Below are 108,031 nucleotides of genomic sequence, written 5' to 3' on the forward strand. Positions count from 1 at the left end.
TCGCCTACAACCTGTTCCGCCTCGCCGGCATCATGCAGGGGATCAAGAAACGCGTGATCGACGGCACTGCCTCCTCCGCCCATGCCAAGCAGATGTCGGAGCGCGTGAAGCCGCTGGTCGAACGGGCTTACGAGTTCGCGCAAGCGGCCGGACTAGATTAGCTTTCTTGCCGCCCCGGCCTCGCCGGGCTAGCAGCCGGGCGCCTTTATCAATCGACCGGAGCGCCGCATGTCAGCCGAACTCGAAACCGCCATCGAAGCCGCATGGGAGAACCGCGCCGACGTCGGTCCGCATTCGACCGAAATCCGCGAGCAGGTCGAAGCGGCGATCGAGCTGATCGACAGTGGCAAGGCGCGTGTCGCCGAGCCGGATGGCCAGGGGGGCTGGCAAGTCAACCAATGGCTCAAGAAGGCCGTGCTCCTCTCGTTCCGCCTGCGCGACAATGCCGTGATCGAGGGCGCGGTCGGCGCCCCCGCCTACGACAAGGTGCCGAGCAAGTTCGCCGGATGGGACGACGCGCGCTTTGCCGCCGCCGGTTTCCGCGTCGTGCCCGGCGCGATCGTGCGGCGCGGCAGCCACATCGGCAAGGGCGTGGTGCTGATGCCGAGCTTCGTCAACATCGGCGCCTACGTCGGCGACGGCACGATGATCGACACTTGGGCCTCTGTCGGTAGCTGCGCGCAAGTCGGCAAGAACTGCCATATCTCCGCCGGTGCCGGCATCGGCGGCGTACTCGAGCCGCTGCAGGCCAACCCGACCATCATCGGCGACAACTGCTTCATCGGCGCCCGCTCCGAGATCGTGGAGGGCGTGATCGTCGGCGAAGGCAGTGTGGTCGCGATGGGCGTGTTCGTCACACAGTCGACCAAGATCGTCGACCGTGCGACCGGCACGATCACGCGCGGCGAGATCCCGCCCTACTCCGTCGTAGTGCCCGGCACGCTGCCCGATCCCAACGGCGGCCCCTCGCTCGCCTGCGCGGTGATCGTGAAGACGGTCGACGCGCAGACCCGCGAGAAGACCGGAATCAACGAGCTTCTGCGCGACTGAGCGCTCCCGCCTGACAGGAACATTGGCGCTCGCCAGACGTAGTTTCTCCCGAATACCACGGGTCGGGCACACTGCGGGAGCGAGAGCAATGGAACGTCGGGGCGAAGAAGTTCACATGAACGAGACCGAAGCGAGCGGCGGCTCGAAGGAAGGCGTCGTGCGCTGGGTGCTGATCGTCGGCACGTTCCTGGCGATCGCCTTCCTCACCATCATCTGGGTCACCGGCGCGCTGACGCAGGACGAGGTGGAAAGCCAGGCCACCGTCGAAGGCCGGATCGAGGCCACCCAGCCCGATACCGGGACCGACAGTATCGTCGACGACCGGGTGGACGAGATCGACGCACCCGAAGGCGGGGATAGCCCGGCCGACGAGCCGGGCCGGGTCGGAACCTGAGCGGGGGCTGCAGACAGGAAAGGAGTCGCACGATGCCTGCCAAGTCCAAAGCACAGCAAAAAGCCGCCGGCGCAGCGCTCTCCGCGAAACGCGGAGACACCAAGGTCTCCGAGCTCAAGGGCGCATCGAAAGGCATGTACGATTCGATGAGCGAGAGCGAGCTCGAGGAACTGGCGGATACCGACCGCAAGGACTTGCCCGACAAGAAGTCCGACGACTGAGCGAAGCCTCTCCGTCAGGATGTGGAGATTACTGTCCACGCTCCACTAATCCGCGCCCGTCAGGTCACCGGCGTTTCGATAGGCGGCTGATCCGCCTGCGCCACAGCCGCCGCTTCGGCCGCGCGCATCACGCGCAGCACGTTGCGCATCGAGATTTTCTCCAGATCCGCCTGGCTGTAGCCGCGCCGGGCGAGCTCGACGAACAGCGCCGGATAGCCCGAGACGTCCTCCATCCCCACAGGCCCCGTATCCATGCCGTCGTAATCGCCGCCGATCCCGATGTGATCGATCCCCGCCACCTTGCGGATATGGTCGATATGATCGGCCATGTCGGCAACGGTCGCTTTCGGCTCGGGGTTGGCCCGTTCCCATTCGGCGAGCGCGGCTTCGGCCTTGTCGGGCTGGCCCTGCCACAGCGTCGAGAGACGCGCCTCCTCCGCCTGCTGGCGGGCGTACCACTGGCGCGCGTCTTCGCTGACATAGCCGGGCAGCGCCACGACCATGACCACGCCGCCGTTCTCGGGCAGCCGCCGAAGCACGCTGTCGGGCACGTTGCGCGCATGGCCGTTAATCGCCCGCGCGCCCGAATGGCTGAAGATGACCGGCGCGACCGCCACGTCGAGCGCATCCTGCATGGTCTGCTCGCTGACATGGCTGAGATCGACCAGCATGCCGAGACGGTTCATCTCGCGCACCACGTTGCGGCCGAAATCAGTGAGGCCGCCATGTTCCGGCGCATCGGTGGCGGAATCGGCCCAGGAGAGATTCTGTGAATGCGTCAGCGTCAGGTAGCGGGCGCCGAGCGTGTACATCTGGCGCAGCACAGCGAGGCTCGACCCGATCGAGTGTCCGCCCTCCATGCCGAGGAGCGAGGCGATCTTGCCCTCGGCGACCGCCGCCTCGACATCGTCGGCGGTCAGCGCGAGCGCGAGATCGCCGGGATAGCGGCCGACCAGCCGCTTGGTCACATCGATCTGCTCGATCGTCGCCTGGACCGCCTCGGGTTCCTCAAGCGCCGCGGAGACGTAGACCGACCAGAACTGTGCGCCGACCTTGCCCTGGCGCAGGCGGTTGAGGTCGGTGTGCATCGTGCGCTGCTCGGCGTGTTCGGGGCCGGTGTCGGTGGTGTCGACGAAGTCGAAGTCGCCGATCACGTTCCCCCAGCGCCCGCGGAGCTGGATCGGCACGTCGTTGTGCCCGTCGAACACCGGCGCGGCTTCGAGCGCGGCGTCCGCCACCGCCTCGGGAGACTGTGCGGCAAGGCTCGAGGCCGCCAGCAGCGCGGCGGCAGACAACAGATATCCGATCTTCATTTACGACCCCCTGAGCTTCCCGGCGAGTGCCATCGCGGCCGCCGGGGCGCGTTCCTTCGCGCCGTTGATCATGAAAGCGAAGACGTCCCCGCCGCCATCGCGGCTCTCGGAACGCTGGCCGACGTGCGGCAAGCCCTGCGGCGCATGCCCTTCGGCCCACGAACGGCAGATGCGCGCGATGCGGTCGAGCCCATCCTCGTCATAGCCGGTCGGGCATTCGGAACGCATCTTCTGGCACCGCAAGTAGGCGAAGTCGGCGGTGCGGTCGGCGATCTCGGCGCGGCCTTCGTCCTCCGACCAGACGATCGCGACCGAAGCCTCTCGCGCGAGATCGACGAAGTCTGCGCAGGCGAAGCTCTCATGCCCTACCTCGATCGCATGCCGCAGCGGCACGCCCTCTTGCTCGGTGGGCAGAAGGGCGAGGAAGGCGCGTATCTCGTCGGGGTCGAAGCGCTTGGTCTTGGCCAGTTGCCAGAGCAGCGGGCCGAGCTTGTCGCCCAGCTCGACGATCCCCTGCCCGACGAACTTGGCGACGGATTCGCCCGCTTCCGACAAGTCCCGGCGATTGGTGACGAAGCGCGAGCCCTTCAGGGTGAAGACGAAGCCTTCGGGCGTCTCGTCGCGCCACTTGGCGAAGCTCTCCGGCTTCTGCAGGCGGTAGAACGTGCCGTTGATCTCGATCGCGCCGACCTGCTGCGAGGCATAGGCGAGTTCATCGGCCTGGCGCAGCCCTTCGGGATAGAAAGTTCCCCCGCGCCAATCGGGATAGGTCCAGCCGCCGATTCCAGTCCGGATCGTCATTCCATTCCTCATGCCATGACGAACGGGTTCGGCCAATCCGCCGGTGGAAAGCTGTGTGCCGGCGGCACGGCGGACGAGCCGCTGCACCGCCGGCGAAGCAGATCAGCTGAGGTGCTTGGAAACCGCAGCCGTCATCTTGAACATCGAGATCTGATCCTTCCCGATCACCGCGCCGAGCTTGGCATCGGGATTGATCATCCGCTTGTCCTTGGAATCCTGAAGACCGTTGGCCTTGATGTAGTCCCACACCTTCGAGGTGACCTGAGCGCGGGTCATCGGCCCCTTGCCCACGACATTCTCGAGATCCGATGAGAGGTTCACCGGCTTCTGCAGTGCATTGTTCTTGCCAGCCATCTTAGGTCCTTTCCTGTTCTTGGCTTGTTGCAGGTTACACGAAATCGTCGTCCCAGGGCTCGCCCCCGGCATCCTCAGCCTGGCGCTTGTATTTGCCCGTCAGCACGGCTGACGCAACCACGTGACCCTTCATCGCCGCGACCAGTTCGTCCCGCCCGGCGCCCGGCATGAGCGTGAGCGGCAGGTCCAGCGCGAAGAGCTGAAAGACATAACGGTGCGCGCCGTCCTCGCGCGGCGGCTCCGGCAGGAGCCATTCGGAATTGCGGTGCGCGTTCTTGCCGACGCGCGGCGGCACCTCGCCCTCCAGCAGCTTGCCGCGCTGGCCGGCGATGCCCCAGACCAGCCAGTGACACGGCGCGTCGTCCCCCGGGGCATCCGCATCCTCGACCACCAGCGCGAGTTCCATCGCGCCGGGCGGCGGCGCGGTCCACTCGAGCGGCGGGGCGACGGCATCTTCCTCGTCGGCGGTGAAGGACGGATCGAGTTCGCCGCCGTCCATGAAAGCCGGGCTCGACAATGCGAACCCGCCGCGCCCGAGGCTCCGCTCGTCGGCGAGGCGCGCGATCGTCAGCCTTCCATCGCCCGCACCCGATCCTTCGATCGCTCCGGCTAGCCAGGAAGGGGCGGCATTCGACATCTGGGCTCCTGTAGTCATCGGCGGCGCAATCTAGGGCGAATGTGGCCCACCCGCGAGGGCGTCACAGGGCAAAAGGAGGGTTTTCCACCGATGAGACGCGCTTTTCACCGCATTTCGGCCTGAAAATCATGCATTTTCGCATCCCTTACCGTGTCGTTCTTGCCTGTGGCGGTACGGCGGGGCATCCTCCGTGCCTGGTCGAGACCCGAATTCGGGCAGGCGCAGGGCAGAATCGGGAGGGGATATCGTGGACAGAGGTCGCACCGCGCTCAGCATCGTTCTGGCGGCGTCACTGGCAGCCTGCGGCGGCGGAGGAAGCAATTCAGGGGGCAGCGGAGGCGGCCCGATCGGCGGGACGCCGACGCCCACCCCGACCTCCTCCGCGTGCTCGCTGTCCGCCCGGCAGGACTTCGTGCGCGCCGTGCTCAACGAATGGTACCTGTTCCCGGAGCTGCTGAACACCAGCGCGAACAAGAGTTCGTACACCGACCTGCAATCGTACATCGACGCCCTGGTCGCACCCGCACGCGCGCAGGCGAAGGATCGCTATTTCACCTACATAACTTCGATCGCGGAGGAGGAGGCGTTCTACGAATCCGGATCGAGCGCCGGTTTCGGCATCCGGCTCGGCTACGACACGTCGAGCAACCGCGTGTTCGTGATCGAGGGGTTCGAAGGCGGCCCCGGCCTGCCCCAGGGCCTCGACCGCGGCGTCGAACTGCTGGCGGTCGGCACCAGCGCTTCCACGCTCCAGAGCGTCTCGACGCTGATGGCGTCCGGCGGGCCGCAAGCCGTGATCAATGCGCTCGGCCCCGCCAGCCCCGGACTGCAACGCGTCTTCCGCATTCGCGAGACCACCGGCACCGAGCGGCAGATCACTGTCACCAAGGCCGAGTTTCCGCTCGACCCGGTGTCCAATCGCTATGGCGCGAAGATCATCGACGATGGCGGCAAGAAGGTCGGCTATCTCAATCTGCGGACCTTCATCGATCCCGCCGATCCCGATCTGCGCGCCGCGTTCGAGGACTTCGGCGCGCAGGGCGTGACCGAGGTCATCGTCGACTTCCGCTACAATGGCGGCGGACTGGTCGCGATCGCCGAGCTGATGGGCGACCTGATGGGCCGCGCCCATGTCGGCGAGGTCTTCAGCCACACGACCCTGCGCCCGTCCAAGTCGGACAGGAACGAGACCGACCTGTTCGGCAGCCAGGCCCAGGCGATCGCCCCGACCAAGATCGCCTTCATCGGCACCGGCGGCACGGCGTCGGCCAGCGAGCTGGTGACCAACGCCTTCGTGCCCTACCTCGGCACGAACATGGCGCTGGTCGGGACCAACACCTACGGCAAGCCGGTGGGGCAATACGGGTTCGACAAGGAAGAGTGCGACGATCGCCTGCGCGTCGTCACCTTCAAGACCGAGAACGCCGACCACCAGGGCGAATACTTCACCGGCCTCGCGGACGTGGTGCCGGTCACCTGCCGCGCCAGCGACGACATCTTCACCCAGCTCGGCGACCCGAACGAAGCCTCGGTGGCGCAGGCGCTCGCGTTCCTGCGCGGCGGAGCGCCGGTGTGCAGCCCGATCAGCGGGACCGACGCGACGGCGATGCGGCAGGACCCGACCGCGCGGCCGATCACCTCGCGCCGCGAAGTGCTCCAGCCGCAGGCGCCGACGCCGGCGCAGCGCGAAGTGCCCGGCCTGTTCTGATCAGGGCGGCGGTCGCTGCCGCGTTGCCTGACGATCGGACGCGTGGCATGATTGCCGGCATGGCGCGCGCCTACACCACGTTCGCGGCGTTCTGGCCGTTCTACCTTCGCGAGCATTCGAAGCCGAGCACGCGGGCACTGCATTACGTGGGCACGACGCTGGTCGTGCTGATCGCGGCGTTCGCGGTCTTCACCGGGCGCTGGTGGTTGCTGCTCGCGCTGCCGGTGGCGGGATACTTCTTCGCCTGGATCGCGCACTTCGGGGTCGAGAAGAACCGCCCGGCGACGTTCACCTATCCGCTGTGGAGCCTCGCGGCGGACTTCCGGATGTGGTGGCTCTGGCTGACCGGCCGGCTTGGTCCGGAGCTCGAGAAGGCCGGCGTCAGGGCGTAACTTACGGGTGCTCGGGCCCGGTAAAGGGCGTCTTCTCGGTCCAGGCGCAGCCGCTGCGCTGCTCCTCCCCGATCTTCAGCGTCACCGTGAACGGATAGGTGCGATCGCTCATCCCGTCGGAGCATTCGCCAGGCGTTATCGCCATGTCGAACGGCTGTCCCTCGAACGTGCCGGAGTAGCCGAGGCCGTTGTTGCCCGCGAACCGTTCGACCGTGATCGTCGCGCCCTCGACGTTCTCGGGCGTCGAGTAGGTCAGCGCGCTGCCGGCTACCTTGCCGCCCCAGAACGGCTCGGTGCCGGTGAACTGCACGGTCTCCTCCGGCCCGATGGCGGAGAAGGCCTCACCGGCGCTGTCGCGGGTGGTGCCGTTTGGTCCCTCCGGCCCCGCGTGGCAGGCGGCCAGCGGGAGAGCGAGAGCGGCGGCGAGAAGAAGCGGACGGGTCATCCGCCCTGCCTATACCCGAAGCCGCGCATTGGCCAGCATCCGCGGCTCACTCGCCGCCGGAACCGGCGCGGGCGCGGCGGATTGATCGGGTGGATTGCCATTACCCAGAGGGACATCACCATGAAGCTTGTCACATATGCCGCGCTCCCGTTCGCCCTTGCAGCGCTGGCGGCATGCGATTCGCAGGCCGAACGCGAGGCCGATCGAGTCGAGGACCAGGTCGAGCAGCAAGCGGAAACCAGCGCGGCCGCCGCCGGCAACGCGGTGGCGGCGCTCGGCCTTACCGAGGCGCAACTGCTCGAAGCCGATCTCGTTGCCGAAGACGGCACCGATCTGGGCGACGTCGAGCAGGTTCGCCGCGATTCGGCCGGTACGGTCGAGGGTCTGCTGGTCGAAATCGAGGACAGCAATCCCGAGCGCTACGTCGTGGTACCGATCGACGGCCTGACGCCGAAGACCGTGGGCGACGATGTCGACCTCTCGACGACGATGACCGCCGCCGAGCTCGCGGACCTGCCCGATGCAGACATGGGGCAGCCCGGTGCCGCCGCAACCGGCACGGCGACCACGCCCGCGCAGTAGGCTCTGCAATATCCGGGGCGCGGCACTCCTGCTCGCCCCGGACCGGCGCAGGAGGACGGCGATGACCGAGAAATGGTCGCAGGACGTCACCGAGCATTCGGACGCGCTCGACCTGGAGGAAGGCGTCTTCACCAAAGACGATCCGAAGGACGTCGCGGAATCGCTCAAGCGCTCGGCGGAGCGCAGCAAGCGGCGCAAGGCCGATCCCTACGCTTCGGCGATGTCGATGCTGACGTTCTACATCAACCGCGCCGGCAAGGGCCTCGACAAGAAGCAGAAGAAGGTGCTCGAGGACGCGAAGGACGAACTGCGCAAGCTGTTCGGACGAGAGCCCGAGGACGATTGACCCGGGAGAGGCGCGCATGGCGCGGGAAACCTGGCTCGGCTGGAAGCTCGACCGCGCGGACCGCGAGACGCTGCTCGCGCGCTTCCCACCGCGCTACGCCGAGACCGTCGCCGATCACATCACCTTCGGCCGGGCGGACGATGCCCCGCCCCTGCCCGGCACCGACCGGGCACGGATCGTCGGGCGCGCGGACGACGGGGCGGGCGTCGAGGCAATGGTCGTGGAACTGGCCGGAACGACCGACCGTCCGACAGGCGGAACCTACCACATCACCTGGTCGCTCTCCGACGGGCGCGAGGCGCACGAGAGCAATGACGTGATCGCCGCGCGAGGGTGGGAACGGGTGGAAGGTACGCCCGAACTGCGCATCGAGGCGGCGCACTGGCCCTCGTAGCCATGAAGCAGCGAGGGTGAATACGGATCGAGGGGGAAGCGGCTAGAACTCGGGCGCGACGTCGAGCGCTTCCTGCGCGCGGCGGGCGGCTTTCTGCTGTTCGACCTTGGCGCGCTCTTCGGCCACCGCGCGGGCCTGATCGGCCAGCGCACGCCAGGTCGCTTCGGAGCGGCGGGCGCGTTCGCGCACGTTCTCGAGCACCGCGGCTTTGGCCTCTGCGGCGGATTCCTTCGCACGTGCGTCGTAGAATTCGAACGTCTGGCTCATCAGCGGTCCACCGAGATTGAAAGAAACGAGGCGATGCCGCCGGGCGCGCCGCATGGAGGGCGCGCCCGGCGAACGGGATCAATCGGCGGCGGAAAGGTTGACGGCGCTTTCCTTGCCGTTGCGACCGCGCTCGAGTTCGTAGTTGAGGCGCTGGTCCTTATCGAGCGTCTGCATACCCGCCGCCTGGACGGCGGAGATGTGCACGAAGCTGTCGCCCGAACCGTCGTCGGGCTGGATGAAACCGTAGCCCTTGTCGGTGTTGAAGAACTTTACGGTGCCAGTCTTGGCCATGGGTGTTCCTTTCAAAGAACGATGTTGCCCGCGGGCGAAATTGCCGTCGGGTCGTGCGTCGGGTCGTCAAATGAAAGGAAGTCGTCGTCTGGTTTGCGCCGGGGCCCGAGGCAAGCGGCGGTCGTCAAAAGCCGAAGTCCGTCGCAATTTTCGACGTCAGCGGCACGCTTGTAGCATGGGCCGGCCCAAACACCTAATCGCGTGCGCTCCGGCTGCCTTCCTCCCCGTCGCGGAGCTTGCGGATCATGCGCACCGGGCAGGTCCGGGTACCGAACGCGGGATCGGGAATGACGAGATCGACGTCGATCCCGCGGCAGATCTGGCCGATGCCGCGATCGCGCAGGCCGATGCGCCAGGAGAAGTCGAGCTCCGGGCACCCGCCGAACGTCTCGAACAGGTAGGTGTCGCGCGCGCCCACGTCGACGTAGATCTGCTCCGCCCCGTTCTCCGCATCGGGCGCGTCGCGGTAGCCGGTGACCGAGCGGGGAAAGAAGCAATCGCGCCCCTCGGACGCGGCGGCGGTGGATGCACCCGGGGCCTCCTCGTCCACCGGCGCACAGGCGGTGAGCGCTGCGGACAGGGCGATCAGGGCTGAAAGGGATTTCGTCATCGACGCCTCCTTCTCCAACAGATGCAATGGATAGACGGTGCCATCCGTTCCGCGCCTTGGTCGGCCGCCGGCATCGCGTGTCCGCTCGATTACACTGTCCACGTTTGATCGCTTCAATCAATCGAGCGCCGGGCTTACCTCTCCTCTCATGTCCCGCGATCTGGCCAAGACCCTGAGCTTCCTCGTGCTCCACCTCGGAGTGGGCTTCACCGTGGCCTATCTGTTCACCGGCTCGCTCGCGCTGGCGGGCGGGATTGCGCTGGTCGAGCCGCTGGTGAACGCGGCGGTGTTCTTCTTCCACGAGCGCGCCTGGAACCGGACGGGGAGCGGTGGCACGAGCGTGCTCGACGCCGTGCTCCACCGCCACGGAGCGGGCGCGGCCTAGCTGGCCGAAAGGCCCCGCGCGTGGTCGAGGTGACCCTCGACGACCGCGGCGGTCTCGCCCGCGAAAGCGGTGAGCGGTTCCGGCCCGCCGCTGTCCGCATAGCCCAGCAGCAGCGCCAGCGCCTGCTCGTGTGCGGCGACCTGCTGCTGCTTGTAGACCGCGTCGAACCGGTCGCCGGCCTGGCGCAGTTCGTCGAGCTGGGCCTGCTGGCCGGCGGTGAGCTTGGGCGCGACGGTCAGCGCCGGTTCCACCTCGGCCGCGGCGGACTTCAGGTTGTCGCTCGAGGTCGTGTGGTCCTCGATCATCATCGCCGCGAAGTCCTTGACCGCCTGCGAGGAGCCCATCTCCTGGGCCAGCTTGGCCGACTCGATCTCGAACATGTCGCTCGCCGCGGCCATGTCGACGAACTCCTGCGGGCTGGCCGGCACGGCCGCCTGGCCGGCGGGGGGGGTCATGCCGGTGTTGGCCGTGTCGTTAACGGTCATGTCGGCGTTGGGGTCGGTCGCGGTCTCGTCGGCGGTGTCGCCGCAAGCGGCCAGCGCGAGTGCGCCGGCGAGCGCGAGGAATGCAGCATGCTTCATCTCGATCGTCCTTCTCCAGAGACGGAGATCAATCCGGTTCACCCGCGGATGTTCCGCGGTGAAAGAGGTATTTTCATGCTGCAGCAAGGTTTTAACATGCGTTAGGCGACTCGCTCCAGCAGATCGTCGGTCACCTCCATCAGCAGCAGCGGCTCGTCCGCCGTGTCGGCGATGGCGTCGACGAAGGCGGCCCGGGTTGCGGGATCGTCGTAGACCATCTTGGCATCGTAGGCCGCTTGCCAAGTCGCGCGGTCGGGCCACTCGGCGACGCCGACGAAGCGGCGCTCGCGCTCGTCCCAGTGGAGGCGGGAGCCGAGCGAGCCGTACTTCTGAGTGATGAGCTCGGTCCCGCGGCGCCAGGCGGCGCGGAACTGCTCTTCCTTCCCGGGATGGACCTTCCACCAGTAGGCGGCGACGAACATTGGCTGTCTCCTCTCGCCCCTCCAATCCGCGCGGCGGGCGGGGCGTTCCGCGGCAAGGCGACGGGGCGTGTTGACACATGTGACAGACTACAAGGTCCAGGTGTCACCTTGCGGCGAGGACCTGTCACCTTGTGCGCCCCGCCTGTCACCTTGCGCCTCCCCCAAGCCGCTCCCGCGCCGCCCGCCGCGCGTGGCCGGCGCGCTGGGCGAGGTCCCAGCCCTGCGCGAAGTGCTCGCCGGCCCGCGTGCGCAGGCGGTAGGCGGACTGGCGGCTCATCCCGACCCGGCGCGCGGCGGCCGCCACGCTCTCCCCGGCAGCGAGCAGGTCGAGGAACGCCATCGCCTTGCGCGCGGTCCAGCGATAGTCGGCGTTGGGGCGGCGGCCCGAACTGCGGGTCGAGCGACAGGCGGCAGCGGCGGGCGGAGGGATCGATTCGTGCGTCATCGGGTAGTCTAAGGCACAGCAGGGGCCATGTAGGAAAGTCTTTTCCGACTGCGCCCCCGCGCTATCCTGCCACGCGAAAGGAGCAACCGATGGCCGATCCCGTTTCCCTCGACCCGCCGCTCGAAGGCCGCTGCCTGTGCGGCGCCGTCACCATCCGCCTCTCGCGCGTCAAACCCGGCGTCGACGTGTGCCACTGCGACATGTGCCGGCAATGGTCGGGCGGCCCGTTCTTCTCGCTGCATGGAGTGACGAAGGACGACTACGCGCTGGAGGGCGAAGGTGCGGTGCGCAGCTACCGCTCCTCCGAATGGGCCGAGCGCGCGAGCTGCACCGAATGCGGGAGCAACTTGTGGTACCAGTTCCTCCCGGCCGGCTCCTTCTCCTTCACCGCCGGGCTGTTCGATCTGCCCGCCGACTGGCGGATCGACGAGGAGATCTTCATCGACGAGATGCCGCCCTATGCCGAGCTCGCCGCCGACAGCACCCGGAAGACCGGCGCCGAAGTCATGGCCGAGGCCAAGGAAGGCGGATACGACTTCGGCTGAACCGCCGACCGCCACGACACCCGTTTTTGAAAGGAGAGCGGCATGGACCAGTTCACCGGCGGCTGCCTGTGCGGCGCGGTGCGGCTCGCGGCAGCGGGGCGCCCCTACCGCGTGGGCCTGTGCCACTGCCTCGACTGCCGCAAGCACTCCGGCAGCCTGTTCTACGCCGCGGCGATCTTCCCGCAGGATGCGGTCGCGATCGAGGGGGAGACCGGCGAATGGCAGGGCCGCCATTTCTGCCCGCGCTGCGGATCGTCGGTCTTCGCCCGCTTCGAGGACGAGATCGAGATCCACCTGGGCGCGCTCGACGCCCCCGACCGGTTCGCCCCGACCTACGAAAGCTGGACCGTGCGCCGCGAAGCCTGGCTGCCGCCGTTTCCGGGCACCAAGCAATACGCGCACGACCGGGAGGGCGAAGGACGGTCGGAGGATTGAAGGACGGTCGGAGGATTAGGGAGTCGCTCTCCTTTCCACGCCACGAACGATTTCATGCAAGGTGTCGCGGTAAAGAGCGTATCCTGCGCGGCGGGGCACACCGCCCCGTTAGGAAAAGACCATGGCCAAGGGCCAACGCAAATCGAACCGCGAAATCCGCAAACCCAAGGCGGACAAGGGGCCCAAGCAGAATGCCTCCAATCCCAGCCTCAAGCCGGGCGGGATCAAGGGGCTGGAGAACATGAAGAACGGCTGACGCGCAGCCGGGCGCTTCCGGTCATCCTTCGCCGATCACCCTTCGCTGCCGGGGCGCCCCTGCTTGCGGGTGTGCGCCGCGATCGCTTCGTCGAGTTCGGCGATGCGGCGGCGTTCGGGGGTGTCCTTGGCGAGGCCCTTGAGCCGGCAGGTCGCCCACAGCGACTTGCGCTCGGACTGCATCGCCTTGAGATAGAGATCGGCCATCGGGGGCCTCCTTTCGCGGGGGGCCTATGGGCGCGGCGGCGGCGAATGGCCAGTGCCGTGCGCGCGAATGACTTTGCGCGGCCGGGGCGCTAGGCGCGGAACGCATGGACAGCGACCGCACGCCTCTCACCATCCTCGTCGATGCCGACGCCTGCCCGGTGAAGGAGGAGATCTACCGCGTCGCCGCGCGCTTCAAGGCGCAGGTCGTGGTGGTCAGCAACGCGCCCTTCCGCGTGCCGCAGAGCCCGCTGGTCCGCCGCGTGCTGGTGTCCGACGCCTTCGACGCGGCGGACGACTGGATCGCGGAAGAGGCGGCGCGCACGGCCCCGCGATGCGTGGTGGTGACCGGCGACATCCTGCTGGCCGAGCGCTGCCTGAAGGCGGGCGCCAAAGTCCTCGCCCACAACGGCAAGCCGTTCGACGCCGCCAGCATCGGCACCGCCATCGCCACCCGCGCGATCATGGCCGACCTGCGCGCCGGGATGGACGGGATCGGCGGCGGCCCGGCGCCGTTCGCGAAGGCGGACCGCTCGCGCTTCCTGCAGGCGCTGGACCGGGTGCTGGTGGAACTGGCGCGGAAAGACCTCAGTCGATGATCTCGGCCCCGCCCTCGGCCGCCATCCGCGCGAGGGCGGCCTTCATCTCCGCCAGCCGCTCGGGCGGATGCGGCTCCCACTGCTCGACCTCGCCGACAATGCGGAGCGGCTCGCGCGAGCGGTAGGACTCGGTCGGGTTGCCGGGGAACTTCTTGTCGGTGAGGTTCGGATCGTCCTCGAACGCCCCGGTCGGCTCGACGATATAGATGCGCTCCCGCCCCTCACCCTTGGCCAGCTCACACCCCCAGGTCGCCGCATCGAGCGTGCCGGAGAAGTAGATCCACGACAGCTTGCGCTCGGCGTAGTTGGAGGTGAAGCCGGGCGCGAGCAGGTCCCCCGGCGCGAGATCGGCGCGGGTGCCGTGGTAGAAAGGGCCGGTGGCGTTGCGGGCGTAGGTCATCTCGCGTTGCTCATAGCTCAAAAATGTGGATGCCGTGCACGGCCAGGGCCCGATCATAAAGCGCGGCGGCGCGTCGTTTGTGCCGAGGAAGGCATGGCTGAGTATGGCTGCGGGACCGCGACGAGGGAGCGGGCACCGTAGTTTCCGTGAAGATGAAAGATTCGCCCCCGACGCTCATTTTGTCTAAGTGGCCTCTGAACGAACGAACGAGATCGAAAGGCTATATGCTGTACGAGGAATGGGGGTTCAGAGGGTGCCCCTTTGAAACAACATCACTGCCGCCGACTGAGTTCGGATCTCATCTTCTCGTGGGACGAGCGGAAGCTACAACAGCGCTACGAAAGCGCATTGCATCAAGCAATAAGCTCGCCACGGTCGAAGGCTTGAATGGCGTGGGAAAGACCAGCGTCGTCAATGTCTCCAGTTACCAACTGCTACGCCAGCACGTGGAGCTTGGCGAAGGACCTCTCTACATACCATGCAGGAAAGTTTTCCAACTTCGCCCCAATACGGACATCGAAGAATTTATTGATTATGTATTTATGGAGGTTGCCCAGACGCTTATAGAGGAGAGCGAGGAGATTAAACGAAAGGGCCACTACCTTCGATCAGAAGCCATGAATCGATGGCTAAATGAGCCACAGGCGGTTGCTTTCTCTGGGGGGATTTGGATTGTTTCCGGCGGGAGACAAGAGTCCGCGAACACTACGGATGGGTTTCAGAGAAGCGGCTTTCGCAAGGCGGTCATTGACTGGCTCAACAAGATCTTCCCGGAACGACGTGATGGGGGAGTTATATGCATCATAGATAATCTCGAACTCCTGCAATCCTCAGATGCTGCTCGCGAAAAACTCGAATATCTTAGAGATGAACTATTTATACTGAACGGTTTGCGTTGGGTCCTATGCGGCTCCCTTGGAATAATACATGGAGTTGTTACATCTCCTCGCCTGGACGGTTATCTCCACGATCCCGTAGAAATCGGAGAAATTGGCGCCGAGCATTGCACGCAAATTCTGACTTCTCGGCTCGCCGCCTATAAATTATCAGATCAATATTATATGCCACTGACCGAGCGCAGCTTTGAGCGTCTATATTCGATTCTTAACGGCAATATTCGAAGTGTTCTCGGATCTGCTGATGACTTCTGCCACTGGATCGCTGATCATCATGTCCCGGATACCGCTGAGGAAAAAGATGAAGCATTCCAATTCTGGCTCAATGATCAGGCAACCAGAGCATACGACGCCACACGCCAAAATATTAGACCTCGGGCGATGCGCGTTTTTGAACAGGCCTGTGAGAGAGTAGTTTTCTCTCCGAGCGATTTCGAGGAGTTTGGATTTAATAGCGTGGCGGCAATGCGCCCGCACGTGAAGGACCTCGAAGATGCTGGGACCCTAGTGAGCACTCAAGATGAAGGCGACAAGCGCAGGAAGACGATTCAAGTTACCCCCAAGGGATGGCTCATGAGTTACCATCTACGAAATACAAGTACTATTTCTAACGAGTCTGATTCTCCGATATAGTCTAATTCAATAGTAAGGCCTAAGTGATGGCTATAATGTTAGTAACATACGATCTGAAGCAGCCAGGGCGGGATTATCAGCCTGTCTTCGACCACATCAAGACAAATTACACGTGGTGCAAAGGACTTGAGTCGGTTTGGCTTTTGGACACAACTAAGACGGCTCAGACCATTCGAGATGAACTTAAAGCTCTAGTGGATAGCAATGATAAAGTCTTCGTAACACGACTTCAAGGAAATTGGGGGTCTTTTAATTATTATTGCGGGGATTGGCTGAACAAACCTGAACGGAATTGGTGACGTAAGTCGCTCTCGAGCAGTTGGAACTTCAACGAGTTGGCATCGAGCACGCCGTGTCTTGCCTGAGCGGTGGCCTACGCCCCTGAACAGGCGGCGCGGGATCATTTGGCCGGTAAGTAGAGATCGCCCCCGTCACGGTACTTTTCCGCCATGTCCTCCATCCCTTGTTCGGCATCCTCAATCGATGCGCTCGCCGCCAGATAGCTCTCCGAATTCTGCTTCGCCGCGAAGTCCCGCACTTCCTGCGTGATCTTCATCGAGCAGAACTTGGGGCCGCACATCGAGCAGAAATGCGCCGTCTTGGCGCCTTCCGCGGGGAGGGTCTGGTCGTGGTATTGCTCGGCGGTGTCGGGGTCGAGGCTGAGGTTGAACTGGTCGCGCCAGCGGAATTCGAAGCGGGCCTTGCTCAGCGCGTCGTCGCGGACCTTGGCGGCCGGGTGGCCCTTGGCAAGGTCCGCCGCGTGGGCGGCGAGCTTGTAGGTGACGACGCCGACCTTGACGTCGTCGCGGTCGGGCAGGCCGAGGTGCTCCTTGGGGGTGACGTAGCAGAGCATCGCGGTGCCGTACCAGCCGATCTGCGCCGCGCCGATGCCGCTGGTGATGTGGTCGTAGCCCGGCGCGATGTCGGTGACGAGCGGGCCGAGGGTGTAGAACGGCGCCTCGCCGCAGGCCTCGAGCTGCTTGTCCATGTTCTCCTTGATCTTGTGCATCGGCACGTGGCCGGGGCCCTCGATCATCACCTGCACGTCCTGCGCCCAGGCGCGCCTGGTCAGCTCGCCCAAGGTGTAGAGCTCGGCGAACTGGGCCTCGTCGTTGGCGTCGGCGATGCTGCCGGGGCGCAGGCCGTCGCCCAGCGAATAGGCGATGTCGTAGGCCTTCATGATCTCGGTGATCTCGTCGAAGCGTTCGTAGAGGAACGATTCCTTGTGATGCGCGAGGCACCACTTGGCCATGATCGAGCCGCCGCGGCTGACGATGCCGGTGACGCGCTTGGCGGTCATCGGGACGTAGGGCAGGCGCACGCCGGCGTGGATGGTGAAGTAGTCGACGCCCTGCTCGGCCTGCTCGATCAGCGTGTCGCGGAAGATCTCCCAGGTGAGATCCTCGGCCACGCCGCCGACTTTCTCGAGCGCCTGATAGATCGGGACGGTGCCGATGGGCACGGGGCTGTTGCGGATGATCCATTCGCGGGTGTCGTGGATGTTGCGGCCCGTGGAGAGGTCCATCACCGTGTCGGCGCCCCAGCGGATCGACCAGACCATCTTGTCGACTTCGCTCGCAACGTCGGAGGCGACGGCGGAGTTGCCGATGTTGGCGTTGATCTTGACCAGGAAGTTGCGGCCGATCGCCATCGGCTCGGCTTCGGGGTGGTTGACGTTGGAGGGGATGATCGCGCGGCCCCTTGCCACTTCGTCGCGGACGAATTCGGGGGTGACGTAGTCGGGGATCGCGGCGCCCCAGTCCTGCCCGTCGCGCTCCTGGCGGAGCATTTCGCGGCCGAGGTTCTCGCGCTCGGCGACGTATTCCATCTCGGGCGTGATGATCCCGCGGCGGGCGTAGTGCATCTGGCTGATGTTGCCGCCGGCTTTCGCGCGCAGCGGCTTGCGGAGCGCGGTCGGGAACGCCGGCACGCCGCCGGAGCGGTCGGGGCCGAGTTGGCCGTTGTCCTCCGGCTTGACCTCGCGCGGCTGGTATTCCTCGACGTCGCCGCGCGCGAGCTGCCATTCGCGGCGCAGCGCGGGGAGGCCCTGGCGGATGTCGATCTGCGCCTCGGGGTCGGTGTAGGGGCCGGAGGTATCGTAGACGCGCACCGGCTCTTCGCCGCCCTCCAGCGCGATCTCGCGCATCGCCACGCGGCGCTCGCCGACGTGGATCTTCCGCGAGCCGCGGATCGGCCCGGTGGTGACTCCGATTTCGAACTGGGAATTGATGTCGGCCATGGAAACTCGCTCTCCGTTCAATCGGAGCGAGGCCACGGATTCCTGGAGCGAAAGCCGTTCCCTCCCTCCGCCCGTATTACCGGGATCAGGTTCGACGGGTCGCGGCATATTCCGCTCTCAACCTGCGTTCGCGCGTCAGGCTCCCCGGGGATGAGCGCAACCTAGGCGATCGGTCGCATGCCGTCCAGCGGTCTGTCGCAAGGCGCGGAACCCGGCGGTAGTGCGCGCATTTTCGGATCGAGCGACCGGAGGGTTGCGCGTCCCCGCATCCCTCCGGCCTCTGTTCTCAGGAGCCATGGCAGATGAAGATCGCGCAGATCGCACCCCTGATGGAAAGCGTGCCGCCCAAGCTCTATGGCGGTACCGAACGTATCGTATCGTACATCACCGAGGAACTCGTGCGGCAGGGTCACGAGGTGACGCTGTTCGCGAGCGCCGATTCGGTCACCTCGGCCGAGCTCGTCCCCGTCTGCGAGACGGCGCTGCGGCTGGACCCGCAAGTGAAGGACGCGCTGCCCCACCACCTCGTGCTGCTGGACGAGGTTCACCGGCGCGCGGCGGAGTTCGACGTGCTCCACTTCCACATCGACCTCGTCCACGGGCCGATGGTCAGGAACTTCGGCGTGCCGACGGTGACGACGCTGCACGGCCGGCTCGACCTGCCGGACCTGCAACCCTATTATCGCACCTTCGGCGACCTGCCGCTGGTCTCGATCTCGAACGACCAGCGGCGGCCGCTGCCGCCGGTCAACTGGGCGGGCACGGTGCACCACGGGCTGCCCGTCGACTTGCTGAAGCCGACCTTCGCCCCGAAGGGCGACTATCTCGCCTTCCTCGGCCGGATCTCGCCCGAGAAGCGGCCCGACCGGGCGATCGCCATCGCCGCGGCAACCGGCATGAAGCTCAAGATCGCGGCCAAGATCGACAAGGCGGACCAGCTCTACTGGGACGAAGTCATCGCCCCGATGGTCCGCGCCTATCCGGATATCGAATACATCGGCGAAATCGGCGAAGGGCAGAAGGCGGAGTTCCTCGGCAACGCACGCGCCCTGCTGTTCCCGATCGACTGGCCCGAGCCGTTCGGCCTGGTGATGATCGAGGCGATGGCCTGCGCCACGCCGACGATCGCATTCCGCTGCGGATCGGTGCCCGAAGTGATCGACGAGGGCGAATCGGGCTTCATCGTCGACAATGTCGAGGAAGCGGTCGCCGCGGTCGGCCAGCTCGACCGCCTCGACCGGCGGCGGGTGCGCCAGACCTTCGACCGTCGTTTCACGGCAGAGCGCATGGTGACCGATTACCTGACGATCTTCCGCCAGCTTGCCGGCACGGAGCCGGTGCCGATCGCCCCCGCACGGCTGGGGGTGGAGGAGGCCGATTTGCCGATTATGGCCTGATCGGCGACAATGGAGCACGTGAACAGGAGCGACGACGGGATGGACGCAGCTGCGACCCCCCGCGCGACGAGCGCCATGGCCGAGGAGGAGACGGCGGAGAGCCCGGAACGGTTCGCCATCCCCGCCGCATCCTCGCTGCACGAGCGGCGCCCGCGTACGCTGAAGCACGGCGACACCTTCGCCGTGTTCGATCACAGCGGCGACGCGATCGCCGGGCCGGGCAGCCCGGAGGGAATCTACCACAAGGACACCCGCCACCTCTCGCACTTCCACCTCATGCTCAATGGTGCGCGGCCGATCCTGCTGAGCTCCTCGCTGCGCGACGACAACGTCGCGCTCAACTGCGACCTCAGCAATCCGGACATGTCCGACGGGCGCGGCAAGAAGGTCCTGAGCAACGACCTGATCCACATCCGCCGCGTGCGGTTCCTGTGGCAAGGCGCGATGTACGAGCGGCTGACGGTCGGCAATTACGACCGCGTGGCGCACAGCCTGTCGCTGGAGCTCTACTTCGAAGCCGACTTCGCCGACCTGTTCGAAGTGCGCGGGAGCAAGCGCGAGCGGCGCGGGACGGTCCATGAACCGGTCGTCGCAGCCGACAGCGTGCGCCTGTCCTACGACGGACTCGACGGCGTCCACCGCGCGACCGTGATCCGGTTCGAACCCGCGCCGCAATCGATGGCGGCCAACCGCGCGCAGTTCCTGCTCGACCTCGAGCCGCGTTCGAGCCGGACCCTGATCGTGCGGATTAGCTGCGGCGACGGCTCCGACGGCACTTCGCTCCGGCGCGAGCTGATCCGGGCCTACCGCAACGCGCGGCGGGCGCTGCGCGATTCCTCGTCCCGCGCGGCGTCGATCCTGGCTTCGAACGAGGTGTTCAACCGTTCGGTCCAGCGCTGCGTGGCGGACACCTACATGCTCGTGACCGAAACGCCCCACGGCCCCTACCCCTACGCCGGGATCCCCTGGTACAGCACGGTGTTCGGCCGCGACGCGCTGATCACCGCGCTCGAGACGCTGTGGCTCGATCCGGAGATCGCGGGCGGCGTGCTGCGCTATCTCGCCGCGCATCAGGCGCGCACGTTCGACCCGGTCGCCGATGCCGAGCCGGGCAAGATCCTGCACGAAGTGCGCCAGGGGGAAATGGCCGAGCTGGGCGAGGTTCCCTTCCGCCACTACTACGGCAGCATCGATTCCACCCCGCTGTTCGTGATGACGGCCGGCGCCTATTTCGAACGGACCGGCGACGACGCGCTGATCGAGGCGCTGTGGCCGAACATCGAGGCGGCGCTCGGCTGGATCGATCGGTTCGGCGACCGCGACGGCGACGGCTATGTCGAATACGGCCGCCATACCGACGAAGGGCTGGCCAATCAGGGCTGGAAGGACAGCCACGATTCGATCTTCCACGCCGACGGCACGCTGGCGGTGGGGCCGATCGCGCTCGCCGAAGTGCAGGCCTACGTTTACGGCGCGTGGCAGGCGGCGGCGGCCATGCTGCGCGCCCTCGGCGATGAAGAGGGGGCGGCCGCCTACCGCACCAGGGCGGCCGATCTGCGCGACCGCTTCGACCGCGATTTCTTCGACGAGGAGCTGGGGACTTACGTGCTCGCGCTCGACGGCAACAAGCAGGCGTGCCGGGTCAAATCGTCGAACGCCGGCCACGTGCTGCTCACCGGCCTCGCCTTGCCCGAACGCGCCGCGCTCACGGCGCGCACGCTGATGGAGCCGGCCTCGTTCTCCGGCTGGGGCATCCGCACGATCGCCGCCGGGCAGCCACGCTACAATCCGATGAGCTATCACAACGGGTCGATCTGGCCGCACGAGAACGCGATCATCGCCGCCGGCCTCGCCCGCTACGGCCTGCGCCGGGAAGCGAGCGCGGTGTTCGAGGGGCTGTTCGCCGCTTCCACCTACGTCGACCTGCGCCGCCTGCCCGAGCTGTTCTGCGGCTTTTCCCGCCGCCCGGCGCAGGGGCCGACGTTCTATCCGGTGTCATGCATCCCGCAGGCCTGGGCCGCGGCGGCGCCGCTGTTCCTGATCCAGTCGAGCCTGGGCCTCTCGCTCGATGCCGCGGCGCGGGAGATCGTGTTCGACCAACCGTACCTCCCGCAGTTCCTCGACGACGTCTACTTGCGCAACCTGACCGTCGCCGGCGCGCGCGCCGACATCATGCTGCACCGGTCGGGCAGCAAGGTCCTCGTCGATGTCCGCAAGCGCGAGGGCGACGTGCGGGTGATCGCGCGGGTCTGACCCGGCCCCCGGACCGGGTCCGGCGGCCAGCCCGCGCGGCCGTGCGTCAGGCCCCGCCCGCGGCGATCCAGTCGTCGATCTTCTTCTCCAGTACCGGCATCGGCAGCGGGCCGGTGCCGAGCACCTGGGCGTGGAACGCCTTGATGTCGAAGTTCTCGCCCAGCGCGGCTTCCGCCTTCTCGCGCAGTTCCTGGATCTTGAGCGCGCCGATCTTGTAGGCGAGCGCCTGGCTCGGGATCGCGATGTAGCGCTCGACCTCGGCCACGACTTCGGTGCGGGTCATGCCCGAATTCTCGAGCATGAAGTCGATCGCCTGCTCGCGGGTCCAGCCCTTGGCGTGGATGCCGCTGTCGACCACCAGCCGCATGGCGCGGAGCTGTTCGTCCTGCAGCGTGCCGTAGCGGTTCCACGGATCGTCGTAGAAGCCCATCTCGTAGCCGAGCGTCTCGGCATAGAGCCCCCAGCCCTCGCTGTAGGCGGTGTAGCCGCCGAAGCGCATGAAGGCGGGCAGCGCCTCGTTCTCCTGCGCGAGGCTGATCTGGAAGTGGTGCCCCGGCGCGCCCTCGTGCAGGTAGAGCGTGACGTTGCCCGTCGTCAGCCGGCTCGGCAGGTCGTAGGCGTTGAAGTAGAACGTGCCGGGACGCGAACCGTCGGGCGCGCCGGGCATGTACGATCCGCCGGCCTCGAACTTCTCGCGGAACGGCTCGTAGGGCTTGATCTCGAGCGGGGTCTTGGGAACGAGCGAGAAGTAGTCGCCGATCTTCGCGTCGACCTGCTTGCCGATGTCGTAATAGCTCTGGGTCAGCGCCTCGCGGCTCTCCGGCTTGAACTTGGGATCGGTGCGGACGTAGTCGAAGAACTCGTTGAGCGTGCCTTCGAAGCCGACTTCGGCCTTGATCTTCTCCAGCTCGGTCTTGATCCGCGCGACTTCGCTGAGGCCGAGGTTGTGGACGTAGTCGGCGGTCAGCGGCAGCGTGGTCGTGCTCTCGATCATGTGCTCGTAGAGCTTGGCCCCGCCCTTCATCTGGCTGAGGCCGACGCTGTCGCGCGCCTGCGGCAGATACTCGTCGCGCAAGTAGTCGCGCAGGCGCGTGTGGACGGCGTTGATCGCCTCGACCGAGGTGCGATACTCCTTGGTCAGCCGCGCCTTGTCGGCGTCGGAAATCCCTTCGGGGAACATCGTCACCGGGCCCCAGAGCGGCGATTCCTCCAGCGGCATGGCGAGCTGGGTGTCGAGCTGCTCGATCACGTTGCCGATGGTCAGCTTGGTCTCGTAGACGCCGGCCGCCTGGCCTTCGCGGAACTTGGCGATCGAGCGGTCGATCAGCTCGACGTATTCGGCGTGGCGCTTGAGGTTGTTCTCGTAGTCCTCCAGCGTCTTGAACGGCGCCGCGCCCTGCCCGCTGGCGAAAGTCGGGTAGAAGGTGTGGAAGCCGGAGAAGTGGTTGATCGGGCGCGTTTCGCTGAGCGCGAGGATCTCCGGCGCGTAGTCCTTGAGCGTTTCCTGCTGGTCGTATTCGAACACATCGTAGGCGATGCGGTCGGTCTCGTTCAGCGCCGCGCGGTCGATCTGCCGCAGCGCGGCGAGGTTCGCCTGCGCGTTGGCGACGGTCTGCGCGTTATACTCGTCGGTCAGGAAGCCGCCGATCTGGTCGGCGTAGCGCATGTCCCCGCGGAACAGCGCCATGATCGGGTTGAGCTCGAGATGCTTCTCGTCCGCCGCGGCGAACAGGGCGAAGAGCCGGTCGTGCTCCGACTGGGCGGCGGCCGCGGCAGGAGCCGCGTCGGCGGCCTGGGCGAAGGCCGGCGCGGCGGGCACGGCGGCGGCGAGCGAAAGCGCAGTGGTCGCGGCAAGCGCGAGGCGAAGCTTGGTCATGCGAGATCTCCCCTGAATCGATCTATGGGGCCAGTCTAGGACGGTCGGGACCCGGCGGCGGGCCCGCTTCGATGAGCGGGGCCCGCCGGTCGACGAGCGGTTATTCGATCACCCGCCCGCGGACCATGACCCAGTCGACCTTCTCGAGCACGGTCGCGTCCTCCAGCGGGTTGCCGGCGACCGCGATGATGTCGGCCGAATAACCCGGTGCGAGGCGGCCGATCTCGTTTTCCATCTCGAGCACGTCGGCGGCGACGGTGGTCGCGCTGGCGAGCGCCTCGCGGCTCGACATGCCCTGGCCCATCATCAGGCGGAACTCCTGCGCGTTGCGGCCGTGTTCGTACACGCCCGAATCGGTGCCGAAGGCGATCGTCACCCCGGCATCGCGCGCCTTGCCCATGAAGACCTTGGCCGCCTCGGCCACGGCGCGGACTTTCTCTTCCACCACCGGCGTGTAGGTCCCGGTGCCGAGCCGTTCGGAAATGCCCTGGAACGCCATCAGCGTAGGCACGAGCACGGTGCCATGTTCCTTCATCGCCTTGATCGCGCCGTCGTCGAGGTAGGTGCCGTGCTCGATCGTATCGATCCCGGCCACGCTCGCCGCCTCGATCCCGCGCGCGCCGTGCGCGTGGGCCATGACCTTGAGGCCGAGCGAGTGCGCGGTGTCGGCGATCGATTGCATCTCCTCGCTGGTGAAGTGCGCGCCGAGGCCGCGGCCCTGCTGGCTGAGCACCCCGCCGGTGGCGGTGATCTTGATCCAGTCGGCCCCGTTCTGGCTCGCGCGGCGGACCTTCTCGGCGCATTCGACCGCGCCGGTGCAGGTATAGCCGGACGTGAGGATCTGGTTGATTTCCGGCCGGAAGCCGGAGACGTCGCCGTGCCCGCCGACGATCGCCAGCGGAGGGCCGGCAGCGATGATCCGCGGACCGGGGATCATGCCCTCCTCCGTCCCGCGGCGCAGCGAGAAGCCGGACTGCTGGCTGCTCCCCGCCTCGCGCACGGTGGTGAAGCCGGCGAGCGCGGTCAGCCGCGCGTTCTTGGCGCCGACGACGACGCCCCATTCCTCGGGCTCGACCGCTTCCTTCCAGAAGTCCCCGCCCGGGTCGCCGGTAAGATGGACGTGGAGGTCGATGAGGCCCGGCAGCACGGTCTTGTCGGTCAGCTCGACCACTTCCGCGCCGGCGGGCCCCGGCTGGATGCCGTCGGCGATCGAGACGATGCGGCCGTCGGTCACCGTGATGGTGGACGGCCCGCGCGGCTGGCTCGCGGCATCGGTGACGACGGAGCCGGCGTGGATCACCACGGTCTCGGCCAGCGCAGGCGTGGCGACCAGTGCGCCGGCGGCGGCAAGCAGGGCTTTGATTTTCATATGGCGTTTCTCTCCCTTTCCCGGCCTGATGCCCGCCCGCGCGCTCCGGCGCAAGAGCGGCACGGCCGGCCGGTTTCGGTCGAGAGGATATTCACCGCGGGGCCTGCGCGGTGCGCGCCGTCAGAACGTGTAACCGACACCAAGGGCGGCGAAGAACTGGTCGGCGTCGCCGCGCAGGCTGGTGTAGGGCGTGCGCTTGGCATCGCCGAGCATGCGTGAATATCCGCCAGCGCCGAACAGCGAGATGCCGCCGTTTGCGAGATTGCCGTCGAGATCCACCGCCAGCAGCGCGGTCGCGCCCGCCTTGGTGAACCCGCCTTCGGCCTGATAGAGCGGCAGGCCGCTGGCGGCGCTCTGGGCCGGGCTGACCGAGTAGTAATAGTCGGCATAGCTGTCGTCGACGTACTCGGCGTTGAGCGCGATCGCCCCGGCCAGTCCGCGGCTGAGCGGCGTGAAATACGAGATGCCGGGGTTCATCACCATGCCCTCGTGCGCGCCGGCCACGTCCCACTTGGCGTCGAGATTGAACGACAGCCGGTCGTAGGGATTGAGCACGCCCGGAATGCTGACCCCGGCGCTGGGCCCGATCTCCACCGCGCGGTCGAGCTCGCCCGCGGCCTCGACCACCGGATCCTCGATCTTGTTCGCGCGGTTGGCGTTGAGGCCCACCGCCACGCCGAGATCGAAGGCGATGCCATCGTCCGGGTCCGGGATGAAATCGAGCGCCACGCCTGCACCGCGCGGACTGACGCCCACGGGCCCGATCTGCCCCATGACCATCGGCACCGGCGAGATCACGTAGTCGTCCGACCCGTCGTAGCTCGGCGAGTAGATCGCACCCGCGCCAATGGTGACCCAGTCGCCGTCGTAAACGGTGGTCTGCTCGGAGGGCGGCGGCGGCCCCTCGCTCTCCTGCGCCAGCGCCGGGCAGGCGAGCACCGCAAGCGCGCCGCCTGCGGCGACAAATGTCGTTCTCATGAAAAAATCCCCGCTATCGTTGAAGTTGCAACGTGCAACCTTGCGGCGCGTTCCTGCCCCCTCACCCCATGCCCTGCCACTGCCGCACCGCTTCGAGTGGCCAGAACAGCATCAGCACGTTGAGCGTCAGGTTGTCGCGGATGGCCCAGGCGGTGAAGGCTTCGAAGAACAGCGCGATCGCCAGGCTCGCCTGCCACGGAATGCGCGCGGCGACAAGAAAGCCGACGATCATCCAGCCGATATCGGCCAGCGAGTTGATCATGCTGTCGCCGGCATAGCCCCAGCTGATCGTCACCTCTCGGTAGCGGTCGATCACCATGGGGGTGTTCTCCATGATCTCCCACGCCGCCTCGATCACGACCGCGATCGGCAGTGCCCAACGCGCCGGCGCGCCGCCGAACAGGCGCCACTTGTCCCACAGCAGCCAAGCGAGGAAGAACATGATCAGCCCATGGGTGAAATGGCTCGGGCTGTACCAGTCGGTCAGGTGCTGGCTGTTCTCGCTCGACTGCACCACGCCGTGCCACAGCTTGACCGTGCCGCATTCGCAGATCGGCGGGCGATCCATCGCCAGGAGGATCGCTGCGCTCGCGAGAAGAGCACCGCCGTTGCGAGCACCGCCTTGCGATGCGGAAGGAGCGAAAGCTGCATGGCCGCCTTGTGCCACAGCGCGCGGCGCGCACAAGCGGCGGCGGACACGGCGATTGCCCGCCCTGCGAAAGCGCCCTAGGCCAAGGGCATGAGCGGGCGCAGGGTGGATATTGCCGTCGTCGGCGGCGGGCTCGCGGGGGGACTGATCGCGCTGGCGCTCCATCGCCGCGCGCCGGGCACGCCCGTGGCCCTGATCGAGCAGGGCGACACGCTGGGCGGCAACCACCGGTGGAGCTGGTTCGCAAGCGATCTCGACGCGGAAGGCGCGGCGCTGCTGGCGCGGTTCCGCACGACCGCATGGGACGGCTACGAGGTGCGCTTTCCCGCCTATTTCCGCACGCTGCACACGCGTTACAACTCGCTGTCCTCCGCCGAGTTCGACGCTGGGCTGCGGCGCGAACTGCCCGAGGAGACGGTGCTCGCCGGGCGCGCGGTCGCGGCGCTCGATGCCGAGGGTGTGACCTTGGCGGACGGCGAGCGGATCGCGGCGCGCGCGGTGATCGACTGCCGCGGGTTCGTGCCCAGCGCGCATCTGCAAGGCGGGTGGCAGGTCTTCATGGGCCGCCATCTGCGCACCGCGCGGCCGCACGGGATCGCCCGCCCGATCGTGATGGATGCGACGGTCGAGCAGCGCGGCGGCTACCGCTTCGTCTACGTCCTCCCGCTCGGCGCCGACGAGCTGTTCGTCGAAGATACCTATTACCAGGACACGCCCGAGCTCGACCGCAGCGCGCTGTCCTCGCGGATCGACCGCTACTGCCTGCAGCACGGGTTCGACGGCGAGATCCTCGGCGGCGAGACGGGCGTGCTGCCGGTGATCACCGGGGGCGACTTCGCCGCCTGGCAGCGTGAGATGGCGGTGGCGGGCATCGCACGCGCCGGGGCGCGCGGCGGGTTCGTCCACCCCCTGACGAGCTACACCCTGCCCTTCGCAGTGGAGACGGCGCTCGCGGCGGCGGAGGAAGCGCGGCTGCCGGGCGACCAACTCGCCGCCCTGCTCGACGCGCGCGCCCGGCGGCTGTGGCGCCGCACACGCTTCTACCGCCGGCTTGGCGCAATGCTGTTCGGCGCCGCCCGGCCGGAGGCGCGCTACCGCGTGTTCGAACACTTCTACCGCCTGCACGAAGGGCTGATCGAGCGCTTCTACGCCGCCCGTTCGACCGCCGGGGACAAGGCCCGCGTGCTCCTCGGCCGGCCGCCGGTTCCGGTGAGCCGTGCCATAGCCGCGCTTGCACGCAGGGGTGCGCCGCTGCAAGGTCCGCCTCGATGAGCGAATCCGAAACCCAGCCCTCCTTCCTTCCGGAGCTTTCCGGGGAAGAGACGCGGGCCACGCCGGCCCCGATGGGAAACAAGCGCGTCTGCGTGATCGGCGCCGGCTTCGGCGGGCTGGCGCTGGCGATCCGGCTGCAGTCCGCGGGGATCCCGACCACGGTGGTCGAGGCGCGCGACAAGCCCGGCGGGCGCGCCTACGTGTGGGAGCGCGAGGGGTTCACGTTCGACGCCGGGCCGACCGTGATCACCGATCCGGCCAGCCTGCGCGAGCTCTGGTCGCTGTCGGGCCACGACATGGCCGACGACGTCGAATTGCTGAAGGTTTCGCCTTTCTACCGCCTCAACTGGCCCGACGGCGTGACCTTCGACTATTCGAACGACGAGGCGAGCCTCAATGCCGAGATCGCCAAGGTCAACGCCGCCGACGTCGCCGGCTATCAGGAATTCCTCGCTTATTCGGAAGGCGTCTATCGCGATGGCTACCAGCGGTTCGGCGCCGTGCCGTTCCTCGACTTCAAGTCGATGCTCAAGGCCGCGCCGACGCTGATCCAGCATCAGGCCTGGCGCTCGGTCTATTCGATGGTCTCGCGCTTTATCGAGGACGAGAAGCTGCGCGAGGCATTCAGCTTCCACACGCTGCTGGTGGGCGGCAATCCGATGACCGCGAGCGCGATCTACGCGCTGATCCACAAGCTGGAGAAGGACGGCGGCGTGTGGTGGGCGCGCGGCGGCACCAACCGGCTCGTCGCCGGCATGGTGCGGCACTTCGAACGGCTCGGCGGGACCGTGCGGCTGGGCGAGGCGGTCACCCGCGTGCACACGATCGGCAACCGCGCGACCGAAGTCGAAACCGCCTGCGGCTGGCGCGAGAGCTTCGACGCGGTCGCCAGCAATGCCGACCTGATGCACACCTACCGCGACCTGCTGCGCGGCACCCGGCGCGGAGCGCACTATGCCCGCAAGCTCGCGCGCAAGCGGTTCTCGCCGAGCCTGTTCGTGGTCCATTTCGGGCTCGAGGGGACCTGGCCCGGCATTCCGCATCACACGATCCTGTTCGGCCCGCGCTATGAAGGTCTGCTGGCCGACATCTACCAGCACGGCGTGCTGCCGGCCGATTTCTCGATCTATCTCCACCACCCGACCGTGACCGATCCAGGCCTGGCGCCACCCGGCCGCTCGACCTTCTACGCGCTGATCCCGGTGGCCCACATGGGCAAGCTGGCGATCGACTGGGAGCAGATGGGCCCGGTGCTGGAGAAGCGCGTGCTCGACGAAGTCGGGCGGCGGCTGATCCCCGACATCCACGACCGGATCGTGACCAAGTTCCACTACGCCCCGCGCGATTTCGCGCTCGATCTCAACGCGCACCTGGGCAGCGCCTTCAGCCTCGAGCCGATCCTGACCCAGAGCGCCTGGTTTCGCGCCCACAACCGCGACGACGAGATCGGCAACTTCTACCTCGTCGGCGCCGGCACGCACCCGGGTGCCGGCATCCCCGGCGTCGTCGCCAGCGCCAAGGCCACCGCCGGGCTGATGATCGGAGATCTGGCAGGATGACCATGCGGCGGTCGCCTTCGATACCGAAATAGGCTTGTCCCCGCGGCGCCGGGCCCGCATGATCCGGCGCGATGCCTTCGCTGTTCTTCGCATTCGTCGCGGTGCTGCTGGGCACGATCGGCAGCAGGGACCAGTTGATCGTCGCGCATTTCTCCAGCGCCTCCCGGCGGGGCGCGGGGGTCTTGGCCGCGGCGGTGGTCAGCGCGGCGCTTTCGGCCTTGGCGATGGCGCTCGCCGGGCAAGTGATCTCCGGACTGCTGCCCGAGGCGGCGAAGACCATGCTGGTCGCGATCGCGCTGCTCTTCGCCGCGATCGAACTCGCCTGGCCCGCGCGCTATGCCGCGCCGGAGGAGCCGACCCGCTCGCTCGCGGCGATCGTGATCGTGCTGGTGGCCAAGCAGTTCGGCGACGGCGCGCGCTTCCTCGTCTTCGCGATCGCCGCCGCCACCGGGGCGCCGTTCATGGCCGGAATCGGCGGCGCGCTCGGCGGGGCGCTGGCGCTCGCGGCGGCCTGGGCGGCAGGTGCGGCGCTGGTGCAGAGGACACCGCTGCGTGCTATCCGGCTGACGCTTGCGGCGGCGACCCTGGCGCTTGCGGTGTTCATCGGACTTTCCGCGCGCGGAATTATATCGTGATCGACGGAGGCGATCAGTGAAACCCCCGAAAGCGGTGAAACCGATCGGCATTCATCGCGTTCGATAGACGAACCATTCTCCGCAGAAAAAGAAGGGACGGACCATGACTCAGAAGGGCGACAATTCGAAAAAGGCACTGGTCGATGCGCTGAACGGCGCGCTGGCGGATACGCTGGCGCTCTACGTCAAGACCAAGAACTTCCACTGGCACGTGGCCGGCCCGCGCTTCCGCGACCTCCATCTGCTGTTCGACGAACAGGCCGCGCAGCTCGTGGGCACGGTCGACCTGATCGGCGAGCGCGTGCGCAAGAACGGGGAGGTGACGCTGACCTCGATCGGTTCGATCGCCAAGGCGACCCAGGTGGCCGATCAGGACAACGCCGCGCTCGACGCCGACGCGATGGTCAAGGAACTGCGCGACGACAACCGCAAGCTCCACACGCGCCTCAATGAAGTGAAGGACGCAGCCGAGGAAGCCGGCGACAACGCCACCAGCGGGATCGTCGACGACTGGATCGACGAGGCGGAGGAGCGCATCTGGTTCCTCACCCAGACGCTCAAGTAAGCGCACTCGTATTCACAGCCGAAACCCGCGGCGATGCTTGGTCGCCGCGGGTTTCTTGCTATGCAGGGCCCATGGCGGATGTGACCCTGATCGAAGGCGCGGACGACGCGCGGATTGCCGAGTGGCTGGGCGGGCGGATCGAGCGCGCACTGGCCGAGACCCACGGATCCGCGGCGATCACCATGCCCGGCGGATCGACCCCGTTTCCGATCCTCGAGCGGCTGGCCGATGCGCCGATCGACTGGACCCGGCTGCTCGTCTGGCCGGGAGACGACCGGATCGTTCCCGAGGATCATCCGGCGAGCAACACAGGCCGGATTCGTGCCGCGCTCGAACCGCTCGGGGCCGAAGTGGTCACTCTGACCGAGATGGAGCAGGTGCCCCGTTTCGCGCTCGCCTGGCTCGGCATGGGGGCGGACGGGCACATCGCCTCGCTCTTCCCCAACACCGATCCGCAAGTGGACGACCCGGCTCCCATCCGCCGGCTGACGCCCGATCCGCTGCCGCCCGAGGCGCCGTTCGACCGGATCACGCTGACCATCCCCTCGCTGCTCGCCAGCGACGAACTGCTGTTCGTGATCCGCGGGGCGGACAAGCGGGCGGTGTTCGAAGCGGCCATGCGCGGCGAGCACGACCTGCCGGTCGCCCGCCTGCTCGCGGCTGCGACCCAGCCGGTCACGTGCTTCGCCTGATCCCGGCTTCGCTGCACCGCCGAGGCTATCGCCTGGCTCATGCGGTGCGGAAGGTCTGGTGGAGGCTGGCGCGACCGCGGCTGAATGGCTGCGCCATCGTCGCCAGCGACATCGAGGGACGGCTGCTGCTGGTTCGCCAGAGCTACGGCGCCGGGAGCTGGTGCTTTCCTACCGGCGGCATCCGGCGCGGCGAGGATCCTGAGGCCGCGGCGCGGCGCGAACTGCGCGAAGAAACCGGGTGCGAAGCCCATGCGATGACCTTGCTGGGCGTGCAGGACGACGTGCTTCACGGCGCGCTTCACCGGGTCCATGTCTTCGCCACCCGCATCTCCGATACGCCGCGGCCCGACATGCGCGAGATCATTGAGGCGCGGCTGTTCCCGCCGCACTCGCTGCCCGAGCCACTGAGCGAACGCACGCGCCGGCGGCTCGCTCTCTGGCGCGAACGGTCATAGCAGCAGCGAAAGCTGCGCCTCGTCGCGCGGCCGCTCCTGCGCGCCGCCGGCCTGCTCCAGATTGGACAGGGTGAGGCCCATCAACCGGATCGGTAGCGGCAGGGGCAGCAAGGCTTCGAGCAGCTCGTGCCCGAGCCGGGCGAACTCGGTCTTGTCGGCGACGCTGCGCGGCAGGCTCCGCGCCCGGGTGACGATCTGGAAATCGGTGTACTTCATCTTCAGCGTGACCGTGCGGCCCTTCGCGCCGGTGCGCTCGATGCTCTCCCACACGACGTCGACGATATTGTCGAGCGCTTCGCGCAGGGCATGGCCGCTCGATATATCCTCGCCGTAGGTCCGCTCGCCGCCGACCGACTTGCGGATGCGGTTGGCGCGCACGGGCCTCAGGTCGATCCCCCGCGCCGCGCGGTAGAGGTAGTCGGCGAAGCTGCCGAAGTTGGCGCGCAGGAAGGCGATGTCCCGGTCCGCGAGGTCGGCACCGGTCGCGATCCCGAGCCGCGCCATCTTCTCCGCGCCTTTCGGCCCGATCCCGTGGAACCGGCGCACCGGCAGCCCGGCGACGAAGGCCGCGCCCTCGCCGGGCCGGATCACGCACAATCCGTCGGGCTTGTTCTGGTCGCTTGCGAGCTTGGCCAGGAACTTGTTGTACGAGACGCCGGCGCTCGCGGTCAGCCCGGTCTCGTCGCGAATGCGCTGGCGGATGAGCTGGGCGATCCGCGTCGCCGAACCGATCCCGCGGATGTCATCGGTGACGTCGAGGTAGGCTTCATCGAGGCTCAGTGGTTCGACGTGCGGGGTGTAGTGGCGGAAGATCGCGCGAATCTGCTGGGACACGTCCTTGTAGACGTCGAACCGTGCGCGGACGAAGATCAGGTCCGGGCACAGCCGCTTGGCGGTGACCGATGGCATCGCGCTGCGCACGCCGAACTCGCGCGACTCGTAACTCGCCGCGGCGACCACCCCGCGCCCGCCCGATCCTCCGACCGCCACCGGCTTTCCGCGCAGCTCCGGATGATCGCGCTGCTCGACGCTGGCGAAGAAGGCATCCATGTCGACATGGATGATCTTGCGCAGGCCCTGCGCCTCGTCGGATTCTTCGTGGTCTGGCGCCGTGTCGTCCATCGCGGATTACGATAATCCCGCCGGTTGCAAAGCGGAACCGTTCGTCGCAATGACGATATTGTGCACATGCGAAATGAAACCTGGTCCGACGGCGAAGACGTTCGCCCGCCATCCAGCCTCGCGAAACGCGCGCCGATCGGCGAGCGCGAGCTGATCTGGATGATGGCGCTGCTGATGGCGCTCAACGCCTTCGGCATCGACGCGATTCTGCCTGCGCTGGACGATCTTGCGGCCGATCTCGGGGTCACGGGCAACAGCCGGCAGTTCGTGGTCGGGGCCTACCTGCTGGCGACCGGCCTCGGCACGCTCGTGCCGGGCAGCTTCGCCGACCGGTTCGGGCGCCGGCCGGTGCTGTTCGTCGCGCTCGGCGCCTATATCGTGTTCTCGATCGGCTGCGCGCTCGCGACGTCGTTCGAGGCGCTGGTGGCGCTGCGCGCGGTACAGGGCTTCTCCGCCGCCGGCATCGTCGCGCTGCCGCCTGCGATCATCCGCGACCGGGTGGGCGGCGACCGGATGGCGCGAATGATGAGCCTGATCTTCGTCATCTTCCTACTCGTGCCGGCGATCGCGCCGAGCATCGGACAGGGGGTGATCGAGCTGTTCGGCGACTGGCGCTGGATCTTCGTCGTGATGACCACCGCGGCCGTCGTCATGACCGCCTGGATCTACTGGCGCCTGCCCGAGACGCTCCATGCGCGCGACCGGCAGGAAATCCGCCTGCGCCCGATCCTGCGCAACATGGCGAGCGCGGTCACCTTGCGCGAGACGATCGGCTACACGCTCGGCAGCGCACTCGTTTTCGGCGGACTGTTCGGCTTCATCAATTCGAGCCAGCAGCTCATCGGCGAGGCTTTCGGCGCGGGCGACCGCTTCCCGCTGATCTTCGCCATCTGCGCGGCCTGCATGGCGGTGTCGAACTGGTCAAACTCGCGCATCGTCGAGCGGTTCGGCGCGCGCCGGGTGAGCCATGCCGCGCTGTTCGTGTTCATCGCGGTCGCGGCGGCGCAGCTCTGGTTCGCCAGCCAGCCGGACGAGAGCCTGTGGACGTTCGTGCCGCTGATGGCCGCCAATATGAGCCTGCTCGGCTTCATAGGCGCGAACTTCGGCTCGATCGCGCTCCAGCCCTTCCGCCATATCGCCGGCGCGGCCTCCTCCGCCCAGGGCTTCCTGCGCATGAGCAGCGGCGCAGCGCTGGGGGCGATGATCGGCTTCGCCTACGACGGCACCGCGCGCCCGCTGGCCCTCGCCCTGCTGGTGACGGCGGTGCTGACGCTCGGCTTCGTGCTGTTCAGCGAGAAGGGCGAACTGTTCGGCCCGCCGGTGCAGGACGACGATTGATCTGGTCTGTGAGTGAAGGAGCTTACTCTTCCGCCGGCTCCACCACGGCGAGCACCGCCTCGACCTGCACTTGCGCACCCGCGCTGGCGGCAAGCTCGGTAACGGTGCCGTCGAACGGTGCAGTAAGCGCGTGCTCCATCTTCATCGCCTCGAGCACCAGGAGCCGCTGTCCGGCGGTGACGGTATCGCCCTCCGCCACGTCGACCGCGATGACTTTGCCCGGCATGGGGGCGACGATCGCTCCGTCCGCGGCGGAGGCGTGGCCGGTGCCACGCGCCGCAAGCGAGAAGCGGTAGGCCGTGCCGGAGGCGAAGGCGACGATCTCCTCGCCGTCGAGATAGCCCGTGACCACGGGGCCGTCGTCCGTCTCGGCTTCACCGAAGTCAGGCACAGCGTCCTCGATCGAGACCGTGCCGGCATGCGCGGCTTCCAGATCGACGAGGCGCGTTTCACCGCCGCTCGCGAGGGCGACCGAACGGCGGGGCGCGGCGTTGAGGCGGAAGCCGGCGAGCGGCTGGTCGAACGCATCGTCGGTCGCAAGGCGTGTCGCGACATGCCACACGGCGTCGCTCGGCTCGGCCGAGGGGATGAGACTATCCCCCGCCGCTGCGATGAACCCGGTATCGAGATCACCGGCGCGGAAGGCCTCGCTGTCGAGCGCCCGGCCGAGGAAGCCGGCATTGGTGCGCACGGGCCAGACTTCGGTCCCGTTTACGGCTTCCAGCAGGGCGTCGATCGCTTCCTCGCGGTCGGCGCCGTAGCAGACCAGCTTGGCGATCATCGGATCGTAGAACGGCGATACCGCACCGCCTTCCTCGACTCCGGTTTCCACGCGGTCCGCCGGACCGAAGTCGAGGTGCTCCAGCGGTCCGGTGCTGGGGAGGAAGCCGCTCGAAGGGTCCTCCGCATAGAGCCGCGCTTCGATCGCGTGCCCCTCGATGCGCAGCTCGTCCTGCTTGAGCGGCACCGGCTCCCCGCTCGCCACGCGTAGCTGCCACTCGACCAGATCGACGCCGGTGATTTCCTCGGTCACCGGGTGCTCGACCTGCAGGCGGGTGTTCATCTCCATGAAGAAAATGTGGGTAGCGCGCAGGCCTTCGCTGGCATCGGCGATGAACTCGATCGTGCCCGCGCCTTCGTAGTCGACCGCCTGGGCGGCACGGACGGCGGCGGCGCAGATGTCCGCACGCGTCGCCTCGTCCATGCCGGGCGCCGGCGCTTCCTCGATCACTTTCTGGTGGCGACGCTGGAGCGAGCAGTCGCGCTCGAACAAGTGGACGACATTGCCGTGGCTGTCGCCGAACACCTGCACCTCGATATGGCGGGGCGAGGTGATCCACTTCTCCAGCAGGACTTGCGTGTTGCCGAAGCTCGCCTTCGCCTCGCGGCGGCAGGATTCGAGCGCGGCTTCGAACTCGCCCGCGGCATCGACCTTGCGCATGCCCTTGCCGCCGCCGCCCGCGACGGCCTTGATCAGCACCGGATAACCGATCGCATCGGCCTCGGCCTTGAGGCGCTCGGCCGACTGGTCCTCGCCCTCATAACCCGGGGTCACCGGAACGCCGGCGGCCCGCATCAGCTTCTTGGCCGCGTCCTTGAGGCCCATCGCGCGGATGCTCTGCGGCTTCGGGCCGACCCAGATCAGCCCGGCGTCGATCACCGCCTGCGCGAAATCGGCATTCTCGGAAAGGAAACCGTAGCCGGGATGGATCGCCTGCGCCCCGGTCTGCTGCGCGGCGGCGATGATCTTCTCGCCGACGAGGTAACTCTCGGCGGCGGGCGAGGGGCCGATATGCACCGCCTCGTCCGCCTGGCGGACATGCAGCGCCCGGGCATCGGCGTCCGAATAGACCGCCACCGTGGCGATTCCCATCTCGCGCGCGGTGCGGATGATGCGGCAGGCGATCTCGCCACGATTGGCGATCAGAAGCTTGGTGATCATCGGCCCCGGATAGGGCGGATGGCGCGAAAAGGAAACGGGTCCCGCGAACGGCGCCGGCCAGGCGGCCGACCGGAGGTCGAGGTCATTCCTCGTCCGGCAGCGGATCCATCGGGGGCTTGGCGATCGGGCCGGCCATGCGGACGTCGATCAGGATGTCGCCGCGGGTCCATTCGGGCATCGTCTCGGGCGGCTGCGGGCGGTTGCGCAGAGCTTCCCAGAAGGCGCCGAGGACGTGCTTCGCCTTGTCCCAGCGCCCGATGACCACGCGGTGGTCCCAGGCCGCCTGGCCGCGCGCGCGAACCTCGCGCCCGATCGCGCCGTAGATGCGCGCCGCGGCGAGCACGGCCCAGCGGCTGCGGAATGGCAGGCGCGGGGTGCCGAGCTTCGCCGCCGCCTCGTGCCGCTCCATCAGCGTGACCAGCCGCGCGGCCATGTCCGTCAGTTCGCCGCGATGGTGCGGCTTCAGGTGCTGGCCCGGCTCGATATCCTCCTCGACCAGCCACTCGATCGGCAGGTAGCAGCGGTCCGCCGCATCGTCCTCGCCGATATCGCGCGCGATATTGGCGAGCTGGAACGCGATGCCCATGTCGCAGGCGCGGTCGAGCATCTCCGAATCGTCCTTCGGCACGCCCATCACCACGGCCATCATCACGCCGACCGCGCCGGCGACGTGATAGCAGTAGCGCGCAAGATCGCGCTCGGTGCGCGGGCGCCAGCCGGCCGCATCGAGCTCGAAGCCCATGATCACGTCCTCGGCCATTTCGCGCGTCAGCCCGCACTCGCGCGCGACCAGGCCGAAGGCATCGAACGCAGGATCGGCGGTCGGCAGGCCTTCGAAGGCGCGTTCGGTCAGCAGACGGATCGCCCGCAGGCGCTTGTCGGCATCGGCATGTTCGGTCGGCTCGCCGCCGTGATCCTGCCCATCGGCGAGATCGTCGCACCGCCGGCACCAGGCGTAGAGCAGCCAGACGCGCTCGCGCGTGTCGCGGTCGAACAGCTCGCTCGCGGTGGCGAAGCTTTTCGATCCTTCCGCGATCGCGTCGTAGGCGTGCTCCACCAGCGACCAGCGTTCCCGCCCGCCGCCCGCCTGCGCCGGCGTCGTCCGCAGGATGCGCGAGGGCGCCAGCATCCGCGGTACGACGCGCCGCGGCCGGCTCACAGGTCGCTGGCCTTCATCTGGAAGATCGGGGTGTGCGGTTGGTAAGCGGCCATCCGGTCCAGCAGTGCAGGCAGAGTCGGTTCGGCCACGACGATACCCTGATGCGCCGGCCGAACGAAACCCACTTCCGCCATGTGTCGGTTGAACGCGATCAGATGATCGTAGAACCCGAAGGCGTTGAGCAGGCCCACGGGCTTGGTGTGATAGCCGAGCTGCGCCCAGCTCACCGCCTCCCACAGCTCGTCCATCGTCCCGACGCCGCCGGGGATGGTCACGAACCCGTCGCTGAGGTCGGTGAAGCGCTGCTTGCGCTCGTGCATGCCGGAGACGGTGTGGAGCTCGGTGCAATCGGTGTTGGCCACCTCGCTGCCGGCGAGCGCGTCGGGGATCACCCCGATCACCTCGCCCCCGGCATCGAGCGCCCCGCTCGCCACCGCGCCCATCAGCCCGAGCCGCCCGCCGCCATAGACGACCCCGATCCCGCGCTCGGCCAGCGTGCGCCCGACCTCGCGGGCCAGTTCGATGTAACGCGGATCGGCGGGCGTCGCGGACCCGCAATAGACGGCAAGGCGATTCATGCCGCGCTCTTTGGCCCGGCGGGGTGCATTGGGCAATGCTTCAACGCGAAGGCGCTCCATCCATGCTCCGTTGATCGCTACGCCATCCACGGCCCCTGGATCGCGAAGGTCTTGGCCGGGCTGTAGGCGTTGACGAACAGCGTGCGGCCGTCGGGCGAGAAGCAGGCGCCGGCCCATTCGGTCTGCTCGTGCATGAAGGCGATCGGATAGGCCACGCCGTCCGGCGTGATGCCGCGCAGGTGGTTCTCGACCACTTCGGTGTACTGGTCCTCGCACACCACCAGATGCCCGTTCGGCCCGACCGTCAGGTTGTCGCCGTAGTTGAACTGGTCGCGGTTGGTCGATTCGAAGAACAACTGCAGCCGATCGGCCCGCCCACCGCGGCCCGGGACGAGGCGGAAGATCTGGCCGAGCTTGGCCGCGCCGCCGCTGGTGCAGCAGAAGTAGAGCTCGCCCTCGCCCATGTGGATGCCCTCGCCGCGCGCGAACAGCGCCGCGCCCGCCGCCGCGCCGCGCTGGCGCAGGTCGTCCTCGGGCGCTTCGACGTTGTCGAGATCGACCCAGCGCACCTCGGCCCAGGCCTGCGCCGGCATCGGCGCGCCCTGCCAGTTGCGCGTGTCCGCCGGCGCGTCGACGATCGCGAGCGCCTGGAGTTTGCCGCCCTCGGCCAGCTTGCCCGGCGTGTTCGGGATGAAGCGGTAGAGCAGGCTGTCGTCGCGGTCCTCGGTCTGGTAGACGATCCCGGTCGCCGGATCGACGCAGGCAGCCTCGTGGTTGAAGCGGCCCATGGCCTTCAGCGGCACCGGATCGATCAAACCCGGCGCGGCGGCCGGCACTTCGAAGGTCCAGCCGTGATCCTGATTGATCCGGCCGTCGGCACGCACCGGCGCCTCCTCGCAGGTCAGCCAGCTTCCCCACGGCGTGATCCCGCCCGCGCAGTTGCGGATCGTGCCCGCGAGCGAGCGGTACTGCTTCTCGACCGCCAGGGTCTCGGCATCGAGCACCAGCGTGGTCGTGCCGCCGGGCAGCGGGACGAGGCTGCGCGCCACGGTGTCGAACGCCGGGCCCGCGACGCCGCCGCCGTCCTTGCCGGGCATCAACTCGTGATTGCGGACCAGCGCGAGCTTGCCGCCGCCGAGATCAAAGCAGCCCATGCCGTCGGCCGCGTCGGGCACGGTGAAGCCGTCGCTCATCGTGTCGCCGAGCTTCGAGAGCACGCGGTAGGAGAACCCTTCGGGCAGGTCGATCAGGCCCGCGGGATCGGGTTGCAGCGGGCCGTAGCCGGCGCTGCGCGTTGCACCAGCCATGGTGGTCGAGCACCCGCTCGCCGCGAGCGCGGCAAAGGCGCTTCCGGTGGCGGCGAGGAATGTACGGCGGTCGGCGGTGAGCGATGCGGGCATGTCTTGCGGATCCCTGAAGAGTTGCGTGGCCCCGATGCGATAGCAGCGTGACGCGGGGATGACACCATTCTCCGCACGGGTTCGGAAGCCGAAAAAAGCAACATTCGGCCGGGCCAACCGCTCTTTACACCCGTTCGGACACTCGGTTTGCCGCGCAATATTTCCGGTCTGGCGCTAAGAGGTGTATATTAAGCGGCGAAACCCGGAGGGGCACCCTCTATGGAGCTGCGCGACAATGCCTGCCTCGACGCATTGAGCTGGTTCGAGAGTCTCGCCAGGCTGTCCGCGTGGAGCGCGGCCGGGGCGCCGATCGAGAACCTCCTGCGTCTCTCGTATAACCTGACCCTCCTTGCGCCGCCGCCGTTCTGCGCGGTCGCAGCATGCCCGCTGGACGAGACCTCGTTCGACGATCTGCTCCGGCGGCAGGCGTTCGAGGCGGCCGCCGCGTCCCTGATCGGAACCGCGCTTACTTACGAAATCGTCTCGCACGCAGAGACCGCTCCGGCAACGGTGCGCATCTGGCTCAATGGCGACACGGGGGAGACGCTGGTGACTTCGGATACGTTGCCTACCGCGCTCGTGCGCGCCTGGATCACGTTCCTGCTGGGGATGGGTCAGGCGACCGGCAGTTCCCACAAGTCGGCATAGATGCCGATCCGGACAGCCTCCGAGGTGGACTTGGCGTCGAGTTTGCGCATTACGTTCTTGCGGTAGATCTCGACCGTTCGCGGGCTGAGATCGAGCTCGGCGGCGATCTGTTTGTTCGAATTGCCATTGAGGAGCGAGACGAGCACGTCGTGCTCGCGCCCGGTAAGCTGCTCGACCGAGGCCTTCGCCCGGGCCCGCGCGAGTTCGATCTTGCGCCGGCGGTGGCCTTCCTCGGCTAACCGGCGCAGCGCATCGTCCAGCAGCGCCGGCTCGAACGGCCAGCGCAAATAGTCGAGCGCGCCTTCGCGCATGGCATGCACGACCTGTTCCGGCTCCGGCGCCTCGCAATATATCGAAATCGGGTAGTACCGTCCCTTGCCGCGCAAGTTGTCGAGGAAATACGAAAGCGTGTCGCTCCCGGTGCGTTCGACCATCAGCACTGCCCCCTGCGCCGGCAGTATGCGCAGGAATTCGTCGATATCCTCGTAAATCTCGGCATGCACCCGCCGCGCCATCAGATCGCGCGAGATCTCTGCACGCCGGCGCGAATCGAAGTCGATCACATGCACGGGCCCGCTGCCCCCGATCACGTCCATCGCCTGCACCCGTTTGGACCGCTCGGTCTCATGCTCGTCGAGAGGCGGCTCGTCGGCACGAGGCCTCTGCGGCTATTGTGCGCCCACAACGTCAATCGAACCCCCCGGTCAGCGGCGCGGCGTTAACTTAACGCGAAGGGTTCTGCAAACGTTAAAAATTGCAAACCGGGGATCGCTCACTCCGTCGCAGGCGAGCGCTCGGCGCCCCGCAACGCTGCCTCGATCTCGAGGAAATCCTGCCGCACCGAAGCGAGCAGATCGGCGTGGAAATCGATCACGCTGCCGAGCACCGCCTGGCGCGCCGCGCCGTAGACCTGCAGCAGCGCCTCCGCCAGCGGAGCCTCGCGGTCAACGCCCATTTCCAGCGCGGTGATCGCGGTCAGCGCGCGGGTCAGCGCCTTGCTCCGCAGCATGGGATCGCCGCGTTCCTGCGCGAACAGCGCGGAGCCGAGGCTCGCGATCGCCTGTTCGAGGCAGAGCTGCACCAGCGCGGCGGAATCGCCGCCCTGCACCCGCGCGTCGAGCGAGCTGCGGCGATAGGCCTCATGCGGATCGGTCAACGCCAGCATCGTCAGACCCTAGTCCTTACTCGCGTTCCAGGCGTCGATCTGCGACTGGAGGAACGACAGCGTCGATTGCGACGCGGCGATGCGCGAGTCCGCCTTGGCGAACCGCGCGACCATGTTCGCACGCAGAGTTTCCTGCTGGTCGGCCAGCTTCGCGGCCTCGTCAGACAGTTCGGACGACTGCGACTGATACCGCGCGATCGACCCGGCGAGCGAGCCGGGATCGCCGGTGCGCGAGGCCTGGCGCGAGATCCGGTCGACCGTCGCATAGATGCCGTAGAGCCCGGTGGTGAACATCGCGGCCACGCCGCCCGGGTCGCGGGCCAGCGTCGCGTCGAGGCGCGCGGTATCGAGCCGGAACGTGCCGTCGCGCTGGATCGCCAGGCCGAGATCGGCCAGCGTGCGCGGCGCGCCTTCGGGCGCGTTGGGCATGATCTCCATGCCCGAGAGCTCCGACAGCGTGCGCTTGAGCGCGCGGGCGCCCGGATCGCGCGCCAGATCGCCGCTCATCGGATCGGTCGCGGTATAGAGCTCGCTCACGACTTCGTTGAGAGCGTTGACGATGTCCTGCATCGCCGTGGAGATCGTGCCGACCGGGCTGGGAAAGCCGATCGTGGTCGGCGCACCGGCATTGGTGCCGGTCAGCTTGAGCGCCAGCCCCGGCGCCACCGTGCCGACATCGTTGCTCGCGCTGGTCATGGCGATGCCGTCGAGCTTGAACTGGGCGTCGGCAGACGCGGCCAGCAGCCGGGCCGGATCGCCGCCGGCGGCGGGATTCCACGCCAGCGCCGCCAGCCCTTCCTCGCCCACCGTCTCGGTCGCCTCGACGACGAAGCCGCTCTTCGCACCCTCCGCCCCCTTGAGCACGAGCTGCGCGCCCTGCGGCGTCTGCGCGACATAGGCGTTGATGCCGGCCTTCTTGGCGTTGATCGCGTTGGCGATGTCGGACAGCGTCGAGCCACTGGCGATGTCGACCGTCACGGCCGTCTGTCCGGTGTCGGCCGTGAAGCCCGTGCCGTCGGTCGTGCCGAAGCGGAAGGTCAGCGACCCCGCGCCGACCGCCGCGGCCGGATCGGCCATGGCGGGGCCCGTCAGCGTCTGCCCCCGTGCAAGCGAAAGCACCTCGAGGCTGTAGGAGCCGGAGCCGCTCGTGCCGATCGGGCTCGATACCGTGGCGACGGCGGAATTGCCGATCTGCGGCTTGACCGCGAGGTCGCCCGCACGGACCCGGTCGCCGAGCGCACTCGCGAGCATCGACAAGGTGTTCTTGAGCGAAGACGCGGCAGAGATCTGCTGTTCGAGCTTCTCGGTCTTTGCGGTCAGCCGGTCGTTGCGCAGCGCAAACTGCGCATCGGCGAGGTCGCTCGCCAACTTGACCATATCGATCCCGCTACCTGCTCCGAGACCGGCGATGATGGACGACATTTCGCTCATGACGCTGAGAACGGCTCCTGCTGGCGAGGGTTAAGAGGGGACGCGGCCGTCGGCGTCGAAGCGCAGTTCCACCGGAACTTCGATCGCCGGTGCCGGCCGCGCTTCGCCGCGCTTGAGCGAGAGGACGAAGGCCAGCACCGAGGCAACCGCGGCGTAGAGCTCCTCGCGGATCGTCTGGTTCTCGCGCGTGGTGTAGTAGACCGAGCGGGCGAGCTGCGGATATTCAAGCAAGGGCACGCCGTATTCGCGCGCCAGCTCCTTCATCGCCGCCGCCTTGTCGCCGCGCCCCTTGGCGAGCACGATCGGCGCTGCGGCCTTGTCGGGATCATAGATCATCGCGACCGCGAAGTGGGTCGGGTTGGTGAGCACGAACTGCGCCTCGCGCATGGCATGCGCGACGCCGCCCGCCGCGATCTCGCGCTGGCGCTGGCGGCGGTGGGCGCGCGCCTCGGGCGAGCCTTCGGCCTGCTTGTGCTCGTCGCGCATTTCCTGATGGCTCATCTTGAGCCGTTGGTTGCGGCGCAGCCACTGGATCGGCGCGTCGATCAGCGCGATCACGATCAGCCCCCCGGCGAGCGCGAGCAGGAGCGAGGTCACCGCACCCCATGCGGCCGTGAGTTGCTGCGACAGGTTGCCGCTGCCGAGCCCCATGATCGTCTCCAGCCAGCTCCGCCCCCAGGCCCAGGCGATCGCGCCGAGCAGCGCGACCTTGAGGATGCCTTTGCCCATCTCGATCCAGCCGGTTGGGCCGAACATGCGCTTGAGGCCGGACAGCGGATTGATGCGCGAGCCCTTGAACGCGAGGTTCTCGTTCACCCAGCGCCCTTCCCCGCCGAAACCGAGCTGGGTGATCAGCGCCAGCGCGATCATCGGCACCGCGATCGTGAGGATCGGCGGCAGGGCGACGAACAGGCTGACCGTCATCATTCGGCCGGGCTGGAAATCGAGCATGTCGCGGCGGTCGAACACCAGGCTCTCGCGCACGATCTGGCTCATCTCCTCGAGCAGCCAGGGCCCGGCGAAGATCAGCCAGGCGGCGCCGAACAGGATTCCGGCGGCGGTGGTCGCCTCGCGCGAGCGCAGGACGTCGCCCTTGCGGGCCGCGTCGCGCTTGCGCTTCTCGGTCGGCGCAAAGGTCTTTTCGCCGGCGGTCTCGCTCATTGCACCAGCACCCGTTCGGTCTGGCCGAGGGCCATTTCGGCGATGTCGCCGAACTGTTCGTAGATCATCGGCGCGGCAATGATCAGCGCCGCGATCCCTGCCAGCACGCCCGCCGGCAGGCCGAGCGCAAACAGGTTGAGCGAGGGCGCCGAGCGGCTGAGCACGCCGGTCAGCATCTGCACCAGCAGCAGCACCAGCGTGATCGGCAGCGCGATGCGCACCGCGGTCTCGAACATGGCGCCGGCAAAGCTCGCCACTTGCGCGAAGCCGTCGCCGCCCAACCAGGTCTGGCCCGGCGGGAGCGCGCGGTAGCTTTCGACCAGAAGCGCGATCCAGTGCAGATGCGCGCCAAGCGCGAGGAAGATCAGGATCAGCACGATGCTGAAGTACTGGCCGAAAGCGGTCGTCTGCCCGCCTCCGTTCGGATCGGCCGCCATGGCCATGCTCATGCCCATGGCCCCGCCGATCACTTCCGCCGCGATGACCGGCGCGGCGAAGGCAATCTGGAGCACGAAGCCGAGCGTGAGCCCGACCGCCACTTCGCCCGCCACGGCCAGCAGACCGGCGGCGGAGAACAGCGCCTCGGGCGGAGTCACCGCCGGTAGCCAGACCGCGACGAAGATTGCCAGCGCCCCGGTCACGCTCACCCGCACCGTCATCGGAACCGAAGCGGCGCCGAAGATCGGAGCCGCGAGCAGCGCGGCGCCGATGCGGGTCATCAGGAACACCACCCGCCAGAAATCCTGCTCGATCGCGCCAAGGCCGAAGTCGAGCGCGATCACTCGCCGATCCTGGCGATTTCCATGAAGATTTCCTGCGTGAAGTCGCCCAGCAGCGCCATCATCGAGGCGCCGAAGAGGACCAGCACGAGCGCCACCGCAGCGAGCTTGGGCACGAAAGTCAGTGTCTGCTCGTTGACCGAGGTGGCAGCCTGGATCAGGCCGACGACGAGGCCGATGGCGAGGCTGGCGAGCAGCACGGGCGCGGCGACCAGCGCGGTGATCCACAGCATGCGGTCCGCCAGGGCGAGGAGGATCGGAAGTTCATCCATGGTCAGGCGAAGCTCGAGGCGAGCGAGCCCATCAGCAGCGCCCATCCGTCGACGAGGACGAACAGCAGCAGCTTGAACGGCAAAGAGACGAGCATCGGGCTCATCATCATCATGCCGAGGCTCATCAGCACGCTGGAGACGACGAGGTCGATCACCAGGAACGGCAGGAACAGCATGAAGCCGATCTGGAACGCGGTCTTGAGCTCGCTGGTGACGAAGGCCGGCAGCAGGATCGAGAACGGCACCTCGGCCGTGCTGGCGAACTTCGGCGCATTGGCGATATCGGCGAACATCTGCAGGTCGCGCTCGCGCGTCTGGCGGATCATGAAGGCGTGGAACTGGTCGCCGGCGACCTCGATCGCCTGTTCCGCATTCATCTGCCCGGCCGCGTAAGGCGCGATCGCGGCGTCGTTCACCCGCTCCAGCGTGGGCGCCATGACGAACAGCGAGAGGAACAGCGACAGGCCGATCAGCACCTGATTGGGCGGCGACTGCTGCAGGCCGAGCGCCTGGCGCAGGATCGCGAGCACGACGATGATCCGCGTGAAGCTGGTCATCATCAGCACGAGCGCCGGCAGGATCGTCAGCAGCCCCATGACGAGGAGCAGCTGGAGCGACATGCTCAGCGGCTCTCCGCCCGCGCCGCCGAGCTCGCCGAACGCGCGGTCGAGCGCGCCGGGCACGGCGGCCTGCGCCTTGGCCGCCGCGGGAATGGCGAGCGCGGCCAGCGCGCCCAGAATGGCCGTCAGCCGCTTCACGCCGCGTCCTCCGCCGCCGGGCGGGCCGGCGCTTCGGCAAGACGGGTCAGGCCCGCGCGCGAGGTCGAAACGAGGATCTCGCGCCCGTGGAATTCGATCACGGCGAGGCGCATGGTCGGCGAGAGCATGGTCGTCTCGACGATCCGCACCGCCTTGGTCCCGCCCTGCGGCGCGCCGAACTTGCCCTGCATGCGCTGGGCGAGCTTGAGGCTGCCCCAGATCATCAGGCCGATCAGCGGCAGCAGGACCAGCAGCTTGACGACGTACCAGAACATCAGGCGGCGCTTTCCGTCTGCTTGGCGCCGGCCTTCGGGCTCACCTCGATCGGCGGCGCGCGGCGTTCGCGGGGTGCGGCGGCGGGCTGGTTGGCGCCGACGAGTTCGAGGATGCGCAGGCCGAAGCGGTTGCCCTCGGCGACGACTTCGCCCTTGGCGATCAGCTTGCCGTTGACCAGCACGTCGAGCGGCTCGTCGGTCAGGCGGTCGAGCATGACCACGCTCTCCTCCGCCAGGTCGAGCACTTCGCGCAGGTTCATCTGCGCGCGGCCGAGCTCGACCGTGAGACGGACGTCGATGTCCTGAATCAGGCCGAAGCCGGGAGTTGCATCGGTCATCGGATTTCCTTTCCAGTGAAAGTCTGGGTGATCTGGAGCGCGACCTGGTCGTCGACTTCGCCGACGGTGCCGCGGGCGATGACGATCTCGCCCACTTGCAGCGGCACGTTGCGCGCGACCATGATCGGAAGAACGGTGCCCGGCTGGATCGCAGCCAGGCGGTGAAGCGGCATTTCCATGTCGACCAGCCGCGCGCTGGCGGCGAGCGGCAGGTCGGCAAACGGCGCCTCGTCGATGCCCGGCTTGCGGCGCGAAACCGGCGCGCGTGGCGCCGAGGCGCGCTTGGGCAGGAGCGAGGACAGCGCCGCGGTTTCGAGCGCGAGCACCACGTGCCAAGCACGCCCGCCAGCCGTAACTTCAAGCGTCAGCGCGGACAGTTCGGCGTCGGGCGCGAACGGCGCGCGAAGCTCCGCCGGCGAGGCGTCGTCGGTGCGAAATTCGAGGCCGCCGAGTTCCCCCGCCATGGCCGCGAGAACCTGCTTCTCGAACCGCTGCGACAAGAGGCGGGCGGTGTGCGGCAGCTCGGCGGGAAGGCGCTCTCCGATCTCGCCGGTGCCGCCGAAAGTGCGGTCGAGCTGTTCGAGGATCGCGCGCCCGTCGAGCGCGAGGAACAAGGCATGGCCGGCCATGCCGAACCGGTGGCGGCTGGGGGCGATCAGCGGCGCGCAGTGGCCCGTCAGCTCCGCCCCCGCGAGCGCCTGCGCGCCGAGCGAGGCGACGCGCGCCTCGGCATCGTTGGCCACGCCCGCGACGCTGGCGCGCAGCGCGCCGCACAGGCGGGCGCCGAACCGCTCGAATTCGGGACCGAGCTCGACCGGCGCCTCGAGCCCGCGCAGCAGCACGTCGGCGTGGCTCGCCGGACGGCCCGGCGCCTTCGGTGAAGCTCGGCGGGTCATTGGACGATGAAAGTCCGGAAGTAGACGTTGTCGACCCCGCCGAAGCCTTCCTGCTCGACGAGCACGGCGTTGACCGCGTCGGTCAGGCGCTTCTGCAGGTCCTTCTTGCCGGCGCTGGTCATCACCTTCTCCTCCGGCGTGTCGGCGAGCTCGACGAGGATGCGCGAGCGGATCGCGAGCTGGTGCTCGTCGAGCCACATCAGCACGCGTCCGTCGCGGCGGGTCGAGGCGGCGAGACTCACCTGGATGAGGCCGTCGCTGTTCCGGAGGTTCGAGGTGAAGTCCTCGGCGAAGCTGAAATAGGCGGTGCGGTACTTGGTGCCACCTTCGCCGTAGACGACGTTGTCCTTGCTCTCACCGCCCTTCGGTGCGGCGGGAGCGTAGGGATCCTCCTCCCCCTTGAGCACGAATTGCGGTCCGGCTTCGGCGGCATTCGCGCCTGCCAGCTGGATCACCCCTGCCGTCATCAGGCCGAACACGGTGCCCCCGGCGGCGCCGGCGACGAGCACGCCAACCGCCAGCAGCTTGAGCAGACCCTTGCCCTTGGCGGGCTTGTCCTGCTTGTCCTTCTTGTCACTCATTCCTTGGTCCTCGAATTGCGTGCGTTGGGCCGGTCAGGCGTAGACCGCGGAGCTGTCGCCGCCGCGAGTGCGCTGACCGGAGGTATCGGTGTCGGAACGGCGGCGGCCTTCGTGCCGCTCCTGCCGCGAAGCGTTGCCTTCGGACGCGCTGCCGTCACGCTCGGCGAGCGATCCGCCGCGCGCCGAGGCACTGCCGCCGCTCTGCGCGTTTTGATGGCCGCCCGGCGCGCTTCCGTCGCCCTGCCCGAAGGCCGGACGGTCGGCCACGGCGGCGGCGACGGCGCGGTGCGCATCGGGATCAGCCGCGGCGATCTGGACGCCGAGCTGCCCGTCGCGCCGCTGGTCGAAGCGGAGCGAGAGCTCGCCGAATTCGGCATGGTCGAGCGCTAGCGTGGCGCCCTTGCCGGTCATCGCCTCGCGCGCCGAGGCGAGGCTGTCGACGATCCGGCTGAGCTCGCGCGCGATGCCGGTCTCGACCGCTGGCTTGTCGGCGGCGAGGGACGGCGCGGAATCGCTCGCGGCGGCAGAAGTAACCGCGGCAACGGCCGTGGGCTGCACCGGTGCGGGCGCCTGAATCGACGCGGGTTCGGCGGCGATCTTGCCCGGCGCCTTCGCAGCGGGTTCGGCCGCAGCGCGATCGCCGGCAGCCGGATCGCGCCCGCGCTCGGCCGAAGCGCCGGCAGGCTGGAGCTTGGCGGCGAATTCAGCCGCGGGCTTGTCGGCGGCGAGCGCCGGATCGCGTGGGTTGGCGGCAGCCGTATCGTCTGAAGTGGGCAGCGGTGCGACCTGGATCGCAACGGCGGGCGGCGGCGCGGGCTTGGCGCCCTCGCCCTCCGGCTGCGCGGCGAGCGGAAGACCTGCGGGAAGCTGCGGTGTGGGTGCGGATGCCGGTGCCTGCGAGGTCTTGGCCGCCGCTTCGCTGGCGCTTGCCGGGACGAGCTGCAGCGGCGTCAGCACCAAAGCCGCCAGCACAGCCTCTGCGCCATCAGCGGCATCGGCGTTCTCCGCGGTTTCCGGCAAAGCCTCGGCATCGGCCGGCAATATCTTGCCGGTTCCGGCAAGGTCCGGCAGCGCGATGACCGGAAGAATTTCCCCCTCGGCTTCGGAGGTTGTCTCGGGCGCCTCGGACACCGTCTCCTCGCCCTGCACGCCCTGCGTAGCGGCGCCGAGGGCGGAGAGGAGGCGCGAGAACGTGCCCTGCACGCCCGCTTCGCCCTTGGCCGGCGTCGCGCCGCCCAGGTCGAGAACCGAGGGTGCCTTGGATTGGGAAAGAAGCTGAGAGATCATCGGCCTGCCGTGTGCGATTTGAACACACACGTTTATTCAAGATGCGTGCCAGTTTTCCTGGCGGCGACGGGATCGAGCTTCGCAGCTTTCCCCTCGATCGCACGGGCGAGATCGCGGCGCCCTTCCTCCGCTTTCTGCAAGCGACGCTCGGCAACCGCGAGGTCGGCCAGGCGATCGTCCGCCTCGCGCCGGGCATGCTCGGCCTGCTTCGCGGCGGTCGCGCCGAGATCGCGGAGATGGCTGCCGAGCACGGTGGCGCTGCGCAAGTCGGCACCGTCGCGCGAGGTATCACGCAGGGCATAGACTTGCGCGAGCGTGCGCGTGCGTTCGGAAAGCTGTTCCAGCTTTTGCCGGACCGCTTCCGCCCGGTGCGCTTCGGCCGCGGCCTGGCGCTGCTCGGCCGAGCGCAGCCGTTCGATCAGCCGCGCACGGCGCAGGCGCGAGGTGTCACTGGTCATTGCCGATCAATTGCTGAAGCTGCCCGACCGCAAGATCCAGCGAGACGCGCTCGGCCACGTCCTGCTTGAGGAATTCGGCGATCTGCGGATGGAGTGCGATGCCGCGGTCGACCAGCGGATCGGCGCCGGGGCGATAGGCGCCCATCAGCAACAGGTCGCGATTGCTCTCGTACGCCGAAACGAGCGCGCGCAGATTGCGGGCGAGCAGGTTCTGCTGCGGGCTCGCAACGTCGCTCATCACCCGGCTGAGCGAGGCGCCGACGTCGATCGCCGGATATTGCCCGCGCTGCGCGAGATCGCGCGAGAGCACGATATGGCCGTCGAGGATGGAGCGGGCCGTGTCGACCACCGGATCGTTCTGGTCGTCGCCGTCGGCAAGCACCGTATAGATCCCGGTGATCGAGCCGCCGCTCTCCACCGAATTGCCCGCGCGTTCGACCAGCTTGGTGATCGTCGACAGCGCCGACGGCGGATAACCGCGCGCCGCGCCGGGTTCGCCGAGCAGGATGCCGATCTCGCGCGCCGCGTGGGCGATGCGGGTCAGGCTGTCCTGGATCAGCAGCACGCGCAGGCCCTGCGCGCGGAAATATTCGGCGAGCGACGTCGCCAGCAGCGCCCCGCGCAGCCGCAGGTTCGCGGCATGGTCGGCAGGCACTGCGACGACCGCGGTGCGCGCGGCCGCTTCACCCTGCATATGCCGTTCGACGAAGTCGGAGACCTCGCGCGCGCGCTCGCCGATCAGGCCGACCACGTCGGCTTCGGCGCCATGCGCGATCATGTCGATCAGCACCGACTTGCCCACGCCCGAGCCGGCCATGATGCCGACGCGCTGGCCGATACCGAAAGTGGTCAGCGCGTTGATCGCGCGAATGCCGGTGTCGAACGGTTCGCGCACGCTCGCGCGGTCGAGCGCGCCGGTGCGCTTGCCGCCCGCGGGCCATTCGGCGCGCGAGCGGAGCGGCGGGCCGCCGTCGATCGGGCGGCCGAGGCCGTCGACCGCGCGGCCGAGGAAGGCCGGGCCGACCGGCAACATGCCGGGCCGCCCCTCGGGCCGCACGGGTACGCCCGGCCGCAGCAGTACGCTGTCGCCGAGCATCATCATCATCGTGCGCCCGTTGCGGAAGCCGATCACTTCGGCGGTAAGCGTCGCGCCCTTGCCGTCGTCGATCCGGCACAGGCCTCCGATCGGGACCGAAAGGCCGCTGACCTCGATCAGTCCGCCGTCGCAGGCTGCGACCCGGCCGAAGCGGCGCGGGTGCAGGTCGACCGGCGGCATGGCAAGTTCACCGAGCACCGTCTCCAGCTCGCTCAGCACTCGCGGAAGGCCTCTTCGAGAATGCGGCGCCATTGCGAGGGGCCATCCTCGATCCCGCCGTCCTCGGTCTCGATCCGCAGACCGCCGCGCTCGACCGAGGGGTCGGCCACGGCGACGAGATCGGCCGGCAGCCGGCCTTCGACCAGCGCCAGATCGTCAGGGTGAAGCAACACGCGGCGTTCGTCCTGCGCGCGCTGGAGCATGGCAGTGGCCTTGCCGATCCGTGCGACGAGACCGTCCTGGTCGAGCGCGAGCGGCAGGATTGCGTCTTCACACAACGTCAGCACCGTCAGCCGCAGACGCTCGCGCAGGGCGGCGGCGCTTTCGGCGTCGAAGCGGGCGAAGGCGAGTTCGATCGCATTGCGCCGGGCGTCGCGTTCGCGTTCCTGTTCTTGCGCGCGCGCTTCCGCCTGCGCGGCGCCTTCGGCAAATCCGCGCTCGTGGGCGTCGGCGACGGGATCGCGCTCCGGCTCCGCCACAGTTTCTTCGGCCGCGACGACGTAGAGCGAGGAGAACCGCGGGTCGCGCGAGAATCCGCCGCTGCCGCGCAGCCGCTCGAGCGGGAGGCAGGCCCTAGACATAGTCGTCGTCCGCCCCGCCAACGACGATCGTGCCATCTGCGGCGAGTTTCTTCGCGGTTGCGATGATCGCCTTCTGCGCCGCTTCCACGTCGGCGCGCTTGATCCGGCCGCGTTCCTCGATCTCGTCGCGCAGGCCGTCCGCGGCGCGGCTCGACATGGCGCCGAAGAAGACCTCGCGCTGCGCTTCCTCGAGGCCCTTGAGCGCGTCGATCAGCACTTCGCTCTCGATCTCGCGCAGGAGCTGGCCGATCGTCTGGGTGTCGAGGTCGAGCAGGTGCTCGAACTTGAACATCTCGCTCTCGATGTCGCGGGCGAGCTGCTTGTCGAGCTTGTTGAGGCCCGGGATCACCCGCTTCTCCATGCTGCGCGCGGCGCTGTTCATGATCTCCGCCGCCTCGCGCACGCCGCCCATGGTCAGCTTCCTGATCCCGTGGGTACCGGCGATCTTCGTAGCGAGCGTTTCTTCCAGAATCGCGATCGCCTCCGGCGAAACCGGGCCCAGGCTGGCGATCCGGTGGACGACCGGCGTGTGAAGGTCCTCCGGCAGACCGGCGAGCACGGCCGCGGCGGTCGCGGGTTCGAGCTGGACCAGCAGCACGGCGATCGCCTGCGGATGCTCGTCCTGGATCAGCGGGATCAGCACGTCGGGCTCTAGCCACTGCGCGATCTCGAGCGCGGGATTGCGCGGCGCGTTCTCGGGCGGCGCGACGCGGCGCATGATGCTGTCCGCCTTCACCTCGCCGAGCGCGCCGGTCATGATCCGCCGCACGTCGGCGATCCGTCCATGCGCGGTGATGCCCGACTGGCTGGCGGAATCGGCGAAGCTGGCAATGGCGTCGGCGATCGCCGTCGGCCCGATGTCGCCCAGCTCGCACATCTTGGCGCCGAGCCTGCGCAGTTCCTCGGGCGAGAGGCCGGCGAGCAGCCTTGCCGCCTCCTCTTCGCCGAGCAGCATGACCATGACCGCAGCGCGGTCGGCGCCATCGAATTCGATCGGGGCGGCCATCACGCCACGCCTTCGGTGCTGCGGGTTTCGCTGAGCATCCGGCGCAACGCCTGGAGCGCGTCGTCGGGCTGCTCGCGCGCGATTCGCTGGGCGAGCTCGATCTGGGCGGAAAGTTCCTCGCGGTCGGGCTCGTCGTTCATCGCGATCAGCGCGGGCCGGCGGCCGGCCGGGAGGACCGTCAATTCGCCCTCCGCTTCCTCGCCATCCTCGTCCTTGCGGCCGGTCAGCGCGCGGACGATCGGCCGGGCGACGAACAGCAGCACGAGCACGACGCAGATCAGCGCGACCAGATTGCGCACGACCATCGCGAACCAGGACGTTTCCCAGAAGGGCGCTTCCTCGGCCACAGGCGCATCGAACGGGCGGACGATCACCGCCACGGTATCGCCCCGCGCCGTATCGGCACCGACGGCCGCGGCGACCAGATCCTCGAACTTCTTGATGTCGGCAGGCTTGGCGCCCTTGAGCACCTCCTGGTTGATCGCGACCGCGACCGACAGGCGTTTCACGCTGCCCGGCGCCATGTTCGACACCGCAACCTCGCGGCCGAGTTCGTAGGTACGCGTGGCGCTGCTTTCGCCCATTTCGGGCGTAGCGGCCTCCGCCGGCCCGCCTTCGGGCGCGCCTTCGACGGCTTCGGGCGTCGGCGGCGGCGTGTTCGAGAGTACGCCGGGCACGCCGACGGCGGCACCGGGGCCGGCCATGGTCGAGGTCTGGGTCGTCTCGCGGCGCACCGCGCCGTCCTTGTCGTAGCTTTCGCGAGCCGAGGTCACCTCGTTCATGTCGAGCGCAACCTGGATTTCGCTGGAGAAATTCTCCGCTCCGATCATGGGGGAAAGCAACTGGTCGACCTGCGAGCGCAGCTTCGCCTCCATCCGCGTCTGCAGTTCGAGGCGATCGGATTCCCCGCCGGCCGGGCTCGACAGCAGGCGGCCGTGCTGGTCGACGATGCGCACCGCGTCGATCGACAGCCCCGGCACCGAGGCGGCGACGAGGTTGGCGATCGCGGTGACCTGCGATTCGGAAAGCTGGCGCCCGCGCGCGAGGCGCAGCATGACCGAGGCGGTCGGCGGCAGATTGTCGCGCACGAACACCGAGCGTTCGGCCCGCGCGAGATGGACGCGGACCGATTCGACTCCGTCGATCTCGCGGATCGTCAGCATCAGGTCGCGTTCCTGCGCGGCGCGCAGCCGGTCGCCTTCGAGCGTGCGGCTGGCGCCCATCGGCAGCGCATCGATCATGTCCTGCCCGGTCTCGGGCGTCGCGAGCGCGCCATCGGAGGCGACCACCATGCGCGCGCGGTAGAGATCGTCTGCCCCGACGGTGAGCGCGCCGGTGGTGTTGTCGATCGTGTAGTCGATCGATGCAGCCTCCAGCGCGCTGACCACACCGGCGCGGTCGGCATCGCCGAGCGAGCTGTAAAGCATGCGCTGCGGCGCAGGCGCGAGCGCGGCCCACAGCAGCGCGGCCATGCCCACGGCGGCGAGCCCGGCGAACCAGGGCAGCGCCTTTCGCACCGCAGGCTGCGCCGCGAAGGCAGCGGCGCGGTCCTTGAACGAACCGGCGCCCCCTGCGCGCAGCGGCGCAAGGAGCGATCCGGAGGAACCGCCCGTGGGCACGAGGTCGCTCATCTAATCAAACCCCCATCCGCATGATGTCCTGGTAGGCGGACAACAGCTTGTTCCTGACCTGCAGCGTGGCTTCGAAAGCGATCCCCGCTTCCTGGCGCGCGAGCATGACTTTGGCGATGTCGGTCACTTCGCCGCGCTCGTAACCGGCGGCGAGCTCGGACGACTTGGTCTGTGCCGCGTTGACGCCGTCGAGTGCCGTTCTGAGCGTGTCGGCAAAGCCGCCGCCCGCCGGTTCGCTCGGTGCCGCCGCACCCGTGCCTGCGGCGCCTTTCGCCTGCTGGAGTTCCTGCAGAACGCTCGAGCGTTCCAGGATCTGCTGGCGCAATGCCATGATCTGCTGGACCGAGCCCGCGCCGCCGATGCCGCCCACGCCGCTCATCGACGGCCTCCCACGGCCAGGCCGGCTTCACGGAAGGATGCCAGGCGGTAGCGCAGCGTGCGCTCGCTGATGCCGAGCTGGCGCGCGGCCTCGGCGCGCTTGCCGCCGCAGGCGTCGAGCGTTTCCATGATCGCGCGCGCTTCTGAAAGCTGCACCACCTTGGACAGCTTGGCCCCGGCGCCGGCTTCATCGAAGTCGACCTGGGGCGCCGCTTCCGGCGTGCGCTCGACCAGCCGCGCAGGCCGGTCGAACACGATATGCTGGGTGCCGATCGCCGTCTCGCTGCCGGCGAGCACGAGCGCGCGGCGCATGACGTTTTCCAGCTCGCGGATATTGCCCGGCCAGCCGTGCTGCTTGAGCATGGCGACCGCGCCGTCGCTGAGCCAGGGCACCTGCTGCCCCTGCGGCGCGTGGCGCAGCAGCATGGCGAAAGCCAGCGGCACGATGTCGTTCGGCCGCTCGCGCAGTGCCGAAAGGGTCATCGGAAAGACGTTGAGACGGTAGAACAAGTCGGCGCGGAAGCGGCCTTCCTCGACCTCCAGCGGCAGGTCGCGGTTGGCGCAGGCGATGATCCGCACGTCGACCTTGACCGGCGTCGTCGCGCCGACCGGCACGACTTCGCCTTCCTGCAGCGCGCGCAGCAGCTTGGCCTGCAGCGGAAGCGGCATCTCGGCGATCTCGTCGAGCAGCAGCGTGCCGCCCTCGGCGGCGCGGAAGAAGCCCTCGCCCGCCGCGTTGGCGCCGGTGAAGGCGCCCTTCTGATGGCCGAACAGCAGCGCTTCCAGCATCGTCTCGGGAATGGCCGCGCAGTTCACCGCGACGAACGGCTTGTCCTGCCGCGCGCTGCGCTTGTGGATGAACTGCGACAGCACTTCCTTGCCGGTGCCGGTCGGCCCGTTGATGAGCACCGGAATGTCGGTGCCCGCCAGCCGGTCGGCCAGCGCCAGCACCGAGAGCGATTCCGGATCGGCCGCGACCGGCCCCCCACCGGCCGCGGCCAGCGCGACGAGCGCGCCGAAAGTCGCTTCGGAAACCGGATCGGCATACGTCAGCCGGGCACCGGTCCCCGTCCGCTGGATGGCGGGCACGTCGGCCCGCGCCAGCGCAATCACACCGGGCAGCCCGCGCAGCCCGCTTTCGGCGGCGTCGGCGAGGTGCACGGCCTGCCGGGGAAAGAGCGAGGATGCGATCCCCGCGAACTTGCCCGCCAGTGAGACATGCGCCTTTTCGAACCCTTGGGTCCGTTCGATCGATCCCACTTTTCAGCCCCCTGCTGATTAACCATCCGTCCGCAGCCGTATTGGCGCCAGTAAGGGGAAATTTCGCTTAATGGTTAACGGTGGAACGCACTTAAGTATAAATACCTAGATCACGGGAGTGGCCGAGGTGAGCGAGGCGCGCGCATCGTCGCGTCGCTGTCCAAAATCCCAGCAAGGCTGGGATCGCGTGCAGAAACGTCCGACCTGGCGGGAGGGGAATCGCGGCGGTCTGCCGGACGACGGGAGCTTCCCCAACCCGCGCACAGCCATGAAAATCTGCCGAGCCCCCTAAAAGTTCCCGCACCATTGCCGGTCTGGGTTTCAGCTGCCGCCCAAGACGGGGTCTCGGGGCAGCCCTTGAAGAGCATTGTGGGAGTTTGAACAATGTCCGTTATCAATACGAATATCAGCGCGCTCAAGGCTGCCAACGCCTCGGCCGCTGCCAACAAGGCCCTCGGCACCGCCATGGAGCGTCTGTCGACCGGCAACCGCATCAACAGCGCGAAGGACGATGCCGCTGGCCTCGCCATCGCCACGTCGATGACTTCGCAGATCCGTGGCATGAGCCAGGGCATCCGCAACGCGAACGACGGGATTTCGCTGGCGCAGACGGCGGAAGGTGGCCTCAACGAAGTCACCAACATGCTGCAGCGCGTTCGTGAGCTGGCCGTGCAGTCGTCTTCGGGCACTTATCAGACCAGCGACCGCGCCAACCTGCAGGCGGAAGTCACCGAGCTCAAGTCGCAGATCGACGCCGTCGTCGCGAACAGCGAGTTCAACGGCGTCAAGCTGTTCGACGCCAGCACCGCGACGGTCACCATCCAGGCCGGCGCCGAAAGCACCGACACGATCGACCTGACGATGGCCGATCTTTCGGGTCTCACGGCAGCCACCTTCGACGTCGGCACCGATGCCGCATCGGCGACCACGGCGATCGCCACGGCCGACGCGCAGCTCGAGGCAATCTCGACCGCCCGCGCCACGCTGGGTGCCGGCCAGAGCCGTCTCGAATCGGCGGTCAACACGCTGACCAACAACGTCACCAACCTGTCCGACGCGCGCTCGCGCATTCAGGACACCGACTACTCGGCCGAAACGACTGCGCTCGCGAAGGCGCAGATCCTCAGCCAGGCTTCGACCGCGATGCTGTCGCAGGCGAACCAGAGCCAGCAGAACGTTATGTCGCTGCTGCGTTAATCGTCAGAGCCTCTCTGGCTTTTAGAGGGCCCGGCGCTGGTAACAGCGCCGGGCCTTTTTCTTTGGTTGCGGGTATTTTCCGGCCCAGCCCATCGCCCCGGCCGGCTCATTGCGCGGCCTGCGCATTCCATGCTGCAACCTCGGCGCGGGTGTCGGCCAGCATCGCGTCGAGCGCAGCGCGGTCGTAGACCGAGCCGCGCAGGACAACGGCGTGAATGGCACGCGTTGCGTTGATGTCCTCCAGCGGGTTGCGGTCGAGCAACGCGAGATCGGCCGCCTTGCCCACCTCGATCGAACCGTACCGATCGAGCTGGCCGAACCAGGCGGGACCGGCGCGTGTCGCTGCGGCAAGCGCCTGGGCGGGCGTCAGGCCTTTTTCGACGAACAGCGCCAGCTCTTCATGCAGGGCGATGCCCGGATAATTGAACGAGTTGAGAAAGCCCGCGTCGGTCCCGGCCATGATCGTCACACCCGCCGTCTGCAGCATCGGCAGCAATGCGGCCTCCCTTTCGAACGCAGCATGGCGGGCGGCGACCGCCGCGGCATCGGCCTTGGCTGCGCGCTCGACGCGCCAGGCATAGGTGTCGCGCAGGCCGGGGCCGATGAGGTTGAGATAATCGTCGTCGTTGTGATCGTCGCGATCGAGGTATGCGATGATGCGGCTGCCGTTCAGAGTGGGGGTGACGAACACACTCTCGGCGGCCAGCTTGCGATAGGCAGCCATCGCCACTTCATGATCGAAACCGGCCTCGATCCGCCGGTTGGCCTCCGCACGGTCGATCCGGCCCGCGGCGAAGTCCGCGGCGATGGCGGCCTCGTCCCTGACGCCGGCCTTGAATGCATAGTCGATGTGCTCGATCGAGCTGATCCCGGCATCGACCGCCTGCTCCACCGTCAGCGCCATCGGAATATGGCCCGACACACGCAGTCCCGCTGCCCGCGCCTGGCGCACGGCGTAGAGGAACAGCTCCGGTTTCAGCGTGCTGTCGGTGATCTTCACGAAATCGACGCCAAGCTGCTGGAGCCGCGCCACGGCGGCATCGACATCGGCGTCCGTCCCGGTCTCGATCGTCCCTTTCCACACGGGATCGATCCCTTCGATCTTCGGGCCGGAACTGAGCAAAGTCGGGCCGAACAGGGTCCCGGCGGCGATCTCGCGGCGCCACGCCAGTACCTCGTTGGGAAGATCGCCGGACGCATCGCGTATCGTCGTGATGCCGTGCGCGACATAGAGCGGCAGAAGCGCTTTGTTCTCCTCGATCAACTCCGGTCCGCCGCCGAAGTGGACATGCATGTCCCACAGGCCCGGGATAAGGAAACGGTCGCCGCCATCCACAGTACGGTCGGCAGTCCAGGTCTCCGCGACCTGTGCCTCGTCGCCCACGGCCACGATAGTACCGTCTTTCGTGACGACAGCCTGATCCGGGGTCAGCCGTGCATTCTCGACATCGACGATGGTGGCGTTGCGGATCAACACGTCCGCCCGATCCTTGGCGATCGCCGGAAGCGGGAGGAGCGCGAGCCCCGCGAGGAGAACTGAAACGAGCTTCTTCATGTGGCAAATCCTGATCCTGGGCTTCACGCCGGATAGGACATCGCCGAGCCATTTTCCAACAAGATGCCGCTGTACGCGGCAGAAGAAGCGGAATGCGGGCAATCCCGGTTCCGTACGTCACCGGGGTTGCAAGAAGGAGGTAGGCTTGAACCATCGCCGACGGCGCGCGAGCCGCTGCTTGCGCTGAGACGGCAGTGGACACCGAGAAACCCTAGTCCATCAGCAGGATCGACATCCGCCGGTTGCGGGGGTCCTGCGGGTTGTCGGTGACCAGCGGTTCGCGGTCGGCGACGCCCTCGATGCGGCGGAAGCGGGTTTCGCCGATCCCGCCGCGCATCAGGGCCTGGCGCGTGGCTTCGGCGCGGCCGGCGGACAGCGACCAGTTGTTGGCCGCCGCGCCGCTCTTCCACGGCAGGGCATCGGTATGTCCGCGAATGGTCAGGGCGCCCGGCTCGGGGCGCACCGCTTCGGCGATCACCTTCATCAGCTTCGCCGCATCGGGCGTGAGCACGGTCGTGCCGAGCACGAACATCGAGAAGTCGGCGTCGTCGACCAGATCGATCCGCACGCCCTCGATCGTGTCGACCATGCGCACCTGGCGCATCAGGCGGCGCAGGCGCCGGTCGTCGGCGATATCCTCTTGCACGCGCTCGCGCATGCGCTTGACCCGGTCGATGCTTTCCTTCGGCCCGCCCGAAACGTCGCGCGGGACGGTGATCGGCCGGCTGCCGGTCTGCGCGGCGCGGTGCGGATAGCTGTCGGGATCGACCAGCGAAGCGCCGCCCAGCAGCCCGTCGGAGCCGGCGCTCTTCTCCTTCAGCTTGACGAGCGTCGGGGTGAAGTAGTCGGCGATCCCCTTGCGCTGCGCCTCGGTCGTCGAGCCGAGCAGCCACAGCAGCAGGAAGAATGCCATCATCGCGGTCACGAAGTCGGCATAGGCGACTTTCCATGCGCCGCCGTGGTGGCCGGCGTCCTGGACGACGGTGACTTTCTTGACGATGATCGGCGGCGGCGGATCGTTGCGCCCTGCGCGCGAAGCCATCCTACCGCCCCCGCAGGCTGTCGAGCAGCTCCGAGAGGCCGGGGCGGAACGCATGGCCGAGGCCCGAGCGCGCGCTTTCGACCACCAGCGGCTGCGGATAGCCGTTGAGCGAAGCGATGATCACCTGCTTGACCGCGTGGAAGATCTGCTCGTCCTGGTCGATGATCTGCTTGAGCCGCGAGGCGAGCGGGCCGACCACGCCGTAGGCGAGCAGCACGCCGAGGAAAGTGCCGACCAGCGCCGAGCCGATCATCCCGCCGAGCACCGCCGGCGGCTGGTCGATCGAGCCCATCGTCTTCACCACGCCGAGCACCGCGGCGACGATGCCGAGCGCCGGCAGCGCGTCGGCCAGCGACTGCAGCGCATGCTGCGGCTCGCGCATGTCGTGGAAATGCGTCTTCATCGCATTGTCCATCACCTCCTCCACCGCATGCGTTTCGAGCGTGCCGGAGGAGACGACGAGCAGCGTGAGCGTATCGCAGATCAGTGCGGTCAGCGGCTGGTTGGCGAGCAGGTTCGGATACTCGGCGAAGAGTTCGGATTCGGCCGGAGTCTCGACATGGCTCTCGAGCGCGACCGGCCCTTCGGTGCGCAGCAGCTTCATCAGCTTGGTGGTCAGCGCGATGGCGTCGATGTGGTCCTGCCGCGAATGGCGCGGGCCCTTGAAGATCTTCCCGAACGACCGGCCGATCGCCTTCAGCTCGTGCATCGAGTTGCCGGCGATCATCGCCCCGACCGCCGCACCGCCGATAATCAGCATCTCGTGCGGGACGGCCTCCATCACGGGGCCAAGCGCGCCGCCGGTGAAGGCGAAGCCGCCAAACACCATGACGAGCAGGACGACGATACCGATTGCAGCGTACATGTCTTTGAAGCCCTTGTTCTCTTTATCAGCGCATCATGTCGAACAGCGACAGGCCGGCGAGCCGCACGAAGCTCGCCTGGCTCGCCTCGAGCACGGTCGTCACTTCCTGCAGACGGGTCATGGTGACCGCGAGGTCGGCCTCGCCGATCGCCTTCCGCTCGTCGGCAACCAGTTCGGAATTGGCCACCCGGCGCTCGTCCATCACTTCGATCCAGCCGAGCCTCGCGCCGACCACGGTCTGTGCGGTGGCGATCTTGTCGAGGCCCGCGGACAGCCCGTCGAGCGCCACACCGGTCGGCCCGGTCGGGTCGCCCCCGCTCTTGAGCGCGGTGGCGAGATCGCCCAGCACCGTGAACAGATCGGTCGGCACACCGCCGGCGTCGAACGCGAACACTTCGGGTCCGGTCAGCGAGGGGACGACCGACTGCCCGTCGCCGAGGTCGACCGCGTCCTTCGTCGCGGTACCGACGTAGGCGGCCGCCCCGCCGCTTTCCTGATAGGCTGCCCCCGCCGCCTGCCCGCCGAACAGCGCGTGCCCGGCGCTGTTGCGGCTGTTCGCGATCTGCAGCACGGCCTGGCGCAGGCTTTCGATCTCCCCGCCGATCGCCGCGCGCTGCTCGCTGCCCAGCGTCTCGGTCGCGGCCTTGGTCGCGAGCTCCTTGGCGCGGATCACCAGCGTGGCGAGCGAGCCGAGCGCATCGTCGGTCATCTTGAGGTCGGTGGAGGCGAGGTCGGAACCGCGCTGATCGATCTCGGCCAGCCGCTCGCCGCGCGCCAGCGTGCGCAACCGCGCCGCCGCGACCGGGTCGTCGGACGAGCGCGACAGGCGCTCGCCGGTGCCCATCTGCTGCTGCAGCTTCTCGGCCTCGGAGCGCAGCGTGCCGACCTGGCGGGTCGCGCGCTCGTAGAAGGCGGATGTGCTGAGATTGATCATCGCGGCCTCACCTCAGTTGCAACAGGGATTGGAAGATGTCGCTCGCGACCTGCATCGCCCGGCCCGAGGCCTGGAACGCCTGCTGGAAGCGCATCAGGTTCGCAGCCTCGGTGTCGAGATCGACCCCCGCCTGCTGCTCGAGCGAAATCCGCGCCGAAGAGGCGATCGCGTCGAGCGCGTCGCGCGTCACCCTCTTGCCCGCGACCGCGCTCGACACGTCGAACAGCAGCGCGTTGGCCGAACCGGCGACGCCGCCGTTTTCCAGCGCCTGCCGCAGGGCGGCGAGATTCGATCCGTCGTTGCTGTTCGCCGGCGCGCCGGCCGGAGCGGTGGCGATGCCGTCGCTACCCGTCATCACGACCTTGATTCCGGCAGCGCCGGTGCCGCCGAAGATCGGCTGACCGGCCGTGCCGTCGAGCCCGACGCCGCTCGCCTGCGCGGCGTTGACCGCGCTCGCGATCCCGTCGGCCAGCGTATCGAGCCGGCCGCGCACCTGGGCCACCGATTCGAGCGCCAGCGCGGCACCCGCCAGCGCGCCGCCCGAAGGCTGCACGACCGTGCCGCCGACGGCGAAGGAGATCGTGCCGTCGGTCGCGGTCGCCATCGACATCGGGGTGAAGTTGCCGCCCTGAACCAGAGTCGCACCGCCGGTGGTCACGGTGACCGCGCCGTCGGGCGCGAAGCTGGTCGCAATGTCGGTGATGCCGCTCATCCGTTCGAGCAGCGAATCGCGCTGGTCGAGCAGCGTCGCGCGGTCGCTGCTGCCCTCGCCCGCACGCGACAGGCGCAGGTTCACGCGGGCGATTTCCTGGCCCAGCACGTTGGCTTCGTCGGTCGCGGCATTGGCGTCGAAGCGCAATCCATCGCCCGCCGCGCCGAGCGAATCGACCGCGATGTTGAACTTGTTCGCCAGCGTGTCCGCGCCCGCGAGGACGGCGGACCGGAGCGAGGAATTGGTCGGGTCGGAGGCGAGCTGCTGCAGTGCCGCCTCGAACTCGACGATCGAATCGTAGAGGCCCGACTGCTCGACCGCGGACTCGATGTTCTCCAGCCCGCCGAGCTCGGCATCGGCGCGTGCGAGATCGCTGCCGGTGCGCCGCACTTCGGCCTGGCGGAACATGTCGGCATTCCGATGGATGCCCGAGACGCGCGCACCCGACAGCGAGATGTCGCCGATGCGGCCCTGCCCGCCCGCGGCGGAGACTTCTTCCATGCGCGCGCTGCGCCGGACGTAGCCGTCGCTCGAGGCGTTGGCGATGTTCTGCGCCGTCACGTCGAGCGCGGCCCGTGCCGCGCGTGCGCCGCTGGCGGCGATCGAGAGGAGATCGGATGCCATGCGTCAATTCCCGCCCGGCTCGACGAAGCGGGCAAGCTGCGCTTCGATCGAAGTCGCCAGGCCCAGTGCGCCGGTGCTCGCGGCAAGCTCCGCGAAGCGCGCGTCGCGCATCTCGTGGAAGGTCTCGTCGCCCTTGCCGCCGAACAGCTCGTCGCCGCCGAAGTCGGCGTTGCGTGCGGCGGAGAGCATCTGGCGCACGAAGATCGCCTCGAACTGCCGGGCTGCTTCGGCCAGGCGCTCGCGCTCGCTACCGCCGGGGGCGGTGGCCGACACGATCGCCGGGTTGGCGCCGGAAAGCGTGATCGGGCCCGTCATATCACCACCATCTCGGCCTTGAGCGAGCCGGCCTGCTTGAGCGCCTCGAGAATCGCGACCAGATCGGACGGCGAGAGGCCGAGCATGTTGAGGCCGTCGACCAGCTCGGCCAGCGATGCGCCGGGTTCGAGCAGGGCGACGCGGTTGCCCTCTTCATAGACGTCGATGTCGCTGTCCTGCTCGAGCGCGGTTTCGCCGTCGCTGAACGGGGCCGGCTGGACCACCGTCGGGTTCTCGTCGATCCGCACGACCAGGCTGCCGTGGCTGATCGCCGCGGGCGCGAGCCTTACCGCGCTGGAGATAACGACCGTGCCGGTGCGGCTGTTGACGATCACTTTCGCCGAGGCCTCGGCCGGGTCGATGTCGAGCATGCCGATCTCGGCCATGATCCCGGCGCGGGCATTGGCGCCGTAGGGCAGCCGCAGCGCCAGGGTCACACCGTCCTCCACCTGGGCCATGCCCGGATAGCGCGCATTGATCGCGTCGCGCACGCGGGTGGCGGTGAGGAAGTCGGCCTGGTTGAGATTCCAACGCAGAACGTCGGCGTTCTCGAACCCGGTCGCGACTGCGCGTTCCACGCTGGCCCCGTCGGGAATGCGGCCCACGGTCGGCACGTTGACGGTGAGCTTCGATCCGTCGCGGCCCGATACACCGAGCCCGCCGACGGCCAGGTTGCCCTGCGCCATGGCGTAGATCTGCCCGTCCGCGCCGTGCAGCGCGGTCAGGATCAGCGCGCCGCCGCGCAGCGACTTGGCCTTGCCGATGGTCGACACGGTCACGTCGATCCGCTGGCCCGGCTTGGAGAAGGCGGGCAGCTCCGCCGTCACGATCACCGCGGCAGCGTTCTTGAGCGCCGGGTTGACGCCGGGCGGCAGTTGCAGCCCGAACCGGTCGGACACGCCGCGCATGGCCTGCGTGACATAAGCGAAGTTGTCGTCGCCCGTCCCGTCGAGCCCGACGACGATGCCGTAGCCGGTGAGCTGGTTGGAGCGGACCGACTGGAAGGTGCCGAGATCGCGCACGCGCTCCGCGTGGGCGGGCGAGGCGAGACCGGCGACGAGGGCCGCAAGGCCGAGGATCAGGGTTCTGAACATCGCAGCGCTCCCCCTAGAATGGCGTCACGAGGTTGAAGAACTTCGACAGCCAGCCTTCGCGGCTGGCACGCTGCACCGCGCCCTTGCCCGCGTACGTGATGCGCGCATCGGCGATCCGGGGCGAGGCGATGGTGTTGTTCTGGTCGACGTCCGACAAGCGGATGATGCCCGAAAGCTGAATCCATTCCTCGCCCTGGCTGAGCTGCATGAGCTTCTCGCCGCGGACGAATGCCGTTCCGTTGGGGCGCACTTCGGCGATGGTCACGGTGATGTCCCCCCTGAACGTGTTGGTCTGGGAAGCATCCCCCTGCCCCTTGAACGACGATTGGCCGCCGGAATTAAGGACGCCGGGGTCGAACGAGAACGGTCCGGCGCTCGGCGGCGAGAGCGAGATGCCCCCATCGCGCTGGGTGTTCGAGCTCGCCGACTTCGAAGTCCGCGTCCGCTCGGTCAGGATAACGGTCACCAGATCGCCGACGCGGCTGGCCCGCAGGCCGTTGTAGAGCGGTGTGAAGCCGCTCGTCGGCTGGAAGATCGCGCCGTCCGCCGGCGCTGCGGCCATCGCTGGAGGCGGCGGCGGGAGCGCGGCCTGAAAGCCGGTCGCCCGCTCGCCGCCGCACGCGGCAAGGGCGAGCGCGGATCCGGCGACGAGCGCCGTGCGAAAGAAGATGCGTTTCATGAGTTGCTCACAATGTCTGGTTGGCGTTGCGGAGCATCTCGTCGACGGCGGAAACCATCTTCGAGCTGATCTCGTAGGCGCGCTGGCATTCGATCATGTCGACCAGCTCCTCCACGATGTTGACGTTCGAGGCCTCGAGCATGCCCTGGCGCACGTTGCCGCGGCCCAGTTCGCCGCCCGGCCCGAGTTGGACGGCCCCGCTGGCGGCGGTTTCGACCAGGAAGTTGTCGCCGATCGCCCGCAGCCCGCCGGGGTTGGCGAAACTCGCCACCTGGAGCTGGCCGAGTTCGGCCGGTTCCGCGTCGCCGGGAATGACCGCGGTGACGATCCCGTCGGGCGAGACCGCGATCGAGGTCGCGCCTTCCGGAATGGTGATCGCCGGCTGGACGATATAGCCCTGCTGGGTGACGAGCTGCCCTTCGGCCGAGCGGGTGAAATTGCCCGCGCGGGTATAGCCGAGTTCCCCGCCCGGCATCTCGACCTGAAAGTAGCCATCGCCGTCGAGCGCGAGATCGAGCGCGTTGCCGGTCGTGTTGAGCGCGCCCTGCGACACGATCTGGCTGGTCGACTGGACGGCAACGCCGGTGCCGAGGTTGAGCCCGGTGGCATAGGCCGTCTCGCCCGAGGAGCGCTGCCCCGCCACCCGTGCGTCCTGGTAGGCGAGCGTGGCGAAGTTGGCGCGGTCCTTCTTGAAGCCGGTGGTGCCGACGTTCGCGAGGTTGTTGGCGATCACGCGCATGCGCGAGTCCTGCGCCTCGAGCCCGGTACGGGCTACCTGGAGAGCGGAAGTTGGCATTGTGACGTTCCTTTCGTCAGCGATTCGTCAGCGTGTTTGGTCTCAGCTCAGGCGCATGAGCTGCGCGCCGCCTTCGTCGCACTCGCGTGCGGTGGCGATCAGCTTGCTGCGCATGTCGAAGAGGCGCTGTGCCTGGATCATGTCGACCAGCACCTCGGTCGGCTTCACGTTGGATTGCTCGAGCGCACCGGTGATCACGGTCGCCTGGGCGTCGGCGGGAAGGATGCCGCCGCCCTCGACCCGGAAAAGACCGTCAAGGCCCTTGGAGATCGGGCTGCCCTGCCACCCGGCGAGCTTGATCCGGCCGACTTCCACCGGCGGCTGATCGGGCGGCGCGGCGGGATCGGTCACGCTGACCACCCCGTCGGGCGCGATCGTCGGATTGGTGCCGAGCGGCACCGTGATCGGCCCGGCCTCGCCGAGCACCGGCAGACCTTCGCCGTTCACGATCACGCCGGTCGGCGAGATCGAGAGATCGCCGCGCCGGGTATAGGCCTCGGTCCCGTCGTTCGCCTGAACCGCCATCAGCGCCTCGCCCTCGATATAGATGTCGAGGCCGTTGCCGGTCCGCGTCATTTCGCCCGCTTCCATCACCGCGCCGCGGACCGCGGCACGCTGCATGGCGCGCACGTCGAGGGTCTCGCCGTCGACGGTGACCGGGCGCTGGTCGAGCAGTTCCGCGCGAAAGCCCACCGTGTTGGCGTTCGCCATGTTGCTGGCGATCACCCGCTGGCGGTCCATCGAGGCGTTCATGCCCGACAGAGCGGTGTAGATCAGGCGGTCCATCGGATCAGGTCCTCAGGTTGATGACCGTCTGCGAGATCTGGGTCGCGGTATCGATCGCCTTGGCATTCGCCTGGAAGTTGCGCTGCGCGGTGATCAGGCCGACCAGCTCCTCCGCGATGTCGACGTTCGACCGCTCGATCGAACCCGACATCAGCGAGCCGTACTGGCCGGTGCCGGGCGAACCGTACTTGGCCTGGCCCGAGATCCCGGTCGCCGCCCAGTTGGACGAGCCGATCTGCTTGAGACCGGTCGGCGTGATGAACGAGGCGAGCGCGATGCTGCCGACCGCTTCGGTCGAGCCATCGGCATAGGATGCCGAGACCAGGCCGTCCTGACCGACCACGACGCCGACATATTCGGCGCCGGCCGCATTGGTCGGCGCGATCTGCGCGTCCGCCGGCGTGGTCGAGGTGACGGTGCCGCTGGCGTCGGTCGGGAACACCTGCAGGCGGTTGACGCCGCCATCGGTGATGAACCCAGCCTCATCGACACCGAAAGCGCCGTTGCGGGTGAAGACGGTGTTGCCGCTGTCGGCCGAGCGCATCGCGAAGAAGCCATCGCCGGTGATTGCAAGGTCGAGCGCGCCGCCGGTCTGCTCGATCGGACCGAGGCCGAAGTTCTGGGTGATCGCCTCGACGGTAGCGCCGATGCCCTTGATCATCCGCGGGTCGGACTGCGCCGACCCGGCGACGATGTCGGCGAACTGCGTGTTGCCCTTCTTGAAACCGTTGGTTTCGACGTTGGCGATGTTGTGGGCGATGACGCCCAGCTCGGTCTGCGAGTTCTTCAGACCGTTCAGCGAAGTGTAGAAAGACATTGCCTGGTACTCCTGTGCGTCATTCGGTGGGGGTCGCGGCCGTCTGCGCGGCGGCGAGAGCATCGAGCTTGTCCGAGATGTCCTGCAGCGTCGCATTCATCTCGGTGATCCCGGAGAGCGAGGAGAACTGGGCCATCTGCGCCAGCATCTCCTTGTTATCGACCGGGTCGAACGGGTCCTGCTGCTGCACCTGCACGGTCAGCAGCCGAAGGAAGTCGGCCTGGCCGAGCGACGCATAGTCGCGCCCGGTGGCCGCCCCGGCATTCGCGCCGGTGCCTGTGATCGCTGCTACGGTCATTTCATCCTCATCGTTTCGAGCATCAGCTGCTTGGCGGTGGAGAGCGCCTCGACCATGTTCTGGTACTGGCGTGAAGCTTCGAGCATCTCGACCATCTCGGCGTTCTCATCGACCGGGCTGGCCCAGACGTCGCCGTTCTCGTCGGCGAGCGGGTGGCCCGGTTCGTGCCGGCGGACCGGCGCGACGTCGGCGCGATAGACGCCGTCGACCCGCACCGTGCTCATGCCGGTCGCGGTATCGAGATGTTCGGCAAAGACCGGGCGCAGCGGGCGATAGGCCTCGCCCTCGCTGGCAGCGACGCTGCCCGCGTTGGCAAGGTTGGAGGCCGCGGCGTTCATCCGCACGAGCTGCGCAGACATGGCGCGCTGGCCGAGGTCGAAGAGGGTCATCGGGCCGGGCATCGTCATTCGCCCCTGATCGCGCGCGTGACGGTCTCGACCCGGCCGCGCAGGAAGCCCAGCGTCGCGGTATAGGCGACGGCGTTCTCGGCGAAGGCCGACTGTTCGGTCGCCATCTCGACGGTGTTGCCGTCGAGGCTGGGCATCGTCGGGACGCGGTAGCGGGTGGCCGAACCGACCGCCTGCTCGCTTCCGGCGCCGCCCATCTTCGCTTCCAGCGCTGCGGCGAAATCGATGTCGCGCGCCTTGTACCCGGGCGTCGCCGCATTGGCGATGTTCGATCCGAGCATGCCCATGCGCTGCGCCCTGATCTCCAGCGCCGCGCCGTGAATGCCGAAAAGGCCGTTGCTCATGACAGTCCTCCAGACGTGTTCGCCCAGATGTTCAGCAAAGAGCGTGCCAATTCTCCGCAGCCGGTGGATTTGCCGGAAAACGCAGACGGGTGGCGGCAAGCGCTTGCCGGAAGCGGCAAATGTCCGCCGCGGGCTAAATCCCGCACCGGCAGCGGCGTTCTTCGTGACAAGGAGAACCACGTGGACATCATGCAATTGCTCGATCCGCTTTCGGCGGCGATCGTATTGGGAGGAACCCTGGCCGCGACCCTGCTGCGCTGCGGCTGGCGTGACGCACGCGCGGCTTTGCGCACGCTCGCGCGGCTCGCGGCCCGCCCGTTCGACAGCACGCACGTCCGCGCCGAGCTCGCCGCTCAGGTGCAGGAGATCGGCGAGGACGGCATTCTGCGCGCGGAGCCGCACCATTTCGGCGACGGCGAATTTGACGACCTGAGCGAGGCATTGATCCGCCACCGTTCGATCAAGGCGCTGCACGAGGAGCATGCCCGCCATCGCGAGCGGCGGCAGGCGGCGGCGGAAAGCGCCGCGCGCGTGCTGGGCGAGGCGGCGGAACTGGCACCAGTGCTCGGCCTGGCCGGAACGCTCGTTGCCCTCGGCGGCTTCGCGGCGGCGGCGGACGCGGACTACGCCCGCTCGATCGGCACGGCCGTCATCACCACGCTCTACGGCCTCGTGTTCGCGAACTTCGTCTTCGCGCCGCTGGCCGCCGGACTCGCACGACGCGCACGCGCGGAAGAGCGCGAACGGCAGGAGCTCATCGACTGGCTGGCCGCCGCGGTCGAGCGGTCGATCCCCCGCGAACCCACGGATGCGGTCGAAAAGGCCGCGGCATGATCCTCTCGACCGCCCGCGCGGGCTGGCAGACCACGCTCGCCGATCTCGCGCTGATCCTGTTCATGGTCACCGCCGCGGCAATGGCCGAACGGCCCGAGACGGCCGATCCGGTAGAAGTCGGCAGCCCCGTCCCCGCGCGCGGCGAACCCCTCGCCATCTACCGTGCGGCGCCGAACGCACCGCCGCTGGCGGACTGGCTCGCCGAGCAGCCGCGCGACGCGCGCCAGAACCTGACCATCATCGCCCACTATGTCGCCGGCGGCAACGCCGAAGCCGCCGCTGCGGCGGTCGCTCTCGCCAGCGAGGCAGGGGCGGCCGGACACAGCGCCCGGATCGTGGTCGAACCCGGACCGGCGAGCGAGCTGGTCGCCGTGCTCGACTTCGACGGCCGCGCATCTGGCACGGGGATTGCAGAGACGCCCGTACGCACGGCGCCGCGCGCGCCGCAGGAAAGCGACATCGGAAGGTGACATCATGCGACTGATCCCAGCAGCAATTCTCGCCGGCGCGCTCGGCACTGCGGTTCCGGCGCTCGCCGCCGGCTTCCACGATCTCGCCAGCATCGACCGTGCGGTCGCGCAGTTCACCGGCGCCCCGCAAGGCACCGAGGGCGGCGCGCGCCTGCCGGTCGACCGGCGGCTCAAGCTGACGCAGTGCCCTATGCCGCTCGCGCTCGAATGGTACGGCAACGCCAACAGCACGGTGCTCGTGCGCTGCCCGGTGGCGGGCGGCTGGCGGCTGTTCGTACCGGTCGCGGCCGGGCGGGCAGCGGCCAGGGCCGAACCGGTGATCGCCCGGGGCGAGGCGGTCTCGATCGCCGTCCAGGGCAGCGGCTTCACCGTTTCCCGCCAGGGCGAGGCGCTCGAAGGCGGCGCGGTCGGAGAATGGATCCGCGTCCGCCCCGCGGGCGACAAGCGCAACACGATCCGCGCGCGGGTGATCCAGCCCGGCCGGGTCGGCGTCGAATTGCCGTAAGCTCGCCCCGAGCGGCAAATTCCCGGCGGACCCCTTAAACGCCCACGCCCCCCGCCGTCCTAGGTTCCGGTACACGAACGGAGCGAACCGATGGACCGGATCGACATGCACGGGCCGAACGGCATCCTGCGCAGCCTGCGGGCGAAGGGCACTGCGCCCGTTTCGCACGGCGAGCGCGCGCGGCCCGCCGGCACCGATGCCGATCGGGCGGCCGGGGTCGCCCTCAACGGCGTCGGCCTCGCCGGAACCGAAGCGCCCGTCGACCGCGAGCGCGTGACCGAACTCCGCCAGGCGATCGAGCAGGGCCGCTACCGGCTCGATCCGCGCAAGACCGCCGATGCGATGATCGCCGCGGGCTTCATGCCGAGGAACGAGCGATGACCGAGAACCAGCCCCTGCGCCCCTCCCTTCGCGATGCGCTCCGGCAAATGCTTGCCCTTCTCGAAAGCGAGCGGCAGGCGCTTGCCGCCCTCGACCTCGATTCCATCCTCGACTGCTCCGACGGCAAGCTGGAGCTGTGCGAGGCGATCGAAAGTCAGGCGCAAGACGCGCTGGACGAGGAATGCCGCGGCCTGCTCGACGCCGTTGCGCGCCTCAACGAGATCAACCGCAAGATCCGCAACCTGATCGCCGCCAACGTCGACGCCCGCCTGGGCTCGCTCACGGGCCGCATCAGCCTCTACGGCACAGGCCGCCCCTCGGTGGCACGGGAGATGCCCTACTACGCCTGATTGGCACACCTCTTGCTTGAACCCCGGCGAGTACAACCAAGCCGGGGATTACCTTGTCAGGGGTCACATCAGTCCAGCGCAGCGCAGCGCCGCCCGACAACGTGCAGGCATCGATCGCCCGCGCGTCGGCCGCGACCGGGGTCGATTTCGACTACCTGCTGGCGCAGGCGAAGATCGAGTCCAACCTCGACAGCAATGCCCGCGCGCGCACCTCGAGCGCATCGGGGCTCTACCAGTTCATTTCCTCGACCTGGCTCGAAACGCTCGACCGCCACGGCAAGTCGCACGGGCTCGACTGGGCCGAAGCTGCCATCGTTCAGGAAGGCGGCCGCGCGAAAGTCGGTGACGCCGGGGCGCGGGCGCAGATCATGGCGCTGCGCTTCGATCCCGAAGTCTCATCCCTGATGGCGGCCGAGCTTGCGCGCGACAATGCGGGCGAACTGCGCGGCTTCCTCGGGCGCGAACCCGACCACGCCGAGCTCTATCTCGCGCATTTCCTGGGGGCAGGCGGCGCCAAGGGTTTCCTCGGCGCCTTGCAGGACAATCCGCTGTCGCCCGCCGCGGCGCTGTTTCCCAAGCCCGCGCAGGCCAACCCAGCGATCTTCTACCAGGGCGGGCGCTCGCGCTCGGTCGGCGAGGTCATGGACCTGGTGCGCGGCAAGGTCGAAGCCGCCAAGCAGGGCGATGGCGCGCCACCGGCGACCGGCACTTATCTGCCGTCGACGCCATCGGCCGCTTTCACCCAGGCGCGCCGCACGTTCGCCGCCGAGCCCGCCGGGCCCGCGCCGCGCCCCTCGATGGCCGAAACCCTGCAGACGACCTTCGGCGGCTCCAACGGCCTCGATAGCCGCGCCGCGCGGCACGTGGGCGAAGCCTACGGCAAGTTCCGAGCGTTCGGGCTGTGACCTGGCGCTCGTTCCTCGCGCCCTCGATGGCGCTGCCGGTCGGCATCCTGACGATCATCGTGTTGATGGTCGTGCCGATCCCGCCGGCTATGCTCGACTTGTTTTTCGTGCTCAACATCGCGCTCTCGGTCGCGGTGCTGATGGCGGCGATGAACGCGGAAAAGCCGCTCGACTTCTCGTCGTTCCCCTCGGTCCTGCTGTTCGCGACGCTGCTGCGCCTGGCGCTCAACGTCGCTTCCACGCGCGTCGTGCTGATGAACGGACACGAGGGCGAGGCCGCGGCCGGCAAAGTGATCGAGGCCTTCGGCGCCTTCCTGATCGGCGGCAGCTTCGCCGTCGGTCTGTTCGTCTTCATGATCCTGATGATCATCAACCTGGTCGTCGTGACCAAGGGCGCAGGCCGCGTGTCGGAAGTCTCCGCACGCTTCACGCTCGATGCCCTCCCCGGCAAGCAGATGGCGATCGACGCCGACCTCGCCGCCGGCCTGATGACGGCCGACGAAGCCAAGGCCCGCCGCCGCGAGATCGCGACCGAGGCGGATTTCTACGGCTCGATGGACGGTGCCAGCAAGTTCGTGAAGGGCGACGCGATCGCGGCGCTGCTGATCCTGTTCGTCAACATCGTGGCGGGGTTCGTGCTCGGCATGGCGACGCATGGCCTGTCGGCGAACGAAGCGGGCGAGCTCTACGTTACCCTGGCCGTCGGCGACGCGCTCGTCGCTTCGGTTCCCGCCCTGCTGCTCTCGATCGCCGCGGCGGTCATCGTGACCCGCGTTTCGGACAACCGCGACCTCACCGGGCAGATCGGCGGCCAGCTTGCCGAGCCCGGCATCTGGCTTCCGGTCGGCTGCATCCTCGCGGCCATGGGCATGATCCCGGCCATGCCGCAGTCGGTCTTCCTGCCGCTGGCTGCCGGCGCTTTCGCACTGTGGCGCACGCTCAAGCGGCGCAAGGCCTTCGTGCCGGTCGCCGAAGCCGAGCCCGCCCCCGACCCGACGCGGATCGCGATCGGCGACATTTCCGAACAGGCGCTGGTGACGATCGAGCTCGGCTTCGGGCTGGTCCATCTCGCCGACGACCGGCGCGGCGCCCCGCTCGTCTCGCGCCTCACTGGATTGCGGCGGCAACTGTGCCAGTCGTTCGGCTTCATCGTGCCGCAGTTCCGCATCAAGGACAGCTTCGACCTGGCGCCCGATCGCTACCGCGTGACGCTGGGCGGTGCGCCGCTCGGCTCGGGCCAGCTTCGCCCCGACCGCATGCTGGCGATCGACACCGGCGAGGCGGGCCAACTGGCCCAGCTTCCCGGCGAAGCGACCCGCGATCCCAGCTTTGGCTGCCCCGCCGTGTGGATCGATGCCGCGACGCGCGATCTCGCGGTGGCCGAGGGCTATCTCGTGGTCGACCCGGAAAGCGTGGTCGCGACCCATGTGAACCAGCTCCTTTCCGCCCGGCCACAAGACCTGCTCGGCCCCGACCAGGTGCGCGAGCTGCTCGACATGGTGCGCGAGCGAAATGCGCAGATGGTCGAGACGATCACGCCGCAGCCGCTCTCGCTCGCCGCGGTCACCCGCCTGCTGCGCGCGCTGCTCGCCGACGGCATCTCGCTCGCGCATCCGCTGCCGATTCTCGGCAGCCTGTCGCAGGCGGCGCAGCAGACGACCGATCACGACCGCCTGGTCGACATGCTCCGCGCCGATCTCGGCCCGATGCTGGTCGGCAGCCTGTGCGCGCCGGACGAACGCCTGCCGGTCATCACCCTCGCCGCCGAGCTGGAGGAGATGGTCGTCGGCGGGCTGCAGGACCCGGCAAGCGGAAACGTCGTCATCGAGCCCGATCTCGCCCGCTCGATCGGCGAGCGGATCGCCGCGATCGTCGCGAGCCGCCCGGCCGGCGCGGGCAAACCCGCGCTGATCGTCCAGCCGCGCGCCCGCCGCCCGCTGGCCGGCCTGCTGCGCCTGCGCGCACCGGGCTGCGCGGTCCTTTCGATCAACGAACTGCCCGTCGCCCAGCCGATCGAAGTGATCGGCGTCGTCGGCGGCGATGAGCAGGCGCAGGCCCCGCAGCCGGCGCCGGATATGGACAGGGAGCCCTTGGCCGCATGAGGTACGACCATTCCGAATTTGCCGTGGCGGAGGCCTATTGCGGCAATGTCGGCGACCGGGTCACCCGGTTCCTGCCGATGGTCCGCAAGCTTGCCTGGCACCTGTCGGGCAGCGGCGGCCCGACCGTCGATGTCGAGGACCTGATGCAGGCCGGCCTCGTCGCGCTGACCGAATGCGCGCAGAAACACGATTCGCCGAGCGAGGACGGCTTCGCCGCCTATGCCAAGCTGCGCGTACGGGGCGCGATGGTCGACCTCTTGCGCAGCGCCTCGCCCGATCCGCGCGGCGCGCGCGCCAAGCGGCGCATGATCGAGAGCGCCCGGGCGAAGCTCCACACTGCGCTGGGGCGCGAACCTTCTTCCGCCGAACTCGCCGACACGCTCGGGATGGCGGTCGAAGACTTCCGCCGGCTCGAAAGCGATCTGGTCGAGACACGGCTCAACTCGCTCGACGAGTGCTATTCGGAAAGCGACACGGCCTTCGCCTCGCACGAACCCGATGCGGAGCGGCAGGTTCTCCAGCAGGAGGACCGCGAGATCCTGATCGCCGCGCTCGGCTCGCTCGGCGAGCGGCACCAGCTCGTGATCCAGCTCTACTTCGTCGAGGAACTGAACCTGTCGGAAATCGCCGACGTGCTCGGCGTCAGCGTGCCGCGCGTGCACCAGCTCAAGGCCGCCGCCCTCGCGCAGATGCGCAAGGCGATGGCGGAGGATTGATCCGCTCCGGCATTGACAATCGGCGCTCGCGCGCCGCAAGTGCCGCGCCAGACGGTGCCGCACGCGCTTCACGCACGGGCGGCTAAGAGGGAAGCCGGTGCGATGCCGGCGCTGTGCCCGCAACTGTAGGCGGGGAGCCCCGGGCCATCACGTCACTGGAAATCGTTCCGAAAACGGAATGATTTTCCGGGAAGACGGCCCAGGGGCGCCGATCCGCAAGCCAGGAGACCTGCCGTCGCGTCGTTCGTCCGGGGAGCCGGGTAAGCTCGATCGGACGGGAAACGCGTTTTCCCGCAGAAGCGACAGCCATCGGCCGGGCTACCGGCGCCGGGGGTGAGCAGCCCCCGGCGGGCCAAGACTGTCCAGGCGATGCGGGGTTCCGAGCCTCCCCGCGCGCGATCGGGGTTCCGCCATGCGCGATGCAGCGGAAGGCATATTGCGAAGGAGCCGGCTGGCGGCAGGCCTTGCCGCGCTTGCGGTGCTCGTCCTCAGCGGCTGCGCTTCGGCGCCTGAACCGTCCGCCGCGCCCGGCGCCGCGCCGCAGCGCATCGTCAGCCTCGATTATTGCGCCGACCAGTACGTGCTCCGCTTCGCCGAGCGCGATGCGATCCTCGCGCTGTCGCCCTACGCGGCGGAGCGCTTTTCCTACATGCGCGCCGAGGCGGAGGGACTGCCGACAGTGCGGCCGCGCACCGCCGATATTCTCGCGCTCCAGCCCGATCTCGTGGTTCGCTCCTTCGGCGGAGGCGCCGACGTGGTGCCGTTCCTTGAGGAACTCGGCGTGCCGGTGGTCCAGATCGGCTTTCCGCAGACGATCGCCGAGGTGCGCGACGAGGTCCTGCGCGTCGGCAGCGCGCTCGGGGCGGGGGATGAGGCACGGCAGGTTGCGGCCGACATGGACCGCCGCCTCGCCGCCCTGCCCGCGCCGCCCGAGAAGCGCCGCACCGCGCTCTACATGACGCCGGGAGGCATGACCTCGGGCGAGGGAACGCTGGTTCACGAGATCCTGCGCACCGCGGGCCTCGCCAATTTCCAGGATCGCCCCGGCTGGAATACCCTCCCGCTCGAACGGCTCGCCTACGAACACCCGGACGTGGTCGCCGCGGCGTTCTACGAGGGAGTCGAAAGCCAGGCTGAAATCTGGAGCGCCGCGCGCCATCCGGTCGCCCGCGCGCAGCTCGAGAACCGGCCCGTCGTGCCGCTCGAAGGCGCCTGGACGAGCTGCGGCGGCTGGTTCCTGATCGACGCGATCGAAGCCCTGTCGCACGCGGCGCAGGGGGAAGCGCAATGACAGCCCGCGCCAACGCCCTGCTCGTGCTCGCGCTGGTCGGCGCGGTTCTGCTCGCCCTGCTGCTCGGCTCGGTGCCGCTGTCGCCCGTGCGGGTGCTGAGCGCCTTGGGCCTGCAAGGGAATCCGGGGGATACGCTGGTCGTCTGGCAGATCCGCCTGCCCCGCGCGCTCGCCGCCGCCGTGGTGGGCGCGGCGCTGGGCATGAGCGGCGCGGCGCTGCAGGGCCTGCTGCGCAATCCGCTCGCCGAGCCGGGCATTCTCGGCGTCTCCGCCACCGCCGCGCTGTTCGCGACGTTCGTGCTGTTCTTCGGCCTCGCCGGGGCCGGACCGCTGGTCCTGCCCCTCGCCGCGATCGCGGGGGCGCTGGCGGCGACGCTGGTGGTGGCGGTCGCGGCGCTGCGGACCCGCTCGGCCGTGACACTGATCCTCGTCGGCATCGGCCTGTCGAGCTTCTCCGCCGCGCTGATGGCGCTGCTGATGAACCTCGCGCCGAATCCCTTCACGCTGGCCGACATGATCAACTGGACGCTGGGCACGGTCGCCAATCGCAGCTTCGCCGATCTCGCCTATGCCGCGCCGTTCCTTGCGATCGGCGGCGCGATCCTGCTTACGACCCGCCGGGGCCTCGCGGCACTGGCATTGGGGGAGGAGGCCGCCGAGGGGGTCGGGCTAGATCTCAGGCGGCAGCGGCTCGCGGTGATCCTCGGCGCGGGGCTGGCGACCGGCGCAGCGGTCTCACTCGCGGGCGCGATCGGCTTCGTGGGCATCGTCGCGCCGCATCTCGTCCGGCCGTTCGTCGGCTACGATCCGGCGCGCCTGCTGGCGCCTTCGGCCCTGCTCGGCGCACTGGTGCTGGTTCTCGCCGATATCGGCGTGCGGCTTCTGTCGACCGACTCCGAGCTGCGGCTGGGCGTGGTCGCCGCGCTGATCGGGGCGCCGATCTTCGTCTGGATCGCCGCGCGCGGGAGGCTCGTGCGATGAGCGTACTCGAAGCCCGCGGGCTCGCCTACCGCGCCGAGGGGCGGCCGCTGGTCGAAGACGCGAGCTTCCGGCTCGAACCGGGCGAGCTGACCATGCTGATCGGCCCCAACGGCTCGGGCAAGTCGACCCTGCTGCGGCTCGCGCTCGGCCTCCTCGCCCCAGCTGCGGGCGAAGCGCTGATCGACGGCGCCAGCGTCCGCAGTCTTTCGCCGATGGCCCGCGCGCGCAAGGCGGCCTACCTGCCGCAGACCCGCCCGCTCGCCTGGCCCATGCCGGTGCGCGACGTGATCGCCCTCGGCCGCTTCGCCTACGGCGCGGCGCCTGGTCGGCTCGCGGCAGAGGACGCCGCGGCGGTCGCGCGCGCGATCGCGGCCTGCCGCCTCGCCGGGTTCGAAGACCGCGCTGCCGACACGCTCTCCGGCGGCGAGCTGGCGCGGGTCCACCTCGCGCGGGCGCTGGCGGCGGAAGCGCCGCTGCTGGTGGCGGACGAGCCGGTCGCCGCGCTCGACCCGCGCTACCAGCACGAGGTCGCGCAGCTCTTCGCCGCCGCCGCGCACGAGGGGCGCGGGGTGCTCACCGTGGTCCACGACCTCACGCTCGCCGCGCGCTACGCCGACCGGCTTATCTGGATGAAGAACGGCCGGATCGTCGCCGACGGCAGCGTCGCCGAGACGATGACGGCAGAGCGACTCGCCCATGTGTTCGGGATCGAAGCCGAAATCGCGCACAGCGGATCGCGGATGTCGCTGACCGTCGCCGGCCCGGCCCGCTGACCGCGCGTTACTGGCCCGCTTCGCGCTCGACCTCGCGCCAGCCGATATCGCGGCGGCAGAACCCGCTCGGGAAGTCGATCGCGTCGACTGCCCGGTAGGCCACCGCCTGCGCGGCGGTGACATCGGCGCCGCACGCCGTCACGTTGAGCACCCGCCCGCCGCTGGCGACGAGCGTGTCCCCCTCCAGCCGGGTGCCGGCGTGGAAGACCTTGGCGCCTTCCGCTTCCGCCTGGCCGAGCTCGATCGCGCCGCCCTTCTCGGGCGCGCCGGGATAGCCGTTGGCGGCCACGACGACCGTCAGCGCCGCCTTCTCCGAACGCTTGACCGGCGGCTGCGTGGCAAGGCTGCTGGTGGCGCAGGCGAGCATCAGTTCGCCCAGATCGCTCTCCAGCCGCATCATCAGGACCTGGCACTCGGGATCGCCGAAGCGGCAGTTGTATTCGATCAGCTTGGGCCCGTCGTCGGTCAGCATCAGCCCGGCGTAGAGCACGCCCGAGTAGGGCATGCCTTCGTCGGCCATGGTCTTCACCGTCGGCACGATGATGCGCTTGAGCACCTCGCCGTGCATCGCAGGCGTCAGCACCTTGGCCGGGCTGTAGGCGCCCATGCCGCCCGTGTTCGGGCCCGTGTCCCCGTCGCCGACGCGCTTGTGATCCTGCGCCGTGCCGAACGGCAGGATCGTAGCGCCGTCGGTGAGGGCAAAGAAGCTCGCTTCCTCGCCTTCCATGAATTCCTCGATCACGACTTCGGCGCCGGCTTCTCCGAACTGGCCGCCGAACATGTCGGCCAGCGCGGCTTCGGCCTCGGCGCGGTCCTGCGCGATCACCACGCCCTTGCCCGCGGCGAGCCCATCGGCCTTGAGCACATAGGGCGCCTCGAACCGGCCGAGCGCAGCCTTGGCTTCGTCGAGCGATGTGGTGCGGACGTAGCCGGCGGTCGGAATGCCCGCTCGTTCGCACAGATCCTTGGTGAACCCCTTGCTCCCCTCGAGCTGCGCGGCGGCCTTTGAAGGGCCGAACACCGCGACTCCCTCGCCGCGCAGCGAATCGGCCAGCCCGTCGACCAGCGGCGCCTCCGGCCCGATCACGACCAGGCCGATGCGCTTGTCCTCGCAGAAGGCGATCACAGCGGCGTGATCGGTGGCATCGAGCGCGACGCATTCGGCATGGTCGGCGATCCCGGGGTTGCCGGGCGCGGCGTAGAACTTATCCTCGGGTCGCGACAGCAGGCGGGATTGCGCCAGCTTCCACGCCAGCGCATGTTCGCGCCCGCCCGAGCCCAGCAGAAGGATGTTCATGGCCGCTCCAGATTTCGACGATGGTGGCAGTAACGGCGGGCTCGTAGCGCGCTCGGCCAAAGGGGACAACGCCGCGCCGCTCTCGATCACGGAAATATCGAACCTGCTCAAGCGAACGGTCGAGGACCGGTTCGGCTTCGTGCGGCTGCGCGGCGAGCTTTCCGGGGTGAAGCGCGCCGCCTCGGGCCACGTCTATTGCTGCCTCAAGGACGAAGGCGCGGTGATCGACGGGGTCATGTGGCGCACGACGGCGCAGCGGCTCACCTTCGTGCCGGAGGACGGGCTGGAAGTCGTCGCCAGCGGCAAGCTGACGACTTATCCCGGCCGCTCGAAATACCAGATCGTCATCGACAGCCTGGAGATCGCCGGTGAAGGCGCGCTGCTCGCGCTGCTGGAGAAGACGCGCCAGCGGCTTGCAGCGGAGGGCCTCTTCGCTCCCGAGCGCAAGCGGCCGCTGCCGTTCCTGCCGCGCACGATCGGCGTCGTCACCAGCCCGACCGGCGCGGTGATCCGCGATATCCTGCACCGCCTGGCAGACCGGTTTCCAAGCCATGTCGTCGTCTGGCCGGTGCTGGTGCAGGGGCAAGGTTCGGCCGAGCAGGTCGCCGCCGCGGTGCGCGGGTTCGGCGCCCTGGCGGCGGACGGCCCGGTGCCGCGCCCCGACCTGCTGATCGTCGCGCGCGGCGGCGGATCGATCGAGGACTTGTGGAGCTTCAACGAGGAGATCGTGGTCCGCGCGATCGCCGAAAGCCCGATTCCTGTGATCTCCGCGGTCGGGCACGAGACCGACACGACGCTCGCCGATCATGCCGCCGACCGCCGCGCGCCGACCCCTACGGCGGCAGCAGAGATAGCGGTGCCGGTGCGCGGCGAGCTCGCGGCAACCGTCGCCGACTTCGCCGCGCGCAAGCGCCGCGCAATCCTGCGCCCGGTGGCGATCGGACGCGAGCGGCTGGAAGCGCGCGTCCAGCGCCTACCTAAGCCCGAGGCGCTGCTCCAGCCGCAGGCGCAGAAGCTCGACGAGCTGGCAGAGCGCCTGCGCCGCGGGCTCAAGGACCGCGCAGCGCAGGCGCGCGAGCGGCTGCAGGCCGATGCGGCGCGGCTCTCACCGGCCAGCCTCCGCCACCGGATCGACCGCGCGCAGGATCGGCTGGACGCCGCGCGCCTCACGCCCCTGCTCGCCACCGCCCGCCTCCAGCGCGAGCGCGAGCGTTTCGCGGCGCTCGAACGCCTGCACGCCTCGCTCAACCCCAAGGCGCCGCTCGCGCGCGGGTTCGTGCTGGTGAAGGATGCGGGCGGGGAGCTCGTGCGTTCGCGCAGCGCCGCAGCCGTGCAGGCCCGACTCGAGATCGAGTTTGCCGACGGCCTTCTCCCCGTCGTGCCCGCCGGTTCAGCGCTCGGCAACCCGCCGCCGCGCAAAGTGCCCAAACGCCCTGCCGGCGCACCGCCGCGGCAGGACGATTTGTTCGATCTCGAATGACTTGCTAGGGCGATGGCCATGTTGATGAATTCCGGCAGCAACGGCGAAGCGAAGCTCGCTTACGGCCCCAATGGCTTTCGCGTGATGCGCCCCGGTCAGCACGTGTTCTGCGCCGTCACGGGCGAGGCCATCCCGCTGGAGGAGCTGCGCTACTGGAGCGTCGACCGGCAGGAACCTTATGCCAGTGCCGAGATCGCCACGCGGCGCCTGACGCACGACTCGTCCTCGGGCGAATGAGCCGCGCGGCCTTTTCCCTTCGCGCGCTGACCGGCCTTGCAGCCACCGCCGCGCTCGCGAGCTGCATTCCATCGCCCGAGGTTCCGGACGCCGTGGTCCAGCCGATCCCGGCACCCGTGCCGAGCCCGACGCCAAGTCCCATGCCCAGCCCCACCCCCACTCCGCTGCCCGGCCCGACGACCTTTCTCTTCCAGGGCGAGGCGACGCAGGGCGGCTGGATCCGTGGGCAGGCCCCGGCCGGAACGGTCTCCGCGCGCCTCGGCGAGCAGGAGCTTGCGCTCGACGCCGAGGGCCGCTTCTTCGCCGCCTTCGACCGCGATGCTGAACCGTCGGCCAGGCTCGTCGCCACCCTCTCCAACGGACGCACGATCGAGAGCCCGATCACCGTCAGCCCGCGTGACTGGAACATCGAGCACGTGAACGTCGCACGCCGGTCCGGCGGGGCGAGCGAGGCGTTCATGAAGATCCGGCGGCCGGAGCTGGAGCAGATCTACGCCGCGCGCGAGATCGAATCGGATATCGACGGCTGGCGGCAGGATTTCATCTGGCCGGTGACCGGACGAATTTCCGGCCGCTTCGGCTCGCAGCGCGTCTACCGCGGCGAACCGGGCGCCTATCACTCGGGCCTCGACATCGCGACGGGCGAGAGCGGCACGCCGTTCGTCGCGCCCGCCGACGGTGTGGTGGTGCTCGCGACCGACCAGCCCTTCAGTCTCGAGGGCAACCTGCTGATTATCGACCATGGGCAGGGGCTCAATAGCGCCTTCCTCCACCTCTCGCGGATCGCCGTGAAGGAAGGCCAGGTCGTGCGCCGGGGGCAGTACATCGGCAACATCGGCTCCAGCGGCCGCGCGACCGGGCCACATCTGCACTGGAGCCTCAAGTGGCGCGACGCGCGTCTCGACCCGCTGCTTTTCCTCGGCCCGATGCCGTGACCGCTTGACCGGCCGGCGAGGAACGGCGACCCGCACGGCCATGCGCCGCCCCACGCGAATCCGGCTCCTCGCGATCCTCGCGGTCGTGGTGCTCGCAGCGCCCGGTACGTGGCTGCGCACGGTGCCGGTGCAGGACTTGCGGCCCATCCTCGAAATCACGCCTGTCGAGGTCGACCAATCCCGCATCGGCGAATTCGCGATCGAAGGGGTGTGGGAACTGCGCAGCGCGAACAGCCACTTCGGCGGTTATTCCGCCCTGCTCGCCCTGCCGGACGGGCGCCTTCTCGCCGCCAGCGACCGCGGGCGTTTCCTGCGCTTCGCCCCGCCCGGCGCCGCCCCGCAGCCGCCCGAATTCGGGGCGATCGGCGGTGAGGCTACCGAGAACAAGCACGCCGTGGACGCCGAAGCGCTGGCCAGCGACCCGGCGGCGGACCACATCTGGGTCGCATACGAAGGGCGCAATTCGATCGTCCGCTTCGGCCGGGAGCTGGTCGAGGGCGAGTCGATCTCTCCGCCGGCGATGGAAGGCTGGTCGAGCAACAGCGGCCCCGAGGCGCTGGCGCGGCTATCGGACGGGCGCTTCCTCGTTCTGCAGGAGGGGCGTTCCGACTGGTCGGAGCGGAGCCATGAGGGGCTGCTGTTTCCCGGCGATCCCGTTGAAGGCGCCGCTCCGGTCGAATTCCGCTACGCGCCCCCGGCAGGCTACCGCCCGGTGGATGCCACGCCGCTGCCTGACGGCCGGGTGCTGATCCTCCACCGGGCGGTCACGCTAGGGTTGCCCTATGCCTTCGCCGTGCGCATCGCGGTGGCGGATCCGGACGAGATCCGCGCCGACAAGGTCTGGCGCGGGCGCGACATCGGCGCGATCGCGGCCCCGCTGCCGGCCGATAACTTCGAAGGAATCGCCGCCGTCCCTCGCCCCGACGGATCGGTGACCGTGTGGCTCATCAGCGACGACAACACCGCCGTGCTCCAGCGCACGCTTCTCTATCGGCTGCGCTGGACGCCCTGACGCCGGACACAGCGAAAGGGCGCGCGAATCACTTCGCACGCCCTTTTCGAAATCCTGCTCGCGAGGGTGCCCGCAGGCGCCGCGCGGATCAGGCGGCGGTCTGCGCCTTCTTGAGCTCGCGCTTCACCTTAAGCGCGCGCGCGCTGAGCTTCTCATCGCCGGTCTTGAGCAGCCAGTTGTCGAGGCCGCCGTTGTGCTCCACCGAGCGCAGACCGTGGGTCGAGACGCGGAACTTGAAGCTGCGGTCCAGCTTCTCGCTCATCAGCGTGACGTGCTGCAGGTTCGGCAGGAAGACACGCTTGGTCTTGTTGTTGGCGTGGCTCACGTTGTGGCCGACCTGGCGGCCCTTGCCGGTCAGTTCGCAGATGCGCGACATGGGAAAATCTCTCGTTCGTGATCTGATGGGACTGTAGGCCATGCCCGTCCCGGAAAGCGGCGCGCTTAGCGGGGCCTATGCGAATCGTCAAGCGCGTTGCGCCCGGTGCGGGGTGCGGCTAGCCCCCATGCCATGAGCCGCTGGCCGATCCCCGACCCCATGCAACGCGCGCTGGCCCTCGCGCAAGAGGCCGCAGATGCCGGCGAAGTGCCGATCGGGGCGGTCGTGGTGCGGGATGGCGCGATCGTCGGCGAGGGCCGCAACGCCCCGCGCGCGGCGCACGACCCGACCGCCCATGCCGAGATCGCCGCGATCCGCGCCGCCGCCTCAGCCCTGGGCGACGAACGCCTGGCCGGCTGCGAACTGTGGGTCACGCTCGAGCCCTGTGCGATGTGCGCCGGTGCGATCGTCCACGCCCGCATTGCCCGCCTTTACTACGCCGCGCCCGATCCCAAGGGAGGCGCGGTCGAACATGGCGCGCGCGTGTTCGACCACCCGCAGAGCCTGCACCGGCCGGAGGTCTATTCGGGCATGGGCGAAGCCGAGGCGGCCAACCTGCTGCGCGCCTTCTTCCGCGAGCGGCGGTAGCCGCCGCCCTACAATCCCCGCCAGATCTTCACCGGCGCCGAATCCCTCGCGCCATATCGCCGGGCGTCGCACTTCGTTGGCCGGAAGTCCCTGCCGTAGCAGAGCCGCAACTCCTCCAGCCAACCCCGCCGGTCGAGATGCACTCCCACCGCATCCGCCCGCCAGCCGCGGTTGGCGAGCAGGAACCGTTCGCGGATCGCACCTGCCGTCAGCCCCTCCTGCCGCGAGAGCCGGTCCATGTCGGGAAAGCGCAGGCTGTTCCACAGGATGCGGGTGACCTTGAAGTAGGTCTCGGGCTTCGCGACCATGCAACTGCCGTGCTTGGTCCACTGCCGCGCCGCGAGCGCGGCGGAGGGCATCATGCACAAGTTCCGCCGCACCTCTGCCGGCGACACGCGCCGCGCGGTTGGGCACCACTGCGGCCAGGTGCCGCGCCCCTCCGGCCACAACCCGTGAACCACGAACCCGAAGCGTCCGTTACGGCCCGAGCACTGCATTCGCTGCGCCGCCTGCCCTTCGCGCCCCTTGCAGAACTCGGGCGACCACGACAGCGCCAGCGTATATCCCCGCACCGGCACCTGCCGCACCGGCCCCTCCCGCGCGACCTCGGGCACCGAAACGCTGCGCGGCACCTGACATTGATAGGCCTGCGCATACGCCGGCGCGGCGATGGCCGTGGCCAGAAACCCGGCGACGGCGGCGACCCGACGCGAACTCACTCGAACGTGGAGGAGTCGACTTCCTTTCGGTCGAGCCAGGCTTTCGCGTCCGGCCGGAAAAGGAAGTAGATCGCAGCCACCTGCATCACTGTGATCACGACTGATGCGATCATCGTGGCGCTCGGCATCTGGGCAAGCGATCCGGGGAGCATGATGATTCCCAGGACGGTGAATGCGATGAGGATCCACTTCGCGATCTTGCTGCGCATGCGAGAGATGAAGAACCACAGCAGCAGGGTGATGAGCATACCGACGGCAAAAGTGCCGATGGCGAAACCCGCACCCAGCCCGACCTCGGCCACGGCCGGGTCGGATTGGAGAACTTCCATGGTATCGCCGAAACTGAAGGCGAAATTCACCGTCCCCAGAACGAGTGAGCCGAGCAGCAGGTAGTCGAACATCTTGATAGATTGCGGCCGCATATTATCCCCCCTTGCGTCTTGCAGCGGCATCATACGCATGGAAGCGCGAGGCGCAATCAGATCGGAGTGAAATCGAGCCCGATGTCCGCCGCGGGCGCGCTCTGGGTCAGGCGGCCGACGGAGACGTAGTCGACGCCCGTTGCAGCCTTGGCAGCGATGGTCGTCAGGTCGATGCCGCCGCTTGCCTCGGTCGGGACGCGGCCGGCGACAACGGCGACCGCCTCGCGCAGGGTCGCGGGGTCCATGTTGTCGAGCAGCAGGTGGTGCGCGCCTGCCTCCAGAGCGGGCTCGATCTGGTCGAGCCGGTCGACCTCGCAGATGATGGTCGCGACCCCGGCCTCGCGCGCGCGGCACACCGCCTCGGCGACGCCGCCGGCGACGAGGACGTGGTTGTCCTTGATCATCGCCGCGTCCCACAGCCCCATGCGGTGGTTCTGCGCACCGCCCGCGCGGGTGGCGTATTTCTCCAGATGGCGCAGGCCGGGGATCGTCTTGCGGGTGTCGAGCAGCACGCAGCGTGCATCGCCCATCGCATCGACATAGGCGTGCGTCATCGTCGCGATGCCCGAGAGGTGCTGCACGGTATTGAGCGCGCTGCGCTCCGCCGTGAGCATGGCCCGCGCCTTGCCCGAAAGGCGCATGAGGTCGGTGCCCGCGGGCACCCGCGCGCCCTCTTCCGCCAGCACCTCGATCTCGATCTCCGGATCGAGCGCGCGGAAGAAAGCCGCGGCGATCGGCAAGCCCGCCACCACGATCGCGTCGCGCGTATCCATCACCCCGGAAAAGCGCGCCGCGGCGGGGATCACGCTCTCGCTCGTGACGTCGCGTCCGCCGCCGGGCAAGCCCTCGCCCAGATCCTCCGCCAGCGTGTCGCGCACGAAGCGCCCCAAGTCGAAACCTTCGATCCGGAACGTCATGCCTTCTCCGTCGTAGCTCGCCCGCTCGTTACGAACCGACGCCGCGGAATGCCAGGACATTCCGCGGCCGAAATATCCGCCCGCGCCGTCAGTTCGCCGCCGCGGCGGGCCGCTCCCAGCCCTCGCGATAGCGGGCGAACCAGGCGAGGATGGCCGAGGCCTTGGCGGCCGATTGCGAGGGGCGCGCGGCGATGCCGCCGTGGCTGGCGCCGGGCACCTTGACCAGCGCCGTCGGTACGCCGCGCAGGCGCAGCGCCGTGTAGTACTGCTCGGATTCACTGACCGGCGTGCGGTAGTCCTCGCTACCGACCACGACCAGCGTCGGCGTCTCGACGTTGCCGACCAGCGACAGTGGCGAGAGCTTCCAATAGGTGTCCGGATCTTCCCACGGCTGGGCGCCGAGCCAGTAGCGGCCGAAGAACGCCGGGCCATCGGCGGTGAGCGCCTGCGTCGTCCAGTTGATCACCGGCTTCTGCGTGACCGCCGCCTTGAAGCGGTCGGTCTTGCCGACGATCCAGCTCGTCAGCACGCCGCCGCCCGAGCCCCCGGTGACGAACAATGCGTCGGGATCGGCGATGCCCAGCGCTATCGCCTGGTCGACGATGCTCATCAGGTCGAAGTAGTCGTTGCCGGGATAGGCCTTGTCGATCTGGTTGGCGAAGGCTTCTCCGTAGCTGGTCGAGCCGCGCGGGTTGGCCGAAAGCACGGCATAGCCGGCGGCGGCATAGAGCTGGTTGTCGGTCGAGAAATGCGGGCCGTAAGCGGCGAAGGGGCCGCCGTGGATTTCCAGGATCAGCGGCACGCGCTGCCCTTCGACATAGCCGGGCGGCAGAGTCAGCCAGCCGTCGATCTCAAGCCCGTCGTGGCTCGATGCGGCGGTGATCTTGCGCACTTCGCCGAGCGCCTTCACTGCGCGCAGCGAACGGTTGAGGTCGGTCAGCATGCGCCCCTTGCCGCCGCGGGCGATCTGCACTTCCGCGGGGCGTGTCGGGGTTCCGCCGGTGAAGGCGATGCTGTCGTCCGCGGCGACCGAGAAGCTGCCGCCGGTGTAGGGGCGGTCGAACCCGCCGCCCGACAGCCCCTCGGCCACGTCGCGAACCGATCCGTCGAGACCCACGCGCGTGACCTTGGTCTCGCCCCGCTCGTCGTACTGAACGTAGATGCCGCGGCCGTCGGCGTCCCAGGCGATGCTGGCGGCGCTGAAGTCCCAGTCGGCGGTCAGGTTGCGGCGGCCCGAACCGTCGCGGTTCATGACGTAGAGGTTGCTGTTCTCATAGGCGCGTAGCGCGTCGTCGAAGCCGAGGTAGGCGATCAGCTTCCCGTCGGGCGAGGCGAGCGGGCTGCCGTCGGGACCGTCGCGATCGGTCAGCCGGGTGAGGCCGCCGGTCGCCACGTCGAGCGCGTAGATCTCGCCTTCCAGCGGATCGGTCTGCCAGGCGGCATTGCGGTTGGCGCCGAAGTAGAGCGTGCTGCCGTCGGGCGACCAGCTCAGCGGTCCGCCGTCGTGGTAACGGCCGAAAGTGAGCTGGCGCGGCGCGCCGCCGGTGGCGGGGACGACGAAGACTTTCTCGAAGCCCGGCTCGATATAGCCCTGCCCGTCGGCACGGTAGGTCAGAAGGTCGTGGACCTCGAGCGGTTCGGCCCATTCGGCGCCTTCGGGCTTGTCCACCGGCGCCGCGCCGAGCTTCGGCCCCTCCTGCTTGACCAGCATGGTGTAGGCGATCGAGCGGCCGTCGGGCGACCAGGTCAGGTTCGACGGGCTCGTGGGCAGACCGGTGAGGCGCACCGCCTCCCCGCCCTGCATCCAGCGCACCCAGAGCTGCGGACTGCCGCCTTCGGTCGATGCATAGGCGAGGCGGTCCCCGTCGGGCGACCAGCGGGGCGAAAAGGCATCGCCTCCGCGGCCGGCGATCGGCACTTCCTCCCCGGTGCGGGTGTCGATCAGCCAGATCGTGCTCACCGTCCGGTCGGACATGATGTCGTTCGAGCGGCGGACATAGGCGATGTGGCGCCCGTCGGGGCTGATCTGCGGATCGGCGGCGATGGCGAGGTCGAACAGGTCCGCGCCGGTGAAGCGCCGCTCGGGCCCGCTGCGGTCGGTGCCCACGGCGGAACCCGACATGGCCGCGTCAGGGCGCTGCTCCGCCGAGCTCTCGGAAGCGGAGGCTTCCTGCGGTTCCTGCGGCTCCTGCGGCTCCTGCGCCAATCCGGCTTGCGCCTGAAACACCAGAAGGCTCGCGCCCAGAACCGCCAGTTTGCGCATCATAGAAGTCCCCTCGTCCAATCTCTGAACGCGGGACCCTAGCGGCACCGAAGCGGCTTGTCAGCGCACCAACAGCACCGGCGCCTTCACTGTGCGGATCATCGCTGTCGTCGTGCTGCCGACGATCATCGTCCTGATCGGCGAATGGCCGTAGGCGCCCATCATCAGCAGCGCGCCCTCGATGCCGGCGACGATCTCCCCGATCGCCTGCTCGGCCTTGCCGCGTTCGACCAACGTTTCCACGGACCGTCCGCCGGCGATCGACGCGGCCGCGCGTTCGAGCTGGTCCCGGTCGCCTTCTCCGCGCGCCTCGGCCATGACCATGGTCACCGGCAGCGCGGCGAACAGCGGCGAGTTCGCCAGACGCTCCAGCGCGCGCCCGGCGGCGGGGCTGCCGTCGTAGGCGAGCACCACGTGCCGCGGTTCATGGAATGCGCGAGCGGCGACCAGCACCGGCTTGCTGCTCGCGCGTACGACGCGCTCGATCTTCGACCCGATATGATCGCTGGCGAACTCGTGGCTCGCGCCCCGCTTGCCGATGACCACGACCCGCGCCTCCTGCTCGCGTTCGAGGATCGTCTCGACGATCCCGCCATGGCGGTGCAGCGGGACGACGTTCGCCGCGCCCGCCTCGCGCAGCAGCGCCTCGGCAGTGGCAAGGAGGGCGCGCCCCTTCTCGATCTCCGCCCGCGCATCGGCTTCGGACAAGCGGACGAGCTCTTCCATCAGCTCGCTCTTGACCCCGAGCCCGATCGAACCGGACAGGTCGCGCCGCGCGGTGACTGGATCGCTCCGCTGCACGACATGGAGCAGTTCGATCGGCAGCTCCAGCCGCGCCGCGGCCCACGCGGCAAGGCGGCAGACGCTTTCGGTGTAGGCGGACGCGTCGATCGCGGCGAGCACCCGTTCCATCGCTTTCTCTCCCATCAGTGCCCTCCAGAATGCGCTTCGGCGCCTGGCTTGTCATGCACGGCGTAGCGCTCGATCATCACCGCACTGGCCGGATTGAGTCCGACGACCTCGACCGCGGTGCCCTCGCGCCGGAACTTGAGGATCGCCTTGTCGAGCGTTCCGACTGCCGAGATGTCCCAGAAGTGCGCCCGGCCGACGTCGATCACAACGCGGTCGACGACTTCCCTGTAATCGAAAGCCGAGACGAAGCTGTCGGACGAGGCGAAGAACACCTGTCCCTCGACGCGGTAGGTGCGCGTCGCACCGTCGGCCGAGAGCTCGCTCTCGACGGTGAACAGCCGCTTGACCTTGCTCGCGAAGAACAGGCCCGACAGGATCACGCCCGCGACCACGCCCTGCGCCAGATCGTGGGTCCACACCACGACCACGACCGTCACCACCATGACCACCGAGGACTGCCAGGGATGGTGGCGGATGTCGCGGATCGAGCGCCACGAAAAAGTGCCGATCGACACCATGATCATCACCGCGACCAGCGCCGCCATCGGGATGCGCGCCACCAGCGGGCCGAGAACGACGATCAGGAACAGCAGGAACGAGCCGGCGACGAATGTCGAAAGCCGCGTCTCACCCCCCGACTTCACGTTGATCACCGACTGGCCGATCATTGCGCAGCCACCCATTCCGCCGAGGAACCCGGTGAAGAAGTTGGCGATGCCCTGCCCCTTCATCTCGCGCTGCTTGTCCGAACCGGTGTCGGTCAGGTCGTCGACGATCTGGGCCGTCAGCATCGATTCGAGCAGGCCGACGGCGGCCATGGTCGCCGAATAGGGGAAGATGATCTGCAGCGTCTCCAGCGTGAAGGGCACGTCCGGTATCAGCCACTGCGGGAGCGAGGACGGCAGCTCGCCCATGTCGCCGACGGTGCGCACATCGAACCCGGCGTAATAGACCACGACGGTCAGGATCACGATCGCCACCAGCGGCGAGGGCACGGCGCGAGTCAGGCGCGGAAACAGGTAGATGATCGCAAGACCCGCCGCGACGAACGCGTAGGTAGCGATCGGCACGCCGGTCAGCTCGGGGAGCTGCGCCATGAAGATCAGGATCGCCAGCGCGTTGACGAAGCCGGTGATCACCGAACGCGAAACGTACTGCATCAGCAGATGCAGCCGCAGGTATCCGGCCGCGATCTGGATCAGGCCCATCAGGATCGTTGCCGCGAACAGGTAATCGAGCCCGTGCTCGCGGATCAGCGGCGTGACGACCACGGCGACGGCAGCGGTCGCGGCCGAGATCATACCGGGGCGTCCGCCGACCAGCGAGATGATCACCGCGATCGAGAACGAGGCGTAGAGCCCCACGCGCGGGTCGACCCCGGCAATGATCGAGAAGCCGATCGCTTCGGGAATCAGCGCAAGCGCAACGACGGTGCCGGCGAGGATGTCGCGCCGGAGATTGGAAAGCCATTCGCGCCTGAGCGCGGGAATATCGATCATCTGAAACTACGTCCGACACACGGTGACCGGCGGGCGCAGACGCGATGCGGGTGCGATCACGATGCGCGGCGATGAAAGCCGGTCTGGAAAGTTGTCCCGGGGATAGGCGCCGGGCCGAGCCACCCGGCAGCGCCGGGTCCGGTGGAATGCAGCCGTTAGGCGGCGAACGATCACGCTGCAAGTGCGAAGAACCCGTCGAGGAGCTCAGCGCCAGCCGTTCGCTTTCGCCTCCGCTTCCGCCGCGGCATCGAGCGCCGGGCCTTGCGCCATGTCCTGCGCGCGGGCGAGGAGGGCGGCGTCGCTCGCCCCTGCCATGCGATAGTCGGTCGAGCCGCCGGCGCTGCCCTCGCCGAGGGCTTCGAGGCGCCAGCCCTGCTGGTCGCGGCAGGCGATCCCGCCGCCGCCTTCGCCGCTGAAGACACGGCAGACGTCGCCGCCCTGCGCGCGGAAGCTCAGCAGCACGCGGGTGTCCGCGCCGGGTGCCTGTTCGGCCACGAGGCGGCTGTCGAGCACGGCGGCAAGCTGCGGATCGGCATAGGGCGCGCCATCATCGCCGCTCCCGGGCAGGAACAGCACCAGCGCGAGCGACGCCGCGAGCGCCGGTCCCACGATCCACCCCCAGCGCGGAATGGTGCGCCGCGCCGCGCGGCGTTCCTTTGCTTCGGCGAAGTCGACCACCTCGGCCTCCTGCGGCTGCGTCAGCATGGCCGTCAGGCGGTCCGGCACCGGCCCCGCCGCGATCGGTGCATAGTGCTCCGCCAGCCGCGCCCGGAGAGCGCGATGCGCCTCGACCTCGTCCGCCAGAGCGGGATCGGCGGCGACCGCGGCTGCGACCTGCGCCGCACGCTCGCCGGCCAACTCCCCGTCCGCGAAAGCCGCCAACTCCTCTCTGGTCACGGTCATTGCGCTTCTCCCAGCATCGCCATCAGCGCGTCGCGCCCGCGCACCAGGCGCGAATTGAGCGTCCCCACCGGACAGCCGACGATCTCCGCCGCTTCCTTGTAGGCATAGCCTTCGACCATCACGAGCAGCACCGCCTCGCGCTGATCATCCGGCAGCTTCTGCATCGCACGGTCGACGTAGGACAGCTCGACCGCGGCTTCCTGCGCGCCCTCGCCGCCCTGGCCCGCCCCGGCTTCCTCGGCCACGAAGGTCTGCCTGCGGCGGCTGCCCGCGCGGCCCTCGTCGATCCAGATGTTGCGCATGATCCTGTACATCCAACTGTCGAGCCGCGTACCCTCCTGCCACTTGGCCCGGTTGGCGAGCGCGCGCTCGAGCGACATCTGGCAGAGGTCGTCGCCGTCCGCAGGATTACCTGCCAGCCCGGCGGCGAAACGGCGCAGCCGGGGCAGCAGGTCCAGCAAGTCCTGTTCGAACTTCGTGCTCAGTGCCTCTGCCTTCCAGGGATTAAACGGATCACGACACGCGTTTCATCCATGCTTAATCGCTTTCGCGAGACAAGGGACAGCCGATGCACCGAATTTTTCTCATTTCCGCGGCCTGCGCCTTGATCGCCGCGCCCCTGTCCGCGCAGATCGCGCTGCCGGGCGTGCAGGTGCCGGACGTCGGCGGAGTGCTCGGCACCACCACCGACGTGCTCGATCGCACGACGCGTGATCTGCGCGGCACGGTCGAGAAGCTGGCGCGCGACCGGCTGCGGACCATCGACCGGCTCGTCCGGCGGCACGGCGACGTGATCGAGCGCGATTCCCGCGGTGCGCCTGCACGGCGAGGGGAGATCCTGGTGATGGACGCCTCGGCCGAAGCGCTGGCCGCAGGCGAGGCGGCGGGCTTCACGGTCCTCTCGCGAGAGGAAATCGAAGGTCTCGGGTTCACGGTCGTCCGGCTGCAAGTGCCCGATGGAGTGGATCTCACCGAGGCCGAAGAGACTTTGGCACGGCTGATGCCGCAGGCGAGCGTCGCGCCGGACAATCTGCACTTCCAATCGGGCGCCGCGACTCCCTCCGTCAGCGCTCCGCCCCTCCCACTGGCCGCCTCGGCAGCGGCGCGCGGCGGGGCGCCGGTCGGCGTGATCGACGGCGCGCCGGGCAAGGCGGCGCGGGTTGCAGAGATCCGCGGCTTCGCGAAAGGTGCGCCCTACCCGAGTAACCACGGCAGCGCGATCGCCTCGCTGCTCGCCCATGCCGGGGCCGGCCCGATCCGGGTTGCCGACGTTTACGGAACCGACGATGCAGGCGGCAACGCGCTGGCCATGGCCAAGGGGCTGGGCTGGCTGGTCGGCACCGGTTCGGAAGTGGTGACGATTAGCCTGGTCGGCCCGCGCAATCCGGTGCTGGAGCGTGCGATCGGCGCCGCGCAGCGCAAGGGGGTAGTCGTGGTCGCAGCCGTGGGCAACGGCGGCCCTGCGGCGCCGCCCGCCTATCCCGCATCGTACGATGGGGTGGTCGCGGTGACCGCGGTCGACGGCAGACGCCGCGCGCTGATCGAGGCGGGGCGCGCGCTCCATCTCGACTACGCGGCGCCCGGCGCCGACATCCACGGCATCGATGCCGAGGGCGACCGCGTGCGCCTGCGCGGCACCTCGTTCGCAACCCCGCTCGTTGCAGCGCGGGCTGCGCTGGCGATCGGGCGCGGCCGGGCGTGGCGCACCGCGCTCGACGCGCAGGCTGAGGACCTCGGGCGCGAGGGCCCGGACGAGACCTATGGCCGCGGCCTGATCTGCGGGTCCTGCGAAGGCGTGCCGAAAAAATCTCGCGACTGATGGATTAAGCGCCGCGCGGCGTCCGTTTCCCTTTCAAGCGAACGCATCCCCCTCTCGCGTTCGCCGGAAAGAAAGGGATATGCCATGAAGAACCTTCTTCTCGCAGCTTCGGCTCTCACACTGTTCGCCGCTCCCGCGCACGCGCAGCTCCTCGGTGGCAGCGGCGGCGCACTCGGCGGCCTCGGCGGCACGGTGAACGGCGCGATCAATTCGACCCTGCGCACGTCGACCGATTCGATCCGCACGACCACCCGCAGCACGACGCGCGGCGACGTCCGCACGCGGGGCGAGCAGCGCGTCGACACCCGTTCGGGCGAGGTCTCAGTCGACCGCTCGCTCGATACCGATGTCGACGCCGCGGCTTCGCAGCTGCTCGACAGCACCGCCGGTTCGGCGAGCGGCAATGCCTCTGCTTCGGGCAGCGCCTCGGGGTCGGGGAGCGCCAACGCCCAACTCCTCGGCACGGACGCGGTTCGCGGCCTCGCCGCGCAGGGCGTCGCCACGGCAGGTGAAGGCGTCGCCACGGTCCGCGGCAGCGCCACCGGTGCGACGAGTGCGGCAGGTGATCTCGCCGGCTCGGCCAGCGGCAGCGGCTCGGCCGCGGGTTCGGCGGCCGGATCGAGCGCGGCTGGGCTCGGCTCCGGCATGCTGGCTGCTGCCGGCAGCGCGGCCGCTGCCGCCGACGGCGCCTTCTCGGTCACCCCGGGCATGCCGGTCGTGACGCCGGACGGCGCGCAGCTCGGCACGGTCAGCGATGTGGTCGCCGACCAGCAGGGCCGCGTGCAGCAGGCGCTCGTCGCCACGCCCGACGGAACCGCCGCCATCCCCGCGGCCGATCTCAGCGCCAGCGGCAACGCCCTGGTCGCCGGCTCCGGTACCGTCTCCGCCGTCGGCGAAGGCGCAACCAGCTCCGCGGTGCAAGGCGACGCGTCCCCCCGTTAACCCGTCCTTGCCTTGCGAACCGGAGGGGCGGTCGAGCGAGAGCTCGGCCGCCCTTTTTTGTGTTCCGAGACAGCGTGGCCGCTAGTCCGGCGCGCGCTGTCCGCCTGCGATATTTCGATGGAGACCGGATCGCCGATGTGGATCGGCACCGGGCCGAAGTGCAATGGTCCAGTCAGGCACAGCCGCCCGCTAAACGAGGCCGGTAGCGCCACCTCAGTTCGGGAACGCCTTGACCAGCGCATCGTACTGCGCGCGGCTGATCGGCAGCATCGAGCCGTGCCGCGCGCCGGGCGTCATCTCGTAGCGGTTCCACTCGGGGACCCCCGAATTGCCCGAGACCTGATACCAGGGCCCTTCCAGCCGCGGCGCCATCGAGAGGCCGTAGCTGGTCCCCGCATACTGCTCGTAATAGAGATACCAGTCCTCCCCGTCCGGCGCGCGGATCAGCGTCGGCGCTTCGCGGAAATTGGGGCTCAGCGGCGGGCCCGGCTCGGGGAACGGACCGGTGAGCGTGGGCCCGCAAGTGATGCGGATGGTCTTGCCCGTGGTCCAGTTGTACGACGGATAGCGCTCGTCCTTGATGATCGCGCAATAACCGCCAGCCGGGTTCGGCTGCATGATCGTGTCGATCGTCGCCATGTCCCAGGTGAACAGCCGCTTCGGCGGTGCGGTGAAGGTCTTGAGATCCTTCGAGAGTACATAGAGCGTGCGCTGGCTGGCCCAGTAGCGCTCCGGATCCTCGTCGCTGCCAGGTACGTTCGGCGTATGCCACATCAGCAGGAACTGGCCGGAGGGCTGGTCGAAGAACAACTTGGGCGCGCCGATCCGCTGGAGCGCGTGGGGATGGTTCTTCACTTTCGAAAGGTCGGGCTCGTACGTGCCGAACGGTTCCCAGCGGATCAGGTCGTCGGACACCCAGAAGCGGATCAGGGGATCGTCGTCGCTCTTGTTGCCGACGAGATAATAGCGCCCGTCCGGCCCCCGCGCGATCGAGGCGTGGCCGTGGTAGTCGGACGAGACCGGCTTCCCCTTGTTGAGGAAGGTCCAGTGCAATCCGTCGGTGCTGATCGAATAATAGAGCGTGCCGTAGTCGCCCTTCATCATGTGCGCGAAGAGATAGGCCTTGTCGGACTCCGCGGCGGGCTTCGCCTCCGCCGCTGCCTGCGCAAGCGCTTGCCCCGCTCCAAGCACGAACAGCATCGGCGCGAGCGCGCGCAGAATCCCCTTCACCATCGATGTCACGCTAGCTTCCTCCCAAGCATTTCGAGCCGATGCGAAAGCGCCGCATCCTCGGAATGACGGAAGAGTATCATTAATCTGATAAATAACAACCCGGCATGTACGGGATCAGGAAGCGCTTTCGGATTTTGCAGCAGCTACGAAGCGTTCGGCGCGTTCGCAAATCTCGGGAAGAGTCACGCCCGGCGCATAGAGGGCCGACCCGATGCCGAAGCCGGACGCGCCGGCTGCCGTCCAGGGAGCCAGCCCCTCGGGCGTGACACCACCCACCACCAGTACCGGCAGCGAGGGCGGCAGCACCGCCCGCTGCGCCTTCAGCACTTTGGGCGAGGCCGCCTCCGCAGGAAACAGCTTCAGCGCATGCGCTCCGGCGCGAGCGGCCGCGAAGGCTTCGCTGGGGGTGAAATAGCCAGGCATCGAGACCAGCCCCGCGTCCACCGTCGCGGCAATCACCGAAACGTCCGTATTGGGAGATACGATCAGTTCGCCGCCGGCATCGCGGACTTTCGCGACTTCGGCCGGGTCGGTCACGGTCCCCGCCCCCACCATCGCCGAACCCTCGAGCCGGCGCGCGAGCCGCGCGATGCTGTCGAGCGGTTCGGGCGAATTGAGCGGCACCTCGATCAGCGTAAATCCCGCTTCCGTCAGGACCTCGCCCACGCCTTCGACCTCATCGGGCCGGACGCCGCGCAGGATCGCCACCAGCGGGCACTGCGCGAAAGCGTTCCGAAACTTCGTATCAACACTCATTGCACCAAATCCCAAATTAACCGGACGCCGTTGACGAACGCGGCGTGGCTGTCGACGATCGTTGCCTCGCCCCCGAACGCGGCGACCGCGCGCGCATAGAGCCGGCCGAGCTCGGGGCCGGCAAGAATGAACGGGCTCGCGCCCGCGGCATGTGCGGCGACATCCGCGCCGATCAGCAGGCCGCTGGCGTAGGACGCCGATTCCTCGCGCGACCGCCTGCCGAGCAGCACGTCTGCCCGCACGCCGAACAAGTGCGCCAGCAGATTGGGCGAGCGCGCCCGTTCGACCCCGGCGAGGAAGGCCGCATCGTCTTCCGCCGCGCGGTCGATCTGGCCCGCGAGCAGGCTGTGATCCTTCAGGAGAGCGAACATCTCGCCGGTGATGGCGGTGGTGAAGCGGGTGATTGCGCCGTCGGCGACATGGGCCCATTTGCAATGCGTCCCGGGCTGCGCGAGGAGCGCGGTCGAGGGGACCTGTCCGGCCGCCACGGCGCCGAGGAATTGCACTTCCTCGCCGCGCATGGTGTCGGCGCGATCGTCGCCTTCGAACGAGAGGCCGGGGACGATTGCGATGCGGCCCGGCTCGATCCAGCGCAATGCCGCGGCCAGGTCCTCGATCCGGGCGGGACACGGTACGTATCCGGCGTCGACCCATCCGCGATCGGAGCCGACCATGCCCGCGCACAGCATCGGCAGATCGCCGAGCCGCCGCCGGATCGCGGCAGCCTCTTGCACAAACCCCTCGCGCCCGACCTTGACGACGCCGTGGTCGTCCCGCTCGGTGTGCTCGACCGTGCCGTACTCGCCGATGACGAACACGCGCCGATTGGTCGTGCCCCAGTCGACAGCGAGGAAGCGTCCCTTCATCGCCGCTCGCTCACCACCAGGTCGCATAGAGAGCGACGAGGATGGCGATCACCCCGAAGGCGGCGGCATTGAAGCCGGCGGTCGTTCGATAGCTGATCCCCGTGGTGGTAATCCGGTCGCGGCCGGCCGCGCTCGGCATGACGAGCGACAGGACGACCGCCAGAGCAAGCGCGATCACGAACACCAGGCCCATCCGGTTCATGAACGGAAAGTCCGGCATGAACTCCTTGAAGGCATAGGACAAGGCCACCGATGCGATCGCCGCGGCAATGGCGCCGGCTTCGCTCGCCCGCTTCCAGAACAGGCCGAGCAGGAAGATCACCGTGATCCCCGGCGTGAAGAAGCCCGAGAACTCCTGGATGAACTGGAACGCCTGGTCCGACCCGCCCAGCAGTGGCCGCGCCGTGAGCAGCGCCAGCACCGTCGCGGCCGCAGCGGCGATACGGCCGACCAGGACGAGGTGCTTCTCGTTGGCAGCGAGCAGGCTCTCGTCCTCGGCCGGCGGATAGGGCTCGTGCGTTGTCGCATCGGGATCGCCCGCCACGCGCTCCTCGTCTTCCGCACGCGTCGCCACGCGGCGGTACTTGGCATAGAGGTCGAGCGTGAAGATCGTCGCGATCGAGTTGATCTTGGAGGCGGTCGAAGCGACCACGGCGGCCATCAGCGCGGCGAACACCAGACCGAGCAGACCGGGCGGCAGATAGTGCATCATGGTCGGGTAGGCCTCGTCCGCCGGATCGAGCCCGGGGGCGAGGATCACCGCCGCAAGCCCCGGCAGCACGACAACCGCCGGCATCAGCAGCTTGAGGAAGGCGGCGAACACGACGCCCTTCTGCGCTTCACCCAAGCTGCGAGCGGCCAGTGCGCGCTGGATGATGTACTGGTTGAAGCCCCAGTAACTGAGGTTGGCGATCCACATGCCGCCGACGAGAACGGCGATACCGGGGAGCTCCTGATAGCCGAGCTCGCCCGGCTCCAGGATCATGTTGAACTTCTCGGGCGCCTGGTCGAGCAGTGCGGTGAAGCCGGCCCACACGCCCTGTCCGCCACCGACTTCGTTGAGCGTCAGGCCGGAGATGATGAGCCCGCCGAGCACCAGCAGCGTCACCTGGACGATGTCGGTCAGCGCCACCGCCTTGAGGCCGCCGTAAAGCTGGTAGAGGAGCGCAAAACCGCCCAGCGCGTAGAGGGCGACATCCTGATCGACGCCCGCGACCTTGTTGACCGCGATCGAACCGAGCCAGACGATCGAAGTGAGGTTCACGAAAATGTAGAGCGCGATCCAGAAGATCGCCATCAGCGTGCGGATCGTCGGGCCGTACCGCTGTTCCAGGAACTGCGGCATCGTGTAGATTTCGTTCTTGAGGAAGATCGGCAGGAAATACTTGCCGACGATCAGCAGGGTCAGCGCCGCCATCCATTCGTAGGACGCGATCGCCAGCCCGAGCCGATAGCCGGCGCCGGACATGCCGACGATCTGCTCGGCGGAGATGTTGGCGGCGATCAGTGACGCGCCGATCGCCCACCACGGCAGATCCTTGGACGCGAGGAAATAGTCGGAGCTGTTCTTGGTGTGTCCGCCCTTCTCGCGTGACACCCATTGCGCCAGCCCGAAAATGCCGATCGCATAGATGACCACCACGATCGCATCGATGGCTGCTAGATCCAAAGTCGCCTCCCGTCCCGAACTCTTGTGTTCTGCCCGGCCCATACGATAATGCGCCGAGCAACAGGCGGTCTATTTATATGATCTATAGGACTTGTCCAGCGGCCACGTGCCTGCCTATATGCGGTGCAATGGACCGGGACATCACGAGGAGGATAGCAGCCTGATGACGGCGATGGACCCGGCGGACGTGCGCACGCAGCTCGGCCGCAACCTTACTTACGGCATGCTCGATACGCTGGGCCGCGCGATCGTCATCGGCAGCTATCAGGACCGCGTCTTCCCCACCGAGGCCGAACTGGCGAAGGAATACGGCGTCAGCCGCTCGGTCACGCGCGAAGCGGTGAAGATGCTGACGGCCAAGGGGCTGCTGAGCGCCCGCCCGCGGCAGGGCACGATCATCCAGCCGGCGACGTCGTGGAATCTGTTCGACACCGACGTGCTGCGCTGGCTGCTCGAGCGGAAATTCTCGGTTGAGCTGCTGCGGCACTTCAACCAGCTTCGCGTCGCGATCGAGCCCGAAGCCGCCGCGCTTGCGGCCACGTATGCGGCGCCGTCCGACCTCGAGGCGATCGATGCCGGGCTCAAGCGGATGCGCGCAGCCGAGCAGGGCAACGACGACACGCTCGACGCCGACATCGCCTTCCACGTCGCCGTGCTGCGCGCATCGGCCAACCCGTTCTACGCGCAGTTCCGCGATGTCGTCTCGACGGCGCTCAGGACCTCGATCCGCTTCACCAACCGGATCAAGGGCCGCTCCGCCAGCGTCGACGACCACGCCGCCGTTCGCGATGCGATCGCGGCGCGGAAGCCCGACGCCGCCCGCAAGGCGATGAAACGGCTGATCGGCGATGTTCTCGAACTCATCGAAACCGCCGACGACGAGCCGGAGCCTACGGCCGGCTGATCAGCCTCCCGTCATTCCGAAACGCCCGGCGGTGCGAGCGGCGTATCAATGGCAACGGGCTCTCCGAACACCGGCACGCCCTCTGTGTCCCATTCGAACCGCTGAATCCGCGGCGAGCGTTTGCTCGTGCATTGCATGTCGGGCCCGGGATTGGCGTGATAAATGATCCAGTTCTCTCGCCCGTTGCCTGCCGTAAAGAAGCCGTTGTGGCCGGGTGCATAGACGCCGTTCTCCGGTGACTTGTGGAAGACCGGCTCCGGCGACTTCGTCCAGACGTCCGGATCGAGCGGGTCGCTTCCGGCAGGTGCCGAGAGCAAGCCGAGCGCATAGTCGTCGGACCAGCAGGCGCTCGCCGAATAGCTGAGGAACAAGTCGCCGTCCGGGCCGAGCAGGAACTCGGGACCTTCGAGAATCTGGCGGCCGCCCTGCTTCTCCCAGGCATGTTCCGGGCGAGCGATGATCGCTTCCTCGCCCTCGAGCGTCCACGGGTTCGCCATGCGCGCGATCGCGAGCACGCTGTCAGGCCCCACATAGGGCGAATAGACGAAGTAGCGCTTGCCTTCGTACGCGAAGGTCGTGCCGTCGATGCCGTTGTAGCGGGTGTTGACGCGGCCACGGTCGACCCAGGTGCCGGTCGTCGGATCCTCCGCGCTATTCTCCAGCACGAACACGCCCCGATGGGCGTCGTTGTCCTGCCCGCTCGCCGCCGCGGTGTAGTAGACGTACCACTTGCCGCCTATCCGGTGCAGCTCGGGCGCCCAGATCGAAACCGCGTTGGGACCGGTCGCCGGCGGGCGCCAGATCACCGTGGGCGAAGCCTCGGCGAGCCGGGCCATATCGCGCGTCTTGCGCATCTCCAGCCGGTCTCCGCTGGTGTTCATGTAGTAGAACACGCCCCCATGCTCGGTCACCCAGGGGTCGGGCCCGGACGGCAGCAGGGGGTTGGTGAACGTGCGCGGTGCGGCAGTCGCACAGGCCGCGAGGAGCCCGCAGGCTGCGACGGTCAACCAACTGGTGCGGCGCTTCTTCTTCGGATCGGACATGCGCAATCTCGCTCGGATAAAGAAATGGGCGGCACGGAGGCCGCCCAAGGGAGAGAAAGAGCGCCGCCGGACGAACCGGCAGCAGTTCATGAGAGCGGCGAACCGCCGCGTCAGAATTTCACCCGGACGCTGGCACCGTAGAACGTATCGTCTATGCGGATGTCGTGCGGGTAGGCGGGGGTGTCGAAATAGCTGAGATACTTGCCTTTCAGCACGTTCACCCCTTCGAAGTTGACGGTGATGTTCTCCGTCACGTCGTAACCGATCGAGAAGTCGAGACGGCCGTTCGGACGCACGTAGTTGAAGTAGATCTGCTGCTCCGGAACCAGCAGCTGCGTGAACGTGCCGTCGTAGTAGCGATCGCGCCAGTTGTAGGCGACGCGAGCGTGGAGACCGTACTTCTCGTATAGCGCGCCCACGTTGTAGGCGTGCTTGGACACCCCGCCCAGCGCCTTGCCCTGGAGTAGGTCGCCTTCGGTAAGAACCTCCGTATCGGCGTATGTGTAGTTCGCGAACACGCCCAAGCCGTCAAATCCGTCCGGCAGGAAATCCAGGAAGTACTGACCGCCGACTTCGAAGCCCTGCAGCCTCGATGAACCCAGGTTGCGCGGGCGATTGATGTCGTAGGTGATGCCGTCGATCACTTCCTCGGCGACGTTCCGGGCGACCCGATCCTTGATGTCGCGGTAATAGACGCCCGCCGCGATATAGGAGCCGCGGCCGAAGTAGTACTCCAGCGTGGCATCGTAGGAATCGGCGACCTGCGGCCTCAGGTTCGGATTGCCGCCCGTGCCGCTCGGACGGATGTTCGCATTCGACGGGACGGAATATGTAAGGCCCGGATTGAGGTCGGCGAACAGCGGCTGAGCGATCGTCCTGGCATAGCTGGCGCGGAACTGAAGCTCCGGCGTCAGTTGAACACGGATGCTGGCGTTGGGCAGGAACTTCTTGCTCGACGAACTCGCCTTCACCGGGGTGAGCACGCCCTCGCCGTCAGGTGACGTCACGACCCCCGTACCCTCGATCGTGCGGTCGGTAATGACGTAGCGGCCGCCGATCAGTCCATCGATGGGAATGGTTCCGACGTCGAAGGCGTAGCGGCCCTGCAAATAGAGCGCCATCGTCGATTCGTCCGCGTCGAAGCTGCGCGTCGGGCTGTCTTCCGGATCGCCCGGGGCCCCGCCATAGAGCGCGCGCAGCACGTCGGTATTCTCGCGCAGGAAGTCGGGATCGGGCGTAATCCAGTGCTGCCCACCGTTGATGACCGGGATCGTCGCCGGCGATTCGATCAGGAAGTCCGCCGGCAGCCCCGAATTGGCGACGAGACGGTCGGCCATGTTCGATGCCGGCGGTCCGCCAGCCAGATTGCCGCGGAAGGTCGCATTGCGATCCGCATAGCGCACGCCGAACTGAACCTCGTCGAGGAACGAGCCGACCTCATACGAGCCGTCGAACATCGCCTGGGTGATCGTGCTGTTCGAACGCCTGTAGTCCTGGAACAGGCTGTTGATGAACATGAAGCCGTCCGGATCGCCGACAGGGTTGCCGACCATGTCGGTCGTGCCGTGCCGGTCGTCGTTGATATCGACGTCGACCTGCTCGATCCGCTTGCCGATGTCGACGATCGTCGTCCGGTTGTTGGTCTTGCTCTGGAAGCGCGAGATATCGAGCCGCAGATTCCACGGGCCGTCGGTAATCTTGATGCCGCCCGCCAGCATATACTGGTCGGTCTTGTCGCGCTTGGCCTGGGTGCTGGTGTTGCCGGGCACGTTGTTGAAGGTGGCCGAACTGCCGATGCAGAGATCCTGGATATCGGCGGAGTTGGGGTCGCGGAAACCAGCGGGGCTGACCGGTGCCTGGAAGCACAGATCGGTCGCCTCGACGTTGCTGATGCTTTCCGCCGCGAAGATGTCGGAGAAGATGAAGAACGTGCCGAATTTCGCTCGGTAGCCCGAGTAGAGACCGTCGAGGTAGAGCTCGACGGTGTCGTTCGGGCGCCACTGGAACGCAGCGTTGACCTGGGGCCGCTGATACTTGCCGGTGTCGGTCAGTCCGCCGACGCACGTGGGCAGGACTACGCCGTCACCGCCCGGAGGGCCGTTGCTGCCCGAGCGCGGGTCGCAGTTGAACGAGATCGGCCGGTTGAAGCTGTTGTCGGAATAGGAGAGGTTGATGAGCGCGCCCATCTCCCCATCGCCCGCATCCCAGCGGCCGCCGATCAGGACGCCGCCGTTGTAGCTCAGCTCGTCGGCGTTCTCGCCATAGGTGGCGCGGCCCAGCGCGCTGACCGTCAGGCCCTGATCGAGGTCGAAGGGCTTGCGCAGCCGCAGGTCGATATTGCCGGCAATGCCGCCTTCGATCTTTTCCGCGGAATTGGACTTGTAGACGTCCGCCCGTGCCAGCGCCTCGGCCGGCAGGTCCTGGAAGGCGAAGCCGCGCCCGACGCCGGTGAAGATCTCGCGCCCGTCGAGCGTGGTGATAATGTCGCCGATGCCGCGGATCAGCGGATTGACGATCTCGTTGTTGAAACCGTTGACCACCTGCACGCCTGGCACGCGCTGAAGCGCCGCGGCGGTCGTCGTATCGGGAAACTTGCCGATGTCCTCGGCGACGATGGAATCCACCACCATGTCCGAGTTCTGCTTGATCTCGGCCGCGCGGCTGAGACTGGCGCGAATGCCGGTGACGACGATGAGATCTTCCTCGCTCTCGGCCGGCAAATCGGCCGAGGCCTCAACCGACTGAGAGCTGGACTGAGGCTCCGCAACATCTTGCGCGAAAGCCGTTCCCGACCAAGCGATCGCGAGCAGCGAAGCCGAACGGAGAATGCCCTTGGACCAAATCATGATGATGTTCTCCCCATACCGCGTGGCGGTGTCCCGGTTTTTTCCGGTGTTGCGCCAATCGTAACGCGGCTGAAATAGTCTTACAAGTAGTATTTGTAGGATAATTGACGACGGATGCGAGCACCCTCGCTCCGGCGCTCAGAGCCGACCTCAGTCCGTTGCGATGACCGCCGGCTGGGTCGGAGTCGGAGGCACGACGCCCTTCGGCGCCGCGGTCAAACGCTTGATCAGATCGACCTCGGCCTGGCGATAGGGCGTGCCGTCGGTGTGAAGCACGTCGTGGAACCAGATCGTCGGCTCGTCATAGGTGTACGGCTTCTTCCAGCTATCCCAGGGCAGACGAGTCTGCGACTCCCCGTCGACAAAGCCCCAGTTGTACATCGCGATGTTGAGGCGCTTTGCGATCGGCAGCGAGCCGTCGAAAGTCGAACCGTTGCCGCGCGCCATGTACTCGGTGCACAGTACAGGCCGGCCGTAGCTCAGCATCTGCTGCGCCCGCCGCTCGAACTGTTCCGGCCAGTTGTAGTCGTGGAAGCTCATCACGTCGGACTCGGCGAGTTGGATCTTCTCGACCGCGTCGCGCTTCTCCATCCGGTGCCAGTCTTCGCCGGTCCACAAGCCGCTGGTCAGCGGCTGGGTCGGATCGGCGCTGCGCGCCCATTCGAACACGTCGTCGAGAAGCCCGGCGACCATTTGCTTCTTGTTCGGTGTGGGCGCGTAGTTGCCGCCGCCGTCGTTGTTCGGCTCGTTCCAGACATCCCATGCGAGGACCCGGTCGTCGTTCGCGAAGCGCCCGACGACATCCTTCACATAAGCTTCCAGCTTGTGGTGCTGGCTCTTGTCCGCGAGCCGTTCCGCGCCCGGCGCCTGGACCCAGCCCGAGTTGTGGACGCCCGGGATCGGCGGATGCTGCGCACCGGCGACCGGATGTGGATCCCAACAACTGTCGAACAGCACGAACATCGGCCGGATGCCGTGCTTGGCGGCGATGGTCAGGAACTGGTCCATTCGCTGCTTCAAACCCTCCGGATCGTTCTCCCACAGCAGGTTGTGCAGATAGACCCGCATGGTGTTCATGCCGAGATCCGCTGCCCAGCCGAGCTCCTTGTCGATCGTCGCGGGATCGAAGGTTTCGGCCTGCCACATGTCGAGTTGGTTGATCGCGGTCGCCGGATTGTAGTTCGCGCCGACGAGCCACGGCTGCTGGTCGTACCAGGCATTCGCTTCCTGCTTGGTCCAGATCTCCCGCGCCTCTGCAGGCGCGGCCATCGCCACGACCGAGGCCGCCGCGAAGAACAGAGTCATCGAACGCTTCATTGGGATCTCCCGTATTGTTCTGTGCGGTCTGCGCGTGTCAGCGCGCCGCCTTGGCCTGTCCGCTCGACAGGCGGTAAATCATGACGTTGCGATAGGTCTCGCCGGGCTCCAGCCGGCCCGAGCCGAACGTCGGCTGGTTGGGCGTATCGGGGAAGAGCTGCGGCTCGAGCACGATGGTATCGCCCTGGCGGTAGATGCCCTTCGACTTGCCCGCGATGGTGCCGTCGAGGAAATTGCCCGAGTAGAACTGCAGACCCGGCTGGTTGGACCAGAGCTCGAAGCTGCGGCCAGAAACCGGTTCCTCGACGCGCGCCATCAGGCGCGGCTCGTCGGAAACTGTCTTCGCGATGACGAAGTTGTGATCGTAGCCGCGGCCATAGACGATCTGCTGATCGCTCGCGTCGCGAACGCGCTCGCCCACGGCATGGGGTTCGCGGAAGTCGAACGCCGTGCCCTCGACCGGGCGGAATTCGCCCGTCGGGATCAGCGTCTCGTCGACCGGGGTATAGTGATCCGCCGGAATGGTGAGCACGTGCCCCATGGCGCTGCCCGCCCCTTCGCCGCGCAGGTTCCAGTACGCGTGATTGCTGATGTTGACGATCGTTGGCTCATCCGTCGTCGCGCGATACTCGATCGTCAGCGCATTCTCCTCGTCGAGCGAATAGATCGCGAACACCGTCAGCTCGCCAGGGTAGCCCTGATCGCCGTCGGGGCTGACATAACGCAGGGTCGCCTTGGCGGTCGGCCCGTCTTCGACCGAGACGACCTCCCACAGCACTTTGTCGAAACCGGTTGTGCCGCCGTGTAGCGAGTTGGGACCGTTGTTGACGGGCGTCTCGTAGGTCTTTCCATCGAGCGCGAACCGCCCTTTGGCAATCCGGTTCGCGAAGCGGCCGACGGTCGCGCCGAAGTATTCAGGCTTGGCCAGATAGCCTTCGAGCGTGAGATAACCGAGCTGGACGTCCGCCTTCTCGCCGTTGCGGTCGGGCATGATCAGCGACTGGAGCGTCGCGCCCAGGCTGATCACGGTCGCCGACACGCCCTGCTCGTTCGACAGCGTCACCGCGGTGACCTCGCGCCCGTCGGGCAGCGTGCCGAAGCTTTCCTGCGATGCGGTCGCGGCGAGTGCTGCGTTCGGCATACCCATCGCGATTCCCGCCGCGGCCGCAAGCGCGGCTGCCTTTGCCTTGAGCGTCATCTTCTCCCTCCTGATGCGAACCGTATCAACGGCCTCCTGCCGAGTAAAGCAGTTTAATATGATAAATGAGCTAACCTGCATATTTATGGGGCGCGAAGCCGCGCCGCCCGGCCTCGACTTCGAACAGGGCACCGCCATGCTCTTCCGCTACGCCGTCGGCAGCGGAGGTCACGAACATCCGGTCGAGCGCGTCGCCGGCGAAGGCGCAGCTGGTGATCTGCGAGGCCGGCAGTTCGATCGCTTCGTCCGGCCGGCCGTCGGGGGAGAAGCGCAGCACGCGCGATGCGCCCCAGCACGTGACCCAGAGGCCGCCGTCGCTGTCGAAGGTCATGCCGTCAGGCGTGCCCCATCCGCTCTCGAATTCGACGAACAGCTCTCGCTTGCCCAGCACACCATCGGCGTCGACGGGGAAGCGGTAGATCAGGCCGAGCCCGCTGTCGGTGTGGTAGATCCAGTCGCCCTCCGGCGCGATCGCGGGGCCGTTGGCAATGCGGTACCCGCTGTCGACCCGGGTCACGCTCCGATCTGGATCGAACCGGTAGAGCGCGCCGTCCGGCCGGTCAGCGGTCAGCGGCATGGTTCCCGCCCAGATACGCCCGGCCGCATCGGCCTTGGCGTCGTTCATCCGATTATCGGGCCTATGCGGTTCGGGATCGACGATCGGATTCACCCGCAGGGGATCGAGCGAGAGTTCGGCGAACCCGCTTTGCAGGCCCGCGATGAAGCCCGGCCGCTCGCGCCGCTCGATCACCCAGCCGATCATCTCGGGAACCGACCATTCCTCGACCGCGCCATCGCCCAGCGACAACCGGTTGAGCCGCTGCCCCAGGATATCGACCCAGAACAGCGATTGGGTGCCGGGCGACCACAGCGGCCCTTCCCCCAACTGGTCGCGGCGGGCGCGATCGATGAGCCGGACGCGGGTCAATGGCTGTCGCGCGGCAGGCCCTTGGCCGCGATCCGCTGATACTTGACTGCTGGCTCGAGCACCGCACCACCGTCGAACTGACCGACGATCCCGCGCTGAATCTCCTGCCAGGGCGTCTGCGACTCTGCGATGGCATAGCCGCCCGCGGCCTCCAGCGCGGCCCGGCGGCGGGTGAGCTCGATATCGTCGACAAGCATGTTCACCTCGCGCCGCTTCAGATCGACTCGAATGATGTCGCCTGTTCGAAGAAGTGCAATACCACCCCCTGCCGCGGCTTCGGGCGAAGCGTTGAGGATCGACGGCGAGCCGGACGTGCCGGACTGCCGCCCGTCGCCGATACACGGCAGCGCTTCCACCCCGGCGCGGATCAACGACGCCGGGGGCCGCATGTTCACCACCTCGGCCCCTCCGGGAAAGCCGATCGGTCCGGTGCCGCGGATGACCATGATCGTCCGGTCGTCGACGCCGAGCGCAGGATCGTCGATCTTCGCATGATAATCCTCCGGCCCGTCGAAAACGACGGCCCGCGCCTCGAAGGCGTCCGGATCGTCCGGGTCGGAGAGGTAGCGCGCCCGGAACCACTCGGAGATGACGCTCGTCTTCATCACCGCGGTATCGAACAAGTTGCCGCGCAATACCGTGAGCCCCGCGGCGGACTTCAGCGGAGCGCCGAAGCGGCGGATGACCCGCTCGTCTTCGGGTTCGGCATCGCAGTTGTTCTCGGCGATCGTGCGGCCGTTGGCGGTCAGCGCCTCACCGAAGATCAGGCCCTCCCGGAGCAGTTCGCCGATCACCGCCGGCACGCCGCCCGCGCGGTAGAAGTCTTCGCCCAGATACTCGCCCGCCGGTTGCAGATTGACCAGGAGAGGGATCTCCGCCCCGTGCCGCTCCCAATCGTCGAGCGACAACTCGACCCCGATGTGCCGGGCGATTGCGTTCAGGTGGATGGGCGCGTTGGTCGATCCGCCCAGCGCGGAATTGACGCGGATCGCGTTGAGGAAGGCCTCGCGCGTGAGGATGTCCGACGGCTTGCGGTCCGCGGCAACCATCTCGACCACGCGCCGTCCGGTTTCCCAGGCACACTGCTGCCGGTCGCGGTGAGGCGCCGGAATCGCCGCCGAGCCGGGGAGCGCCATCCCCAGCGCCTCGGTCAGCGAATTCATCGTGGTCGCCGTCCCCATCGTGTTGCAAAAGCCCGTCGACGGGGCGGAGGACGCGACCAGCTTGATGAAGCCCTTGTAGTCGATCTCGCCCGCGGCGAGCATCTCGCGGGCCTTCCAGATGATCGTGCCCGAACCGACACGCTCGCCCTTGTGCCAGCCGTTGAGCATCGGCCCGACCGACAGCGCGATCGCGGGAATGTCCACGGTCGCGGCAGCCATCAGGCAGGCCGGCGTGGTCTTGTCGCAGCCGATCGTCAGCACGACGCCGTCGATCGGGTAACCATGGAGAACCTCGACCAGGCTCAGGTAGGCGAGATTGCGGTCGAGCCCCGCCGTGGGGCGCTTGCCGGTTTCCTGAATGGGGTGAATCGGAAACTCCAGCGGAATGCCACCAGCGTCGCGAATCCCTTCCTTCACCCGCTCCGCCAGCACGACATGGTGCCGGTTGCACGGGGCCAGATCGCTGCCCGTCTGGGCAATGCCGATGATCGGGCGATCCGACTGCAGTTCTTCGAGCGAGAGCCCGTAGTTCAGATAACGCTCGATATAGAGCGCCGTCATGTCGGGATTTTCCGGATTGTCGAACCACGCGCGGGAACGAAGGCGCGGGCGATCCTCACCTGCGCTCATTGCGACGCCATCCGCTGAAATTCGTGTCCGAGCCAGGTCATTCCCCCTCCAATCCATCGGCCGCGTGGGATACGCCGGCCGG

The 108,031-nt window shown here is 68.1% G+C and carries 121 protein-coding genes, 2 riboswitches and 1 other annotated feature (1 of these 124 running past the window's edge); of the genes, 45 read left to right on the forward strand and 76 right to left on the reverse strand.

The genetic code is table 11. The features are described from left to right. The 4 genes from D2V04_RS13170 to D2V04_RS13185 all read left to right on the forward strand — a co-directional run. Positions 1-161, forward strand: the 3' portion of a protein-coding gene (locus D2V04_RS13170; protein WP_119514122.1) for a phosphotransferase family protein. The gene continues 925 nt to the left of window position 1, outside the view; 161 of the gene's 1,086 nt are visible here — the last part of the coding sequence; the start codon falls outside the window, past its left edge; the stop codon is at positions 159-161. Positions 162-228: 67 nt separating this feature from the next. Next, positions 229-1,050 carry a 2,3,4,5-tetrahydropyridine-2,6-dicarboxylate N-succinyltransferase gene (dapD, locus tag D2V04_RS13175; RefSeq protein ID WP_119514124.1) on the forward strand — a complete coding sequence of 274 codons (822 nt, stop codon included), beginning with the start codon at positions 229-231 and terminating at the stop codon, positions 1,048-1,050. A gap of 88 nt (positions 1,051-1,138) precedes the next feature. Beyond that, entirely contained in the window at positions 1,139-1,444 is a 306-nt protein-coding gene (locus D2V04_RS13180; RefSeq protein ID WP_147391824.1) for a hypothetical protein, read from the forward strand. A gap of 32 nt (positions 1,445-1,476) precedes the next feature. Continuing rightward, positions 1,477-1,665 (forward strand): DUF3008 family protein, encoded by a 189-nt coding sequence (locus D2V04_RS13185; protein ID WP_119514128.1) that lies wholly within the window; start codon positions 1,477-1,479, stop codon positions 1,663-1,665. A gap of 59 nt (positions 1,666-1,724) precedes the next feature. Here the strand turns inward: D2V04_RS13185 and D2V04_RS13190 are convergent, their stop codons facing one another. The 4 genes from D2V04_RS13190 to D2V04_RS13205 all read right to left on the reverse strand — a co-directional run bounded on the left by D2V04_RS13190 (position 1,725) and on the right by D2V04_RS13205 (position 4,770). Beyond that, a complete protein-coding gene (locus tag D2V04_RS13190; RefSeq protein WP_119514130.1) occupies positions 1,725-2,978 on the reverse strand; it encodes a dipeptidase in 1,254 nt (417 codons plus the stop codon). Then, on the reverse strand, positions 2,979-3,779 hold the full coding sequence (locus D2V04_RS13195) for a DUF72 domain-containing protein (RefSeq protein ID WP_228766435.1): 801 nt from the start codon (positions 3,777-3,779) through the stop codon (positions 2,979-2,981). Positions 3,780-3,881: 102 nt separating this feature from the next. Beyond that, complete coding sequence (locus D2V04_RS13200; RefSeq protein ID WP_119514134.1) at positions 3,882-4,133, reverse strand: SWIB/MDM2 domain-containing protein; 252 nt, start codon at positions 4,131-4,133, stop codon at positions 3,882-3,884. A 34-nt stretch (positions 4,134-4,167) separates the two neighbouring features. After that, on the reverse strand, positions 4,168-4,770 hold the full coding sequence (locus D2V04_RS13205) for a YbhB/YbcL family Raf kinase inhibitor-like protein (protein ID WP_119514136.1): 603 nt from the start codon (positions 4,768-4,770) through the stop codon (positions 4,168-4,170). Positions 4,771-5,017: 247 nt separating this feature from the next. Here D2V04_RS13205 and D2V04_RS13210 point away from each other — a divergent pair, with 247 nt between their 5' ends. Both D2V04_RS13210 and D2V04_RS13215 read left to right on the forward strand, forming a co-directional pair. Further along, positions 5,018-6,478 (forward strand): S41 family peptidase, encoded by a 1,461-nt coding sequence (locus tag D2V04_RS13210; RefSeq protein ID WP_119514138.1) that lies wholly within the window; start codon positions 5,018-5,020, stop codon positions 6,476-6,478. A gap of 59 nt (positions 6,479-6,537) precedes the next feature. Continuing rightward, entirely contained in the window at positions 6,538-6,870 is a 333-nt protein-coding gene (locus D2V04_RS13215; RefSeq protein ID WP_119514140.1) for a DUF962 domain-containing protein, read from the forward strand. A gap of 1 nt (position 6,871) precedes the next feature. Here D2V04_RS13215 and D2V04_RS13220 read toward each other — a convergent pair whose 3' ends face one another. Then, positions 6,872-7,315 carry a COG3650 family protein gene (locus D2V04_RS13220; protein ID WP_119514142.1) on the reverse strand — a complete coding sequence of 148 codons (444 nt, stop codon included), beginning with the start codon at positions 7,313-7,315 and terminating at the stop codon, positions 6,872-6,874. Between the two features lie 120 nt (positions 7,316-7,435). Here D2V04_RS13220 and D2V04_RS13225 point away from each other — a divergent pair, with 120 nt between their 5' ends. The 3 genes from D2V04_RS13225 to D2V04_RS13235 all read left to right on the forward strand — a co-directional run bounded on the left by D2V04_RS13225 (position 7,436) and on the right by D2V04_RS13235 (position 8,637). Continuing rightward, on the forward strand, positions 7,436-7,897 hold the full coding sequence (locus tag D2V04_RS13225) for a PRC-barrel domain containing protein (protein ID WP_119514143.1): 462 nt from the start codon (positions 7,436-7,438) through the stop codon (positions 7,895-7,897). Positions 7,898-7,958: 61 nt separating this feature from the next. Beyond that, positions 7,959-8,243 carry a DUF3175 domain-containing protein gene (locus tag D2V04_RS13230; RefSeq protein ID WP_119514144.1) on the forward strand — a complete coding sequence of 95 codons (285 nt, stop codon included), beginning with the start codon at positions 7,959-7,961 and terminating at the stop codon, positions 8,241-8,243. A 16-nt stretch (positions 8,244-8,259) separates the two neighbouring features. Beyond that, on the forward strand, positions 8,260-8,637 hold the full coding sequence (locus D2V04_RS13235; protein ID WP_119514145.1) for a hypothetical protein: 378 nt from the start codon (positions 8,260-8,262) through the stop codon (positions 8,635-8,637). 42 nt (positions 8,638-8,679) lie between these two features. Here the strand turns inward: D2V04_RS13235 and D2V04_RS13240 are convergent, their stop codons facing one another. The 3 genes from D2V04_RS13240 to D2V04_RS13250 form a co-directional block, all read right to left on the reverse strand. Then, on the reverse strand, positions 8,680-8,904 hold the full coding sequence (locus D2V04_RS13240; protein ID WP_119514300.1) for a hypothetical protein: 225 nt from the start codon (positions 8,902-8,904) through the stop codon (positions 8,680-8,682). A 78-nt stretch (positions 8,905-8,982) separates the two neighbouring features. After that, positions 8,983-9,195: a cold-shock protein gene (locus tag D2V04_RS13245; RefSeq protein ID WP_119514146.1), complete on the reverse strand. Its 213-nt coding sequence runs from the start codon at positions 9,193-9,195 to the stop codon at positions 8,983-8,985. Positions 9,196-9,388: 193 nt separating this feature from the next. After that, positions 9,389-9,805 carry a DUF6491 family protein gene (locus D2V04_RS13250; protein WP_147391825.1) on the reverse strand — a complete coding sequence of 139 codons (417 nt, stop codon included), beginning with the start codon at positions 9,803-9,805 and terminating at the stop codon, positions 9,389-9,391. Between the two features lie 148 nt (positions 9,806-9,953). Here D2V04_RS13250 and D2V04_RS13255 point away from each other — a divergent pair, with 148 nt between their 5' ends. Further along, positions 9,954-10,190 (forward strand): DUF2061 domain-containing protein, encoded by a 237-nt coding sequence (locus D2V04_RS13255; protein ID WP_119514148.1) that lies wholly within the window; start codon positions 9,954-9,956, stop codon positions 10,188-10,190. On the opposite strand, the gene D2V04_RS13260 is transcribed toward D2V04_RS13255, so the two are convergent. From D2V04_RS13260 to D2V04_RS13270, 3 genes are all read right to left on the reverse strand, one after another. Then, positions 10,187-10,771, reverse strand: a complete 585-nt coding sequence (locus tag D2V04_RS13260; RefSeq protein ID WP_147391826.1) for a DUF4142 domain-containing protein — start codon at positions 10,769-10,771, stop codon at positions 10,187-10,189. The two genes, D2V04_RS13255 and D2V04_RS13260, sit on opposite strands and share 4 nt — an antisense overlap. A 101-nt stretch (positions 10,772-10,872) precedes the next feature. After that, complete coding sequence (locus D2V04_RS13265; protein WP_119514150.1) at positions 10,873-11,193, reverse strand: antibiotic biosynthesis monooxygenase family protein; 321 nt, start codon at positions 11,191-11,193, stop codon at positions 10,873-10,875. Positions 11,194-11,338: 145 nt separating this feature from the next. Then, a complete protein-coding gene (locus tag D2V04_RS13270) occupies positions 11,339-11,638 on the reverse strand; it encodes a helix-turn-helix domain-containing protein (RefSeq protein ID WP_119514151.1) in 300 nt (99 codons plus the stop codon). 89 nt (positions 11,639-11,727) lie between these two features. Between D2V04_RS13270 and D2V04_RS13275 the strand changes: the two genes are divergently transcribed. From D2V04_RS13275 to D2V04_RS18315, 3 genes are all read left to right on the forward strand, one after another. Beyond that, positions 11,728-12,183: a GFA family protein gene (locus D2V04_RS13275; RefSeq protein WP_119514152.1), complete on the forward strand. Its 456-nt coding sequence runs from the start codon at positions 11,728-11,730 to the stop codon at positions 12,181-12,183. A 42-nt stretch (positions 12,184-12,225) separates the two neighbouring features. Next, complete coding sequence (locus D2V04_RS13280; RefSeq protein WP_119514153.1) at positions 12,226-12,618, forward strand: GFA family protein; 393 nt, start codon at positions 12,226-12,228, stop codon at positions 12,616-12,618. A 121-nt stretch (positions 12,619-12,739) separates the two neighbouring features. Beyond that, positions 12,740-12,874, forward strand: a complete 135-nt coding sequence (locus D2V04_RS18315; RefSeq protein WP_267463455.1) for a hypothetical protein — start codon at positions 12,740-12,742, stop codon at positions 12,872-12,874. A gap of 35 nt (positions 12,875-12,909) precedes the next feature. Here the strand turns inward: D2V04_RS18315 and D2V04_RS17975 are convergent, their stop codons facing one another. Continuing rightward, positions 12,910-13,080 (reverse strand): hypothetical protein, encoded by a 171-nt coding sequence (locus D2V04_RS17975; RefSeq protein WP_182849755.1) that lies wholly within the window; start codon positions 13,078-13,080, stop codon positions 12,910-12,912. Positions 13,081-13,184: 104 nt separating this feature from the next. Here D2V04_RS17975 and D2V04_RS13285 point away from each other — a divergent pair, with 104 nt between their 5' ends. Continuing rightward, a complete protein-coding gene (locus tag D2V04_RS13285; protein WP_119514154.1) occupies positions 13,185-13,676 on the forward strand; it encodes a YaiI/YqxD family protein in 492 nt (163 codons plus the stop codon). Here the strand turns inward: D2V04_RS13285 and arr are convergent. Continuing rightward, the gene (arr, locus tag D2V04_RS13290; protein ID WP_119514155.1) at positions 13,666-14,076 is read right to left on the reverse strand and encodes an NAD(+)--rifampin ADP-ribosyltransferase; all 411 of its coding nucleotides are present in this window, start codon (positions 14,074-14,076) and stop codon (positions 13,666-13,668) included. The two genes, D2V04_RS13285 and arr, sit on opposite strands and share 11 nt — an antisense overlap. A gap of 224 nt (positions 14,077-14,300) precedes the next feature. On the opposite strand from arr, the gene D2V04_RS17790 reads away from it, so the two are divergent. Beyond that, positions 14,301-15,605: a helix-turn-helix domain-containing protein gene (locus D2V04_RS17790; RefSeq protein ID WP_147391827.1), complete on the forward strand. Its 1,305-nt coding sequence runs from the start codon at positions 14,301-14,303 to the stop codon at positions 15,603-15,605. A 400-nt stretch (positions 15,606-16,005) separates the two neighbouring features. On the opposite strand, the gene thiC is transcribed toward D2V04_RS17790, so the two are convergent. Next, positions 16,006-17,844 carry a phosphomethylpyrimidine synthase ThiC gene (thiC, locus tag D2V04_RS13300; protein WP_119514157.1) on the reverse strand — a complete coding sequence of 613 codons (1,839 nt, stop codon included), beginning with the start codon at positions 17,842-17,844 and terminating at the stop codon, positions 16,006-16,008. Positions 17,845-17,889: 45 nt separating this feature from the next. After that, positions 17,890-18,001: riboswitch (TPP riboswitch) on the reverse strand. 145 nt (positions 18,002-18,146) lie between these two features. On the opposite strand from thiC, the gene D2V04_RS13305 reads away from it, so the two are divergent. Beyond that, positions 18,147-19,241 (forward strand): glycosyltransferase family 4 protein, encoded by a 1,095-nt coding sequence (locus tag D2V04_RS13305; RefSeq protein WP_119514158.1) that lies wholly within the window; start codon positions 18,147-18,149, stop codon positions 19,239-19,241. A gap of 75 nt (positions 19,242-19,316) precedes the next feature. Next, positions 19,317-21,494 (forward strand): amylo-alpha-1,6-glucosidase, encoded by a 2,178-nt coding sequence (locus D2V04_RS13310; RefSeq protein WP_407672108.1) that lies wholly within the window; start codon positions 19,317-19,319, stop codon positions 21,492-21,494. Positions 21,495-21,540: 46 nt separating this feature from the next. On the opposite strand, the gene D2V04_RS13315 is transcribed toward D2V04_RS13310, so the two are convergent. The 4 genes from D2V04_RS13315 to D2V04_RS13330 form a co-directional block, all read right to left on the reverse strand. Next, entirely contained in the window at positions 21,541-23,370 is a 1,830-nt protein-coding gene (locus D2V04_RS13315) for a DUF885 domain-containing protein (protein WP_119514159.1), read from the reverse strand. 100 nt (positions 23,371-23,470) lie between these two features. Continuing rightward, complete coding sequence (locus D2V04_RS13320; protein ID WP_119514160.1) at positions 23,471-24,739, reverse strand: metal-dependent hydrolase family protein; 1,269 nt, start codon at positions 24,737-24,739, stop codon at positions 23,471-23,473. Positions 24,740-24,859: 120 nt separating this feature from the next. After that, positions 24,860-25,717, reverse strand: a complete 858-nt coding sequence (locus D2V04_RS13325; RefSeq protein WP_119514161.1) for a MipA/OmpV family protein — start codon at positions 25,715-25,717, stop codon at positions 24,860-24,862. Positions 25,718-25,778: 61 nt separating this feature from the next. After that, positions 25,779-26,285 carry a DUF2585 domain-containing protein gene (locus D2V04_RS13330; protein WP_228766436.1) on the reverse strand — a complete coding sequence of 169 codons (507 nt, stop codon included), beginning with the start codon at positions 26,283-26,285 and terminating at the stop codon, positions 25,779-25,781. Positions 26,286-26,456: 171 nt separating this feature from the next. On the opposite strand from D2V04_RS13330, the gene crtY reads away from it, so the two are divergent. The 6 genes from crtY (at position 26,457) to D2V04_RS13355 (ending at position 31,544) form a co-directional block, all read left to right on the forward strand. Further along, positions 26,457-27,638: a lycopene beta-cyclase CrtY gene (gene crtY, locus D2V04_RS13335; RefSeq protein WP_119514163.1), complete on the forward strand. Its 1,182-nt coding sequence runs from the start codon at positions 26,457-26,459 to the stop codon at positions 27,636-27,638. 71 nt (positions 27,639-27,709) lie between these two features. Further along, complete coding sequence (locus tag D2V04_RS13340; protein WP_119514302.1) at positions 27,710-29,197, forward strand: phytoene desaturase; 1,488 nt, start codon at positions 27,710-27,712, stop codon at positions 29,195-29,197. A gap of 71 nt (positions 29,198-29,268) precedes the next feature. Further along, positions 29,269-29,832 carry a hypothetical protein gene (locus tag D2V04_RS17795; protein WP_147391828.1) on the forward strand — a complete coding sequence of 188 codons (564 nt, stop codon included), beginning with the start codon at positions 29,269-29,271 and terminating at the stop codon, positions 29,830-29,832. A 103-nt stretch (positions 29,833-29,935) separates the two neighbouring features. Next, entirely contained in the window at positions 29,936-30,397 is a 462-nt protein-coding gene (locus D2V04_RS13345; protein WP_119514164.1) for a Dps family protein, read from the forward strand. A gap of 71 nt (positions 30,398-30,468) precedes the next feature. Next, positions 30,469-31,089, forward strand: a complete 621-nt coding sequence (locus D2V04_RS13350; protein ID WP_119514165.1) for a 6-phosphogluconolactonase — start codon at positions 30,469-30,471, stop codon at positions 31,087-31,089. Then, entirely contained in the window at positions 31,077-31,544 is a 468-nt protein-coding gene (locus D2V04_RS13355; RefSeq protein WP_119514166.1) for an NUDIX hydrolase, read from the forward strand. The genes D2V04_RS13350 and D2V04_RS13355 overlap by 13 nt, the downstream gene beginning before the upstream one ends. On the opposite strand, the gene dinB is transcribed toward D2V04_RS13355, so the two are convergent. Beyond that, entirely contained in the window at positions 31,539-32,666 is a 1,128-nt protein-coding gene (gene dinB / locus D2V04_RS13360; RefSeq protein WP_119514167.1) for a DNA polymerase IV, read from the reverse strand. The two genes, D2V04_RS13355 and dinB, sit on opposite strands and share 6 nt — an antisense overlap. 66 nt (positions 32,667-32,732) lie before the next feature. On the opposite strand from dinB, the gene D2V04_RS13365 reads away from it, so the two are divergent. After that, the gene (locus tag D2V04_RS13365) at positions 32,733-34,004 is read left to right on the forward strand and encodes a multidrug effflux MFS transporter (protein ID WP_119514168.1); all 1,272 of its coding nucleotides are present in this window, start codon (positions 32,733-32,735) and stop codon (positions 34,002-34,004) included. A gap of 22 nt (positions 34,005-34,026) precedes the next feature. Here D2V04_RS13365 and D2V04_RS13370 read toward each other — a convergent pair whose 3' ends face one another. From D2V04_RS13370 to D2V04_RS13385, 4 genes are all read right to left on the reverse strand, one after another. Next, on the reverse strand, positions 34,027-35,946 hold the full coding sequence (locus D2V04_RS13370) for an acetyl/propionyl/methylcrotonyl-CoA carboxylase subunit alpha (protein WP_119514169.1): 1,920 nt from the start codon (positions 35,944-35,946) through the stop codon (positions 34,027-34,029). Between the two features lie 82 nt (positions 35,947-36,028). Further along, a complete protein-coding gene (locus tag D2V04_RS13375) occupies positions 36,029-37,075 on the reverse strand; it encodes a phytoene/squalene synthase family protein (protein WP_119514303.1) in 1,047 nt (348 codons plus the stop codon). Positions 37,076-37,101: 26 nt separating this feature from the next. Further along, the gene (locus D2V04_RS13380; RefSeq protein WP_119514170.1) at positions 37,102-37,683 is read right to left on the reverse strand and encodes an LOG family protein; all 582 of its coding nucleotides are present in this window, start codon (positions 37,681-37,683) and stop codon (positions 37,102-37,104) included. Positions 37,684-37,760: 77 nt separating this feature from the next. Next, the gene (locus D2V04_RS13385; RefSeq protein ID WP_119514171.1) at positions 37,761-39,083 is read right to left on the reverse strand and encodes an alkaline phosphatase PhoX; all 1,323 of its coding nucleotides are present in this window, start codon (positions 39,081-39,083) and stop codon (positions 37,761-37,763) included. A 219-nt stretch (positions 39,084-39,302) separates the two neighbouring features. Between D2V04_RS13385 and D2V04_RS13390 the strand changes: the two genes are divergently transcribed. Continuing rightward, a complete protein-coding gene (locus D2V04_RS13390) occupies positions 39,303-39,731 on the forward strand; it encodes a hypothetical protein (RefSeq protein WP_119514172.1) in 429 nt (142 codons plus the stop codon). Here the strand turns inward: D2V04_RS13390 and D2V04_RS13395 are convergent. The 19 genes from D2V04_RS13395 to D2V04_RS13485 all read right to left on the reverse strand — a co-directional run bounded on the left by D2V04_RS13395 (position 39,698) and on the right by D2V04_RS13485 (position 55,303). Continuing rightward, positions 39,698-40,327, reverse strand: coding sequence for a response regulator transcription factor (locus D2V04_RS13395; protein WP_119514173.1), 630 nt, complete (start codon positions 40,325-40,327; stop codon positions 39,698-39,700). The genes D2V04_RS13390 and D2V04_RS13395 overlap by 34 nt on opposite strands. 176 nt (positions 40,328-40,503) lie before the next feature. After that, a complete protein-coding gene (locus D2V04_RS13400; RefSeq protein ID WP_119514174.1) occupies positions 40,504-40,896 on the reverse strand; it encodes a flagellar protein FliS in 393 nt (130 codons plus the stop codon). Between the two features lie 9 nt (positions 40,897-40,905). Continuing rightward, positions 40,906-42,327 (reverse strand): flagellar filament capping protein FliD, encoded by a 1,422-nt coding sequence (fliD, locus tag D2V04_RS13405; RefSeq protein ID WP_119514175.1) that lies wholly within the window; start codon positions 42,325-42,327, stop codon positions 40,906-40,908. A 30-nt stretch (positions 42,328-42,357) separates the two neighbouring features. Next, entirely contained in the window at positions 42,358-43,488 is a 1,131-nt protein-coding gene (locus D2V04_RS13410) for an EscU/YscU/HrcU family type III secretion system export apparatus switch protein (protein WP_119514176.1), read from the reverse strand. Then, the gene (gene fliR / locus D2V04_RS13415) at positions 43,485-44,270 is read right to left on the reverse strand and encodes a flagellar biosynthetic protein FliR (protein WP_119514177.1); all 786 of its coding nucleotides are present in this window, start codon (positions 44,268-44,270) and stop codon (positions 43,485-43,487) included. Before fliR ends, D2V04_RS13410 begins: the two co-directional genes overlap by 4 nt. Continuing rightward, positions 44,267-44,539: a flagellar biosynthetic protein FliQ gene (locus tag D2V04_RS13420; RefSeq protein WP_119514178.1), complete on the reverse strand. Its 273-nt coding sequence runs from the start codon at positions 44,537-44,539 to the stop codon at positions 44,267-44,269. Before D2V04_RS13420 ends, fliR begins: the two co-directional genes overlap by 4 nt. 2 nt (positions 44,540-44,541) lie before the next feature. Then, positions 44,542-45,297, reverse strand: a complete 756-nt coding sequence (fliP, locus tag D2V04_RS13425; protein WP_119514179.1) for a flagellar type III secretion system pore protein FliP — start codon at positions 45,295-45,297, stop codon at positions 44,542-44,544. Further along, on the reverse strand, positions 45,294-45,572 hold the full coding sequence (locus D2V04_RS13430) for a flagellar biosynthetic protein FliO (protein ID WP_119514180.1): 279 nt from the start codon (positions 45,570-45,572) through the stop codon (positions 45,294-45,296). Before D2V04_RS13430 ends, fliP begins: the two co-directional genes overlap by 4 nt. Next, the gene (gene fliN, locus D2V04_RS13435; protein ID WP_119514181.1) at positions 45,572-45,910 is read right to left on the reverse strand and encodes a flagellar motor switch protein FliN; all 339 of its coding nucleotides are present in this window, start codon (positions 45,908-45,910) and stop codon (positions 45,572-45,574) included. Before fliN ends, D2V04_RS13430 begins: the two co-directional genes overlap by 1 nt. Continuing rightward, positions 45,907-46,806, reverse strand: coding sequence for a FliM/FliN family flagellar motor switch protein (locus tag D2V04_RS13440; protein WP_119514182.1), 900 nt, complete (start codon positions 46,804-46,806; stop codon positions 45,907-45,909). The genes fliN and D2V04_RS13440 overlap by 4 nt, the downstream gene beginning before the upstream one ends. Beyond that, positions 46,803-47,387 carry a flagellar basal body-associated FliL family protein gene (locus D2V04_RS13445; RefSeq protein ID WP_119514183.1) on the reverse strand — a complete coding sequence of 195 codons (585 nt, stop codon included), beginning with the start codon at positions 47,385-47,387 and terminating at the stop codon, positions 46,803-46,805. Before D2V04_RS13445 ends, D2V04_RS13440 begins: the two co-directional genes overlap by 4 nt. A 33-nt stretch (positions 47,388-47,420) precedes the next feature. Then, complete coding sequence (locus D2V04_RS13450) at positions 47,421-48,674, reverse strand: hypothetical protein (protein WP_119514184.1); 1,254 nt, start codon at positions 48,672-48,674, stop codon at positions 47,421-47,423. A 32-nt stretch (positions 48,675-48,706) separates the two neighbouring features. Then, positions 48,707-49,132, reverse strand: coding sequence for a hypothetical protein (locus D2V04_RS13455; protein ID WP_119514185.1), 426 nt, complete (start codon positions 49,130-49,132; stop codon positions 48,707-48,709). Continuing rightward, entirely contained in the window at positions 49,122-50,447 is a 1,326-nt protein-coding gene (locus D2V04_RS13460; RefSeq protein ID WP_228766437.1) for a FliI/YscN family ATPase, read from the reverse strand. Before D2V04_RS13460 ends, D2V04_RS13455 begins: the two co-directional genes overlap by 11 nt. Further along, positions 50,441-51,028 carry a FliH/SctL family protein gene (locus D2V04_RS13465; protein WP_228766438.1) on the reverse strand — a complete coding sequence of 196 codons (588 nt, stop codon included), beginning with the start codon at positions 51,026-51,028 and terminating at the stop codon, positions 50,441-50,443. The genes D2V04_RS13460 and D2V04_RS13465 overlap by 7 nt, the downstream gene beginning before the upstream one ends. Then, positions 51,021-52,034 carry a flagellar motor switch protein FliG gene (gene fliG / locus D2V04_RS13470; RefSeq protein WP_119514187.1) on the reverse strand — a complete coding sequence of 338 codons (1,014 nt, stop codon included), beginning with the start codon at positions 52,032-52,034 and terminating at the stop codon, positions 51,021-51,023. Before fliG ends, D2V04_RS13465 begins: the two co-directional genes overlap by 8 nt. Further along, entirely contained in the window at positions 52,034-53,665 is a 1,632-nt protein-coding gene (gene fliF, locus D2V04_RS13475) for a flagellar basal-body MS-ring/collar protein FliF (protein ID WP_119514188.1), read from the reverse strand. Before fliF ends, fliG begins: the two co-directional genes overlap by 1 nt. A gap of 4 nt (positions 53,666-53,669) precedes the next feature. Continuing rightward, complete coding sequence (fliE, locus tag D2V04_RS13480) at positions 53,670-54,044, reverse strand: flagellar hook-basal body complex protein FliE (RefSeq protein WP_119514189.1); 375 nt, start codon at positions 54,042-54,044, stop codon at positions 53,670-53,672. Continuing rightward, positions 54,041-55,303, reverse strand: a complete 1,263-nt coding sequence (locus D2V04_RS13485; protein ID WP_119514190.1) for a sigma-54 interaction domain-containing protein — start codon at positions 55,301-55,303, stop codon at positions 54,041-54,043. The genes fliE and D2V04_RS13485 overlap by 4 nt, the downstream gene beginning before the upstream one ends. Before the next feature lie 384 nt (positions 55,304-55,687). On the opposite strand from D2V04_RS13485, the gene D2V04_RS13490 reads away from it, so the two are divergent. Then, on the forward strand, positions 55,688-56,500 hold the full coding sequence (locus tag D2V04_RS13490; protein WP_119514191.1) for a flagellin N-terminal helical domain-containing protein: 813 nt from the start codon (positions 55,688-55,690) through the stop codon (positions 56,498-56,500). A gap of 106 nt (positions 56,501-56,606) precedes the next feature. Here the strand turns inward: D2V04_RS13490 and D2V04_RS13495 are convergent, their stop codons facing one another. The 14 genes from D2V04_RS13495 to flgB all read right to left on the reverse strand — a co-directional run bounded on the left by D2V04_RS13495 (position 56,607) and on the right by flgB (position 67,768). After that, positions 56,607-58,055: an amidohydrolase family protein gene (locus D2V04_RS13495; RefSeq protein WP_119514192.1), complete on the reverse strand. Its 1,449-nt coding sequence runs from the start codon at positions 58,053-58,055 to the stop codon at positions 56,607-56,609. Positions 58,056-58,266: 211 nt separating this feature from the next. Further along, entirely contained in the window at positions 58,267-59,097 is an 831-nt protein-coding gene (locus tag D2V04_RS13500) for a flagellar motor protein MotB (RefSeq protein WP_119514193.1), read from the reverse strand. Position 59,098: 1 nt separating this feature from the next. Continuing rightward, the gene (gene motA / locus D2V04_RS13505) at positions 59,099-59,962 is read right to left on the reverse strand and encodes a flagellar motor stator protein MotA (protein WP_119514194.1); all 864 of its coding nucleotides are present in this window, start codon (positions 59,960-59,962) and stop codon (positions 59,099-59,101) included. A 25-nt stretch (positions 59,963-59,987) separates the two neighbouring features. Next, a complete protein-coding gene (locus tag D2V04_RS13510) occupies positions 59,988-60,896 on the reverse strand; it encodes a flagellin N-terminal helical domain-containing protein (protein ID WP_119514195.1) in 909 nt (302 codons plus the stop codon). Positions 60,897-60,903: 7 nt separating this feature from the next. Next, positions 60,904-62,232, reverse strand: a complete 1,329-nt coding sequence (flgK, locus tag D2V04_RS13515) for a flagellar hook-associated protein FlgK (protein WP_119514196.1) — start codon at positions 62,230-62,232, stop codon at positions 60,904-60,906. A gap of 3 nt (positions 62,233-62,235) precedes the next feature. Then, a complete protein-coding gene (locus tag D2V04_RS13520) occupies positions 62,236-62,547 on the reverse strand; it encodes a rod-binding protein (RefSeq protein ID WP_119514197.1) in 312 nt (103 codons plus the stop codon). Next, a complete protein-coding gene (locus tag D2V04_RS13525) occupies positions 62,544-63,641 on the reverse strand; it encodes a flagellar basal body P-ring protein FlgI (protein WP_119514198.1) in 1,098 nt (365 codons plus the stop codon). The genes D2V04_RS13520 and D2V04_RS13525 overlap by 4 nt, the downstream gene beginning before the upstream one ends. 13 nt (positions 63,642-63,654) lie before the next feature. Next, positions 63,655-64,320, reverse strand: coding sequence for a flagellar basal body L-ring protein FlgH (locus tag D2V04_RS13530; RefSeq protein ID WP_119514199.1), 666 nt, complete (start codon positions 64,318-64,320; stop codon positions 63,655-63,657). A 7-nt stretch (positions 64,321-64,327) separates the two neighbouring features. Next, positions 64,328-65,116, reverse strand: coding sequence for a flagellar basal-body rod protein FlgG (gene flgG, locus D2V04_RS13535; protein WP_119514200.1), 789 nt, complete (start codon positions 65,114-65,116; stop codon positions 64,328-64,330). 42 nt (positions 65,117-65,158) lie between these two features. Beyond that, on the reverse strand, positions 65,159-65,902 hold the full coding sequence (locus D2V04_RS13540) for a flagellar basal body rod protein FlgF (RefSeq protein WP_119514201.1): 744 nt from the start codon (positions 65,900-65,902) through the stop codon (positions 65,159-65,161). Positions 65,903-65,906: 4 nt separating this feature from the next. Then, positions 65,907-66,719: a flagellar hook-basal body protein gene (locus D2V04_RS13545; RefSeq protein ID WP_119514202.1), complete on the reverse strand. Its 813-nt coding sequence runs from the start codon at positions 66,717-66,719 to the stop codon at positions 65,907-65,909. A 19-nt stretch (positions 66,720-66,738) separates the two neighbouring features. Then, on the reverse strand, positions 66,739-67,017 hold the full coding sequence (locus D2V04_RS13550) for a flagellar hook assembly protein FlgD (RefSeq protein ID WP_119514203.1): 279 nt from the start codon (positions 67,015-67,017) through the stop codon (positions 66,739-66,741). Then, positions 67,014-67,406, reverse strand: a complete 393-nt coding sequence (gene flgC / locus D2V04_RS13555) for a flagellar basal body rod protein FlgC (RefSeq protein WP_228766439.1) — start codon at positions 67,404-67,406, stop codon at positions 67,014-67,016. Before flgC ends, D2V04_RS13550 begins: the two co-directional genes overlap by 4 nt. Before the next feature lie 14 nt (positions 67,407-67,420). Continuing rightward, positions 67,421-67,768, reverse strand: coding sequence for a flagellar basal body rod protein FlgB (gene flgB, locus D2V04_RS13560; protein WP_119514205.1), 348 nt, complete (start codon positions 67,766-67,768; stop codon positions 67,421-67,423). A 189-nt stretch (positions 67,769-67,957) separates the two neighbouring features. On the opposite strand from flgB, the gene D2V04_RS13565 reads away from it, so the two are divergent. From D2V04_RS13565 to D2V04_RS13615, 11 genes are all read left to right on the forward strand, one after another. After that, positions 67,958-68,602 (forward strand): MotA/TolQ/ExbB proton channel family protein, encoded by a 645-nt coding sequence (locus D2V04_RS13565; protein ID WP_119514305.1) that lies wholly within the window; start codon positions 67,958-67,960, stop codon positions 68,600-68,602. Further along, positions 68,599-69,072, forward strand: a complete 474-nt coding sequence (locus D2V04_RS13570; RefSeq protein WP_119514206.1) for a hypothetical protein — start codon at positions 68,599-68,601, stop codon at positions 69,070-69,072. Before D2V04_RS13565 ends, D2V04_RS13570 begins: the two co-directional genes overlap by 4 nt. Before the next feature lie 4 nt (positions 69,073-69,076). Continuing rightward, positions 69,077-69,577: a flagella basal body P-ring formation protein FlgA gene (locus tag D2V04_RS13575; RefSeq protein WP_119514207.1), complete on the forward strand. Its 501-nt coding sequence runs from the start codon at positions 69,077-69,079 to the stop codon at positions 69,575-69,577. A gap of 90 nt (positions 69,578-69,667) precedes the next feature. After that, the gene (locus D2V04_RS13580; protein ID WP_228766440.1) at positions 69,668-69,958 is read left to right on the forward strand and encodes a flagellar biosynthesis anti-sigma factor FlgM; all 291 of its coding nucleotides are present in this window, start codon (positions 69,668-69,670) and stop codon (positions 69,956-69,958) included. After that, positions 69,955-70,308, forward strand: coding sequence for a hypothetical protein (locus D2V04_RS13585; RefSeq protein WP_228766441.1), 354 nt, complete (start codon positions 69,955-69,957; stop codon positions 70,306-70,308). The genes D2V04_RS13580 and D2V04_RS13585 overlap by 4 nt, the downstream gene beginning before the upstream one ends. 53 nt (positions 70,309-70,361) lie before the next feature. Continuing rightward, positions 70,362-71,213 (forward strand): lysozyme family protein, encoded by an 852-nt coding sequence (locus D2V04_RS13590; RefSeq protein ID WP_228766442.1) that lies wholly within the window; start codon positions 70,362-70,364, stop codon positions 71,211-71,213. 26 nt (positions 71,214-71,239) lie between these two features. Next, positions 71,240-73,315, forward strand: a complete 2,076-nt coding sequence (locus D2V04_RS13595; RefSeq protein ID WP_119514308.1) for a flagellar biosynthesis protein FlhA — start codon at positions 71,240-71,242, stop codon at positions 73,313-73,315. Beyond that, complete coding sequence (locus tag D2V04_RS13600) at positions 73,312-74,031, forward strand: sigma-70 family RNA polymerase sigma factor (protein WP_119514208.1); 720 nt, start codon at positions 73,312-73,314, stop codon at positions 74,029-74,031. Before D2V04_RS13595 ends, D2V04_RS13600 begins: the two co-directional genes overlap by 4 nt. A 50-nt stretch (positions 74,032-74,081) precedes the next feature. After that, a riboswitch (cobalamin riboswitch) is annotated at positions 74,082-74,268 on the forward strand. A gap of 175 nt (positions 74,269-74,443) precedes the next feature. Next, positions 74,444-75,322, forward strand: coding sequence for an ABC transporter substrate-binding protein (locus D2V04_RS13605; RefSeq protein WP_119514209.1), 879 nt, complete (start codon positions 74,444-74,446; stop codon positions 75,320-75,322). Further along, a complete protein-coding gene (locus tag D2V04_RS13610) occupies positions 75,319-76,302 on the forward strand; it encodes a FecCD family ABC transporter permease (protein WP_119514210.1) in 984 nt (327 codons plus the stop codon). Before D2V04_RS13605 ends, D2V04_RS13610 begins: the two co-directional genes overlap by 4 nt. Beyond that, a complete protein-coding gene (locus D2V04_RS13615; RefSeq protein ID WP_119514211.1) occupies positions 76,299-77,075 on the forward strand; it encodes an ABC transporter ATP-binding protein in 777 nt (258 codons plus the stop codon). Before D2V04_RS13610 ends, D2V04_RS13615 begins: the two co-directional genes overlap by 4 nt. A gap of 7 nt (positions 77,076-77,082) precedes the next feature. Here D2V04_RS13615 and purD read toward each other — a convergent pair whose 3' ends face one another. Continuing rightward, positions 77,083-78,372, reverse strand: a complete 1,290-nt coding sequence (gene purD / locus D2V04_RS13620) for a phosphoribosylamine--glycine ligase (RefSeq protein WP_119514212.1) — start codon at positions 78,370-78,372, stop codon at positions 77,083-77,085. On the opposite strand from purD, the gene xseA reads away from it, so the two are divergent. The 4 genes from xseA to D2V04_RS13640 are packed head-to-tail and all read left to right on the forward strand — an operon-like array spanning position 78,371 to position 82,036. Continuing rightward, the gene (gene xseA / locus D2V04_RS13625) at positions 78,371-79,852 is read left to right on the forward strand and encodes an exodeoxyribonuclease VII large subunit (protein ID WP_119514213.1); all 1,482 of its coding nucleotides are present in this window, start codon (positions 78,371-78,373) and stop codon (positions 79,850-79,852) included. The genes purD and xseA overlap by 2 nt on opposite strands. Positions 79,853-79,870: 18 nt before the next feature. Then, entirely contained in the window at positions 79,871-80,089 is a 219-nt protein-coding gene (locus D2V04_RS13630; RefSeq protein WP_119514309.1) for a DUF2093 domain-containing protein, read from the forward strand. After that, on the forward strand, positions 80,086-81,024 hold the full coding sequence (locus D2V04_RS13635) for a M23 family metallopeptidase (RefSeq protein ID WP_119514214.1): 939 nt from the start codon (positions 80,086-80,088) through the stop codon (positions 81,022-81,024). Before D2V04_RS13630 ends, D2V04_RS13635 begins: the two co-directional genes overlap by 4 nt. Before the next feature lie 40 nt (positions 81,025-81,064). Further along, positions 81,065-82,036, forward strand: coding sequence for an esterase-like activity of phytase family protein (locus D2V04_RS13640; protein WP_119514215.1), 972 nt, complete (start codon positions 81,065-81,067; stop codon positions 82,034-82,036). A gap of 88 nt (positions 82,037-82,124) precedes the next feature. Here D2V04_RS13640 and rpmB read toward each other — a convergent pair whose 3' ends face one another. After that, on the reverse strand, positions 82,125-82,412 hold the full coding sequence (gene rpmB / locus D2V04_RS13645) for a 50S ribosomal protein L28 (protein WP_119514216.1): 288 nt from the start codon (positions 82,410-82,412) through the stop codon (positions 82,125-82,127). Positions 82,413-82,544: 132 nt separating this feature from the next. Here rpmB and tadA point away from each other — a divergent pair, with 132 nt between their 5' ends. Beyond that, positions 82,545-83,000 (forward strand): tRNA adenosine(34) deaminase TadA, encoded by a 456-nt coding sequence (gene tadA / locus D2V04_RS13650; protein ID WP_119514217.1) that lies wholly within the window; start codon positions 82,545-82,547, stop codon positions 82,998-83,000. Between the two features lie 8 nt (positions 83,001-83,008). Here tadA and D2V04_RS13655 read toward each other — a convergent pair whose 3' ends face one another. From D2V04_RS13655 to D2V04_RS13690, 8 genes are all read right to left on the reverse strand, one after another. After that, positions 83,009-83,719, reverse strand: a complete 711-nt coding sequence (locus D2V04_RS13655) for a ribonuclease T2 family protein (protein ID WP_228766443.1) — start codon at positions 83,717-83,719, stop codon at positions 83,009-83,011. Continuing rightward, the gene (locus tag D2V04_RS13660; RefSeq protein ID WP_147391829.1) at positions 83,716-84,141 is read right to left on the reverse strand and encodes a hypothetical protein; all 426 of its coding nucleotides are present in this window, start codon (positions 84,139-84,141) and stop codon (positions 83,716-83,718) included. The genes D2V04_RS13655 and D2V04_RS13660 overlap by 4 nt, the downstream gene beginning before the upstream one ends. A gap of 56 nt (positions 84,142-84,197) precedes the next feature. Then, the gene (gene nadC, locus D2V04_RS13665) at positions 84,198-85,058 is read right to left on the reverse strand and encodes a carboxylating nicotinate-nucleotide diphosphorylase (protein WP_119514311.1); all 861 of its coding nucleotides are present in this window, start codon (positions 85,056-85,058) and stop codon (positions 84,198-84,200) included. An 88-nt stretch (positions 85,059-85,146) separates the two neighbouring features. Further along, positions 85,147-87,321, reverse strand: a complete 2,175-nt coding sequence (locus tag D2V04_RS13670) for a S9 family peptidase (RefSeq protein WP_119514312.1) — start codon at positions 87,319-87,321, stop codon at positions 85,147-85,149. 60 nt (positions 87,322-87,381) lie between these two features. Further along, on the reverse strand, positions 87,382-88,248 hold the full coding sequence (locus D2V04_RS13675; protein ID WP_228766444.1) for a universal stress protein: 867 nt from the start codon (positions 88,246-88,248) through the stop codon (positions 87,382-87,384). Next, on the reverse strand, positions 88,248-89,732 hold the full coding sequence (locus D2V04_RS13680; RefSeq protein WP_119514219.1) for a SulP family inorganic anion transporter: 1,485 nt from the start codon (positions 89,730-89,732) through the stop codon (positions 88,248-88,250). Before D2V04_RS13680 ends, D2V04_RS13675 begins: the two co-directional genes overlap by 1 nt. Before the next feature lie 89 nt (positions 89,733-89,821). Beyond that, positions 89,822-89,875: a sequence feature (sul1 is cis-regulatory element that is thought to sense ions involved in sulfur or methionine metabolism; They are found in Alphaproteobacteria), on the reverse strand. A gap of 61 nt (positions 89,876-89,936) precedes the next feature. Next, on the reverse strand, positions 89,937-90,635 hold the full coding sequence (locus D2V04_RS13685; protein ID WP_147391830.1) for a hypothetical protein: 699 nt from the start codon (positions 90,633-90,635) through the stop codon (positions 89,937-89,939). Continuing rightward, entirely contained in the window at positions 90,632-91,096 is a 465-nt protein-coding gene (locus D2V04_RS13690) for an RNA polymerase sigma factor (RefSeq protein WP_228766445.1), read from the reverse strand. The genes D2V04_RS13685 and D2V04_RS13690 overlap by 4 nt, the downstream gene beginning before the upstream one ends. A gap of 143 nt (positions 91,097-91,239) precedes the next feature. Between D2V04_RS13690 and D2V04_RS13695 the strand changes: the two genes are divergently transcribed. Further along, positions 91,240-92,454 (forward strand): S8 family serine peptidase, encoded by a 1,215-nt coding sequence (locus D2V04_RS13695; RefSeq protein WP_228766446.1) that lies wholly within the window; start codon positions 91,240-91,242, stop codon positions 92,452-92,454. An 84-nt stretch (positions 92,455-92,538) separates the two neighbouring features. Continuing rightward, positions 92,539-93,396 carry a PRC-barrel domain-containing protein gene (locus D2V04_RS13700; RefSeq protein WP_119514223.1) on the forward strand — a complete coding sequence of 286 codons (858 nt, stop codon included), beginning with the start codon at positions 92,539-92,541 and terminating at the stop codon, positions 93,394-93,396. Between the two features lie 213 nt (positions 93,397-93,609). Here the strand turns inward: D2V04_RS13700 and D2V04_RS13705 are convergent, their stop codons facing one another. The 4 genes from D2V04_RS13705 to D2V04_RS13720 all read right to left on the reverse strand — a co-directional run bounded on the left by D2V04_RS13705 (position 93,610) and on the right by D2V04_RS13720 (position 97,920). Then, complete coding sequence (locus D2V04_RS13705) at positions 93,610-94,629, reverse strand: glycoside hydrolase family protein (protein WP_119514224.1); 1,020 nt, start codon at positions 94,627-94,629, stop codon at positions 93,610-93,612. Positions 94,630-94,743: 114 nt separating this feature from the next. Further along, positions 94,744-95,385, reverse strand: a complete 642-nt coding sequence (locus D2V04_RS13710) for a 2-dehydro-3-deoxy-6-phosphogalactonate aldolase (RefSeq protein ID WP_119514225.1) — start codon at positions 95,383-95,385, stop codon at positions 94,744-94,746. Next, positions 95,382-96,251 (reverse strand): 2-dehydro-3-deoxygalactonokinase, encoded by an 870-nt coding sequence (locus D2V04_RS13715; RefSeq protein WP_119514226.1) that lies wholly within the window; start codon positions 96,249-96,251, stop codon positions 95,382-95,384. Before D2V04_RS13715 ends, D2V04_RS13710 begins: the two co-directional genes overlap by 4 nt. 10 nt (positions 96,252-96,261) lie before the next feature. Next, a complete protein-coding gene (locus D2V04_RS13720; protein ID WP_119514314.1) occupies positions 96,262-97,920 on the reverse strand; it encodes a sodium/sugar symporter in 1,659 nt (552 codons plus the stop codon). A 163-nt stretch (positions 97,921-98,083) separates the two neighbouring features. Here D2V04_RS13720 and D2V04_RS13725 point away from each other — a divergent pair, with 163 nt between their 5' ends. Continuing rightward, positions 98,084-98,824, forward strand: a complete 741-nt coding sequence (locus D2V04_RS13725; protein ID WP_119514227.1) for a FadR/GntR family transcriptional regulator — start codon at positions 98,084-98,086, stop codon at positions 98,822-98,824. Between the two features lie 11 nt (positions 98,825-98,835). Here D2V04_RS13725 and D2V04_RS13730 read toward each other — a convergent pair whose 3' ends face one another. From D2V04_RS13730 to D2V04_RS13755, 6 genes are all read right to left on the reverse strand, one after another. After that, entirely contained in the window at positions 98,836-99,867 is a 1,032-nt protein-coding gene (locus D2V04_RS13730; RefSeq protein WP_119514228.1) for a glycoside hydrolase family 43 protein, read from the reverse strand. 110 nt (positions 99,868-99,977) lie between these two features. Next, positions 99,978-102,713: a TonB-dependent receptor gene (locus D2V04_RS13735; RefSeq protein ID WP_119514229.1), complete on the reverse strand. Its 2,736-nt coding sequence runs from the start codon at positions 102,711-102,713 to the stop codon at positions 99,978-99,980. 150 nt (positions 102,714-102,863) lie between these two features. Continuing rightward, positions 102,864-104,030 (reverse strand): cellulase family glycosylhydrolase, encoded by a 1,167-nt coding sequence (locus D2V04_RS13740; RefSeq protein ID WP_228766447.1) that lies wholly within the window; start codon positions 104,028-104,030, stop codon positions 102,864-102,866. 37 nt (positions 104,031-104,067) lie between these two features. After that, on the reverse strand, positions 104,068-105,228 hold the full coding sequence (locus D2V04_RS13745; RefSeq protein ID WP_119514230.1) for an aldose epimerase family protein: 1,161 nt from the start codon (positions 105,226-105,228) through the stop codon (positions 104,068-104,070). A gap of 70 nt (positions 105,229-105,298) precedes the next feature. Then, complete coding sequence (locus tag D2V04_RS13750) at positions 105,299-106,156, reverse strand: SMP-30/gluconolactonase/LRE family protein (RefSeq protein WP_119514231.1); 858 nt, start codon at positions 106,154-106,156, stop codon at positions 105,299-105,301. Then, positions 106,153-107,949 (reverse strand): IlvD/Edd family dehydratase, encoded by a 1,797-nt coding sequence (locus tag D2V04_RS13755; RefSeq protein WP_119514232.1) that lies wholly within the window; start codon positions 107,947-107,949, stop codon positions 106,153-106,155. Before D2V04_RS13755 ends, D2V04_RS13750 begins: the two co-directional genes overlap by 4 nt. Positions 107,950-108,031: the final 82 nt, after the last annotated feature.

This window comes from Pelagerythrobacter aerophilus (assembly GCF_003581645.1).
GTDB classification, from domain to species: domain Bacteria; phylum Pseudomonadota; class Alphaproteobacteria; order Sphingomonadales; family Sphingomonadaceae; genus Pelagerythrobacter; species Pelagerythrobacter aerophilus.

Excerpts from the sequence above, each read along its gene's own strand:
- dapD (WP_119514124.1), top strand. The coding sequence starts at position 229 with ATGTCAGCCGAACTCGAAACCGCCATCGAAGCCGCATGGGAGAACCGC.
- D2V04_RS13180 (WP_147391824.1), top strand. The coding sequence starts at position 1,139 with ATGGAACGTCGGGGCGAAGAAGTTCACATGAACGAGACCGAAGCGAGC.
- D2V04_RS13185 (WP_119514128.1), top strand. The coding sequence starts at position 1,477 with ATGCCTGCCAAGTCCAAAGCACAGCAAAAAGCCGCCGGCGCAGCGCTC.
- D2V04_RS13190 (WP_119514130.1), bottom strand. The coding sequence starts at position 2,978 with ATGAAGATCGGATATCTGTTGTCTGCCGCCGCGCTGCTGGCGGCCTCG.
- D2V04_RS13195 (WP_228766435.1), bottom strand. The coding sequence starts at position 3,779 with ATGACGATCCGGACTGGAATCGGCGGCTGGACCTATCCCGATTGGCGC.
- D2V04_RS13200 (WP_119514134.1), bottom strand. The coding sequence starts at position 4,133 with ATGGCTGGCAAGAACAATGCACTGCAGAAGCCGGTGAACCTCTCATCG.
- D2V04_RS13205 (WP_119514136.1), bottom strand. The coding sequence starts at position 4,770 with ATGTCGAATGCCGCCCCTTCCTGGCTAGCCGGAGCGATCGAAGGATCG.
- D2V04_RS13215 (WP_119514140.1), top strand. The coding sequence starts at position 6,538 with ATGGCGCGCGCCTACACCACGTTCGCGGCGTTCTGGCCGTTCTACCTT.
- D2V04_RS13220 (WP_119514142.1), bottom strand. The coding sequence starts at position 7,315 with ATGACCCGTCCGCTTCTTCTCGCCGCCGCTCTCGCTCTCCCGCTGGCC.
- D2V04_RS13225 (WP_119514143.1), top strand. The coding sequence starts at position 7,436 with ATGAAGCTTGTCACATATGCCGCGCTCCCGTTCGCCCTTGCAGCGCTG.
- D2V04_RS13230 (WP_119514144.1), top strand. The coding sequence starts at position 7,959 with ATGACCGAGAAATGGTCGCAGGACGTCACCGAGCATTCGGACGCGCTC.
- D2V04_RS13235 (WP_119514145.1), top strand. The coding sequence starts at position 8,260 with ATGGCGCGGGAAACCTGGCTCGGCTGGAAGCTCGACCGCGCGGACCGC.
- D2V04_RS13240 (WP_119514300.1), bottom strand. The coding sequence starts at position 8,904 with ATGAGCCAGACGTTCGAATTCTACGACGCACGTGCGAAGGAATCCGCC.
- D2V04_RS13245 (WP_119514146.1), bottom strand. The coding sequence starts at position 9,195 with ATGGCCAAGACTGGCACCGTAAAGTTCTTCAACACCGACAAGGGCTAC.
- D2V04_RS13250 (WP_147391825.1), bottom strand. The coding sequence starts at position 9,805 with ATGACGAAATCCCTTTCAGCCCTGATCGCCCTGTCCGCAGCGCTCACC.
- D2V04_RS13255 (WP_119514148.1), top strand. The coding sequence starts at position 9,954 with ATGTCCCGCGATCTGGCCAAGACCCTGAGCTTCCTCGTGCTCCACCTC.
- D2V04_RS13260 (WP_147391826.1), bottom strand. The coding sequence starts at position 10,771 with ATGAAGCATGCTGCATTCCTCGCGCTCGCCGGCGCACTCGCGCTGGCC.
- D2V04_RS13265 (WP_119514150.1), bottom strand. The coding sequence starts at position 11,193 with ATGTTCGTCGCCGCCTACTGGTGGAAGGTCCATCCCGGGAAGGAAGAG.
- D2V04_RS13270 (WP_119514151.1), bottom strand. The coding sequence starts at position 11,638 with ATGACGCACGAATCGATCCCTCCGCCCGCCGCTGCCGCCTGTCGCTCG.
- D2V04_RS13275 (WP_119514152.1), top strand. The coding sequence starts at position 11,728 with ATGGCCGATCCCGTTTCCCTCGACCCGCCGCTCGAAGGCCGCTGCCTG.
- D2V04_RS13280 (WP_119514153.1), top strand. The coding sequence starts at position 12,226 with ATGGACCAGTTCACCGGCGGCTGCCTGTGCGGCGCGGTGCGGCTCGCG.
- D2V04_RS18315 (WP_267463455.1), top strand. The coding sequence starts at position 12,740 with ATGGCCAAGGGCCAACGCAAATCGAACCGCGAAATCCGCAAACCCAAG.
- D2V04_RS17975 (WP_182849755.1), bottom strand. The coding sequence starts at position 13,080 with ATGGCCGATCTCTATCTCAAGGCGATGCAGTCCGAGCGCAAGTCGCTG.
- D2V04_RS13285 (WP_119514154.1), top strand. The coding sequence starts at position 13,185 with ATGGACAGCGACCGCACGCCTCTCACCATCCTCGTCGATGCCGACGCC.
- arr (WP_119514155.1), bottom strand. The coding sequence starts at position 14,076 with ATGACCTACGCCCGCAACGCCACCGGCCCTTTCTACCACGGCACCCGC.
- D2V04_RS17790 (WP_147391827.1), top strand. The coding sequence starts at position 14,301 with ATGCTGTACGAGGAATGGGGGTTCAGAGGGTGCCCCTTTGAAACAACA.
- thiC (WP_119514157.1), bottom strand. The coding sequence starts at position 17,844 with ATGGCCGACATCAATTCCCAGTTCGAAATCGGAGTCACCACCGGGCCG.
- D2V04_RS13305 (WP_119514158.1), top strand. The coding sequence starts at position 18,147 with ATGAAGATCGCGCAGATCGCACCCCTGATGGAAAGCGTGCCGCCCAAG.
- D2V04_RS13310 (WP_407672108.1), top strand. The coding sequence starts at position 19,317 with ATGGCCGAGGAGGAGACGGCGGAGAGCCCGGAACGGTTCGCCATCCCC.
- D2V04_RS13315 (WP_119514159.1), bottom strand. The coding sequence starts at position 23,370 with ATGACCAAGCTTCGCCTCGCGCTTGCCGCGACCACTGCGCTTTCGCTC.
- D2V04_RS13320 (WP_119514160.1), bottom strand. The coding sequence starts at position 24,739 with ATGAAAATCAAAGCCCTGCTTGCCGCCGCCGGCGCACTGGTCGCCACG.
- D2V04_RS13325 (WP_119514161.1), bottom strand. The coding sequence starts at position 25,717 with ATGAGAACGACATTTGTCGCCGCAGGCGGCGCGCTTGCGGTGCTCGCC.
- D2V04_RS13330 (WP_228766436.1), bottom strand. The coding sequence starts at position 26,285 with ATGGATCGCCCGCCGATCTGCGAATGCGGCACGGTCAAGCTGTGGCAC.
- crtY (WP_119514163.1), top strand. The coding sequence starts at position 26,457 with ATGAGCGGGCGCAGGGTGGATATTGCCGTCGTCGGCGGCGGGCTCGCG.
- D2V04_RS13340 (WP_119514302.1), top strand. The coding sequence starts at position 27,710 with ATGGGAAACAAGCGCGTCTGCGTGATCGGCGCCGGCTTCGGCGGGCTG.
- D2V04_RS17795 (WP_147391828.1), top strand. The coding sequence starts at position 29,269 with ATGCCTTCGCTGTTCTTCGCATTCGTCGCGGTGCTGCTGGGCACGATC.
- D2V04_RS13345 (WP_119514164.1), top strand. The coding sequence starts at position 29,936 with ATGACTCAGAAGGGCGACAATTCGAAAAAGGCACTGGTCGATGCGCTG.
- D2V04_RS13350 (WP_119514165.1), top strand. The coding sequence starts at position 30,469 with ATGGCGGATGTGACCCTGATCGAAGGCGCGGACGACGCGCGGATTGCC.
- dinB (WP_119514167.1), bottom strand. The coding sequence starts at position 32,666 with ATGGACGACACGGCGCCAGACCACGAAGAATCCGACGAGGCGCAGGGC.
- D2V04_RS13365 (WP_119514168.1), top strand. The coding sequence starts at position 32,733 with ATGCGAAATGAAACCTGGTCCGACGGCGAAGACGTTCGCCCGCCATCC.
- D2V04_RS13370 (WP_119514169.1), bottom strand. The coding sequence starts at position 35,946 with ATGATCACCAAGCTTCTGATCGCCAATCGTGGCGAGATCGCCTGCCGC.
- D2V04_RS13375 (WP_119514303.1), bottom strand. The coding sequence starts at position 37,075 with ATGCTGGCGCCCTCGCGCATCCTGCGGACGACGCCGGCGCAGGCGGGC.
- D2V04_RS13380 (WP_119514170.1), bottom strand. The coding sequence starts at position 37,683 with ATGAATCGCCTTGCCGTCTATTGCGGGTCCGCGACGCCCGCCGATCCG.
- D2V04_RS13385 (WP_119514171.1), bottom strand. The coding sequence starts at position 39,083 with ATGCCCGCATCGCTCACCGCCGACCGCCGTACATTCCTCGCCGCCACC.
- D2V04_RS13390 (WP_119514172.1), top strand. The coding sequence starts at position 39,303 with ATGGAGCTGCGCGACAATGCCTGCCTCGACGCATTGAGCTGGTTCGAG.
- D2V04_RS13395 (WP_119514173.1), bottom strand. The coding sequence starts at position 40,327 with ATGGACGTGATCGGGGGCAGCGGGCCCGTGCATGTGATCGACTTCGAT.
- D2V04_RS13400 (WP_119514174.1), bottom strand. The coding sequence starts at position 40,896 with ATGCTGGCGTTGACCGATCCGCATGAGGCCTATCGCCGCAGCTCGCTC.
- fliD (WP_119514175.1), bottom strand. The coding sequence starts at position 42,327 with ATGAGCGAAATGTCGTCCATCATCGCCGGTCTCGGAGCAGGTAGCGGG.
- D2V04_RS13410 (WP_119514176.1), bottom strand. The coding sequence starts at position 43,488 with ATGAGCGAGACCGCCGGCGAAAAGACCTTTGCGCCGACCGAGAAGCGC.
- D2V04_RS13420 (WP_119514178.1), bottom strand. The coding sequence starts at position 44,539 with ATGGATGAACTTCCGATCCTCCTCGCCCTGGCGGACCGCATGCTGTGG.
- D2V04_RS13430 (WP_119514180.1), bottom strand. The coding sequence starts at position 45,572 with ATGTTCTGGTACGTCGTCAAGCTGCTGGTCCTGCTGCCGCTGATCGGC.
- fliN (WP_119514181.1), bottom strand. The coding sequence starts at position 45,910 with ATGACCGATGCAACTCCCGGCTTCGGCCTGATTCAGGACATCGACGTC.
- D2V04_RS13440 (WP_119514182.1), bottom strand. The coding sequence starts at position 46,806 with ATGACCCGCCGAGCTTCACCGAAGGCGCCGGGCCGTCCGGCGAGCCAC.
- D2V04_RS13445 (WP_119514183.1), bottom strand. The coding sequence starts at position 47,387 with ATGAGTGACAAGAAGGACAAGCAGGACAAGCCCGCCAAGGGCAAGGGT.
- D2V04_RS13450 (WP_119514184.1), bottom strand. The coding sequence starts at position 48,674 with ATGATCTCTCAGCTTCTTTCCCAATCCAAGGCACCCTCGGTTCTCGAC.
- D2V04_RS13455 (WP_119514185.1), bottom strand. The coding sequence starts at position 49,132 with ATGACCAGTGACACCTCGCGCCTGCGCCGTGCGCGGCTGATCGAACGG.
- D2V04_RS13465 (WP_228766438.1), bottom strand. The coding sequence starts at position 51,028 with ATGTCTAGGGCCTGCCTCCCGCTCGAGCGGCTGCGCGGCAGCGGCGGA.
- fliG (WP_119514187.1), bottom strand. The coding sequence starts at position 52,034 with ATGGCCGCCCCGATCGAATTCGATGGCGCCGACCGCGCTGCGGTCATG.
- fliF (WP_119514188.1), bottom strand. The coding sequence starts at position 53,665 with ATGAGCGACCTCGTGCCCACGGGCGGTTCCTCCGGATCGCTCCTTGCG.
- fliE (WP_119514189.1), bottom strand. The coding sequence starts at position 54,044 with ATGAGCGGCGTGGGCGGCATCGGCGGCGCGGGCTCGGTCCAGCAGATC.
- D2V04_RS13490 (WP_119514191.1), top strand. The coding sequence starts at position 55,688 with ATGTCCGTTATCAATACGAATATCAGCGCGCTCAAGGCTGCCAACGCC.
- D2V04_RS13495 (WP_119514192.1), bottom strand. The coding sequence starts at position 58,055 with ATGAAGAAGCTCGTTTCAGTTCTCCTCGCGGGGCTCGCGCTCCTCCCG.
- D2V04_RS13500 (WP_119514193.1), bottom strand. The coding sequence starts at position 59,097 with ATGGCTTCGCGCGCAGGGCGCAACGATCCGCCGCCGCCGATCATCGTC.
- motA (WP_119514194.1), bottom strand. The coding sequence starts at position 59,962 with ATGTACGCTGCAATCGGTATCGTCGTCCTGCTCGTCATGGTGTTTGGC.
- D2V04_RS13510 (WP_119514195.1), bottom strand. The coding sequence starts at position 60,896 with ATGATCAATCTCAGCACATCCGCCTTCTACGAGCGCGCGACCCGCCAG.
- flgK (WP_119514196.1), bottom strand. The coding sequence starts at position 62,232 with ATGGCATCCGATCTCCTCTCGATCGCCGCCAGCGGCGCACGCGCGGCA.
- D2V04_RS13520 (WP_119514197.1), bottom strand. The coding sequence starts at position 62,547 with ATGACGGGCCCGATCACGCTTTCCGGCGCCAACCCGGCGATCGTGTCG.
- D2V04_RS13525 (WP_119514198.1), bottom strand. The coding sequence starts at position 63,641 with ATGTTCAGAACCCTGATCCTCGGCCTTGCGGCCCTCGTCGCCGGTCTC.
- D2V04_RS13530 (WP_119514199.1), bottom strand. The coding sequence starts at position 64,320 with ATGAAACGCATCTTCTTTCGCACGGCGCTCGTCGCCGGATCCGCGCTC.
- flgG (WP_119514200.1), bottom strand. The coding sequence starts at position 65,116 with ATGCCAACTTCCGCTCTCCAGGTAGCCCGTACCGGGCTCGAGGCGCAG.
- D2V04_RS13540 (WP_119514201.1), bottom strand. The coding sequence starts at position 65,902 with ATGGACCGCCTGATCTACACCGCTCTGTCGGGCATGAACGCCTCGATG.
- D2V04_RS13545 (WP_119514202.1), bottom strand. The coding sequence starts at position 66,719 with ATGTCTTTCTACACTTCGCTGAACGGTCTGAAGAACTCGCAGACCGAG.
- D2V04_RS13550 (WP_119514203.1), bottom strand. The coding sequence starts at position 67,017 with ATGACCGTAGCAGCGATCACAGGCACCGGCGCGAATGCCGGGGCGGCC.
- flgC (WP_228766439.1), bottom strand. The coding sequence starts at position 67,406 with ATGACCCTCTTCGACCTCGGCCAGCGCGCCATGTCTGCGCAGCTCGTG.
- flgB (WP_119514205.1), bottom strand. The coding sequence starts at position 67,768 with ATGAGCAACGGCCTTTTCGGCATTCACGGCGCGGCGCTGGAGATCAGG.
- D2V04_RS13565 (WP_119514305.1), top strand. The coding sequence starts at position 67,958 with ATGCAATTGCTCGATCCGCTTTCGGCGGCGATCGTATTGGGAGGAACC.
- D2V04_RS13570 (WP_119514206.1), top strand. The coding sequence starts at position 68,599 with ATGATCCTCTCGACCGCCCGCGCGGGCTGGCAGACCACGCTCGCCGAT.
- D2V04_RS13575 (WP_119514207.1), top strand. The coding sequence starts at position 69,077 with ATGCGACTGATCCCAGCAGCAATTCTCGCCGGCGCGCTCGGCACTGCG.
- D2V04_RS13580 (WP_228766440.1), top strand. The coding sequence starts at position 69,668 with ATGGACCGGATCGACATGCACGGGCCGAACGGCATCCTGCGCAGCCTG.
- D2V04_RS13585 (WP_228766441.1), top strand. The coding sequence starts at position 69,955 with ATGACCGAGAACCAGCCCCTGCGCCCCTCCCTTCGCGATGCGCTCCGG.
- D2V04_RS13595 (WP_119514308.1), top strand. The coding sequence starts at position 71,240 with ATGGCGCTGCCGGTCGGCATCCTGACGATCATCGTGTTGATGGTCGTG.
- D2V04_RS13600 (WP_119514208.1), top strand. The coding sequence starts at position 73,312 with ATGAGGTACGACCATTCCGAATTTGCCGTGGCGGAGGCCTATTGCGGC.
- D2V04_RS13605 (WP_119514209.1), top strand. The coding sequence starts at position 74,444 with ATGCGCGATGCAGCGGAAGGCATATTGCGAAGGAGCCGGCTGGCGGCA.
- D2V04_RS13610 (WP_119514210.1), top strand. The coding sequence starts at position 75,319 with ATGACAGCCCGCGCCAACGCCCTGCTCGTGCTCGCGCTGGTCGGCGCG.
- D2V04_RS13615 (WP_119514211.1), top strand. The coding sequence starts at position 76,299 with ATGAGCGTACTCGAAGCCCGCGGGCTCGCCTACCGCGCCGAGGGGCGG.
- xseA (WP_119514213.1), top strand. The coding sequence starts at position 78,371 with ATGGCCGCTCCAGATTTCGACGATGGTGGCAGTAACGGCGGGCTCGTA.
- purD (WP_119514212.1), bottom strand. The coding sequence starts at position 78,372 with ATGAACATCCTTCTGCTGGGCTCGGGCGGGCGCGAACATGCGCTGGCG.
- D2V04_RS13630 (WP_119514309.1), top strand. The coding sequence starts at position 79,871 with ATGTTGATGAATTCCGGCAGCAACGGCGAAGCGAAGCTCGCTTACGGC.
- D2V04_RS13635 (WP_119514214.1), top strand. The coding sequence starts at position 80,086 with ATGAGCCGCGCGGCCTTTTCCCTTCGCGCGCTGACCGGCCTTGCAGCC.
- D2V04_RS13640 (WP_119514215.1), top strand. The coding sequence starts at position 81,065 with ATGCGCCGCCCCACGCGAATCCGGCTCCTCGCGATCCTCGCGGTCGTG.
- rpmB (WP_119514216.1), bottom strand. The coding sequence starts at position 82,412 with ATGTCGCGCATCTGCGAACTGACCGGCAAGGGCCGCCAGGTCGGCCAC.
- tadA (WP_119514217.1), top strand. The coding sequence starts at position 82,545 with ATGAGCCGCTGGCCGATCCCCGACCCCATGCAACGCGCGCTGGCCCTC.
- D2V04_RS13660 (WP_147391829.1), bottom strand. The coding sequence starts at position 84,141 with ATGCGGCCGCAATCTATCAAGATGTTCGACTACCTGCTGCTCGGCTCA.
- nadC (WP_119514311.1), bottom strand. The coding sequence starts at position 85,058 with ATGACGTTCCGGATCGAAGGTTTCGACTTGGGGCGCTTCGTGCGCGAC.
- D2V04_RS13670 (WP_119514312.1), bottom strand. The coding sequence starts at position 87,321 with ATGCGCAAACTGGCGGTTCTGGGCGCGAGCCTTCTGGTGTTTCAGGCG.
- D2V04_RS13675 (WP_228766444.1), bottom strand. The coding sequence starts at position 88,248 with ATGGGAGAGAAAGCGATGGAACGGGTGCTCGCCGCGATCGACGCGTCC.
- D2V04_RS13680 (WP_119514219.1), bottom strand. The coding sequence starts at position 89,732 with ATGATCGATATTCCCGCGCTCAGGCGCGAATGGCTTTCCAATCTCCGG.
- D2V04_RS13685 (WP_147391830.1), bottom strand. The coding sequence starts at position 90,635 with ATGACCGTGACCAGAGAGGAGTTGGCGGCTTTCGCGGACGGGGAGTTG.
- D2V04_RS13700 (WP_119514223.1), top strand. The coding sequence starts at position 92,539 with ATGAAGAACCTTCTTCTCGCAGCTTCGGCTCTCACACTGTTCGCCGCT.
- D2V04_RS13705 (WP_119514224.1), bottom strand. The coding sequence starts at position 94,629 with ATGGTGAAGGGGATTCTGCGCGCGCTCGCGCCGATGCTGTTCGTGCTT.
- D2V04_RS13710 (WP_119514225.1), bottom strand. The coding sequence starts at position 95,385 with ATGAGTGTTGATACGAAGTTTCGGAACGCTTTCGCGCAGTGCCCGCTG.
- D2V04_RS13715 (WP_119514226.1), bottom strand. The coding sequence starts at position 96,251 with ATGAAGGGACGCTTCCTCGCTGTCGACTGGGGCACGACCAATCGGCGC.
- D2V04_RS13725 (WP_119514227.1), top strand. The coding sequence starts at position 98,084 with ATGACGGCGATGGACCCGGCGGACGTGCGCACGCAGCTCGGCCGCAAC.
- D2V04_RS13730 (WP_119514228.1), bottom strand. The coding sequence starts at position 99,867 with ATGTCCGATCCGAAGAAGAAGCGCCGCACCAGTTGGTTGACCGTCGCA.
- D2V04_RS13735 (WP_119514229.1), bottom strand. The coding sequence starts at position 102,713 with ATGATTTGGTCCAAGGGCATTCTCCGTTCGGCTTCGCTGCTCGCGATC.
- D2V04_RS13740 (WP_228766447.1), bottom strand. The coding sequence starts at position 104,030 with ATGAAGCGTTCGATGACTCTGTTCTTCGCGGCGGCCTCGGTCGTGGCG.
- D2V04_RS13745 (WP_119514230.1), bottom strand. The coding sequence starts at position 105,228 with ATGACGCTCAAGGCAAAGGCAGCCGCGCTTGCGGCCGCGGCGGGAATC.
- D2V04_RS13755 (WP_119514232.1), bottom strand. The coding sequence starts at position 107,949 with ATGAGCGCAGGTGAGGATCGCCCGCGCCTTCGTTCCCGCGCGTGGTTC.